Origin of the sequence: Mycobacterium colombiense (genome assembly GCF_001672755.1) — a bacterium.
GTDB classification, from domain to species: Bacteria; Actinomycetota; Actinomycetes; order Mycobacteriales; family Mycobacteriaceae; genus Mycobacterium; species Mycobacterium colombiense_C.
Map to the genome: position 1 here is coordinate 1 of NZ_LZKI01000080.1, position 113,797 is coordinate 113,797.

105 protein-coding genes, 1 tRNA gene and 2 pseudogenes are annotated in these 113,797 nt (G+C 65.5%); 42 read left to right on the forward strand and 66 right to left on the reverse strand.

Going from position 1 to position 113,797, the window contains the following annotated elements; translation table 11 throughout:
- A pseudogene (locus A5708_RS12405) lies at window positions 1-877 on the reverse strand (transcription-repair coupling factor); the annotation flags it as partial.
- A gap of 130 nt (window positions 878-1,007) precedes the next feature.
- Here A5708_RS12405 and lysA point away from each other — a divergent pair.
- Window positions 1,008-2,348 carry a diaminopimelate decarboxylase gene (gene lysA / locus A5708_RS12410; RefSeq protein ID WP_065028923.1) on the forward strand — a complete coding sequence of 447 codons (1,341 nt, stop codon included), beginning with the start codon at window positions 1,008-1,010 and terminating at the stop codon, window positions 2,346-2,348.
- 210 nt (window positions 2,349-2,558) lie between these two features.
- Here the strand turns inward: lysA and A5708_RS12415 are convergent, their stop codons facing one another.
- Window positions 2,559-3,152 carry a TetR/AcrR family transcriptional regulator gene (locus tag A5708_RS12415; RefSeq protein WP_007776775.1) on the reverse strand — a complete coding sequence of 198 codons (594 nt, stop codon included), beginning with the start codon at window positions 3,150-3,152 and terminating at the stop codon, window positions 2,559-2,561.
- 160 nt (window positions 3,153-3,312) lie between these two features.
- Between A5708_RS12415 and A5708_RS12420 the strand changes: the two genes are divergently transcribed.
- The 8 genes from A5708_RS12420 to pth all read left to right on the forward strand — a co-directional run bounded on the left by A5708_RS12420 (window position 3,313) and on the right by pth (window position 9,451).
- Window positions 3,313-3,384 (forward strand) — tRNA-Gln (locus tag A5708_RS12420).
- 123 nt (window positions 3,385-3,507) lie between these two features.
- Entirely contained in the window at window positions 3,508-4,992 is a 1,485-nt protein-coding gene (gene glmU / locus A5708_RS12425; protein ID WP_065028924.1) for a bifunctional UDP-N-acetylglucosamine diphosphorylase/glucosamine-1-phosphate N-acetyltransferase GlmU, read from the forward strand.
- Between the two features lie 103 nt (window positions 4,993-5,095).
- On the forward strand, window positions 5,096-6,076 hold the full coding sequence (locus tag A5708_RS12430; protein ID WP_064953125.1) for a ribose-phosphate diphosphokinase: 981 nt from the start codon (window positions 5,096-5,098) through the stop codon (window positions 6,074-6,076).
- A complete protein-coding gene (gene arsC / locus A5708_RS12435; RefSeq protein WP_065028925.1) occupies window positions 6,077-6,433 on the forward strand; it encodes an arsenate reductase (glutaredoxin) in 357 nt (118 codons plus the stop codon).
- Window positions 6,434-6,465: 32 nt separating this feature from the next.
- Entirely contained in the window at window positions 6,466-7,089 is a 624-nt protein-coding gene (locus A5708_RS12440) for an LpqN/LpqT family lipoprotein (protein WP_196772621.1), read from the forward strand.
- A gap of 23 nt (window positions 7,090-7,112) precedes the next feature.
- Window positions 7,113-7,982: an oxidoreductase gene (locus tag A5708_RS12445; protein WP_065028927.1), complete on the forward strand. Its 870-nt coding sequence runs from the start codon at window positions 7,113-7,115 to the stop codon at window positions 7,980-7,982.
- A gap of 212 nt (window positions 7,983-8,194) precedes the next feature.
- The gene (locus tag A5708_RS12450) at window positions 8,195-8,863 is read left to right on the forward strand and encodes a 50S ribosomal protein L25/general stress protein Ctc (RefSeq protein WP_065028928.1); all 669 of its coding nucleotides are present in this window, start codon (window positions 8,195-8,197) and stop codon (window positions 8,861-8,863) included.
- A gap of 12 nt (window positions 8,864-8,875) precedes the next feature.
- Window positions 8,876-9,451 carry an aminoacyl-tRNA hydrolase gene (pth, locus tag A5708_RS12455; RefSeq protein ID WP_065028929.1) on the forward strand — a complete coding sequence of 192 codons (576 nt, stop codon included), beginning with the start codon at window positions 8,876-8,878 and terminating at the stop codon, window positions 9,449-9,451.
- A 15-nt stretch (window positions 9,452-9,466) separates the two neighbouring features.
- Here the strand turns inward: pth and A5708_RS12460 are convergent, their stop codons facing one another.
- The 5 genes from A5708_RS12460 to A5708_RS12480 form a co-directional block, all read right to left on the reverse strand.
- Window positions 9,467-11,101 (reverse strand): fatty acyl-AMP ligase, encoded by a 1,635-nt coding sequence (locus A5708_RS12460; RefSeq protein ID WP_065028930.1) that lies wholly within the window; start codon window positions 11,099-11,101, stop codon window positions 9,467-9,469.
- 338 nt (window positions 11,102-11,439) lie between these two features.
- A complete protein-coding gene (locus tag A5708_RS12465; RefSeq protein WP_065028931.1) occupies window positions 11,440-12,396 on the reverse strand; it encodes a 4-(cytidine 5'-diphospho)-2-C-methyl-D-erythritol kinase in 957 nt (318 codons plus the stop codon).
- Window positions 12,397-12,456: 60 nt separating this feature from the next.
- On the reverse strand, window positions 12,457-13,410 hold the full coding sequence (rsmA, locus tag A5708_RS12470) for a 16S rRNA (adenine(1518)-N(6)/adenine(1519)-N(6))-dimethyltransferase RsmA (RefSeq protein WP_065028932.1): 954 nt from the start codon (window positions 13,408-13,410) through the stop codon (window positions 12,457-12,459).
- The gene (locus tag A5708_RS12475; RefSeq protein WP_196772616.1) at window positions 13,374-14,501 is read right to left on the reverse strand and encodes a resuscitation-promoting factor; all 1,128 of its coding nucleotides are present in this window, start codon (window positions 14,499-14,501) and stop codon (window positions 13,374-13,376) included. Before A5708_RS12475 ends, rsmA begins: the two co-directional genes overlap by 37 nt.
- Window positions 14,502-14,659: 158 nt before the next feature.
- Complete coding sequence (locus A5708_RS12480; RefSeq protein WP_065028934.1) at window positions 14,660-15,502, reverse strand: TatD family hydrolase; 843 nt, start codon at window positions 15,500-15,502, stop codon at window positions 14,660-14,662.
- 33 nt (window positions 15,503-15,535) lie between these two features.
- Here A5708_RS12480 and metG point away from each other — a divergent pair, with 33 nt between their 5' ends.
- A complete protein-coding gene (gene metG, locus A5708_RS12485; protein ID WP_065028935.1) occupies window positions 15,536-17,092 on the forward strand; it encodes a methionine--tRNA ligase in 1,557 nt (518 codons plus the stop codon).
- Between the two features lie 188 nt (window positions 17,093-17,280).
- The gene (locus A5708_RS12490; protein WP_065028936.1) at window positions 17,281-17,643 is read left to right on the forward strand and encodes a PAS domain-containing protein; all 363 of its coding nucleotides are present in this window, start codon (window positions 17,281-17,283) and stop codon (window positions 17,641-17,643) included.
- Window positions 17,644-17,658: 15 nt separating this feature from the next.
- Here A5708_RS12490 and A5708_RS12495 read toward each other — a convergent pair whose 3' ends face one another.
- The 4 genes from A5708_RS12495 to A5708_RS12510 form a co-directional block, all read right to left on the reverse strand.
- Window positions 17,659-18,687 (reverse strand): polysaccharide deacetylase family protein, encoded by a 1,029-nt coding sequence (locus tag A5708_RS12495; protein ID WP_155765985.1) that lies wholly within the window; start codon window positions 18,685-18,687, stop codon window positions 17,659-17,661.
- 37 nt (window positions 18,688-18,724) lie between these two features.
- Complete coding sequence (locus tag A5708_RS12500) at window positions 18,725-20,731, reverse strand: hypothetical protein (protein WP_065028938.1); 2,007 nt, start codon at window positions 20,729-20,731, stop codon at window positions 18,725-18,727.
- A gap of 103 nt (window positions 20,732-20,834) precedes the next feature.
- A complete protein-coding gene (locus tag A5708_RS12505; RefSeq protein WP_065028939.1) occupies window positions 20,835-21,545 on the reverse strand; it encodes a TetR/AcrR family transcriptional regulator in 711 nt (236 codons plus the stop codon).
- Window positions 21,546-21,676: 131 nt separating this feature from the next.
- Entirely contained in the window at window positions 21,677-22,348 is a 672-nt protein-coding gene (locus A5708_RS12510; protein ID WP_065028940.1) for a TetR/AcrR family transcriptional regulator, read from the reverse strand.
- Between the two features lie 362 nt (window positions 22,349-22,710).
- Here A5708_RS12510 and A5708_RS26775 point away from each other — a divergent pair, with 362 nt between their 5' ends.
- From A5708_RS26775 to A5708_RS12545, 7 genes are read left to right on the forward strand one after another with little or no spacing between them, the layout of a single operon-like run.
- The gene (locus A5708_RS26775) at window positions 22,711-22,857 is read left to right on the forward strand and encodes a hypothetical protein (RefSeq protein WP_155765986.1); all 147 of its coding nucleotides are present in this window, start codon (window positions 22,711-22,713) and stop codon (window positions 22,855-22,857) included.
- Window position 22,858: 1 nt separating this feature from the next.
- Complete coding sequence (locus A5708_RS12520) at window positions 22,859-24,085, forward strand: PPE family protein (RefSeq protein ID WP_065028942.1); 1,227 nt, start codon at window positions 22,859-22,861, stop codon at window positions 24,083-24,085.
- Window positions 24,086-24,140: 55 nt separating this feature from the next.
- Window positions 24,141-24,713, forward strand: coding sequence for a dTDP-4-dehydrorhamnose 3,5-epimerase family protein (locus tag A5708_RS12525; RefSeq protein WP_064953142.1), 573 nt, complete (start codon window positions 24,141-24,143; stop codon window positions 24,711-24,713).
- Window positions 24,698-26,281 (forward strand): sugar transferase, encoded by a 1,584-nt coding sequence (locus A5708_RS12530; protein WP_065028943.1) that lies wholly within the window; start codon window positions 24,698-24,700, stop codon window positions 26,279-26,281. Before A5708_RS12525 ends, A5708_RS12530 begins: the two co-directional genes overlap by 16 nt.
- Before the next feature lie 11 nt (window positions 26,282-26,292).
- Complete coding sequence (locus tag A5708_RS12535) at window positions 26,293-27,756, forward strand: oligosaccharide flippase family protein (protein ID WP_065028944.1); 1,464 nt, start codon at window positions 26,293-26,295, stop codon at window positions 27,754-27,756.
- The gene (locus A5708_RS12540; protein WP_065028945.1) at window positions 27,753-29,615 is read left to right on the forward strand and encodes a glycosyltransferase; all 1,863 of its coding nucleotides are present in this window, start codon (window positions 27,753-27,755) and stop codon (window positions 29,613-29,615) included. Before A5708_RS12535 ends, A5708_RS12540 begins: the two co-directional genes overlap by 4 nt.
- A complete protein-coding gene (locus tag A5708_RS12545) occupies window positions 29,612-30,670 on the forward strand; it encodes a glycosyltransferase (RefSeq protein WP_065028946.1) in 1,059 nt (352 codons plus the stop codon). The genes A5708_RS12540 and A5708_RS12545 overlap by 4 nt, the downstream gene beginning before the upstream one ends.
- Before the next feature lie 10 nt (window positions 30,671-30,680).
- Here the strand turns inward: A5708_RS12545 and A5708_RS12550 are convergent, their stop codons facing one another.
- Together A5708_RS12550 and A5708_RS12555 are read right to left on the reverse strand one after the other, a co-directional pair.
- The gene (locus A5708_RS12550; protein ID WP_064953147.1) at window positions 30,681-31,166 is read right to left on the reverse strand and encodes a glycosyltransferase; all 486 of its coding nucleotides are present in this window, start codon (window positions 31,164-31,166) and stop codon (window positions 30,681-30,683) included.
- Window positions 31,163-31,618 (reverse strand): polysaccharide biosynthesis protein, encoded by a 456-nt coding sequence (locus A5708_RS12555; protein WP_064953270.1) that lies wholly within the window; start codon window positions 31,616-31,618, stop codon window positions 31,163-31,165. The genes A5708_RS12550 and A5708_RS12555 overlap by 4 nt, the downstream gene beginning before the upstream one ends.
- A 451-nt stretch (window positions 31,619-32,069) precedes the next feature.
- On the opposite strand from A5708_RS12555, the gene A5708_RS12560 reads away from it, so the two are divergent.
- Both A5708_RS12560 and A5708_RS12565 read left to right on the forward strand, forming a co-directional pair.
- Window positions 32,070-33,191, forward strand: coding sequence for a Gfo/Idh/MocA family protein (locus A5708_RS12560; protein WP_065028947.1), 1,122 nt, complete (start codon window positions 32,070-32,072; stop codon window positions 33,189-33,191).
- Window positions 33,188-34,063 carry a hypothetical protein gene (locus tag A5708_RS12565; protein ID WP_065028948.1) on the forward strand — a complete coding sequence of 292 codons (876 nt, stop codon included), beginning with the start codon at window positions 33,188-33,190 and terminating at the stop codon, window positions 34,061-34,063. The genes A5708_RS12560 and A5708_RS12565 overlap by 4 nt, the downstream gene beginning before the upstream one ends.
- Before the next feature lie 29 nt (window positions 34,064-34,092).
- Here A5708_RS12565 and A5708_RS12570 read toward each other — a convergent pair whose 3' ends face one another.
- The 6 genes from A5708_RS12570 to A5708_RS12595 all read right to left on the reverse strand — a co-directional run bounded on the left by A5708_RS12570 (window position 34,093) and on the right by A5708_RS12595 (window position 42,674).
- The gene (locus A5708_RS12570) at window positions 34,093-35,808 is read right to left on the reverse strand and encodes a GMC oxidoreductase (RefSeq protein WP_065028949.1); all 1,716 of its coding nucleotides are present in this window, start codon (window positions 35,806-35,808) and stop codon (window positions 34,093-34,095) included.
- Window positions 35,805-36,731, reverse strand: a complete 927-nt coding sequence (locus A5708_RS12575) for an aldo/keto reductase (protein WP_065029008.1) — start codon at window positions 36,729-36,731, stop codon at window positions 35,805-35,807. The genes A5708_RS12570 and A5708_RS12575 overlap by 4 nt, the downstream gene beginning before the upstream one ends.
- Before the next feature lie 16 nt (window positions 36,732-36,747).
- Window positions 36,748-37,764 (reverse strand): glycosyltransferase family 4 protein, encoded by a 1,017-nt coding sequence (locus A5708_RS12580; RefSeq protein ID WP_064953151.1) that lies wholly within the window; start codon window positions 37,762-37,764, stop codon window positions 36,748-36,750.
- A gap of 76 nt (window positions 37,765-37,840) precedes the next feature.
- Entirely contained in the window at window positions 37,841-39,343 is a 1,503-nt protein-coding gene (locus A5708_RS12585) for an O-antigen ligase family protein (RefSeq protein ID WP_065028950.1), read from the reverse strand.
- Entirely contained in the window at window positions 39,340-40,803 is a 1,464-nt protein-coding gene (locus tag A5708_RS12590; protein ID WP_065028951.1) for a polysaccharide biosynthesis tyrosine autokinase, read from the reverse strand. The genes A5708_RS12585 and A5708_RS12590 overlap by 4 nt, the downstream gene beginning before the upstream one ends.
- 194 nt (window positions 40,804-40,997) lie before the next feature.
- Window positions 40,998-42,674, reverse strand: a complete 1,677-nt coding sequence (locus A5708_RS12595) for a hypothetical protein (protein ID WP_231117899.1) — start codon at window positions 42,672-42,674, stop codon at window positions 40,998-41,000.
- Window positions 42,675-43,016: 342 nt separating this feature from the next.
- On the opposite strand from A5708_RS12595, the gene A5708_RS12600 reads away from it, so the two are divergent.
- Window positions 43,017-43,811, forward strand: coding sequence for an FkbM family methyltransferase (locus A5708_RS12600; RefSeq protein WP_065028953.1), 795 nt, complete (start codon window positions 43,017-43,019; stop codon window positions 43,809-43,811).
- 7 nt (window positions 43,812-43,818) lie between these two features.
- Here A5708_RS12600 and A5708_RS12605 read toward each other — a convergent pair whose 3' ends face one another.
- Together A5708_RS12605 and A5708_RS12610 are read right to left on the reverse strand one after the other, a co-directional pair.
- A complete protein-coding gene (locus tag A5708_RS12605) occupies window positions 43,819-45,684 on the reverse strand; it encodes a putative bifunctional diguanylate cyclase/phosphodiesterase (RefSeq protein WP_065028954.1) in 1,866 nt (621 codons plus the stop codon).
- A 197-nt stretch (window positions 45,685-45,881) separates the two neighbouring features.
- Window positions 45,882-47,555 (reverse strand): hypothetical protein, encoded by a 1,674-nt coding sequence (locus A5708_RS12610; RefSeq protein WP_065028955.1) that lies wholly within the window; start codon window positions 47,553-47,555, stop codon window positions 45,882-45,884.
- 386 nt (window positions 47,556-47,941) lie between these two features.
- Here A5708_RS12610 and A5708_RS12615 point away from each other — a divergent pair, with 386 nt between their 5' ends.
- From A5708_RS12615 to A5708_RS12625, 3 genes are all read left to right on the forward strand, one after another.
- On the forward strand, window positions 47,942-49,123 hold the full coding sequence (locus tag A5708_RS12615) for an NAD(P)/FAD-dependent oxidoreductase (RefSeq protein ID WP_065028956.1): 1,182 nt from the start codon (window positions 47,942-47,944) through the stop codon (window positions 49,121-49,123).
- Entirely contained in the window at window positions 49,120-50,031 is a 912-nt protein-coding gene (locus tag A5708_RS12620; RefSeq protein WP_065028957.1) for an RNA polymerase sigma-70 factor, read from the forward strand. Before A5708_RS12615 ends, A5708_RS12620 begins: the two co-directional genes overlap by 4 nt.
- Before the next feature lie 108 nt (window positions 50,032-50,139).
- Entirely contained in the window at window positions 50,140-51,390 is a 1,251-nt protein-coding gene (locus tag A5708_RS12625) for an aminodeoxychorismate synthase component I (protein ID WP_065028958.1), read from the forward strand.
- A gap of 10 nt (window positions 51,391-51,400) precedes the next feature.
- On the opposite strand, the gene rsmI is transcribed toward A5708_RS12625, so the two are convergent.
- Window positions 51,401-52,237 (reverse strand): 16S rRNA (cytidine(1402)-2'-O)-methyltransferase, encoded by an 837-nt coding sequence (gene rsmI, locus A5708_RS12630; RefSeq protein ID WP_065028959.1) that lies wholly within the window; start codon window positions 52,235-52,237, stop codon window positions 51,401-51,403.
- 82 nt (window positions 52,238-52,319) lie between these two features.
- Between rsmI and A5708_RS12635 the strand changes: the two genes are divergently transcribed.
- Window positions 52,320-53,858 (forward strand): dolichyl-phosphate-mannose--protein mannosyltransferase, encoded by a 1,539-nt coding sequence (locus A5708_RS12635; RefSeq protein WP_196772622.1) that lies wholly within the window; start codon window positions 52,320-52,322, stop codon window positions 53,856-53,858.
- A gap of 4 nt (window positions 53,859-53,862) precedes the next feature.
- Here A5708_RS12635 and arcA read toward each other — a convergent pair whose 3' ends face one another.
- Complete coding sequence (arcA, locus tag A5708_RS12640) at window positions 53,863-55,077, reverse strand: arginine deiminase (protein WP_065028961.1); 1,215 nt, start codon at window positions 55,075-55,077, stop codon at window positions 53,863-53,865.
- Between the two features lie 94 nt (window positions 55,078-55,171).
- Between arcA and A5708_RS12645 the strand changes: the two genes are divergently transcribed.
- On the forward strand, window positions 55,172-55,768 hold the full coding sequence (locus A5708_RS12645) for an alpha-ketoglutarate-dependent dioxygenase AlkB (protein WP_196772617.1): 597 nt from the start codon (window positions 55,172-55,174) through the stop codon (window positions 55,766-55,768).
- 3 nt (window positions 55,769-55,771) lie between these two features.
- Here A5708_RS12645 and A5708_RS12650 read toward each other — a convergent pair whose 3' ends face one another.
- The 8 genes from A5708_RS12650 to A5708_RS12685 form a co-directional block, all read right to left on the reverse strand.
- Window positions 55,772-56,422 (reverse strand): DUF5642 family protein, encoded by a 651-nt coding sequence (locus tag A5708_RS12650; protein ID WP_065028963.1) that lies wholly within the window; start codon window positions 56,420-56,422, stop codon window positions 55,772-55,774.
- A 27-nt stretch (window positions 56,423-56,449) separates the two neighbouring features.
- Window positions 56,450-57,139 carry a DUF5642 family protein gene (locus A5708_RS12655; protein WP_065028964.1) on the reverse strand — a complete coding sequence of 230 codons (690 nt, stop codon included), beginning with the start codon at window positions 57,137-57,139 and terminating at the stop codon, window positions 56,450-56,452.
- A 161-nt stretch (window positions 57,140-57,300) separates the two neighbouring features.
- Window positions 57,301-58,245, reverse strand: a complete 945-nt coding sequence (locus tag A5708_RS12660; RefSeq protein ID WP_155765994.1) for a GNAT family N-acetyltransferase — start codon at window positions 58,243-58,245, stop codon at window positions 57,301-57,303.
- Window positions 58,246-58,450: 205 nt separating this feature from the next.
- Entirely contained in the window at window positions 58,451-59,005 is a 555-nt protein-coding gene (locus tag A5708_RS12665) for a D-glycero-alpha-D-manno-heptose-1,7-bisphosphate 7-phosphatase (protein WP_065028966.1), read from the reverse strand.
- An 8-nt stretch (window positions 59,006-59,013) separates the two neighbouring features.
- Window positions 59,014-59,631, reverse strand: a complete 618-nt coding sequence (locus A5708_RS12670) for a D-sedoheptulose-7-phosphate isomerase (protein WP_065028967.1) — start codon at window positions 59,629-59,631, stop codon at window positions 59,014-59,016.
- Window positions 59,619-60,635: a GHMP kinase gene (locus A5708_RS12675; protein WP_065028968.1), complete on the reverse strand. Its 1,017-nt coding sequence runs from the start codon at window positions 60,633-60,635 to the stop codon at window positions 59,619-59,621. Before A5708_RS12675 ends, A5708_RS12670 begins: the two co-directional genes overlap by 13 nt.
- 122 nt (window positions 60,636-60,757) lie before the next feature.
- Complete coding sequence (locus tag A5708_RS12680; protein ID WP_065028969.1) at window positions 60,758-61,882, reverse strand: M42 family metallopeptidase; 1,125 nt, start codon at window positions 61,880-61,882, stop codon at window positions 60,758-60,760.
- An 80-nt stretch (window positions 61,883-61,962) separates the two neighbouring features.
- Window positions 61,963-63,132, reverse strand: a complete 1,170-nt coding sequence (locus tag A5708_RS12685; RefSeq protein ID WP_065028970.1) for an aromatic ring-hydroxylating oxygenase subunit alpha — start codon at window positions 63,130-63,132, stop codon at window positions 61,963-61,965.
- 90 nt (window positions 63,133-63,222) lie between these two features.
- Here A5708_RS12685 and A5708_RS12690 point away from each other — a divergent pair, with 90 nt between their 5' ends.
- Window positions 63,223-63,831, forward strand: coding sequence for a TetR/AcrR family transcriptional regulator (locus A5708_RS12690; RefSeq protein ID WP_065029009.1), 609 nt, complete (start codon window positions 63,223-63,225; stop codon window positions 63,829-63,831).
- Window positions 63,832-64,108: 277 nt separating this feature from the next.
- Here the strand turns inward: A5708_RS12690 and A5708_RS12695 are convergent, their stop codons facing one another.
- A complete protein-coding gene (locus tag A5708_RS12695; protein ID WP_065029010.1) occupies window positions 64,109-64,573 on the reverse strand; it encodes a formate dehydrogenase in 465 nt (154 codons plus the stop codon).
- A 348-nt stretch (window positions 64,574-64,921) separates the two neighbouring features.
- Here A5708_RS12695 and A5708_RS12700 point away from each other — a divergent pair, with 348 nt between their 5' ends.
- The gene (locus tag A5708_RS12700; protein WP_065028971.1) at window positions 64,922-66,151 is read left to right on the forward strand and encodes a cytochrome P450; all 1,230 of its coding nucleotides are present in this window, start codon (window positions 64,922-64,924) and stop codon (window positions 66,149-66,151) included.
- Window positions 66,152-66,203: 52 nt separating this feature from the next.
- Window positions 66,204-66,476 carry a hypothetical protein gene (locus tag A5708_RS12705; RefSeq protein WP_065028972.1) on the forward strand — a complete coding sequence of 91 codons (273 nt, stop codon included), beginning with the start codon at window positions 66,204-66,206 and terminating at the stop codon, window positions 66,474-66,476.
- Here A5708_RS12705 and A5708_RS12710 read toward each other — a convergent pair.
- The 5 genes from A5708_RS12710 to A5708_RS12730 all read right to left on the reverse strand — a co-directional run bounded on the left by A5708_RS12710 (window position 66,463) and on the right by A5708_RS12730 (window position 72,563).
- Window positions 66,463-67,080 carry a TetR/AcrR family transcriptional regulator gene (locus tag A5708_RS12710; RefSeq protein ID WP_081292925.1) on the reverse strand — a complete coding sequence of 206 codons (618 nt, stop codon included), beginning with the start codon at window positions 67,078-67,080 and terminating at the stop codon, window positions 66,463-66,465. The two genes, A5708_RS12705 and A5708_RS12710, sit on opposite strands and share 14 nt — an antisense overlap.
- Before the next feature lie 293 nt (window positions 67,081-67,373).
- Window positions 67,374-68,852 (reverse strand): amidohydrolase family protein, encoded by a 1,479-nt coding sequence (locus A5708_RS12715; RefSeq protein WP_064953177.1) that lies wholly within the window; start codon window positions 68,850-68,852, stop codon window positions 67,374-67,376.
- A 410-nt stretch (window positions 68,853-69,262) separates the two neighbouring features.
- Complete coding sequence (locus A5708_RS12720) at window positions 69,263-70,174, reverse strand: LLM class flavin-dependent oxidoreductase (RefSeq protein ID WP_081292926.1); 912 nt, start codon at window positions 70,172-70,174, stop codon at window positions 69,263-69,265.
- Window positions 70,175-70,612: 438 nt separating this feature from the next.
- Window positions 70,613-71,803 carry an amidohydrolase family protein gene (locus A5708_RS12725; protein WP_081292927.1) on the reverse strand — a complete coding sequence of 397 codons (1,191 nt, stop codon included), beginning with the start codon at window positions 71,801-71,803 and terminating at the stop codon, window positions 70,613-70,615.
- A 244-nt stretch (window positions 71,804-72,047) separates the two neighbouring features.
- Window positions 72,048-72,563 carry a hypothetical protein gene (locus A5708_RS12730; RefSeq protein WP_081292928.1) on the reverse strand — a complete coding sequence of 172 codons (516 nt, stop codon included), beginning with the start codon at window positions 72,561-72,563 and terminating at the stop codon, window positions 72,048-72,050.
- 294 nt (window positions 72,564-72,857) lie between these two features.
- On the opposite strand from A5708_RS12730, the gene A5708_RS12735 reads away from it, so the two are divergent.
- Complete coding sequence (locus A5708_RS12735; RefSeq protein ID WP_081292929.1) at window positions 72,858-73,445, forward strand: TetR-like C-terminal domain-containing protein; 588 nt, start codon at window positions 72,858-72,860, stop codon at window positions 73,443-73,445.
- A gap of 186 nt (window positions 73,446-73,631) precedes the next feature.
- Here the strand turns inward: A5708_RS12735 and A5708_RS12740 are convergent, their stop codons facing one another.
- The 6 genes from A5708_RS12740 to A5708_RS12765 all read right to left on the reverse strand — a co-directional run bounded on the left by A5708_RS12740 (window position 73,632) and on the right by A5708_RS12765 (window position 81,542).
- A complete protein-coding gene (locus tag A5708_RS12740; RefSeq protein ID WP_065029012.1) occupies window positions 73,632-74,483 on the reverse strand; it encodes an enoyl-CoA hydratase in 852 nt (283 codons plus the stop codon).
- 2 nt (window positions 74,484-74,485) lie between these two features.
- A complete protein-coding gene (locus A5708_RS12745) occupies window positions 74,486-75,982 on the reverse strand; it encodes an aldehyde dehydrogenase family protein (protein ID WP_065028977.1) in 1,497 nt (498 codons plus the stop codon).
- Window positions 75,979-77,649, reverse strand: coding sequence for an AMP-binding protein (locus A5708_RS12750; protein ID WP_065028978.1), 1,671 nt, complete (start codon window positions 77,647-77,649; stop codon window positions 75,979-75,981). The genes A5708_RS12745 and A5708_RS12750 overlap by 4 nt, the downstream gene beginning before the upstream one ends.
- A gap of 87 nt (window positions 77,650-77,736) precedes the next feature.
- Window positions 77,737-79,443: a thiamine pyrophosphate-requiring protein gene (locus tag A5708_RS12755; protein WP_065028979.1), complete on the reverse strand. Its 1,707-nt coding sequence runs from the start codon at window positions 79,441-79,443 to the stop codon at window positions 77,737-77,739.
- 33 nt (window positions 79,444-79,476) lie between these two features.
- Window positions 79,477-80,427, reverse strand: a complete 951-nt coding sequence (locus tag A5708_RS12760) for an LLM class F420-dependent oxidoreductase (RefSeq protein WP_081292930.1) — start codon at window positions 80,425-80,427, stop codon at window positions 79,477-79,479.
- A complete protein-coding gene (locus tag A5708_RS12765; RefSeq protein WP_196772618.1) occupies window positions 80,412-81,542 on the reverse strand; it encodes an amidohydrolase family protein in 1,131 nt (376 codons plus the stop codon). Before A5708_RS12765 ends, A5708_RS12760 begins: the two co-directional genes overlap by 16 nt.
- A 394-nt stretch (window positions 81,543-81,936) precedes the next feature.
- On the opposite strand from A5708_RS12765, the gene A5708_RS12770 reads away from it, so the two are divergent.
- Window positions 81,937-82,326, forward strand: a complete 390-nt coding sequence (locus A5708_RS12770) for a PPOX class F420-dependent oxidoreductase (protein ID WP_065028981.1) — start codon at window positions 81,937-81,939, stop codon at window positions 82,324-82,326.
- 258 nt (window positions 82,327-82,584) lie between these two features.
- On the opposite strand, the gene A5708_RS12775 is transcribed toward A5708_RS12770, so the two are convergent.
- Together A5708_RS12775 and A5708_RS12780 are read right to left on the reverse strand one after the other, a co-directional pair.
- Window positions 82,585-83,100, reverse strand: a complete 516-nt coding sequence (locus A5708_RS12775) for a VOC family protein (protein ID WP_065028982.1) — start codon at window positions 83,098-83,100, stop codon at window positions 82,585-82,587.
- Window positions 83,101-83,368: 268 nt separating this feature from the next.
- Window positions 83,369-84,010, reverse strand: a complete 642-nt coding sequence (locus A5708_RS12780) for a TetR/AcrR family transcriptional regulator (protein ID WP_065028983.1) — start codon at window positions 84,008-84,010, stop codon at window positions 83,369-83,371.
- Between the two features lie 89 nt (window positions 84,011-84,099).
- Here A5708_RS12780 and A5708_RS12785 point away from each other — a divergent pair, with 89 nt between their 5' ends.
- Entirely contained in the window at window positions 84,100-84,438 is a 339-nt protein-coding gene (locus A5708_RS12785; RefSeq protein ID WP_065028984.1) for an NIPSNAP family protein, read from the forward strand.
- Between the two features lie 105 nt (window positions 84,439-84,543).
- Window positions 84,544-85,311 carry an SDR family NAD(P)-dependent oxidoreductase gene (locus A5708_RS12790; RefSeq protein ID WP_065028985.1) on the forward strand — a complete coding sequence of 256 codons (768 nt, stop codon included), beginning with the start codon at window positions 84,544-84,546 and terminating at the stop codon, window positions 85,309-85,311.
- 40 nt (window positions 85,312-85,351) lie between these two features.
- On the opposite strand, the gene A5708_RS12795 is transcribed toward A5708_RS12790, so the two are convergent.
- The 3 genes from A5708_RS12795 to A5708_RS12805 form a co-directional block, all read right to left on the reverse strand.
- Complete coding sequence (locus A5708_RS12795; RefSeq protein WP_065028986.1) at window positions 85,352-85,888, reverse strand: flavin reductase family protein; 537 nt, start codon at window positions 85,886-85,888, stop codon at window positions 85,352-85,354.
- A 200-nt stretch (window positions 85,889-86,088) separates the two neighbouring features.
- Window positions 86,089-86,970 (reverse strand): SDR family oxidoreductase, encoded by an 882-nt coding sequence (locus tag A5708_RS12800; protein ID WP_331250439.1) that lies wholly within the window; start codon window positions 86,968-86,970, stop codon window positions 86,089-86,091.
- An 83-nt stretch (window positions 86,971-87,053) separates the two neighbouring features.
- Window positions 87,054-87,593: a VOC family protein gene (locus A5708_RS12805; RefSeq protein WP_065028988.1), complete on the reverse strand. Its 540-nt coding sequence runs from the start codon at window positions 87,591-87,593 to the stop codon at window positions 87,054-87,056.
- A gap of 195 nt (window positions 87,594-87,788) precedes the next feature.
- On the opposite strand from A5708_RS12805, the gene A5708_RS12810 reads away from it, so the two are divergent.
- Together A5708_RS12810 and A5708_RS12815 are read left to right on the forward strand one after the other, a co-directional pair.
- On the forward strand, window positions 87,789-88,976 hold the full coding sequence (locus tag A5708_RS12810; RefSeq protein WP_065028989.1) for an acyl-CoA dehydrogenase family protein: 1,188 nt from the start codon (window positions 87,789-87,791) through the stop codon (window positions 88,974-88,976).
- The gene (locus A5708_RS12815; protein ID WP_231117894.1) at window positions 88,969-90,150 is read left to right on the forward strand and encodes an acyl-CoA dehydrogenase family protein; all 1,182 of its coding nucleotides are present in this window, start codon (window positions 88,969-88,971) and stop codon (window positions 90,148-90,150) included. Before A5708_RS12810 ends, A5708_RS12815 begins: the two co-directional genes overlap by 8 nt.
- Before the next feature lie 532 nt (window positions 90,151-90,682).
- On the opposite strand, the gene A5708_RS12820 is transcribed toward A5708_RS12815, so the two are convergent.
- A complete protein-coding gene (locus tag A5708_RS12820; RefSeq protein WP_065028990.1) occupies window positions 90,683-91,201 on the reverse strand; it encodes a hypothetical protein in 519 nt (172 codons plus the stop codon).
- Between the two features lie 472 nt (window positions 91,202-91,673).
- On the opposite strand from A5708_RS12820, the gene A5708_RS12825 reads away from it, so the two are divergent.
- Complete coding sequence (locus A5708_RS12825; protein WP_065028991.1) at window positions 91,674-92,666, forward strand: acryloyl-CoA reductase; 993 nt, start codon at window positions 91,674-91,676, stop codon at window positions 92,664-92,666.
- A gap of 345 nt (window positions 92,667-93,011) precedes the next feature.
- Window positions 93,012-94,169: a zinc-binding dehydrogenase gene (locus A5708_RS12830; RefSeq protein ID WP_065028992.1), complete on the forward strand. Its 1,158-nt coding sequence runs from the start codon at window positions 93,012-93,014 to the stop codon at window positions 94,167-94,169.
- A gap of 58 nt (window positions 94,170-94,227) precedes the next feature.
- Here A5708_RS12830 and A5708_RS12835 read toward each other — a convergent pair whose 3' ends face one another.
- Window positions 94,228-94,845: a TetR/AcrR family transcriptional regulator gene (locus tag A5708_RS12835; RefSeq protein ID WP_065028993.1), complete on the reverse strand. Its 618-nt coding sequence runs from the start codon at window positions 94,843-94,845 to the stop codon at window positions 94,228-94,230.
- A 1,077-nt stretch (window positions 94,846-95,922) separates the two neighbouring features.
- Between A5708_RS12835 and A5708_RS12840 the strand changes: the two genes are divergently transcribed.
- The 3 genes and pseudogenes from A5708_RS12840 to A5708_RS12850 all read left to right on the forward strand — a co-directional run.
- Window positions 95,923-96,177: a hypothetical protein gene (locus A5708_RS12840; protein WP_196772619.1), complete on the forward strand. Its 255-nt coding sequence runs from the start codon at window positions 95,923-95,925 to the stop codon at window positions 96,175-96,177.
- Between the two features lie 217 nt (window positions 96,178-96,394).
- Window positions 96,395-97,531: an alpha/beta hydrolase gene (locus tag A5708_RS12845; RefSeq protein WP_419538326.1), complete on the forward strand. Its 1,137-nt coding sequence runs from the start codon at window positions 96,395-96,397 to the stop codon at window positions 97,529-97,531.
- 72 nt (window positions 97,532-97,603) lie between these two features.
- Window positions 97,604-98,560 (forward strand): annotated as a pseudogene (locus tag A5708_RS12850) (lytic transglycosylase domain-containing protein); the annotation flags it as partial.
- Window positions 98,561-98,654: 94 nt separating this feature from the next.
- On the opposite strand, the gene A5708_RS12855 reads toward A5708_RS12850, so the two are convergent.
- The 14 genes from A5708_RS12855 to A5708_RS12920 form a co-directional block, all read right to left on the reverse strand.
- On the reverse strand, window positions 98,655-99,629 hold the full coding sequence (locus tag A5708_RS12855) for an alpha/beta hydrolase fold domain-containing protein (RefSeq protein WP_065028996.1): 975 nt from the start codon (window positions 99,627-99,629) through the stop codon (window positions 98,655-98,657).
- 292 nt (window positions 99,630-99,921) lie between these two features.
- Window positions 99,922-100,242, reverse strand: coding sequence for a DUF732 domain-containing protein (locus tag A5708_RS12860; RefSeq protein WP_231117900.1), 321 nt, complete (start codon window positions 100,240-100,242; stop codon window positions 99,922-99,924).
- A 50-nt stretch (window positions 100,243-100,292) separates the two neighbouring features.
- The gene (locus tag A5708_RS12865) at window positions 100,293-101,006 is read right to left on the reverse strand and encodes a hypothetical protein (protein WP_065028997.1); all 714 of its coding nucleotides are present in this window, start codon (window positions 101,004-101,006) and stop codon (window positions 100,293-100,295) included.
- Window positions 101,007-101,058: 52 nt separating this feature from the next.
- Window positions 101,059-102,045 carry an MlaD family protein gene (locus A5708_RS12870; RefSeq protein WP_231117901.1) on the reverse strand — a complete coding sequence of 329 codons (987 nt, stop codon included), beginning with the start codon at window positions 102,043-102,045 and terminating at the stop codon, window positions 101,059-101,061.
- Window positions 102,045-103,049 (reverse strand): MlaD family protein, encoded by a 1,005-nt coding sequence (locus A5708_RS12875; RefSeq protein ID WP_081292936.1) that lies wholly within the window; start codon window positions 103,047-103,049, stop codon window positions 102,045-102,047. The genes A5708_RS12870 and A5708_RS12875 overlap by 1 nt, the downstream gene beginning before the upstream one ends.
- Window positions 103,046-104,203, reverse strand: a complete 1,158-nt coding sequence (locus tag A5708_RS12880) for an MlaD family protein (protein WP_196772620.1) — start codon at window positions 104,201-104,203, stop codon at window positions 103,046-103,048. Before A5708_RS12880 ends, A5708_RS12875 begins: the two co-directional genes overlap by 4 nt.
- Window positions 104,173-105,102, reverse strand: coding sequence for an MlaD family protein (locus tag A5708_RS12885; RefSeq protein WP_231117896.1), 930 nt, complete (start codon window positions 105,100-105,102; stop codon window positions 104,173-104,175). The genes A5708_RS12880 and A5708_RS12885 overlap by 31 nt, the downstream gene beginning before the upstream one ends.
- A gap of 35 nt (window positions 105,103-105,137) precedes the next feature.
- The gene (locus A5708_RS12890) at window positions 105,138-106,205 is read right to left on the reverse strand and encodes an MlaD family protein (RefSeq protein ID WP_065029001.1); all 1,068 of its coding nucleotides are present in this window, start codon (window positions 106,203-106,205) and stop codon (window positions 105,138-105,140) included.
- On the reverse strand, window positions 106,202-107,341 hold the full coding sequence (locus A5708_RS12895; RefSeq protein ID WP_155765988.1) for an MlaD family protein: 1,140 nt from the start codon (window positions 107,339-107,341) through the stop codon (window positions 106,202-106,204). The genes A5708_RS12890 and A5708_RS12895 overlap by 4 nt, the downstream gene beginning before the upstream one ends.
- A gap of 11 nt (window positions 107,342-107,352) precedes the next feature.
- Window positions 107,353-108,129, reverse strand: a complete 777-nt coding sequence (locus A5708_RS12900; protein WP_081292942.1) for an ABC transporter permease — start codon at window positions 108,127-108,129, stop codon at window positions 107,353-107,355.
- Between the two features lie 92 nt (window positions 108,130-108,221).
- Window positions 108,222-109,124, reverse strand: coding sequence for an ABC transporter permease (locus A5708_RS12905; protein ID WP_081292937.1), 903 nt, complete (start codon window positions 109,122-109,124; stop codon window positions 108,222-108,224).
- Between the two features lie 551 nt (window positions 109,125-109,675).
- On the reverse strand, window positions 109,676-110,140 hold the full coding sequence (locus A5708_RS12910) for a hypothetical protein (protein ID WP_065029002.1): 465 nt from the start codon (window positions 110,138-110,140) through the stop codon (window positions 109,676-109,678).
- Between the two features lie 57 nt (window positions 110,141-110,197).
- Window positions 110,198-110,743 carry a hypothetical protein gene (locus A5708_RS12915; RefSeq protein WP_155765989.1) on the reverse strand — a complete coding sequence of 182 codons (546 nt, stop codon included), beginning with the start codon at window positions 110,741-110,743 and terminating at the stop codon, window positions 110,198-110,200.
- A 91-nt stretch (window positions 110,744-110,834) separates the two neighbouring features.
- Window positions 110,835-111,407, reverse strand: a complete 573-nt coding sequence (locus tag A5708_RS12920; protein ID WP_065029018.1) for a hypothetical protein — start codon at window positions 111,405-111,407, stop codon at window positions 110,835-110,837.
- Between the two features lie 65 nt (window positions 111,408-111,472).
- On the opposite strand from A5708_RS12920, the gene A5708_RS26780 reads away from it, so the two are divergent.
- On the forward strand, window positions 111,473-111,610 hold the full coding sequence (locus A5708_RS26780; protein WP_155765990.1) for a hypothetical protein: 138 nt from the start codon (window positions 111,473-111,475) through the stop codon (window positions 111,608-111,610).
- A gap of 26 nt (window positions 111,611-111,636) precedes the next feature.
- Here A5708_RS26780 and A5708_RS12925 read toward each other — a convergent pair whose 3' ends face one another.
- A complete protein-coding gene (locus tag A5708_RS12925; RefSeq protein ID WP_065029004.1) occupies window positions 111,637-111,978 on the reverse strand; it encodes a hypothetical protein in 342 nt (113 codons plus the stop codon).
- Between the two features lie 765 nt (window positions 111,979-112,743).
- On the opposite strand from A5708_RS12925, the gene A5708_RS12930 reads away from it, so the two are divergent.
- Window positions 112,744-113,361 carry a TetR/AcrR family transcriptional regulator gene (locus tag A5708_RS12930; RefSeq protein ID WP_231117898.1) on the forward strand — a complete coding sequence of 206 codons (618 nt, stop codon included), beginning with the start codon at window positions 112,744-112,746 and terminating at the stop codon, window positions 113,359-113,361.
- Window positions 113,362-113,402: 41 nt separating this feature from the next.
- Here the strand turns inward: A5708_RS12930 and A5708_RS12935 are convergent.
- Window positions 113,403-113,797: cytochrome P450 (locus A5708_RS12935; RefSeq protein ID WP_155765991.1), on the reverse strand; the 395-nt coding region annotated here is incomplete at its 5' end.

Sequence of the window (113,797 nt, forward strand, 5' to 3'; positions counted from 1 at the left end):
GCGTCACCGACATGCTGGCCAAGATCGGCGAAGGCATCGCGGTCGACGGCATGGAGGCCCTGCTGCCGGTGATGGCGGGGTCGGTGGTCCGGTGCCGGGCGGCCAGCTCGGCGGCGCGCTGCCGCACCTCATCGGTCAGCAGCAGTTCGCGGCAGGCCACCGCGATCAGGGTGTCGACCTCGATCTCCGGGATCGAGCGCTGATCAGCGACCGAGAACATCCGCATCTCGCTGACCTCGTCGCCCCAGAACTCGATGCGCACCGGGTGCTCGGCGGTCGGCGGGAAGACGTCGAGAATGCCTCCGCGCACGGCGAATTCGCCGCGCCGGCCGACCATGTCGACCCGCGTGTAGGCCAGCTCGGCGAGCCGGGTGATCACGCCCTCGAATTCGATCTCCGTCCCGACCTTCAGCGTGACCGGCTCCACGAGCCCCAGCTGCGGCGTCATCGGCTGCAACAGCGAGCGCACCGCGGTCACCACCACCTGCAGGGGCGGACCCAGCCGGGCGTCGTCGGGATGGGCCAGCCGGCGCAGCACCGTCAACCGGGCGCCGACGGTGTCGACGCCGGGCGAAAGTCGCTCGTGCGGCAGCGTTTCCCAGGACGGGAAGACCGCGACGGAATCGCCGAAGACGCCGCGCAGTTCAGCGGTGAGGTCGTCGGCTTCGCGCCCGGTCGCGGTGACTACCAGCAGAGGGCCCAACCGCGCCAGCGCACTGGCGACGAATAGCCGTGCGCTGGCTGGACCCACCAGGCTCAACTCGGCAGGCGAAGCGGACGCGCTGTCGATCAACTGCTGGAAGGTCGGCGCGGTGAGCGCCAATTCAACGAGCCCCGCGATCGGGGTTTCTGGGCGAGCAGCCCCCGGTGCGGTCATGATGAATTCCATTCTAGGGGCCCTCAGGGACAGGGCCGGACACACCGAACCACGTCAATATTGAGGTCGCCGCCGTCAAGGGATCGTAAGAAAGCCACCACCCGAATACCCGCGCGCGCAGGTTGGATTCATGACATTGCTCGACATCCTGCCGTCGCTCGGTCAGGCCGCTTCCCCTCGTTTCGATCCCGCCATCTGGCCGATCACGGCCCACCCCGACGAGGAGGGGAGGCTGTGCGTCGGCGGTGTACCACTGGCCGATATCGCCGACGAGTTCCACACCCCGGCCTACGTCATCGACGAAACCGACTTCCGGCACCGCGCCCGCAGCTACCGCCGCACGCTGCGCGGCGTCGAGATTGTCTACGCCGGAAAGTCGCTGTTGAGCACCGCGGTGGCCCGCTGGGCCCGCGAAGAGGGCCTCGGACTCGACGTCTGCTCCGGCGGCGAGCTGGCCGTCGCCCTTGCCGGTGGAGTCGACCCGGCGCGCATCGTCATGCACGGCAACGCGAAATCACCCGAGGAGCTGCGCGAAGCGGTGCGCGTCGGCGTGGGGCGCATCGTGCTGGATTCGGGCATGGAGATCGCCTACCTCGCCGGCCTGGCGAAACGCCGCCAACCCGTGCTCATCCGGGTCACCCCCGACATCGACATCCACGGCCACCGCGCCGTCACCACCGGCATCAGCGACCAGAAGTTCGGGTTCACACTCCACGGCGACCGCGCCGACGTCGCGGCCCAGCGCGTGCTGTCGCACCCGATCCTCGACCTCGTCGGCCTGCACTGCCACATCGGCTCGCAGGTCGCCGATCCGGCCCTGTACGGCGAGGCGATCCGCCGGATGATCGCGGCGATGGCCGATATCCGTGCCCGGCACGGCGTCATACTCACCGAGCTGAACATCGGCGGCGGGCACGCCATCCCCTACGTCCCCGGCGACCGCGAGCTGAATCTCGAGCAGCTGGCCGATGTCATCGAGAACGCCCTCGACGAGGCCTGCGCCGCCGAGCATTTCCCGCGGCCGCAGATCGTGGTGGAACCGGGTCGGGCCATCTGCGGCCGGGCCGGCGTGACGCTGTATCGGGTGTGCTCGATCAAGACCCAACCGGGCGGGCGCACCTTCGTCGCTGTCGACGGCGGCATGAGCGACAACCCGCGGGTGTCGCTGTACGGCGCGCAATACACGGCCGCGCTGGCCAACCGGCATTCGATGGGACTCAAGCAGCGGGTCACCGTCGTCGGCCGGCATTGCGAGGCGGGCGACGAAATCGCCCGCGACGTCGAGCTTCCGGCGGACCTGCACCCCGGCGACCTGCTGGCGGTGGCCTGCACCGGCGCCTACCACCACAGCATGGCGTCGAACTACAACATGGTCGGGCGCCCCGCGCTGGTGGCGGTCAAGGACGGCCGGGCCCGCGAACTGGTTCGCCGGGAGACCGTCACCGACCTGCTGGCCCGCGACTGCGGCTAGAGGCGATCGCAAGCGCGGCCGCGGCGATCGCAAGCGCGGCGTAGCCGGGCACAGCGGGTCGCCGCATAGTCCAAGCCGGGCACAGCGGGTCGCCGCATAGGCCAAGCCGGGCGCAGCGGGTCGCCGCATAGTCCAAGCCGGGCGCAGCGGGTCGCCGCATAGTCCAAGCCGGGCGCAGCGGGTCGCCGCATAGTCCAAGCCGGGCGCCGGCTACTCGTCCTGCAGCCGGGGGTCGGCCTCGAGGTGGGTCAGCCCGTTCCACATCAGGTTGACCAGGTGCGCGGCCACCACTTCTTTCTTGGGCTCGCGGGTGTCGAGCCACCACTGCGCCGTCATCGACACCGAGCCGACGAGCGCCTGCGCGTACAGCGGCGCCAGGCCGGGATCCAGGCCGCGCCGGGAGAAGTCGCCGGCCAGGATGGAACTGACCTGGTTGACGGCGTCGTTGAGCAGGCTGGAGTAGGTGCCCGAGCTGATCGCGGCCGGCGAATCGCGGATCATGATCCGGAAGCCGTCGGTGCGCTCTTCGACGTAGGTGAGCAGCGCCAGGGCGACCCGCTCGACGCGCACCCGGGACCGATTGTTGGTCAGGGACGAGGTGATGCCGTCCAGCAGCGCCGACATCTCGCGGTCGACGACGACGGCGTACAGGCCTTCCTTGCCGCCGAAATGCTCGTAGACGACCGGTTTGGACACGTTGGCGCGCAGGGCGATCTCCTCGATCGAGGTGCCTTCGTACCCGCGTTCGGCGAACAGCGTGCGCGCGATGCCGACCAGCTGTTGGCGGCGCTCGGTGCCGGTCATCCGCGCGCGCGGCGCCCGCACCTCCTTGTCCGGTTCCTTGTCCAGCACGGCCACGTTGTTCAGCGTATCGGTCAACAGCCGACAAGCGGCCCGCATCGTCGTCAGACTAAAGTCTTGGTGGCGCGGTCGGTCTCAACCGCCGCTCGCCGTGGGTTAGCGATCCGTCGTGGTGTAATCGGCAGCACCTCTGATTTTGGTTCAGATAGTTCAGGTTCGAGTCCTGGCGACGGAGCTTCGATTGCTGGTTGCGATATCCCATCGTTTTTTGCCTTCACCGCAGCTGAAGTGACACGCTTGACGGCGTGTCGGCGCTTCCGCGCACAGCCCGCGCGGACAAACCCGAAGAGGAGGGTTGATGTCGTCTCCTGGTGATACCGCGGTCCTGGTGCTAGCGGCCGGGCCCGGCACCCGGATGCGGTCGGACACCCCGAAAGTCCTGCACACCATCGGTGGACGCAGCATGCTGTCCCATCTCCTGCACGCGATCACCAAGGTGGCTCCCCAGCACCTGGCCGTCGTTCTCGGCCACGACCACGAACGGATCGCACCGCTGGTGGCCGACTGGGCCGACGCGCTGGGACGTCCCATCGACGTCGCGCTGCAGGACCGGCCCCGCGGCACCGGCGATGCCGTGCTGTGTGGCCTGTCCGCGCTGCCCGACGACTACGCCGGGCTCGTCGTCGTCACCTCGGGCGACACCCCGTTGCTGGACGCCGACACCCTGGCCGACCTGATCGCCTCGCACAGCGCGGCGCCGGCCGCGGTCACGGTGCTGACCACGACCGTGAGCGACCCCAGCGGCTACGGCCGCATCCTGCGCACCCAGGACAACGAGGTCATGGCGATCGTGGAACACGCCGACGCGACGCCCTCGCAACGCGAGATCCGTGAGGTCAACGCCGGCGTCTACGCCTTCGACACCGCGGCGCTGCGCTCGGCGCTGAACCGGTTGAGCTCCAACAACGCCCAGCAGGAGCTCTACCTGACCGACGTCATCGCCATCCTGCGCGGTGACGGCCTGGCCATCCACGCCCGCCACGTCGACGACAGCGCGCTGGTCGCCGGCGTCAACAACCGCGTCCAACTCGCGCAGCTGGGCGCCGAACTCAACCGCCGCATCATCGCCGCCCATCAGACGGCCGGCGTCACCATCGTCGACCCCGCCACCACCTGGATCGACGTCGACGTCAGCATCGGTCGCGACACCGTCATCCAGCCCGGGACGCAGTTGCTGGGCCGCACCCAGGTCGGTGGCCACTGCGTCGTCGGCCCGGACACCACCCTGACCGACGTCAGCGTCGGTGACGGCGCCTCGGTGGTCCGCACGCACGGCACCGCGTCGTCGATCGGTGCCGGAGCGACCGTCGGCCCGTTCACCTACCTGCGGCCCGGCACGGTGCTGGGCGACGACGGCAAGCTCGGCGCGTTCGTCGAGACCAAGAACGCCACCATCGGCACCGGCTCCAAGGTGCCGCACCTGACCTATGTCGGGGACGCCGACATCGGCGAACACAGCAACATCGGTGCGTCCAGCGTGTTCGTCAACTACGACGGCGAAACCAAACGGCGGACCACCATCGGCTCGCACGTGCGCACCGGCTCGGACACCATGTTCGTGGCGCCGGTGACCGTCGGTGACGGCGCCTACACCGGCGCGGGGACGGTGGTGCGCAACGACGTCCCGCCCGGAACGCTGGCCGTATCCGCGGGTCCACAGCGCAACATCGAAGGCTGGGTGCACCGCAAGCGCCCGGGCAGCGCGGCCGCGCAAGCGGCCGAGGCCGCCGAGAAAGCCGCTGGTCAGGGCCCCGCAGAGGGCGCCACACCAGAAGCCGACTAGACACCGTGAATTTGCTAGCTGGCAACCCGGCCACATTTCCGTACGATTCGCTTCGTACGATGGGGCCTTCCATCCCCCACCCCGATTTGGCGAGGGCAGTGCGTTGAGCCACGACTGGACCGATAACCGCAAAAATTTGATGCTCTTCTCCGGCCGTGCGCATCCGGAGCTGGCCGAGCAGGTGGCCAAGGAGCTCGACGTCCACGTCACCGCACAGACCGCGCGGGAGTTCGCCAACGGCGAGATCTTCGTGCGGTTCCACGAATCGGTGCGCGGATGCGACGCCTTCGTCCTGCAGTCGGCCCCGGACCCGGTGAACAACTGGCTGATGGAACAGCTGATCATGATCGACGCCCTCAAGCGGGGCAGCGCCAAGCGGATCACCGCGGTCATGCCGTTCTACCCGTACGCCCGGCAGGACAAGAAGCACCGGGGCCGCGAGCCGATCTCGGCTCGGCTGGTCGCCGACCTGCTCAAGACCGCGGGCGCCGACCGGATCGTCACGGTCGACCTGCACACCGACCAGATCCAAGGCTTCTTCGACGGGCCCGTCGACCACATGCGCGGGCAGAACCTGCTGACCGGCTACATCCGCGACAACTACCCCGACGGCAACATGGTGGTCGTCTCGCCCGACTCCGGCCGGGTGCGCATCGCCGAGAAATGGGCCGACTCGCTGGGCGGCGTCCCGCTGGCCTTCATCCACAAGACCCGCGACCCGCGGGTGCCCAACCAGGTGGTGTCCAACCGCGTCGTCGGCGAGGTGGCCGGACGCACCTGCGTGCTGATCGACGACATGATCGACACCGGTGGCACCATCGCCGGCGCGGTGAAGCTGCTGCGCGACGAGGGCGCCGGTGACGTGATCATCGCGGCCACCCACGGTGTGCTCTCCGATCCGGCCGCCGAGCGGCTGGCCGCCTGCGGTGCCCGGGAAGTGATCGTGACGAACACCCTCCCGATCGGCGAGGAGAAGCGTTTCCCGCAGCTGACGGTCTTGTCCATCGCGCCGCTGCTGGCCAGCACCATCCGTGCCGTCTTCGAAAACGGTTCGGTCACCGGGCTTTTCGACGGAGACGCCTAGATGGCGGCCAAGCCAGACGACGCCGTTATCTTCCACAACCCACGCTGCAGCACTTCCCGCAAGACGCTGGACCTGTTGCGCGACAACGGCTTTGAACCCACCGTGGTCGAGTACCTGAAGACCCCGCCGACCCGCGCCGAGCTGGTGAAGATGATCCGCGAGGCGGGCATCGACGTGCGCACCGCGACCCGTAGGCGCGAGCCGCTGTACGAGGAGCTCAATCTCGCGGATGCGACCGATGACCGGTTGCTCGACGCCATGGTCGAACACCCCATCCTCATCGAACGACCCTTCGTCGTCACGCCGAAGGGCACTCGGCTGGCCCGCCCGATCGACGCGGTCCGCGAGATTCTGTGAGCCGGCTCGGCCCCCGCGTGGCCGCTGCCGCGATGGTTGCGGTGGCCTTCTCCGCGAGCGGCTGTGCACCGAAACCGCCTGACTACCAATCGATCCTGTCGAAGACCCCGACGACCACGACCACCAAGCCGGCGGAGAAGCCGGTTCCCCTGTCGCAGTATCTGCAGAGCATCGGGGTGACCGGAGAGCCGGTGGCGCCGGGATCGGTGCCCGACCTGACGGTGTCGATCCCGACTCCCCCGGGCTGGTCGCCGTTCACCAGCCCGAACATCAGCCCGCAAACGCTGATCATCTCGCAGGGCGGCAAGTTCCCGACGGCGCGGCTGGTGGTGTTCAAGCTGAACGGTAGCTTCGACCCGGCGCAGGTCATCAAGCACGGCAACGACGATGCGCAACTGTTCGAGAACTTCAAGCAGCTGGACGCCTCGGGAGCGCCCTACAACGGCTTTCCCTCGTCGATGATCCAGGGCAGCTACGACCTGGACGGCGGCATGCGGCTGCACAGCTGGAACCGCATCGTCATCGCGACCGGATCACCGCCCGCACACCAGCGGTATCTGGTGCAGCTGACCATCACCGGCTTCGCCAATCAGGCGGCCGCGCAGGCGAGCGACATCGACAAGATCATTCACGGATTCGTCGTCGCGGCGAAGTGACGTCGCGATTAGTGTTGTCAGCCATGACTGGCTGGACCGCCGCAGATTTACCGTCGTTCGCCGAACGGACCGTCATCATCACCGGTGCCAACAGCGGGTTGGGCGCCGTGACCGCCCGCGAGCTGGCGCGGCGAGGGGCCACGATCGTCATGGCCGTCCGCAACATCCGTAAGGGCGAGGCGGCGGCCCGCCAGATGGCCGGCCAGGTCGAGGTGCGGGAGCTCGACCTGCAGGACCTGTCGTCGGTGCGCCGGTTCGCCGACGGGGTGAGCAAGGCCGACGTGCTGATCAACAACGCCGGGATCATGGCCGCCCCCTTCGCGCTGACCGTCGACGGCTTCGAGACCCAGATCGGCACCAACCATCTCGGTCACTTCGCGCTGACGAACCTGTTGCTGCCCAAGCTGACCGATCGGGTGGTGACCGTGTCGTCGATGGCGCACTGGCCCGGAAGCATCAACCTGGACGACCTGAATTGGCAGAACCGGCGCTATTCGCCCTGGCTGGCCTACAGCCAGTCCAAGCTCGCCAACCTGCTGTTCACCAGCGAGCTGCAGCGCCGCCTCGTCGCGGCCGGTTCGCCACTGCGGGCCCTCGCCGCCCACCCCGGCTACTCGCACACCAACCTGCAGGGCGCCTCCGGCCGCAAGCTGGGCGACGCGCTGATGTCGGCGGTCACCCGGGTGGTCGCCACCGACGCCGATTTCGGCGCCCGGCAAACGCTGTACGCGGCGTCCCAGAACTTGCCCGGGGACACCTTCGTGGGACCCCGATTCGGCCAGATGGGCCGCACCCAACCGGTCGGGCGCAGCCCGCGCGCCCGGGATTCGGCCACGGCGGCGGCGCTGTGGTCGCTGTCCGAGCAACTCACGAAGACCAAGTTCCCGCTCTGAGCCGCTGAGACTCATCGATCACGTCCGCCACATAAGTCTCTCGGCCCGGCGCCCGCCCGCCGAATTTCCCCTCTGAGGTGCGGATGCGTTAACCTGACCGGGCGTCACGGCGAGGGTGGCTGGCTGGCCAGCACCGTTATCGACGGAGACCGACGAATCGTCGCGATCCTGGCCGTGCCCCGAGACACGAGCGAGCACACAGGAGCGACACGATGGCCAAGCAAACACTCAACCAGTTGAAGGTCGCGGTCCGCGCCGAGACCGGCAAGGGCGCGTCCCGGCGAGCCCGCCGCGACGGCAAGATCCCGGCCGTTCTCTACGGCCACGGCACCGACCCGCAGCACCTGGAACTGCCCGGCCACGACTTCGCCGCGGTGCTCCGGCACGCGGGCACCAACGCGGTGCTGACCCTCGACATCGAGGGCAAGGAACAGCTGGCCCTGACCAAGTCGCTGGACATCCACCCCATTCGCCGCACCATCCAGCACGCCGACCTGTTGGTCGTGCGCCGCGGCGAAAAGGTCGTCGTCGAGGTCCGCGTCGTCATCGAGGGCGAGGCCGTGCCCGGCACCCTGGTGACCCAGGACGCCAGCGCCATCGAGATCGAGGCCGACGCCCTGTCGATTCCCGAGCAGTTGACGGTGTCGGTTGAGGGCGCCGAGCCCGGCACCCAGTTCTCCGCCGGACAGATCACGCTGCCCAAGGGCGTCACCCTGATCTCCGACCCGGACACCCTGGTGGTCAACGTGGTCACCGCGCCGACGGCCGAGGAACTCGCCGAAGAGGGCGCGGGCGAGGTCACCGAGGAGGCCGCGGAGGCCGAAGGCGAAAAGGAAGCCGAGGCCGGCGAAGAAGAGGCCGCCGAGGCCGAGTCCGAGTAGGCGGATCACAACGTGGCCGAGCCGTTGCTGGTCGTCGGCCTGGGCAATCCCGGAGACAACTACGCCCGGACCCGGCACAACGTCGGGTTCATGGTCGCCGACCTGCTGGCGGCGCGGATGGGTTCGAAGTTCAAGGCGCACAAGCGTTCCGGCGCCGAGATAGTCAGCGGTCGGCTCGCCGGCCGCTCGGTGGTGGTGGCCAAGCCGCGCTGCTACATGAACGAATCCGGCCGTCAGGTCGGCCCGTTGGCGAAGTTCTACTCGGTGACACCGGGCGACCTCATCGTCATCCACGACGATCTCGACTTGGACTTCGGGCGTATCCGGCTCAAGATCGGTGGCGGCGAAGGCGGCCACAACGGCCTGCGTTCGGTTGCTAATGCCCTGGGCAGCAAGGACTTTCAACGGGTTCGCATCGGGATCGGCCGTCCCCCGGGACGCAAGGATCCGGCGGCGTTCGTACTGGAAGCCTTCAACGCCGCCGAGCGCGCCGAGGTTCCCACCATCTGCGAGCAGGCCGCGGACGCGACCGAGTTGCTGATCGAACTGGGCCTGGAGCCCGCGCAGAACAGCGTCCACGCCTGGTAGCCGGGCCGGCCCGTACTAGGTGACCAGGCTGACGGAGGTCGACCGGCGCAGCTTGCCCGACGGCGTCTTCGGGATGGTCCCCGGACCGAGCACCACCACGTTGCGCGGCCGGACGTCGACCTCGGCCACGACCTCGCGGGCGACCTGGTGCTCGATGCGACGCACCTCGGCCTGGTCCTGGAAGGCGTTGGACTCCACGGCCACCGCGAACGTCTCGCGGGAGTGGCCGGCGTCCAGCCGGACCGCCACGGCGCAGCCGGGCCGCACCCCCTCGACGCGGCAGGCGGCGCGCTCGATGTCGGTGGGATAGATGTTGCGGCCCGCCATGATGATGACGTCCTTGACGCGGCCGCAGACCACCACGTGACCCTCTTCGGTCAGGTAGCCGAGGTCACCGGTGTCGTACCAGCCGTTCTCGTCCTGGGCCGAGATGAAGCCACCCATGGTGAGGTAGCCGGGCGTCAACGACTCACCGCGCAGCTCGATGACACCGACGCCGCGGGCGGGCATCACGTCGCCGTTCTCGTCGATGATGCGCGCCTCGAGGTCGCGCAGCAGCGGGCCGAGCGTGGCCAGCCGGCGGGTGTTGCCCTTGGTTGCGGGTACGGCGCGGCGCAGGGCGGCCAGCAGGTCCGCGTCCACCTCGTCGACCACCAGGCCGGCGTTGCACTCCGAGAACGACACGGCCAGCGTGGTTTCGGCCATGCCGTAGGCCGGCAGGATCGCCGACGGGTTCAGGCCGAACGGTGCGCCGGCGTCGAGCAGGTCCTCGACGTCGGCGGGCTCGACGGGCTCGGCGCCGGACAGGGCGAACCGCAGCGTCGACAGGTCGAAGTCGCCGGCCTTGGCGTTGCGGCGCAGCCGCTTGGCCAGCAGCGCGTAGGCGAAGTTGGGCGCCGCGGTCATGGTGCCCTTGTACTTGTCGATGAGCTTGGCCCACAGCAGCGTGTCGCGCAGGAAGTCCATCGGCGTGACCTTCACCAGCTCGGCACCGAAGTACATCGGGATGGTGAGGAAGCCGACCATGCCCATGTCGTGGAAGCAGGGCAGCCAGCTGACCATGACGTCCTTGGTGACGTCGTACTGGGCGCCGATGAACATCGCCTCGGCGTTGGAATAGATGTTGCGGTGGGTGATCTGCACCGCCTTGGGAGATCCGGTCGAGCCGCTGGTCAGCTGCATCAACGCGAGGGCATCCTCGCCGACCTCGACGGGTTCGATGGGCTCCGCCGCGAGCAGGTCGGTGACGGTGACGACCTTGATGCCCTTCTCCTCGAGCACCGGGATGGCCACCAGGAACGGCTCGGAGACGACGACGGCCTTCGCCTCGATCATGCCGATGACGTGCATGGTGTCCTCGGCCCACACGGCCAGGTCCGTGCGCGGCGTCGGCTGGTGCAGCATCGTCAGGCTGGCCCCGCGCATCCACAGGCCCTGCGCCGTCGGCGCGATCTCCACCGGATAGCCGGCGAGCACGCCGACCGCGTCGTCGGGCCCGATGCCCGCCGCGGCCAAGCCGCCCGCGATGCGGCGCGCGCGCTCGTGGACCTCGCCCCAGGTGTGGCGGACCGGTTCGTGGGGTTCACCGGTGACCATGCCCGTCGTCACGGACCGGGCATTGAGGTACATCTTCTCGGTAAACCTGCTCACAAAAGCCTCCTCGGTTCCAGCCCTGGTCCCACTGCCCGGAATCTCATGTTCCGCCCGCCGGGTAACTCTTCACCGCAAGCACGCAAACACAGTTGGGCGGCGGTTAGGTCTCGGATCGATGATGCGTCCACGCCCGCCTCCGTGCGGCGGCGCTCGATCACCCGATGAGCACGAATCGGGCCGGCGAAGTCTCGCCGGGTCCGATGCATTGATCGTCCGCCGGAACGCCCGGCGGACGATGGAATTAAGTGATCTTGCTCAACGCTTCCCGTCACCGCGGATTATCTTAAACTCCTCTTAGGGTGGCGCCCAAACTAACGCGCGAATTGGGAAAATTTTCACACTTCGGTCGGCGTGGGGACCACCCGCGCGCCCACCACCGGCCCGCTGGCGACGCGCACCGTGCGGCACACACCCGCCCCCGACACCTCGGTGCCGACGTCGACCGCGGCGGCTGCCGACGGGCACAGGAAGGCACAAGTCGGGCCCGACCCGGACACGATTCCCGCCAGCGCCCCGGCCTCCACGCCCGCGCGCAACGTCCGTCGCAGCGCGGGGTGCAGGCTCACCGCGGCCGCCTGCATCTCGTTGCCCAACAGCGGCGCCAGCTGCTCGGCATCGCCGGCGGCCAGGGCGGCCAGCACCGGCCCGGGAGCGGGCAGCCGGGGCGGGTCCCCCACCTCGCGCAGCCGGTCCAGTTCGGCGAAGACGGCCGGCGTCAGCAGCTCACTGTCGGCGAACGCCAGGACCCAATGGAAGGTGTTGCGGGACAACACCGTCGCCAACTCCTCGCCGCGGCCGGTGCCCAGCGCGGTTCCGCCGTGCAGCGCGAACGGGACGTCGCTGCCCAACCGGGCGGCCAGCGCGCGCAGGTCGCGCCGCGGCACGTTGAGTTCCCACAGCGAGTTCATCGCGACCAGCACGGCCGCCGCGTCGGCGCTGCCACCGGCCATCCCGCCGGCCACCGGAATCGATTTGTCGATCATGATCGACACGTCCGGCGCCCGGCCGACGTGTTCGGCCATCAGCTCGGCGGCCTGCCAGGCCAGATTGCGTTCGTCGGTGGGCAGCTTCTCGGCGCCCTCGCCGACGATCTCGAGCGAGAGCACGTCGGCATTGCGGACCGTCACCTCGTCGAGCAGCGAAACGGCCTGAAAGATCGTGTTCAGCTCGTGATAGCCGTCCTCGCGGCGGTCGCCGACCGCCAGGTAGAGGTTGACTTTTCCGGGGACCCGAACGGTGACCGACCCGGTGGGCACCCAAGCCGCGGCGGTGTTGCCGTCAGACGCTGACACCGCAGCAGACTATCGCTGCTGAGAGCCAACCACACGCAACGGCGCCCCGGTGGTCCGCCGTCAGCCGGCCGACGCCCCCTGTTCGGCGCTGCGCGGAGTCGGCTCGGTGGCGCTGTGGGGCCGGTCGGCGGATCGCTGCAACAACCGCACGAAGTCGTCGATCGAGAGCGTCTCACCGCGGCGGGCGGGGTCAATGCTGGCGGCCAGCAACCGATCCGCCGACTCGTTGCCCGAGCCCGCCCAGTCCACGAATGCGTTGCGGCAGGTCTTGCGCCGCTGCCCGAACGCGATGTCGACCAATGCGAACACCGCGCGACGGAACGCCTCGTCGGCGGGCCACGGCGAGGTCGCATAGCGGTCGATGCGCACCAGCCCGGAGTAGACCCGGGGAATCGGCCAGAACACCGTCGGCGACACCATGCCGCAACGGCGAACCCGGCCGAAGAAGCGCACCTTGACGCTGGGCACGCCGTACTCCTTGCCGCCCGGCTCGGCGGCCAGCCGCTCGGCGACCTCCGCCTGCACCATCACCGTCACGGTGTGAATGGACGGGAACTCGGCAAGCAGGTGCAGCAGCGCCGGGACGGCGACGTTGTACGGCAGGTTGGCGACCACCGCGGTCGGCTGCACGGCCAGCTCGTCGCGGCGCAGGGTCAAGACGTCGCGGTTGATCACCGTCAGGCGCTGGCTTTCGCTGCTGGAGTGCTCGGCGACGGTCTGGGGCAGGCGCTCGGCCAGCACCGGGTCGATTTCGACGGCGGTGACTTGCGAGCCGCGGTCGAGCAACGCCAGGGTGAGCGACCCGAGACCGGGCCCGACCTCCAGGACGTGGTCAGACCGGCTCACCCCGGAGGTCGAGACGATCCGGCGCACCGTATTGGCGTCGTGAACGAAATTTTGGCCGAGAGATTTCCGTGGCCGAAAATCAAGTTCTTTGGCCAGCCGCCTGATCTCGGTACGCCCGAGTAGCCGGATGGTCAGCGTGCACCAGCTCTTCCGCTGCACACTGGCCACGCGCCCCAACCCTGGCGCTCACGGGTCACCTCGGCAACGGTGATCTGCTCCTCGCGGGTGGCGAGGTCGGCGCGGGAGGCGAACCGCAAGCCTCCGTTGCGCTCCCACGTGCCCTGGTCGAACTGCACACCGCCGTAATACCCGTTGCCGGTGTTGATCGCCCAGTTTCCGCCGGCCTCACAGCCCGCGATCGCGTCCCAGATGGAACCGTCGCTGACCGGAGGCACCTCGGTGCCGGGCTTGGTGCCGATGCGGACCACGGAATCGCGGGCGGGGGTGATCACCGTGTTGGCGATCGGCAGCCGGCCGGTCTCGACTCCGTTGACGGTGGCCACCGAGAAGGTGACGTCCTGCGTGCCCGGGCTGCCCGGATCCTCGACGACCTGGCGGCTCATGTTCATGCCCGCATCTTCGATGCGACGGGCGTTGGGGGGCAGCGGGATCCGTTCCGTCACCTGCTGGATCCGGTTGCGGGTCACCTGGACTTCCATCCCGTCGACGATCGGCGCCGTCGCGGCGGGCACCACCTGGTCGCTGTCGAGCAGCGGCGCGCCGGCGGCGCTCAGCAGGCCGGCGACGTTCGGTGCCGCCAGGTGCACGTTGCGGATCGCACCGGCGTCGTTGATGCGGACGGTCTTGGCGCTGACGACGGGCAGCGCCATTCCGGCCAGCGGTACGCGGCTGCCGCGGTTGGCCGCGGCAGGGGCGGTGTCGGTCATCGCCAGCTGGGCCAGCGCCTCGTCGACGGTGGATGCGGTGGTCCAGACCTGCTTGGTGTCACGGCCGTCCAGCGAGATCTGCAGCGGACGGCTGCGCCGCAACACGATCTTGCCGGCGTCGTGCACCGCGACATCACCGGCGGGATACAGGTCGTCGCGCTCGTCGATGGCGAAGCCGTTCTCCTCGACGACGTCGATCACACGGGATTTCATGGTGGTCACCTGCATGGCGACCCCGTCAACGGTCAACGTCACCGTCTTGCACACCGAGACGGCGTATCCGCCCGCGAATGCCAGGACTACGAGCAGCCCTCCGACTACAAGACGCAACATCGGCGACGGGGACTGATGAAGTTTTGTCAATACATTCAACGCGCGCTACCCAACCCTCAACAACCCACTCATTCAGCAGCAAGTCACAAATTAAGGGCCCATTAGGCCCCACCGTTCGATCACAAGACGGTAACGAACCGGTCACTGTTGGGCAACTCCGACGCGGCGAAATTCAACGAATCGCCTGGTCGTTTACGTCACACTGTGACCAATCCGTACACCCGGTGAGCATTGCCCGTTGTTATCCGGGCCAACTCTTCCGGGCGACGATCCACCAGTTCGGCGATCGCCCGAACAGTATAAGGAAGGCAATAGGGCTCATTCGCCGTCCCCCTATACGGATGGGGCGTCAAGAACGGCGCGTCGGTCTCCACCAGCAGCTGTTCCGGCGGTATCAAGGGGATGGCTTCGCGCAGGGCGTGCGCGTTGCGGAAGCTCGCGGTGCCGGACAGGCTCAGCAGCCATCCAGCGTCCACGCAGCGGCGGGCCATGGCGGCATCCGAGGAAAAGCAGTGGAAGATCACGGCGTCCGGGGCGCCCTCGGCCGCCAGCACGTCGAGCACCTCGTCGTCGGCGTCGCGGTTGTGAATCATCAGCGGTTTGCCACACCGCTTCGCCAGGTCGATGTGCCAGGCGAACGCCTCGCGCTGCACGGCCGGCTCGGCGCAGCCGTCCAGGCGGCCGGGCCAATACAGGTCCAGGCCGGTCTCGCCGACGGCCACCACCCTGGGGTGGGCCACCAGTCGCTCGATTTCGGCGCGGGCGGCGTCGTCGAGCGCGCCGGCGCGGGTGGGGTGCAGGGCCACCGCGGCATAGACCCGCGGGTCCCACTCGGCGGCGCGGGTGGCCCAGCGCGCGGAGTCCAGGTCGTCGGCGATCGTGACGACCGCGCCCACACCCACCGCCGCGGCGCGGTCCACGATGGCCCGCACGCCCTCGGCGTCGGCGGCACCACACGCATCCAGGTGGGTGTGCGCATCGACGAGCGGGCTCAACGGCTCGGGTGCCGGCGGCGGCCGGCGTTTGGAACTCACGCGCACACAATAGGTCGCCCCCAAATAAGGTTGGGGGCGATGAGGCCCTATTACGTCACCACCGCGATCACCTACCCCAATGGCGATCCGCACATCGGTCACGCGTACGAGTACATCGCGACCGACGCGATCGCCCGGTTCAAGCGGCTCGACGGGTTCGATGTGCGGTTTCTGACCGGCACCGACGAGCACGGCCTCAAGATGGTCGAAACGGCGGCGGCCGAGGGTATCCCGACGCCGGAGCTGGCCCGGCGCAACTCCGATGTCTTCCAGCGGCTGCAGGAGCGGTTGAACATCTCCTTCGACCGATTCATCCGCACCACCGATCCCGACCACCACGAGGCGTCCAAGGAGATCTGGCGCCGGATGTCGGCGGCCGGTGACATCTACCTGGACACCTACTCGGGCTGGTACTCGGTGCGCGACGAGCGGTTCTTCGTCGAATCGGAGACCAAACTCCTCGACGACGGGACCCGGCTCGCCGTGGAGACGGGCGCGCCGGTGACCTGGACCGAGGAGCAGACCTACTTCTTCCGGCTCTCGGCCTACACCGACAAGCTACTGGCTCACTACGAGGCGAACCCGGACTTCATCGCGCCCGACGTGCGGCGCAACGAGGTGGTCAGCTTCGTCTCGGGCGGGCTGCGCGACCTGTCCATCTCGCGCACCTCGTTCGACTGGGGCGTCAAGGTGCCCGAGCATCCCGATCACGTCATGTACGTCTGGGTCGACGCGCTGACCAACTACCTGACCGGGGTCGGCTACCCGGACACCGAATCCGAGCGATTCCGGCGCTACTGGCCGGCCGACCTGCACATGATCGGCAAGGACATCATCCGATTCCACACCGTGTACTGGCCCGCGTTTTTGATGTCGGCCGGAATCGAGCTGCCACGTAGGGTTTTCGCGCACGGGTTCCTGCTCAACCGCGGCGAGAAGATGAGCAAGTCGGTCGGCAACGTGGTCGACCCGCTCAATCTGATCGAGGAGTTCGGGGTTGACCAGGTGCGCTATTTCCTGCTGCGCGAAGTGCCGTTCGGCCAGGACGGCAGCTTCAGCGAAGACGCCATCATCACCCGGATCAACGCCGATCTGGCCAACGAGCTGGGCAACCTGGCCCAACGGTCGTTGTCGATGATCGCCAAGAACCTCGATGGGATCGTCCCCGAACCCGGTGAGCTGATTGCCGCAGACACCGAGTTGCTCGCCACGGCCGACGGCCTGTTGGAACGTGTGCGGGCCAGCTTCGACTCGCAGGCGATGCATCTGGCGCTGGAAGCGATCTGGCTGATGCTCGGCGAGGCCAACAAGTACTTCTCGGCGCAGGAACCGTGGGTGTTGCGCAAGAGCGAGTCTCAGGCCGATCAGGAACGATTCCGCACCGTCTTGTACGTCACCTGCGAGGCGGTCCGCATCGCCGCTCTCCTGGTGCAGCCCGTCATGCCCGAATCGGCCGGCAAGCTGCTGGATCTCCTCGGCCAGCCGGCAGAGCGGCGAGCGTTTGCCGCCGTCGGCACGCGACTGGCTCCCGGCACGGCACTGCCCGCTCCCGCGGGCGTGTTCCCCCGCTACCAGCCAATTTCGGAAGTGGAATGAGCGGAACGCATAAAGCGCGGCGAGCAGTGGTCAACAACCCGGACAATTCGATTGACAATTAAGCGAGTTCGTCGACACGGCACATACTTCTGCGCCGCTTTAGACAAAAGAGTCCAACATAACTTCTGGCATAGACCATAATCTTCGGTGTGGAACGACGCCAGAACAGGCAGCAAAGCCAATCGCCGATGACGACCTTGAAGGAGCTGCCCGCACTGGTTGTGCTGGAGCGGATCCCGGTTCCGGTGCTGGCAATCAGCGATGACGGCAGTATCTTGTTCGCCAACACCGCATTTGCCGACATGATGGGCTACGAGCCGGACGAGACCCTGTCGCTGCGGTTCGAACAGATCTTCCACGAGGCTCCGGCATCGGATTCGCTGTTGGCCACCGTCCACGCTCTGGCGAACGAGGTCGTCGAGCTCGCGCACAAGGACGGCTCCGTGGTGCGCGCGATGATGAGCAAGTCCGCGGTGCGGCGGGCGGACGATCAGTTCGCCCTGGCCGCCTTCCAGGATCTGACCGAACAGCTCTGGGAAGAAGCGCGCTAGCGCCACCAACCTTGCTCAGTCGCGCGAGGCAACGGCCGTCGCGCGCCGGCGCGGCAGGCCGCCGGAGACCACCAGCCGGAAGTAGTCGAACGAGGAATTGCCGCCGACCGCCAACCGTGGCAATGCCAGCGGGTCGCAGCGGCGATCGGCGAAGCCCGGCGCGGTGGACAATGCCCAGCGCACGCCGCGGCGGCGCAACGCGTCCACGGCTCGGGCGTCGAAATCCTGAGGCCGGCCGTTCGGGTAGGCGAAAATTGTTGGCGCCAGACCGGTCTCACGTTCCAGCGCCGCACAGGAATCGGCGATCTCCCGCTCGACCTTGTCGTCGCCGCACCGCGCGAGGATGGGGTGGGTGACGGTGTGCGGATACAGCGTCACCAGAGGATCGGCCGCCATCTCCCGCGCTTCGTCCCAGCTGAGCATCCGAAACGGGCCGGGGTCGCCGTCGTCACGGTATCCCAGTGCGCCCACGACCTCGTCCAGCACCGCGATGCGCTCCGCGTCGGCAAGGTCCTTCAACCCCTCGACGGCCGCGACGTAGGCAGCGCCACGTTTGGCGCTGCCGTCTAGCGAGCGCGTCCCCAATCCCAATGCGGCCAAATCGACTTCGGCGGCATTGCTGCGGGCGATCGCCAGCCACAGCCGGTCGGGCCACAAGGTTGCGCCGGTACCCATCGGGCCCGTCGCGAGGAACATCGCCGCGGGCAGGTTCAGCTCGCGCAGCACCGGCAGCGCGTGTGTCGCGAGGTTGCGGGTGCCGTCGTCGAACGTGATCGCCAGCGCGCGCGGCGGCAAGGTCTCGGAGGCAAGCCGAGCGAGGGCCTCCGCGAGCGGCAGGACATTGAAATGCTGACGCAGGTAATGCAGTTGGCGGCGATACAGCTTTGCGCCGTTGACATGCCAGCACGGCGGCGACAGCGGGTGGTCTTCGACGCCGTGGAACATGACGATGGCGAGCGCGTCGCGGTGCCGTCGCCGCGCCAGCGCCGGAACCCCTGCGGCGCACAGCAGTCGGGCCGCGATGTTCTTGACGGCCGGGCGCATCAGCGCGCTCCTGACTCGTGCCATCAGGCGTCAAACCCTATTGGCGCCGCCATGATTCGCGTCTCACGCGCCACAGGATCACCCCGGCACCGACGATGGCCACGGCGAGCCATCCGGCGCCGAACCACCACAGCCAGTCGAGGTCGGAATGCCCTCCGGATCCCGCGGCGGACGCGCCGGCGGCCAACGGCGGATGGTCGACGGTCACCGGGTCTTGCCCCGGCACCGATACCACCGCAACGCCTTTGAGCCGCTGCCAATGCTTGTTGTTGTCGCCCTTGAGCCACCTGATCAGCTCATCGAGCTGGCCGGGCGCTCCGTTGGACGTCGCGACCAGCAGCGACCGGCCGCGGTTGAAAACCGTTTGGAGAGAGGCGAACCGCAGCACGGGGTCCAGCGTGAGCTTGGCCGGCTTGTCACCGGGCCCGACGGCGTTGACGGTGATCGGGCCGCTGGGCCCCGCGGCCACCGGGAGCACCACCTCGGATTGGTCCCACCCGTCGGCGGAGATCAGTAGCGCGGGATTCGAGGAATCGATCGCTTGTTTGACGCTGGTGACGGTGGTGTCGATCGGAATCGAGCTGATTCGCTGCAGGCCGATCATGATGTCGAGCGCGCGTACGGTGTCGATGAACGAGTGCTCGGCGATGCCCACCTGGACGCGGGGCATCAGGGTTTGCGGCACCGATTGGAAGCCGTCTGGCACCGGCGGCGCGGCGGGACTGCTCTGAATGACGCTGTCGCCGCTGATGTTCAGCGAGAGGAGCTGGTTGCCGGGTCCCGCGGTGTAGAAGTCTCCGCAATGTCCGATGTTGCTTGCGACATCCAGTACCAGATCAACGCTGGTGTAGCGCTGCAGCAGTCGGTCCGGGACGTCGACCCACCGGTCGATGGTGCCGTGGCCGTCGGTCGGCCAGTGGTCGATGGTCTCCGAGCCCACGGTGACGGCGATCTGGCCGCCGATGTTGTTCGGCGTCGGAGTGTATGAGCCCTGCAGATGCACCCGCACCGAATGCACCGACCTGCCGAGCCGGGTCTGGTCCACTCCGATCGAAACCCGCGGTTGCAGTGAAGTCGAGTTGGCGACGGACTGGCCGAGTTCGCGCAGCGTGGCGGTGTCCCCCGGCAATTGCACCTTGGGCTTCGGCGATTCCATCGAGGCCTTGGACGACAGCGCCAGATCGGACAGGTCACTGAACAATACGGCCGTATCCGACTCGTCGGTGCGGTTCAGCGGGCCCGAAATCAACAGCCACGGCACGCCGGAGGAACCTTGCAGCGAAAGCCCGTTGTCCGGGCCCTCTTTCACGACGACCTGGCGCTCCAGCGATTGCGGCGGCGCCGGCGGCGAGTTCTGCCCTTCCGGCAACGGGATCACCGTGATGTCGGGGGCCTGCTTGCCGTAGTGCGCGGCGGCGGAGGTGGCGAGCTGAATTGCCGTATCGGACTCGGCCGTCGAGGGCGACTGTGGCAGATAGATACTCAGCTTCCGCAGCACCGGCGGCAGGAAATGCGACACCGTGGTGGGCGGCAGTTCGGTGCCCGTGTAGTTGACCGTCCCGTTGGTCAGACGCAGCGGACTTTCCTGGTACAAGCAGAATCCGTCCAGCGGAACAAGGTATGCATGCACCGTCACCGTCAGCCAGTTGTCGTTCACTTCCGCGCCGGCCAACGGAATGGCGATCTGTGTCTGATCGGCGGTGGGTAGGTTCAGCCTGGCAAGCGTGCGATCGCCCTGCGTCACGGTGATCATCCCCGACCGCAGATTGATCGGCAGTTCGACCGTCGTATTCAGAGCGGCGGGTGTCAGGCCATGTAGCACCGGCACGGTCAGCTGCTGGCTGCTCGTCAGCCCCCAGAATTCCAGGGTCGGGGCGGAGCCGACGTCAAGCAGCGAGAAGGTCGTCGTCGAATCCGTCGATGGGGCCGGGTCGGCCGGCGCACCCCATGATGCCGGAGCACTCATCAGCAGGAATCCGACAACGCCGGCCAGTGCAATTACTCGGCCGAGAGATTTCCGGTAGATCACCGGAACAGTATGCATTGTTGAATGCGCTTCAACCCCAATAACGGAATCGTCGCCGTGGCGGCCGCGAAAAGGTATCTGGCGCCACCTCTTCGAAATCAGCCACGCCGACTTTCGGGCGCTATTCGGTTTCCGATTGCGCTGCGGCCTCTTCGCGGGCAGCCCTGGCCGCCGCGTGACGCATTCCTTCGCGGTGCAGGAATTGCTCGAAGTACGGCAGCGACGCTTCGGAGACGACGCCGGGCAACAGCAGCTTCCATATCTGATGCAGGCGCGCGGTGGGGTCGCCGACGATGTCGCCGATTCTGCCGTGGCTGGATATGGCGTTGGCCACCAACCGGGCCCCGAAAATGGTGCCGATGATCGAAGCGCTGAGCACGTCGGGATCGATTCCGCCGCGGAGGTCGCCCTCCTTGATTGCGCGGCGTGCCTCTTGCGCCGTCTCCAGCATCAGGTTGGCGAAGAAGCGCGACGCCGCCCCGTTGAATCCGCTTAACGCGGTGGCCAATTGCGCGGCCGCGCGGGCCATTTTGTCCGAGCTCAACACCTCGACAATCGTGAATGTGCCGTGCAGCAGGTTCTCCAGCCCCGGCGACGACGCCCCACACACATTGCGGAAAGCGCTGAGGAGCGTGTCCGAGCCCTCCTCGATGATGTTCGACGCCAACGATTCTTTCGAATCGAAGTGGTGATAGAGAGCGCCCTTGGTCATTCCCGTGCGCTCGATGATGGTGCTCCATCCAGCGGCGGCATAGCCGACATCACCGAAAACTTCGATCGCGGAATCGAGGATTTTTCGGCGGGTGGCTTCAGAGCGAACTTGGCGCGCCATTGTGCACGCACCTCCGGCGTCTCATCGGATGCGCAGATCGCTCATCTGGTTTCACCTTGCTCGCAAGACGGCCCAGAGTATCAGCCGCCACCACGCGATCCCCCTGTGCAACCCCCCCGGCGTCGCCGCCGTTAGTCGACATCCGCGGAACTGGTGTTGATGGCGAGCGCCGCACGCCGCCTGAGGAATTGGCGGAAGTATTCGGTGCGGTCCGGCTGCAGGACCCCGGTCAGCAGCAGAGACCAGCACTTCTCCAGGTCGCGCAGGAATCGCTCCGGTTCATCCAGATTGCTGGTCTTCCGCAGGCCCATGTGCAGCGACACCATCAAGCGGCCGATGTCCTGCGGGTCGCACTCGTCGTTGATGTCGCCCTCGGTCTTGGCCTGCTCGGCAACCCTGGCCAGCGCTTTGATCCACTGATCGAACAACTTCTCCTGCAGCCCGTCCGCCAGGCCGACCGACTCCATCAGGTTCAGCCCCGACCTGACGACATCGGTTTTGATGTCCTTGATGGCGATCAGGTAGGAGAAGTCGATCAGGGTCTCGAGACCCGAGAGACCGCGCGACAGCAGCTCTTGCACGGCTTCGGCGCCGGCCTCGGTCTGGCCGTCGATGATCGCGACCGCCAACGCGTGCTTCGACTTGAAATGGAAGTACATCGCCCCCTTGGTCAGTTCGGCCTCGGCGAGGATGTCGTCGAGGCCGACGTCGTGGTACGGGCGTCGGGCGAACTGATGAGACGCGGCCCGCAGTATCTGTTGCCGGGTCGCATCGGCTCGTCCGTCAGTCGAGTGGGTCGTCATCGCAATCGAGAACTCGAATTCCCCGCGGCGTGAGTTTTGACGCAAAAGTCCAGGCCGAGGCTGACGTCGCGGGCAGCGTCACCCGCCGTCACGTCGACAAACGCCTTGCTCAAGCAGGGCACAACTACCTCGGTTCTTCAGGGGTTGGAGCGAACCCGCACCCGCGTCGCTCAAAGATATCCAGTCCACTCCTGAGGTTAGCAGTCATACGGCTGTCCTGGTTGACGCGCGCGTAAATACCTGAGGTCCAGATCACACAGTCTTGTCAAACCATTGGTATGTTTTGTAGGCTATTGTCATATCGTCAGTTTGGAATCGGCCTAAACATCGTCTCGACCGTCTGCACCGCATAGGGGAAGCACATGTCGTTCGTCACGACGAACCGCTGGTCACAGGTCTCAAGCGACCGCCAGACCACGGCTGACCTGCGGTTTATCGATGCATCGACGGTCGCCCGCACCCCCTCCGCCACCCCCGCCGCCTCGGTCCGCCTGACGGCCACGGTCTGAAATGATCGATTTCGGAGCGCTTCCCCCGGAGATCAACTCCACAAGGATGTACGCCGGTCCCGGCCCGCTGTCACTGACCGCCGCCGCGGTGGCCTGGGACGGTTTGGCCGCCGAACTGCACGCCGCGTCGAGCTGCTACCGCACCGTGATCGCGGGTCTGACCAGCCAGCGCTGGATGGGCCCATCGTCGCTGGCGATGGCCTCCGCCTTCGCCCCCTACATGGCGTGGACGGCCGGCGCCGCCGCGCGGGCCGCGGAATCGGCCGGTCAGGCCAGGCTCGCCGTCGAGGTCTACGAAGCCGCCTTCGCGATGACCGTCCCCCCACCAGCGGTCGCCGCCAACCGTTCCCAGCTCGCGGTGCTGGTCGCCACCAACTTCTTCGGCCAGAACGCCGCGGCGATCGCGGCCACCGAAGCGGAGTACGGCGAGATGTGGGCGCAGGACGCCGCGGCGATGTATGAATACGCCGCAGGCTCGGCCGCCGCGTGCTCGGTGACCCACTTCAACCCGGCCCCGCACGTGACCAACGAGAGCGGGATGGCCCAGCAGGCCGCGGTGGTCGGACAGGTCACCTCGCAATCCGAGCAGGCGAACCTGGCGCACGTGGTGTCCAACGTCCCCACCGCACTGCACCAGCTTTCCTCGCCGATGAAATCCAGCGTCTCCCTCCTCACCGACACTGGCAGTGACGTCGGCACCACCCTCGGCACCGTCGGGAACACGGCCACCGACTCGGGCACGTCGTCGATCATGACGGGCCTCGCGTCGGGCATACCGGGTGCCATTCCCAGCGCTTTCTCGGCGGCGGCGACCCCGCTGTATGGGATGTCCTCCATCCTCGGCATGGCCCAGACCGCGCAGGGGCTGGCGAATGCCGCCAGCAGCGGGGCGATGGCGGCGGCGGGAACCGCGGCGTCCGGCGTCGCGAGCGCGGCCAGTTCGGGTGCGGGTGCACTCGGATCGCTCGGGTCGGGCGTGTTCGGCAGCCTCGGCAGCGCCGCCTCGCTGGGGCCGCTGGCCGTGCCGGCGAGCTGGACGAGCGTCATCCCCGCCGCCAACGGCGCCGTTTCCGCGTTGCCCGCCATCAACCTCGCCGGCGCGAATGTGCCCCCCAGCGTCATGGGTTCGCTGCCGCGCCTGGCCGCCGCGTCGGGCAAATCGCTCGGCCCCCGCTACGGCGTTATCCCGACCGTGATGACTCGCCCGCCGGCTGCCGGATACGCGTAAGCCAACGCATGATCGCAAAGGTTTTCCAGGCCCGGTACAGGAGAAGGAGCGGTAAGTGAAGTACACGCCCACCAAGGTCGCCGGGGTGACGATCATCGATCTCGAGCTCCACCGCGACCATCGCGGGTTCTCCTCACGGACGTTCTGCGCCAGGGACTTCACCAATCACGGGCTGAATTTCGATGTCACGCAGACGAATATCGTCTTCAACTACACCCGGGGCACGGTTCGTGGTCTGTACCGCCAGGTGCCGCCACACGCCGAGGCCAAGCTCGTCCGCTGCACCCGCGGAGCCATCGCCGCCGTCGCGGTCGACGTCCGTCCCGACTCGCTGACCTATGGCGACCACGTGATGGTCGAATTGAGCGCCGACGACCACCGGACGCTGTACTTGCCGCCCTACGTTGCGCACGGCTTCCAGACGCAGATCGACGACACCGAAGTCAGCTACCAGGTCAGCGGGGACTACGCGATGACCGACGAGCAGGGGATCCGCTGGGACGACCCCGAATTCGGCATCTCGTGGCCGATTCCGGTCACGGTCATCTCCGAGCAGGACGCGAGCTGGCCCTCACGCAAACCCAGATTGGTTCCAGTGGAGCAGGTGGCAACATGCATCAGTCGGTAATGATTCGCAACACCGTGGACCTCATGCCCAGCCGGCGACCGCTGAAGCCCTGGCCCCCCGGCATGACCGCGTTGCATCGTGGCGACACCAACGGCTCTCCGGTAACCGCTGGTCCGCCACCCTCGGCCGGTGGCAACGTGTTACGGCGCTGGCAGGACCAATATTCGCAGTATCTGCGAATCAGCGACTCGGTGATCGTCTGCGCGTCGGTGCTGCTTGCTCAGTACGTCCGGTTCGGGGAGATCGCGAACACCTCGGGTTACTCGGACCCGATGATGACGCTGTTCTCCTTCCTCTTCGCGGCGCTGTGGCTGTCGGCCCTCGCGGTATTTCAGACGCGCTCGAGCCGGATCATCGGGTCGGGGATCGAGGAGTACCGGCGGATCGGCACGGCATCCTTCTGGACGTTCGGAATCATCGCGATGGTCACGCTGCTCGCGAAGGTCGATTTGGCCCGCGGCTATCTGGCCATCGCGCTTCCCGTCGGGACGCTGGCGCTGCTGGGAAGCCGCAGCGGGTGGCGCAAGCACGTCAACCGCAAGCGCGCCGAGGGCCATTGCCAGACCAGGGTTTTGGCGATCGGAGACCGCCAGGCGGTGACCCACCTCGCGCACGAACTGGCCCGCAATCCGCTAGCCGGCTGCGTCGTGGTCGGTGTCTGCATCCCCGGGTACGGTCCGGGCCGTGGCAACACGCTGACGATCGCCGGGCGGGAGATCCCGATCCTGGGCGACCAGACGCACGCGGCTACCGCGATCGCCAGCTGCGGCGCGGACACGGTGGCGCTGACACAAACGGATCACTTTGGGATGCACGGGATCAGGGAGCTGATGTGGCAGCTCGAGACCATGGACGTCGACCTGGTGGTGTCTCCCGGCGTAATGGACGTGACCGCGGCGCGCTTGACACTGCGCCTCACCGCGGGGCTGCCCCTGCTGCATGTCGACAAGCCGCAATACGAAGGGGCGCACCGCTTTCAGAAGCAGGCCTTCGACTTCGTGTTCTCGCTCGCGGCGCTGGTCGCCACCGCACCGCTTCTCATCGCCGCTGCCATCGCCATCAAGCTGACCAGCAAGGGACCCGTCTTCTACCCGTCCGAGCGGATCGGCGTCGACGGAAAACCGTTCACGATGCTGAAGTTCCGCACCATGACCGACGGGGCGGACACCCAGCTCGAGCAACTACTGTCGCTGAACGAGAGCACCGGCGGCATGCTATTCAAGATGCGCGACGACCCCCGGATCACGCCGGTCGGCAAGGTTCTGCGCCGGTACAGCATTGACGAGCTGCCCCAATTCATCAATGTGCTCAAGGGAGACATGAGCGTCGTGGGACCGCGGCCTCCGTTGCAACGCGAGGTCGACAAGTACGAAAGCGACGTGAGGCGGCGGTTGCTGGTCAAGCCCGGAGTCAGCGGATTGTGGCAAGTGAGCGGCCGTTCGGACCTTTCCTGGGAAGAGTCGGTGCGGCTGGATCAGTCCTACGTCGACAACTGGTCGATGTCAGGTGATCTGGTGATTATCGCCAAGACGGTGAAAGCGGTTCTCACGAGCCACGGGGCCTACTAGGCTCGCGTGCCATGACCGAGCCGACGGCGCCCGATGCGATGGTGCCGTCGGTGCCGCTCACGCGGATGGCTCACGCGTTCTCGATCCAGTTGATCTGCCGGGCTCTCGGCATGCTCGCCTCGGTGGTCTCGGTAGCCATGACCGCTCGCTATCTGGGACCAGGACGCTACGGCCAGCTCTCCATCGCCGTTCTCTTCATCGCGATGTGGACCAGCCTGGCCGATCTCGGCATCGCCACGGTGATCGTGCGCCGAGTGACCTCCGGCCGCGGCGATCTGGAGCGCCTGGTGCGCATCAACAGCGGCCTGGCCCTGATCTATTGCGTCCCGCTGGCAGTGCTGGCCGCCGTCTCCGGGTTGGTCATCTATCAGGACCCCGAGGTGCGAGTGATGCTCGTCGTGCTCTCGGGAGCGCTGCTGATGCAGACCATGGTGACGCGCTTCGAACCGGTATTTCTGGCCACCGTCCGGTTCTCGGCGGTGGCCATCTCCGACGTCGCCGCCCGAACGGGGACCCTTGCCATGGTCGCCTGGTTGGTTGCGATGCGGTCGGACGTCATCTGGTTCGCCGTCGCGCAGCTGATCCCGCCTGCCGTGCAGCTGCTGATCCAGGGCGCCGCGGCGACGCGGCATATCTCGGTGCGGCCGATCTTCGCACCGCGGGAGGCGGCCGACTTGTTACGGGAAAGCCTGCCGCTGATCGGTTTTCTGGTGGTCGGCCTGCTGTACTGCCGCGCCGACGGCGTGATCCTGTCCTTGCTGAGCACGCATTCCGAAGTCGGGGTGTACGGGCTCGCGTTCACGATCGCGTTCAACACCATTGTGGTCTCGCTGATCTTTCACAAGTCGACGCTATCGACGGCCACCGAGCTGTTTTCGCGTGACGTCGCCGCCTTCGCGGCGTTTCTGCGTCGCAGCGTCGAGCTGATGTGCTTCGTGGCGGTGCCGGTCGCGGTGGTGGGCGCGCTGCTGTCAGGACCACTGATCGCGTTCTTCGGCGACAGCGCGTTCGTCGCTCGCGGCACGCCGACGCTGGCGTTGCTGTTCGTCGCGGCGGCCCTGCGGTTCGTCGGCGGCACCCTCGGCCAAGGATTGGTGGCCAGTCATCATCAGCGGATCTTGTTCTGGTTGACCATGGCCACCCTTGTGCTCAACGTCGCACTCAATCTCAGCCTCGCCGGGCGGTACGGCGCGGTCGGTCCGGGCGTCGCGCTGGTGTGCACGGAGTTCTTCAACATGGTGGTCAGCACCTGGTGGTTGCGCCGTCACTGCGGCTACCGTACGCCGGTGATGTTCGTGCTGCGATTGCTGATCCCCACGGCGGCGAGTGTGGCTGTGACGCTGCTGCTTTCGGGGCACCATGTCATTGTGGTTCTGATCGCCGCCGCCGCTGCCTATCTGGCCACCAGCGCGATCGTCGGCCCGATCGGCTGGTCGAGCTTGACCTCCCTGCGCACGAAACAGCTGGCTGCATGAAGCGCACATCGGATCGCGCGTATCTGAAGCGCCCGATCGGCGACCCGACCAGTTTGCCCACTACGCGCTCTGCGGCGGTGCTGATCGTGAACCGTCGCGGCAACGAGTCGCTGGAGCGCTGCGTGCGCAGTGTCGCCGAGCAGTTGCCCGCGCTGCCGGTCTACGTCTACGACAACACCGGCGGCGCTGATCCCGAGCACGCCGAACTGATCCCGAAGCACCCTGCGGTGCAATGGGTATCGGGGCCGGGCACCATCGGCTTCGCCGCGGCGTGCAACGCGCTGGTGGACCACGTGCCCGTCGACGCAGACCTGCTGGTGCTGGATCCCGATGCCCGCCTGCTCGGTCCGCTCACCCGCACCCTGGAGTTGCTTCGCCAGCCCCAGGTAGCGGCGGTCGCGCCGCTGGTGCGTGACGACACCGCACCCGGCCGGGCACCACGGGGCATCGCAACCCGGCGCCCGACAACGGTTTTGAGCACCGGCTGCCTGGCGATCAACCGCGCGGCCTGGAACGCCATCGGCGGCTTCGACGAAGAATTCTTCGGCTACGGCGAGGCCGCCGACTGGCAGGCCCGGGCCCGCGCGGCGGGCTGGAGCGTGCTGCTGGCCGACGAACTCGGCGCCGAATTCGCCCCGGCGCCGCCCGATGAGGGCGACCTGCGGCGCGATCAGGACTTGCAGCGGGCCGGCACCGCGCTGCTGCTCGAGCATCAAAAAGGTGTGCACCTTGCCGACACGTATCTGGCCGCCACCACCCTGCTCGACCGGTTGCGACGGCCACAGCGCGACGCACGCAGGGCAGCACGAAGCCGGCGCTCGCACCTGCCGACGATCGTGATCACCACAAACCGCCTGGTCTACGGTGGCGCTGAGCGGCAAAAGGCCTTGCTGGCAACGGAATTAGTCCGCCGCGGCTTCCCGGTCACCATCGTCTGCGTTCAGCGGCTCGGCCCGCTGATTTCGGAGATCCCAGATGCCGTGCGCGTCGTGCGCCAGCCCTGGTGGGCGCCGATCGTCGACATCCCCAAGGGACCGGCGGTGGTTGTCACCGGCGACACCAACACTGAGGTCGGATTCGGTAGTTTGTGGCGCGCGGCCGGTCGAAACCGGCGCTGGCTGGTTGCGCCGCACGTCCCGCCAGAGGAGGGCCGGCCCATCTACTCGCGGCCATTGACCGCGGCGATGCGGCGTGCCGACGGCTTTATCGTATTGGCACAACGACATTGGGATATGTTGATCGCACAGCATCGGCTCCGGGGGAGGCGATTCATCGCACCCAACGGCGTCGCCGACATCGGCGAGCCGAGCCCCCGGCATCGGAATGCCGGCGAGCCGCTACACCTGGTGATGCTCTCACGCATCGTCGAGCACAAGAACCCCCATCTGCTGATCGAGGCGCTGAGCGAGCTCGACGGGATACCTTGGCGGTTATCGATTTTCGGTGATGGACCCGATCGGGAGAGACTGCAGGCAGCGACGCCCGCCGGCCTGGGCGAGCGCGTCCAGTGGCGCGGATGGTCGGCGGGGCCCGGGCCGGCACTGGCCGACGCGGATCTGCTGTGCGTGCCGAGCCGCTCCGAGGCCTTCCCGGTGGTGATTCTCGAGGCGATGTCGCGAGCCATACCGGTTGCGGCGTCAGCGGTGTGCGCTGTCCCGGAGATGCTGGATTTCGGCAGGGCCGGATTCCTGGTCGAGCCCGTGTCGGTCTCGGGCTGGCGAGAACAGCTGTCCCGAATCCTGGCGGACCCGGGTGCGCTGCCATCGATGGGACGACGTGGCTACGAGCGCATGCGCAAGCACTACACGGTCGAAGCAATGGCCGATGCCTACCTCGATGCGATCGGGGCCGTGCAGTGAATTCGCCCCGGGTACTTTGGCTTTCACCGTGGACACGACCAGCGGTACGCGTGCAGGCCGAAGCGCTGCTGCGCCACGGCGCCGACGTGCTGCTGGTGACCTCCGACCAGCACCCGGAGTCCGATGCCGCACGCGATTACGAGTTGGTGCTCGACCCGCGATTCCGCACGGCCGCAACGTGGCTCCCGACGTGCAAGGCCTGGCGCCGCGTCCGCGAATACCGGCCCGACGTCGTGATAGCCGAACTGGTCCGAGATCCCCGCTGGATCGCGCTGGCCGGACGGGTCCCCCGCATCCAGGTGGTGCACGACGATCGGCCACACGATCCCGACGAACTGACGCCGGCCTACGAACGTGCGGTCTTCGACCGCTGGGGCGCCCGTTCGGCGGCCACCGTCACCTACAGCGACTACGTCGCGGCCGCCGTCGCCGCGCGCCGCGACATAGCCGGAACGCCAGTGCATGTCGTCCCACTAGCCAGCGACCTCGACCTGGAGCGGCTCCCACCGTTCGTGGGTTCTGAAGGACGCCGTGATTTCGTGATGTTCGGCCGCCTCAACCCGTACAAGAACGTCGAGGTGGTGCTGGAGGCCTGGCAGCGACATGTGCTCGGGGGCGGCTGGCGCGGAGACAACCTGGTGCTCATCGGCGGCGGGTCACTGGATGCGACCGCCCTGCCCAAACACACGCGCTGGCGCAACGGCAGCTTCCGCTACGCCGATGTCATCCTGGCGCTGGCCGCCGCGAAAGGTTCGATCGCCCACTATCGGCGTGCTTCACAAAGCGGCGTGCAAGTGCTCTCCATGCAATTGGGCGTCATGCCGATCGTGTCCACCGCCGGTGCACTACCCGAGTACCAGCCGCCGGGTTGTCCCCCCGTCGGTATCGACGACGTTGCCGGGCTCGCCGCCGCATTCGACGCCCTGGCCGACCCGAATGTCGCGGCGGCGCAAGGAGCCGAGGCCGTGCGCCACTACGCGCAGCGATGCTCCGTCGACCTGGTCGCGGACCGCTTGCTGGACGTCATCGCACAAGTGACGCCCGGTCGGCGCTGAGCGGAAACGCTCAGGCCAGTCCACGCCAAAACGCCTCCAGCCACCCCGTCAGCTCGCGGGCCCGTCCCAGCGCATCGGGCGGTGCCACCCGAGACCGCGTCGCCGCGATCGCCGCCGGAAGCTCCTCCGTCTCCCGGACCACGGTGGCCAGGCCGCCCGCCTCCAGCTTCTCGGCGAACGGCAGCTGGTGCTCGTCGACGTGCTCGCCGAGCCGCGAGCGACGGGGCACCATCACCGGATGCTTGCCCTGCTCGATGCACAGCAAGGCCGAGCCGGCGCCGGCGTGGGTGATGGCCACCGACGCGGACCGTATCTGTTCACAAACGTCCCCGAAGGACAGGAAGCGCTCGAACCGGGCGTGCCGCGGCTCGTAGCCGCAAGTGCCGAGCTGCACGAAAAAGTCCTCTCCCGCCGTGCCGGCCCGGGCCAGCTCGTCGACCGCGCGCGCCAGCCGGTCGAACGGATGCACCTCCATCCCCATGATCACGAAGATCACACGATCCTCCCGTGATATTCCGTGCGGGGAATGCGGTCGACCAATTCGGGCCATTGCACCAGAAACCGGGAGGCGAAAGGCTTTACCATCCGGGCGGTGAGGGACAGCTCGGTGATGCGGGTGATCGACTCCACGAAGACGGTGGGAATCCGCAGCAGCCAGGCCAGCCAGAGGAAGGGGGCGGCCACCCCCGATCCGGTGGTCAGGATCATCGCGGGCCGGTGGCGGATCAGCAGCCGCAGCGCCAGCACCAGATTGCGCAGGAGGTTGGGAACATTACGCACGGTGGGGTGCGCCGCCCAGTGAATCTCCTTCTCGTCGCGCAGCAGGTACCGGGCGTCGGCGGTTGGAAAGCTCACCCAAAACCGATCCTTGTCCTGCCAGAACTCCCGCAGGCAAAACATTTCGTAGATATGCCCGCCGGAGGACGCAATGAGGAGCAGGCGGCCCATGTCCTCCCTCATCTCAGGCGCTCGCGACCACGGCCGCACGACAACAGCTTTCGCTCCCGCCCTCGGAGCGCGGGACGCGGCGGCAGCTCAATGGTAATGAACCCGGCCTCGCCTCAATTGCGTTCTGGCAGATACCAACGAAACTCCCCGCCCCTCAAGGCGACGGCAACGAGATCGACGAGATCGCCGAAATGAACAACCCACCGATGCTAACGTCATCACCGTTGCGTTGAGCGCCCCTAATGCAGGCGATCTCACTGCGTACGAGGACAGGGATGCCCGTATGTCTTGATAGGCGTCGGCGCAGCAATCGACTGCGCGGCGGCCGTGGTGCATCCGTGCACCGGGCGCCAACATCTCAGCAACTCCGAACCCCTCCTGCCCCTGTGGCTAGACACCTTCACCGCACATGTCGCCGCGGGACTCGAACGAAGCGTGAAAGGCGCACACAATGATTCGAACGGCCCTGGTCGGCCTCGGAAAAATGGGGCTGTCGCATCTTGCGATCCTGCGGACGCACCCGGACATCGACGTGGTGGGTATCTGTGATTCGGCCGGCTATGTGCGCGATGTCCTGTCCAAATACACCGGCCTGAACTGCTACGACGACTTCGATCGGATGCTGGCGGCCACCAACGCCGAAGCGGTTGTGGTCGCCGTCCCGTCGAGGCTGCATGCACCGATTGTCGAGAAGGCGCTGACGGCTGGGGCACACGTCTTCTGCGAGAAGCCGTTCGTGCTCGATGTGAAGGACGGCGAGCGCCTGGTGACGCTGGCGGAGACGCGTCGGCTCGTTACCCAGGTCGGCTATCACTGCCGCTTCATCGGTTCTTTCCAGGAGGCGGCGCGGATCGTTGCTTCCGGCGCACTGGGGCGCATCCACCATGTACGCGCCGAAGCGTACGGCCCTGTCGTGCTCCGGGAAAAGGGAAGCACATGGCGCGGCGTGAAGGCCGAGGGTGGCGGCGCCCTCTACGACTACGCTTGCCACGCCATCGATCTGATGAACTTCGTGGCCGGCGTGCCGCTTTCGGTCGACGGGGTCGTCCGCCACAGCGTTTTCTCGCGCGACGTCGACGACGAGGTCTACTGCACCATGCGATATCCCGACGGCGCGACCGGCCAGCTGTGCGTGAACTGGAGTGACGAAAGCTTCCGCAAGATGTCGACGAAGGTGACGGTGTGGGGAACCAACGGCCGCATCACCGCCGACCGCCAGGAGTGCCAGATCTACCTTCGTGAGGCACACCCCCAGCTCCCCCAGCTCGCCAAGGGCTGGACCATCCGATACACGACCGACCTCACCGAGGAGGTTTGGTATTACCTTCGCGGCGAGGAGTATTCGGCGCAGATCGACTACTTCGCGGACAGCGTGAAGCAAAACCGGATGGACGGCGAGAACACGTTTCGCTCTGCGCTCGACGTCGATCGAGTGGTCGACATGATCACCGGCGGCACGGGCAGCGCGATCTCCATTCCGCCGCAGGGGGCGGTGAACGGATCCCCGCGCGGCGCATTCCGGCGTGAAATCCTGGCGCGCATCAAAAGACTCGCAACCTCGAAGGCATCGTGACCATGGACCCTGTTCTTTTCGGTGACAACCAGTTCTTCGGCGTCAATCACATGTCCGAGGACAAGGCACGGGCACAGGCGATACGCTTCCAGCATCTTCCCGCCGTGCTCGCGACGCTGGACGACGCCTATCGGGAAGGCATCCGCACGTTCGTCTGCACCACGCATGACCGCGTTGGTGAAATCTGTGATCACATCCGCGCCAACCGTACCGAATACCCCGACTACGTCTTCTACCCGTGCATGCCGTACGCGCACAAATATGCCAATGCCGTGACCGAATTCGGGATCGTCGAGGCGCTCCGAAAGTTCTTGCCCGACAACGGGGCCGTCAAATCGATGGTCAAGGGCGGCGTCGCGATCGCCAGCAAGGACGTCGAGCCCTTGATGCAGCTGTTGGTCGATGCCGAGATGAAGATGTTCGCCGGAATGTCGACGCCCATCATCTTCATCCAGAACGTGGTCACCGACCTGCTGCTCGGGCTCGGCATGGACGAGGCCTTCCGGCTGTTCTCCGACCACGTCAGGCTCAAATACAACGCCGAGCCGGGCTTCATCACGATGAACCTGCCCAGGCTCCTCGATGCGCTCGATAGGCAAGGCATCGAAAACCCTATCGTCTGCGCCAATTTCAACAAGATCGGCTTCCGGATGTGCGGGGGTGTCGAGCTTTACGAGAAAACCGTGCGCGAACGCCAGTGCCGGCTGATCGCGATGTCCGTCCTCGCCTCGGGCGCGATCCCGCCACGCGAGGCGATCGAGTACGTCTGCCGCCAACCGCAGATCCAGTCGATCGTGTTCGGCGCGTCCAGCCGCGCCAACATCCAGCAGACGAAGTCCCTCATCGACGACATGTGGCAAAGGGCGACGTGACGCCTGCGCCAGGCGGGCGCCATGCCCGGTCAGCGCCTGTTCGCGCGGTTCCCGAATTCAGGCGGGTCACTTGCCTTTCGAGCGTTCGCAAGGCGCCGGGCAAGCCGTACCCCTAACGCGATCCCGACGAGGGTCGGGTTGGCTTGACTAGACGTCGGTAGCACCGACGTGCTCGCGACGTGCAGCCCGCGGACCCCGTGCACCTGCAGCTGCGGATCCACGACGCCGTCCTGCGGCGAGGTCGACATCCTGGTGGTTCCCGCCTGATGGAAGCCGGTCCGCTTCGCCATGAACGCACGCACCGAGGCCTCGACGTCGTCGGTCAGCCACTCAACGTAGCCCACACCGTGGCGACGCAGGTGCTCGTCGATCGCGACGATGGCCTTGCGCACGCTCTGGTAATCGGCCTCGGAGAAGTGCATGTGGGTGCGAAGCCGCCTCATGCCCAGAGCATCCCGCTCGTCAGTCAGCTCGACGCGGCTTTCCCAGTGCGGAAGATGCTCACCGTGGTACTGGAGCAGGTAGCGGTTGTCGGCGCTCTTGACGAAAAACCCCGGCGCCTTCCTGCCCTTGCGAAGAAACCGGGCGTAGCAGAACGCGATCGCGAACCCGATCGAGGGGATCAGGTCTCGCACAATGTTGCGCAGGTGCGCGACGATGCGCGGCGATCCGTCCGTCTTGGTGTGAGCCTCACGAATGGCCCCGGCGAGTAGGAATCGGCCTACCGGCGAGACGAGGGTCAGAAAGACGCCAGACAGAATCCCGCTCCCGTGGCCCGGGTCGCTGATCGGCGGATTCACCAACCAGACTGCGGCGTTCGGCATTCCGGATTCGCGCAGCAGCTGCGGATCGAAGGTGAAACGCCGGCGAACGTACACACCGTCGTTGTCCCGTTCGTACGCGTAGCGGACTTCGTCGGTGGTGAATTGCACGCGCGCCACCCGACTCTCGACGTGGGCCATGTACCACCGACCCAGGTGCCCGCCCGCATTTCCCAGCCCTCCGGGATGATGGCGGTCCGACGCCAGCAGCAGCCTGGTGGCCTCCAAACCACCGGTTGCGATGATGTAGTCCGCCGCGACCACTCTCCCCCGCCGACCGTCAAGCGTCTTGACCACGAGGTAATCGACGCAGTCACCGGCCGGTGCCGTCACGATTTCGGTGCAGGTGAGACCGGTCCACAGCGTGAGACCGGAAGTGTCCCGCAATGCCGTGCGGTATTCGCGACCGAAACGCGTTGGCAGGGCCCAACGCTCCAGGTCGGTGGTGCACACCTTCTCGTCAGGCAGTCCACCGATCATGTCTCGGTGCGCGATTTCGGGGATATCGCGCGCGTTGAATGCCGCCCGGCCGCACGCCGCCCAGTCGCAGGCCCGTTGGAGATACGGCTCGACGTCGTCATGGCCGATGGGCCACGGCGCCTGCGCGGTGATGGGTCGAGCCTCGAAATCGATGCGATCGAACTTGACACAGCGCCCGCCCCAGAGTGCCGAGGTTCCTCCGACCTGCCGGCGGATGGTGAGCTCACTGCGGGAGTGGAAATAGTCGTCCTGACGAGAGTCGAACGTCGACAACTCCTGCGTCGCCCGGTCCACGCGCTCAAGACCACTTTCGATCAGCGCCACCTGCACGCCCGTCGCCGCCAGCTCGAGCGCTGTCGCGATGCCGATCGGGCCGGCCCCGACGATCGCCACGTCGGTCTCGATCGTCATGTCGGGCGCGAAGTCCGCCACGCCGCGGATCACGCGGCAGCTCCCTCTCGAAACTCCTTGACAAGAGCGAGGAACCGGGAGACGGTCTCCGCGTCCGGCGGCGACGAGACGGCCGACGCCGCCGCGGTGACCCGTTGAGGCCTGGTGCTGCTGTAAAGAATCGCTGGGCAACCCGTTGCGGCGGCGGATGATCCGAGGATCAGCGTGGAAAGCGCGCCGGGAGCAAGCGGATCGGTCTGCAGGGCCTCGCGCCAGCGTCCGGCCAAAGCCCGGTCGGTCTGCAACGCTCCCATAAGTTTTCGGTACGGCCCGCTCAGTACGCCGAAAGCCAGGTCGGCGGACCGCGGTGCCGGATTGAGAAGATCGCTGCGAAGCTGACTTACCCCTTCGGGGGTGAAAGTCCGAGCAAAATCCGCGTCGAGCCCCTCATCCTGCGAGACGCCCCAGGCGCGAATCTTGCCCTGCCGGCGGGCGCGTTCGAAGAATTCGCGGAGTTCGTCGCCGGCCACCGTGTCGCCCGGCCGCGGGGCGTGGACGAACAGGATGTCGACATAGTCGACGCCGAGCGCCGCGAGGCTCTGGTCGAGGCTGCGCGCCGCGACGGCCGCGTCGTACAAGCGGGCGGTCTGCGACGGTGCGTGGCGCCGCTTCACGGTGCGGCGGAGCGTGGGCGTTTTCCGGAGCAAAGCTCGTGCCGGGCCTTGGAATCGGGCCAGGCGGCGCGCCGCGCCGCCCACATCGATGCCGAACTTAGTAGCGATCGTCACGGTCTCACGCTCGACCGAGCGCAGGAAAACCCCCAACTCTGCCTCTGCCCAACCCAGGCCGTACATCCGCGCGGTGTCGAAATGGGTGATGCCACCGCCCAATGCGGCGGCCAGCACGGCCATCCGCTCTTTCCGGGAGGGCGACTGCATCAAGGAGCCGCATCCGAAACCGATTGCACTGACCGTCAATTGCGGTCCCTGGATTTCAACTCGCCGCAATGCCACAGCCCTCGTAGATCTGGCGCAGTTGCGCATCGATGACCCCGGGGCTCCGGGTGGCGGCGACGTGCTCCTGCCCGCGCCGCCCGTCACGCTCAGCCAGGTCGGGGTCGCGCAGGTACCGCCCGATCGCTGCCGCCAATGCGGGCACGTCGCCGACCGGAACGAGCATGCTCGGGTCTGGTGCAATCCGGGCGGTGCCGCCGACAGGAGTTGCCACAAACGGTCGCGCACCGGCGAGGGCCTCGGTCAGGATCATCGGCATGCCCTCGGCAAAGGACGGGAGCACAACCACGCGTACCGACCGGAGCAGCTCGCGCACGTTGTCGGGATGTACCGGGTCTTCGACGGTCAGCCGTTCTATGCGGGGCGGAACGTAGTCGTCGATGGGACCGACTATGCGACAACGCCCTTCGACGCCCTCGGCGAGAAGTAATTGCCAGGCCGCAACGAGCCTGTCGACACCTTTGCGCCGACCGATGGTGCCCGCGAAAAGCACCACCGGCGGCGTCGAGCCGGCGCCGGGAGCGTCTCGATCGATCGCGATCGGGTTGGCCACGACGGTCACCGCCACCGTGGGCGCCACTTCGGCAACGACCCCACGCGCTTCCTCTGACAGGACGATCACGTGGTCCGCATGCTTCAACGTGGAAACCACAAAGCGGGGATGCGCTCGGGCGAACTCGGGAAAGTCGGAGCCGTGCAGGGTGACGATCACTCGGAGGCCGCGCGCTCTGGCCAGCCGGATCAACGAACCTTCCCGCAACCACGCTCCGCCATTGGACATATGGAAGTGAGCGATGCTCGTGCGAGCGCGCCCCGCCAGAACACGGCCGGCGCGCGTCGTGAGAATCAGGCTCTTCAGGTGCTGGTGCGGGCCTGCCCACGTCGAAAGGACGCGGATATCGTCGGCGCCAATCCCGTTGTCGCGGATGATCCGGATCACGGACTGAGTCCCGCCGACGCTGTACATGTCGGGCCCCACGTGCGTTACCGCGATCATGTTCGATCCGCTGCGAAGCCACGCACCCGCAAGTTCCGGGTGGGCATGGGGAAGAAGACGGTCAGCACGAGCGCGATCAGCTGGACGTAGCGGTGCCGGCATCGGCATGAGCGGTCGGCCCGGGCGTAGGAGTCGACGCGGGGTCGACGACGGCCGGGCTCTGATCACCGCTCCTGCGCCGCAGGCCGGCGAAACCCATCGCGGCACCCAACGCCAGGCCCAATCCCAGTGCGTCCATCGGCATCTCCGGCAACGGCCACACGGCAGATATCGCCAGGAGACCGGCGGCGACCGCCGCGCTGATTTTCGCCGGTCCCGGCGCACATCGCAGCGCCAATATGACCGGCGTGAGCGCGAATAGCGCGAACACCGCCATGCCCAAGGCCCCGGCCTTGGCCAACCACCAAAGGTAGAAGTTGTGGGAATAGGCGGGATACAGGTAGAGATGGAACTCGTCGTCCCCGGTAGGCGGTTGATACACGTAGCCCAGCCCGTGGCCGAACACCGGGGCGGCAGCGATGGTCTCCTTGAGCAGGTTGATTTCGCGCAGTCGTTCCAGCGCCGAATCGTCCACCGCCAGTGCGCTTGACGTCACCCCGCCCAGCACGCGCTGATTGAAGGCGGCGTACTGATCGCTGAGCCATGCCCCGGTCTTCGAGCGTTGCAACAAAAACAGCGATCCCGGCACCGTCACGGCGATCACGGCCAAGCCGACCGCAGCGGCCGCGACCGTGCGCCGCACCGCTACCCAGCTCAAGCTCCCGAGTAGAGCTACGCCGGCCGCCACCCCCATCGAGATCAGCGTGTTGCGGGAGAAGGACAACAGCGAAATGCTCAGCGCCGGTGGGCCCAACGCGAGATACATTGCGGGCCTGACGCGCCCGACGATCGGGGCGGCGACCAGCGCGGACAAAATGGCGGTGGCCGGCGTCTGCGTGGACAGGATGATTCGAACGGCCTGGCCGGCGCCCGTGGTCCCTTCCAGACTTTCCGACCGGCCGGCCAGCCGGATGGCAAACAGCGAGCTGACAATCGCCATACCCGCCGAAAACCACAGGATCGCAATCATCACCCGGATCGAGAATTTGACGTGGCCGCCGTAGACGACAAGTAGTGCCAACACGAAACCGATGGCCATCTCGATCATGGTGGACGATTCACGCATCACCACGAGGGCAGCGTGTCCCGTTTCGAATCCGGTGATGGTGGACCACGCCACCGTGAGCACCAAAAGCCCCGGCAACACGAAATCGTACGATCGCGGTCGCACGGATGGGATCAGATAGCAGATGGCAAGCAACGCGGCCACGTGATACGCGTAGATCGTCACGGGGCCAAAGACTTTTCCGACGTGCAATCCCTCCGGCAGCGCCGCGAAGGCCCCGCACAGCGTGACCGCCACCATCCCTTCGGGCTTCACCCAGTACACGACCACGCAGAACAACGCGGCGGTAAGCAGCACTCCCTCGGTGGTTCGGCGCACCGAGAGCACGCCGAACACGAAGCACCCGAACACGAAGATCGCGAGCAGAGTTCCGTCCACTGCCAGGCGATGACGAGCCCGCAGGTACAGGTTCACGCCGACCCGCTGGCCTTTGACCGGTAGGCGCGGTCGGCCGCCCTGATGTGCAACGACTGTCGCGCGTCGATGAGTACGGTGCCGACAACGTGCGCCCCCGCCGAGCGCAGGGCGGTCAGTGCGTCCTTGAGTTCGTCGGCGGTGGTACGCCGCGCCCGCACCACTACCACCGTCGCATTGACGGCGCCGGCCAACAGGCCGGCGTCGGCCGTGGCGAGCACCGGCGGGCCGTCGACGACGATCCGATCAAAGCGTGACGACAGCTCTTGCAGGACTCGGTCGATCACTTCCGGCAAATAGGCGCTGGCAGGTAGACTTTCGCGGCGCGCGGACCTGGACGCCAGAATGAACAACCTTGAGATCGGCGTCGGCTTCACGGCTTCACTGGCGATGTCGGGATTGGCCAATGCGTTGCCCAGCCCCTCGCCTGATTCGACCCTCAGCAATCCGGCGAGCACATGTCGGCGGCTGTCGCCTTCGACAAGCAGTGTGTCTTCACCCATTTCGGCGAGGGCGAGCGCAAGGTTCATCGCTGTCGTTGTCGCGCCTTCGCCGCCGAAGGGCCCGGTCACCAGCACCCGGCGGCCGTCCGGCCCTATTGCCCTGAGCAACCGGGTGCGCAGGCCGCGTACGGCATCGTCGGATGCGGTGTCGGTGCCGAACCGCGGAACGCTGCCTCGCTTTCCGGGCAGCTCAGCTAAAGTCGGCAGCCCCGAGACTCCTTCAAGCTTCTCGCGGGTGCGGATGGTGCGATCACCGGCCTCGCGGGTCAGCGCGACCGCGATAGCAAGGAGCAACCCGGCGATGAACCCGATCGCCATGTTTCGCATCGGCACCGGCGAAACGGGAATTCTCGGTACGCGGGGCGGCTCGACCACTGTCGCCCGGGCCGCCGGTATCGGCTTGCCCGTGGACTGCGCGGCGACCGGCACGTCCGGGGGCGGTCCCGACGGGGGGGCTGTCTCAACACCCTCGGTCCGCGGTCCAGCGGTCACCGCTTGGCCGGCACCGGTCGCACCCGCAGCCGGACTGAGCGTGGGAAGGATCGCGCTGAACTGATTGGCCATCGCACCCGCCAGCGCGGCTGCGCGCGCCGGATCGGTGTCTTTGACGCTGATCGTGAAGAGCACGGATTTCGGAGTGTATTTCACTTGGGTTTGACTCAGCAGATCGTCAGCGCTGGTCGGAAGCTGGAGCTGGCGTATTGCGCGCTCGGCCACGATGTGTCCGCCCGCGATTTGGGCGTACGACGACAACCGTTCTTGTGCAGCCTCCGTGCCGCTGTATAGCTCATTCAAATCGGTCGCACCCGAGAACGAGATGAGGACCGTGGCCGAAGATTGGTAATGCTTCGTCTGCAACGCCGTAACGAACGCGGCGCCGATCGTGCAGGCCAGCAGCGCGGTGATTGCGAGCTTCCAGTGCGTGCCGAGTATCCGGACGAAGGTACGGAAATCCATCGGCTAATAACCTTTCTAGAAGCTTATGACGCGAATAGCGTCATACAGATTTCCCAGCACCGGCCACGCATATCCACTGCAGATTATGCAGCATCATCACACGGGCATTGCCGAAATCGCAGTGCTGCGGTGCGGGCAGGTTTTCAGCGGCAAACCAGGACGGGCAAGCGAAGTGGCATTCCCGCTGTGCAGTATCAGGGTGCAGTCGGCGCGTCGCGCGGCATGTCGAGCGTCGCTAATGGATAGCATCCAGCGCCGTCGCGTCCGGCGCGGGCCAGCCGCATGGGCGGATAGTTCACCACATGCGACGCGCCCGGCTTGTGCTGTTGCCATTCCACCGCGGCGCACAGCGTGTAGTGCCCCGGCGCCAAGCCCGCCAAGTCGACGTGAACGGACTCGGTGGATACGGTCGGGACGGGGTCCTTACGGGAGCCGTCTCCGAGTTGTCCTTGGATTAACGACTTCAGCGTCACCGTCGCCGGAAGCGAACGGACCACCGCCCCCGAGAAATCGACCAACCTGTAGCCCGGGACCCAGTTCTCCGTTGCCGCGGCGGCGCCGAAATTCGTCCAGGTAACCGTCAGCGTCGCCTTGCCGTCAGTCACCGATTGCGACCCCTGCCCCGCCTCGACCGAATACCGGTATCCGGCGACGACGTTGGCGTGTGCCCACAGCAGGTATAACGCGCGGTCCATCGGCGTGGTCGCATCCACGGCCGGGAAGTTGTAACTCGATGTCATCGACACGTGGTACTTGACCACGTCGTCCAGGCCCTTTTCGTAATAGGTCCGCGGATCGGTGCCGTCGGGCAGCTGGCACCATTCGGTGATCACCAGGGCCGAGGCCATTCGGCTTCTCAACGCGCTGACCAGTGGATCCTTCGACTGCACATAGTGCGAGCCGTCCTTTTCCGCCCATGCGGGAAGCGGTGCCTGGACCCCGAGGCAATCCGCGCGGATGCCCACTGGTGCAGACAGTTTCTTCGTGACATCGTCGGCGATCAGTTGACGGACGATCTCCGGGTTCAGCGCCGTCGTCACCAATTGTGTATGCGGGAAGGCGTTTACGGTCGCCGCGACCAGCTGCCGGATCGAGTCGGCGGTGATGCTCTGGTCGCGAAACTGGCTGTAATACCCGAGTTTGGCGACGCTCTCGTCGGGTGCAGGTCCCGGCGCACCCAGCGTGTCGCGCAGATACGAGATGTGATTCTCGCTGAAATCGCCGTAACCGGAGAACTCAAAAACGCTCAGCCGCTCGTCGCCGTCGTAGCGGCGGCCCAGCGCGCTCAAGAGCTGACCGAAAGCATTCAGGTAGTTCGGATCATTCCAGTTCGGAACGACCTGTGTCACTCCGGCGGTCCACCAATAGCGTTGTGGACCGGTGTAATTGGTGGCCGCCGAGCGCATCCAGTCAGGCATGGCGATGTTGGTGTTGTTCGCGTAGGTGTTGTCGCAACAGGAGTTGTAGGCGACCACACGCAGGGTCAGCCGCATGTTGCGACCGGCCAGCTTGGCCAGCGCATCATCGATCACGCTGAAGTCGAACTTGCGATCGTCAGGAGCGTCCGGTGGCAGGGTGCTCGGGTCGGTGGGCTGCAACTGTCGCCACGGCACACGCAGGCTGGCATCAAACGACCCCGGCCACGCCGGATAGCCATGCTGCGCGCGATTGCCTTGCGGGAACAGCGGTTGCAAGAGATCTTCATACTGACCGCGCAGCGGATTCGATACGTCCTGTACCGACAGCGGTATGGCCGGACTGCCAATCGTGGTCAGCGGCGAAGGGTCACCGCCACGACCGCATCCGCTCAGCACCAGCGCCAGGCACACGCCAACGATAAGGATGTCCCGTGTTCGATTTGTCCGGACCATGATGTCTTTCGCTACACCACGTTGGGCGACAACGGCTCGCGGTAGGCGAGGAACGACATCGGCATGCACCGGCCGGTATGCACCGTCTGGATCAAACGCATCGACTGCTACCTCTCTGGTGGTTCGCGTTTCCTGCCGTCGTCGCCCGGTTGACCGACGTCTCGTGGTGGTGCGGGATGTCAAGGGTTACAACAGGCTATAGCCCACACCCGGGCCGCACCGGCAAATCCGGGTGCCTTTCCCGAGACACGTCGTTCTACAGGGGCGCTTCTTACATCGCTCACGTCTCGCCGGCGCGTCGACTAAGCTGATGGCTCGCAATCGGGCAGGAGATCATCGAAGATGGCTGTCGCAGGCTCGGTCAAACGTCGGCTCGCACCTGCGGTCAAGCAACTCGCACCGCGCAGGTTCTGGCGGCGAAAATTCCGCATCCTGCAATGCCTGGGGCAATCCCGCCCGGACATACAGCTGGTGGCGTCGCTGTGCGATCCACACCGGATCTCCTTGGATATCGGAGCCGATCTCGGCGAGTTCACGATCGCGATGCTGGCGTCGTCACGATCGGTGATCGCATTCGAACCGCGGCCGGCCCAGGCCCGCGATCTGGCGTCGATGTTCGACGCGGTAGGCGCCGCCGTGCAAGTGGAGGCGGTGGCTTTGTCGAATGAGCCCGGCGTGATGAGCATGCGGGTGGTCGCATCCGAGCCGGGCCGCAGCACGATCGAGGCCGGCAACACTCTGGGCGACGTGAGTGACGGCAAAATTCAGAGCATCGGCGTGCCGGTCAGGCGCCTCGACGATCTGCAGTTAGGGGACATCGGCCTGATCAAGATCGACGTGGAGGGCCATGAACTCGCCGTGTTGCACGGCGCCACAGAGACACTCACACACCACCGCCCCGCGATTGTGGTGGAGGCCGAGGAACGCCATCACCCCAATTCCGTCGCCGAGATCACCGGGCTCCTGCACGGCCTCGGCTACGCGGGTTACTTCGACCTCGGTGGCGTCCGGCGGCCGATTGCAGACTTCGACCCTGTCCGGCATCAGGATCCGGCCAACGTCGGCAGTCAGGAAGACGGTTGGGCGGGCCGCGGCATCTACGTCAACAATTTCGTCTTCTTGCCAGAGAATGTCTGAGCGGCTGCTAGAGCGAACCCAGCGACGATGACTCGCGATCGGCCAGAAACGGCATCGGCATCCAGCGCGCGGACAGCAATGCCTCCATCGCATCACCGGGGAGCGGGCGCGACAACAGGAAGCCCTGCGCCCGATGGCAGCCGTGTTGCATCAAAGTCAGTGCGGCAGCGGGTGTCTCGACGCCTTCGGCGACCACTTCCAGGCCGAACGCCTCGGCCAGCCCGATGATCGCGCGGACGATGGCCAGGTCACCGGCGTTGGTGCCCACATCACGCACGAACCCGGCATCGATCTTGAGCATGTCCACCGGGAGGGACTTCAGATGGGACAGAACGGCATAACCGGTGCCGAAGTCGTCGATGGCGATCTGCACGCCCACTTCCTTGAGCCCCGCCAACGTCTTTCGCGTGGTGTCGATGTCATGCACCACCGCGCGCTCGGTGATCTCCAGGCACACCGACTCGGCCTCGATGCCGAACTCGTCGATGGTGTCGGCGACACTTTCCACAAAACCGCGGCTGATCAGCTGGATGGGCGACACGTTGATGCGCAGCATGGCGCCCTGCCCGACACCGTTGGCCCGCCAGCCGCTGAACTCGGCGCAGGCGCTGCGCATCACCCACCGTCCCAATTCCGCGGCCAGGTTGGTCGATTCGGCGACACCGATGAACGCGTCGGGCAACAGCAGTCCCCACACCGGATGACGCCAGCGCACCAGCGCCTCGGCGCCGACGATGGCGCCGGTCCACAGGTCGACCTCGGGCAGGTAGTGCAGGATCAGGCCTTCGCTTTCGATGTCGCCCTGCAGGTGCAGCTCGATATCGTTACGGAAGGCCCGTTTCAGCGACATGTCGTCGGTGGACACCGCGGTCTGGTTGCCGCCGGCGCGCTTGGCCGTCAGCACGGCCTCGTCGGCTCGCCGGAGCAGGTCGGCGCAATTGTCGGTCCCGGGCGTGCCCACCGCCAGCCCGATGCTGACGGTCCGACTGATCACGTGGCCGCCGATGGTGAGGCGGTCGCACAACATCGTCGACAGGCGACGCGCGAACGCCTCGGCGTCCTCCGAGGACATCGGCTGGTGCGGGATGACCACGAACTCGTCGCCGCCCAGCCGGGCGATCATGCTCTGGCTTCCCGCGCACTCCCCGATGCGTTGCGCGAACATCCTGATGAACCAGTCACCCGCGGAGTGGCCGAGGTAATCGTTGATCGGCTTGAGCCGGTCGAGGTCGAGGTAGAAGACCGCGACGGGCCCGGGGCTGCCGGCCGCGAGCCGTTCGGTCAGATGCGCGACCAGCGCCCGACGGTTGTAGACGCCGGTGAGGTCGTCGTGTTCGGCGAGATAGCGGAGCCGTTCCTCGGCGGCGATGCGCGCCTGCAGCTGAGCGAACAGCGCGGCGACCGCCTCGAGCGTGTTGATCTCCTCTTGTTTCCACTTGCGGGCGCCGAACTTGACGAAGCCGAGCACACCGGTGGTCGCGTCGCCGGACACCAGCGGCGCGACGGCCAGCGACGGCGACACCGGTGACTTGCCCTGGTTCAGCGAGCGGCGAATCCAGCCGGTGGGCTGATCCGGCCGGGTGACCACCGGCTTTCGGTCGCGCTCGCACTGGGCGAGCACCGACTCGGCGCCGTCCAGCTCGAGGTCGGGCACCGGTTCCGGATCGGCGGCGTCGGTGCGCCGTGGCCACTCGGCCACCAGCACCGAGGCCGGGGCGTCCTGGGCGTGGTGGCGCAGAAAGCTGGCGTCCACATCGAACTGCTCGACGAGCTGCGCGAGAACCTTTTCGCTGACCTGGGTCGCGGTGGACGCCGTGGCCTCCATCAACTGGGTGGCGACGGAGGTGACCACCAGGTCCAGGCTGCGTGGCACGGGTCCTCCGATACGGGCGCACTCGGCGACCCTTCCGAATACCCGTCGAAGGGGTCCGATAGTTCGCTCGGTTGTTTGCTGGTCGGACGTCGAATCGCGCGACGACGCGGCCGAAATCCGTTTGGAAACGGTATCACGCACCGCCCCGTCGATCAGGACTTACGACAAGGTGCCGGCGGGTGCCGCGCCGCGACGGATCACTGACCGTTTGCTGAGGCCGCGTCGCTCGGAATGTCAAGTGTGGCAATCGGGTACAGCCCGGAGCCGTCGCGGCCGTCCCGCGCCAGCGCCATCGGGGCGTAGTTCACCACGTGCGAGGCGCCCGGGATGTGCTGTTGCCATTCGACCGAGGCGCGCAGCGTGTAGTGACCGGGCGCCAGGCCGGCGACGTCCACGTGCACCGACTCGCTGGCCGACTCCGCCACCGGCTCCTCACGCGACTGGCTGGATTCGTCGTGCACCAACTTCTTGAGGTTGATGGTCGCCGGCAGGCTGCGGACCACCGCACCCGAGAAGTCCACCAGCTTGTAGCCGGGCGCCCAGCGCTCGGTGGCCGCCGCCGAGCCGTAATTGGTCCAGTCGACCGAGATCGTCGCCACCTTGCCCTGGATCGATTGCGATCCCGGCTTCGCCTCGACCGAATACCGGTAGCCCGCCGAGGTATTGGCCTGGCTCCACAACTGAAACAGCTTGGGGTCCATCGCCGACGTCGCATCGCGGTCCGGAAAGTCGGCGCTCGACGTCATCGACACGTGATACCGGATGACGTCGTGCAGGCCCTTCTCGTAATACGACCGGGCATCGGCCCCGCTCGGCAATCGGCACCACTGGCTGATCACCAGCGCGGTCATCAGACGCTGCTTGATCGCGTTGACCACCGCGTCGCTGGACCGTACGTAGTGCGAGTCGTTGGCCTCGGCCCATTCCGGCAGGGGAGCCTGCACCCCGAGGCAGTCGGCGCGGATGCCGACCGGTGCCGACAACTTCTTGGTGACGTCGTCGGCGAACAGCTGGCGGACGATCTCCGGGTTCTGCGGAGCCACCACCAGCTGGGTGTGCGGGAAGGCATTGGTGTTGGCCGCGACCAGCTGCGCGATGGAGGCCTTGGTGATGCTCTGGTCACGGAACTGGCTGTAATAGCCCAGCTTCGCCTCGCTGTCGTCGGGGGTGGGGCCCGGTGCGCTCAGCGAATCACGCAGGTACCCGAGCTGGTTCTGGCCGAAGTCCCCGTACCCGGAGAACTCGAACACGGACAGGCGCTCGTCGCCGTCGTAGCGGCGGCCGAGCGCGGCCAGCAGCTGGCTGACGCCGTTGAGGTAGTCGGGGTCGTTGAAGTTCGGCACCACCTGGGTCACGCCCGGGGCGGAACCGTTCGGCGGCGCGGGATAGCTGGCGGCCGACGGCCGCAGCCAGTCCGGAATCGCGATGTTGGTGTTGTCGGCGTAGGAGTCGTTGCAGCAGGACTTGTAGACGTACACGCCCAGGGTCAGCCTCATGTTGCGGCTGCCGAGCTTGGCCAGCGCGTCGTCGATGGCGCTGAAATCGAACTTGCGGTCATCGGGCGCGTCCGGGGGCAGCGTGCGCGAGTCGACGGGCTGCAACTGCCGCCACGAGACGCGCAGGCTGGCGTCGTACGACGCCGGCCAGGCAGAGTACCGCTGTTGGGCCGAATTTCCTTGCGGGAAAAGCGGATTCAGCATTTCCTCGTACTGGCCGCGCAAGGGGTTGGGTATCTCCTGCGCGGTGGGCGGGATGGCAGGGCTGACCATCGCCGAGAGCGGCCCGGGGTCGCCCTTACCGCCGCAGCCGCTGAGCACCACCGCCGCGCACACGACAACGGCCAGCGCACGTTTCCTCAATGAACACACCATGTACGTCAGATCGCACTCGACGACAACGGCCCGCGCAGGCTCCGCGACTGCGCCGACGCCGGCGCAGCGCCTGGCCCGGTCAGAGCTGTCATCGTCGTCAAGGTTGCTTCTCTCGATACACACCGATGCGCGTGTAAGTAGCCCCATATTTCGCGCGTTCCAGTGGTGCGTGCAGGCGGCCCGGGGCAGGCCACGAATTGGCGTAGCGCAGCGTATCATGCGCGTTTCGGCACGGCTTCGCCGCAGCTCAGCGGGGGTACGCGCGGCAAATTCGCCCGCAGCGCCCGTACGCATAGTGAGACGGGTCACAATTGCGGGCGAGCGTGTCACGCTCGGCGGGTCTGCGGTGTCTCAAGGGCACAGGTCCTCACGAAAAGGAGACAGCCATGACGGCCCCCCAAAGAATCCAAGTCGTCGTTGTCGGCGCCGGATACGCCGGAACACTGGCGGCCAACCGTCTGCGCCGGCGCCCGGACATCGACATCACCGTGGTGAACCCGCGACCGGTCTTCGTCGAGCGAATCCGCTTGCACCAGTTGGTTGCCGACACCGGCACGGCGACCGCCGACTACGCGACGCTGCTCGGCGAGGGGATCCAGCTGATCGTCGATTCCGTCGATCAGATCGACACCGCCGGCCGCCGGGTCGCGCTGGCCTCCGGCGCCGAGCTGACCTACGACTACCTGATCTACGCCGTGGGAAGCACCGGCGCCACCGCGTCGACGGTGCCCGGCTACGCCGAATTCGCGCATTCGGTCGCCGACCTGGAAAGCGCGCAGCGGCTGCACTACGCACTCACCGATCTGCCGCTGCCCGCACCCGTCACCGTGGTCGGTGGCGGGCTGACCGGCATCGAGACGGCGTCCGAGCTCGCCGAGGCCGGGCGCCCGGTGACCATGGTCTGCGGCCCGGTGCTCGGTCCGTCGCTGAGCAGGCGGGGCCGGCGCTCGGTGGCCAAGCGGCTGCGGCGCGAGGGTGTCAACGTGCTGGAGTCCGTGGCGGTGGCCGAGGTGCGTTGGAACCAGGTGGTGCTCACCGACGGCGTGGCGCTGCCCAGCGCGGCGACCATCTGGACGGCCGGATTCGCCGTGCCGGACCTGGCCACGCGCAGCGGGCTGCACACCGACCCGATCGGCCGGCTGCTCACCGACGAGACGCTCACCAGCATCGACGACGAGCGCGTCGTCGCCGCGGGTGACGCCGCCGCGCCGTCCGGCCAGCCGTTGCGAATGAGCTGCCAGGCCGCAGGCCCGATGGGCGCCCAGGCTGCCAACACCGTGCTCGCCCGCATCGCCGGCGACACCCCCGCGGCGCTGAGCCAGGCGTTCGTCGGGCAGTGCATCAGCCTGGGCCGCACGCACGCCACGTTCCAGATGGCGCGCACCGACGACACCCCGGTGAACATGTACCTCGGTGGCCGGGCGGCGGCTTCGCTCAAGGAAGCGGTCTGCAAGGGCACGGTGTGGTCGATCCGGCGGGAGGCGGCCAAGCCCGGTTCGTATCGCTGGATCAAGGGCGGCAAGCGGCCCGCGCAGTCACCTGTCGACGCGGAGGTCGCGGCGCGATGACGCCAGCACCGGCCGGCAGCGAGCACGCCGAACGATTCACCCTGCTGCGACCACTGCTGTTCACCATCGCCTACGAGATGCTGGGCTCGGCGACCGAGGCCGACGACGTCTTGCAGGACAGCTATCTGCGGTGGGCGGCGGTCGACTTGGCCACGGTGCGCGACACCAAGTCGTATCTGGCCCAGCTGGTCACCCGCCAGGCGCTGAACTCGCTGCGGGCCGGTGCTCGCCGGCGCGAGGATTACGTGGGGCCGTGGCTGCCCGAGCCGCTGCTGCTCGACGAGCAGGATCCCTCGGCCGACGTCGTTCTGGCGGAGTCGATTTCGATGGCGATGCTGGTGCTGCTGGAGACGTTGAGTCCCGACGAGCGGGCGGTGTTCGTGCTGCGCGAGGTGTTCGGGTTCGACTACGGCGAGATCGCCGAGGCGGTGGGCAGGCCGGCACCCACCGTGCGGCAGGTCGCGCACCGGGCGCGCGAGCACGTGCGGGCCCGGCGCAAGCGCTTCGACTCGGTGGACCCGGAACGCAACGCCGAGATCACCGCGCAGTTTCTGGCCACCGCGGCCGGCGGCGACGTGGAAGCGCTGATGACGATGCTCGCCCCGGACGCCACCTGGACGGCCGACAGCGGCGGGGTGGTGAGCGCCGCCCGACGGCCGGTGGTGGGCGCCGAGAAGGTGGCCCGCGCGATCGCCGGCCTGATGCGCCGGGCCGCGGCCCTCGGCACGATGCGGGTGGACATGGTGACCTGCAACAGCGCCCCGGCGGTGCTGCTCTACCTCGGCGAACAGCTCGAGGGTGTGATCACGCTGGAGATCGCCGAGGGCAAGATCACCAATTTCTACGTGATGCGCAACCCGCAGAAGCTGGCCGCGCTGGCCACCGCGCGCGACATCAGCCGCGGCTGAGCGTGGCGATCGCAAACGCGGCGTAGCCGGGTGCAGCGGGTCGCCACCATCCGACCAGCGCCCGGGCGCCGCGGGTGCGAAACGCCGCCGCTCTGTCAAGCTAGGGCTGTGCGAATCGACCGGCTCGGCGATCTTGGCGCCGCACCCCAGGTGCTGCGCGCCGTGGGTGACGCCACCCGTCGGCTCGGTCTGCCGCCCCCGGCCGCGCTGACCGGCGAGTGGTTCGGCGCCCTGGCGGTGATCGCGCCGAGCCTGTCGGTGCGCCCGGTGCGCGCCGACGACGTGTTCGCCGTCCAGGCGTCGCGGACGCCGGAGCCGCAAGCGGTGGGCGGCGGCTGGATCGGTTACCTGTCCTATCCCGACCCCGGCGCCGACGCCCGGTCCAACCGCGTTCCCGAGACCGCCGGCGGCTGGACCGACAGCGTGCTGCGCCGCGACCGGGACGGGCACTGGTGGTATGAGAGCCTCTCCGGCGCGCCGATGCCGAAATGGCTCGCCACCGCGCTGGCCGCACCGGCGGCCGCACCGCGCGAATGCCACATCGAGTGGGGCATCGCCGACCGGGCGGCGCATCGCGACGGCGTGCTGGCCTGCCTGGAGGCCATCCGCGCCGGCGAGGTCTACCAGGCCTGCGTGTGCACACAGTTCACCGGGACGGTCACCGGCGCCCCGCTCGACTTCTTCATCGACGGCGTGGCGCGCACCTCCCCGGCCCGGGCGGCCTACGTCGCCGGCACCTGGGGCGCGGTGGCGTCGCTGTCCCCCGAGCTCTTCCTGCAACGGCGCGGTGCCGTCGTCACGTCCAGCCCGATCAAGGGCACCTTGCCGCTGGATGCCTGGCCGGCGGCGTTGCGCGCGTCGGCCAAAGAGGTCGCCGAGAACATCATGATCGTCGACCTGGTCCGCAACGACCTCGGCCGAGTCGCGATCGTCGGCACGGTGACCGTGCCCGAATTGCTGGTGGTGCGGCGGGCCCCCGGCGTGTGGCACCTGGTGTCGACGGTGTCCGCGCAGGTCCCCACCGACCTGCCGACGTCGGCGCTGCTGGACGCCACCTTCCCGCCGGCCTCGGTCACCGGGACGCCCAAACACCGTGCCCGACAACTGCTCGCACAGTGGGAGCCCAATCGTCGTGGAATATATTGCGGCACAATAGGATTGGCTTCACCCGTGGCCGGCTGCGAGCTGAACGTCGCTATCCGCACCGTCGAATTCGACGCCGCGGGGGCCGCCGTGCTGGGCGTCGGCGGCGGGATCACCGCCGACTCCGACCCGGACGCCGAATGGGCCGAATGCCTGCACAAGGCATCCCCGATCGTCGGGCTGCCGTCCGTCGCCGCCGCGAGCCCGGCCGGCTGACCGGGCGGCCTCAGCCGCGCCGGGCCTGCAACACCGCCTCGTAGAGCTGCCGCGAACGCACCCCCGGATGGGCGGCGGCCACCTCCCCGCAGGCCTCCTTGATGCGGGTGCCGCCCGCGACCAGCTCCTCGACCTCGACGACCAGCGACGGCAGGTCGGCGCTCGGGGTGGCGCCGGCCAGCACCACGGTGATCTCACCGAGCACACCGTCGGCCGCCCACACCGCCAGCTCGTCGAGCGACCCGCGCACCACCTCCTCGTGCACCTTGGTCAGCTCCCGGCAGACCGCCGCCCGGCGCGCGCCGCCGAGCCGCTCGACGGCGTCCTGCAGGCAGGCGGACAACCGGCGCGGCGATTCGAAGAACACGCAGGTGCGCCGCTCGTCGGCCAGCGAGTCCAGCCAGGTCCTTCGCGCCCCCTTCTTGCGCGGCGCGAATCCCTCGAAACAGAACTTCTCCGCCGGCATGCCGGACAGGGCCAGCGCGGTCGTCACCGCCGACGGCCCCGGCAGGCATCCGACCGGCAGTCCGGCCTCCACGCAGGCCGTCACCAGCCGGTAGCCGGGGTCGCTGATCAACGGCATCCCGGCATCGCTGACCACCAGCACCGTCGCGCCCGCGCGGATCGCCTCGAGCACCGACTCCACCCGGGCGTTCTCGACCTGGTCGAACATGCTGATCACCCGACCGGTGATCCGCACCCCGAGGGCCTTGGCCAGGGTGCGCACCCGCCGGGTGTCCTCGGCGGCCACCACATCGGCTCGGGCCAGGGCATCCAGCAGGCGGGGGGAGGCGTCCGACGGCTGGCCCAGGGGGGTCGCGCCCAGCAACAGGCGGCCGGTGGTCATGACCGACAGCCTACGATCGACACCGATGACTGCCCCGCCCCGCGAATCCCCCTTGACCATGGAGGGCGCCGACCAGGAGCGCATGGTGCCCATCGTCAGCCCCGGACCGCTGGCGCCGGTGGCCGATTTCGGCCCGACCGATCACATCCGCGGCTGGGTGGTGACCGGCGTGATCACGCTGGTGGCGGCGGTGACCCGATTCATGAACCTGGGCTCACCCACCGACGGCGGCACCCCCGTCTTCGACGAGAAGCACTATGCGCCGCAGGCCTGGCAGGTGCTGCACAACCACGGCGTGGAGGACAATCCCGGGTTCGGCCTGGTCGTCCACCCACCGGTCGGCAAGCAGCTGATCGCCCTCGGCGAGGCGATCTTCGGCTACAGCGGCATCGGGTGGCGGTTCACCGGCGCGCTGCTCGGTGTGGTGATGGTGGCGCTGGTGATGCGAATCGTCCGGCGGATCAGTCGCTCGACCCTGGTCGGCGCCATCGCCGGAGTGTTGGTGATCTGCGACGGCGTCAGCTTCGTCGCCTCGCGGACCGCCCTGCTCGACGGCATCCTCACGTTCTTCGTGGTCGCTGCGTTCGGCGCGCTGATCGTCGACCGAGACCAGGTACGGCAACGGATGCACACCGCGCTGCTGGAGGGCCGCAACGCCGACACGGTGTGGGGTCCGCGGCTGGGCGTGCGGTGGTGGCGCTTCGGCGCCGGGATCCTGCTCGGATTGGCTTGCGGCACAAAGTGGTCCGGCCTGTACTTCGTGCTGTTCTTCGGTGCCATGTCGCTGGCGTTCGATGTCGCCGCGCGGCGCCAGTACCAGGTCACCCGACCCTGGCTGGGGACGCTGCGGCGCGACCTGGTCCCGACCGTGTATGCGCTGGCCGTTATGCCGGTGCTCGTGTATCTGGCCAGCTACGCACCGTGGTTCGCCTCCGAGACCGCCATCGACCGGCACGAGGTGGGCCAGACGATCGGCACGCATTCGATCGTTCCAATGCCCGACGCGATCCGGTCGCTGTGGCATTACACCGCCAAGGCATTCCAATTCCATGCGGGCTTGACGAATTCCGCCGGCAACTACCACCCGTGGGAATCGAAGCCGTGGAGCTGGCCGATGTCGCTGCGGCCGGTGCTTTACGCCATCGACGAGCAGAACGTCGCCGGGTGCGGCGCCCAGTCCTGCGTCAAGGCCGAGATGCTGGTGGGCACCCCCGCGATGTGGTGGCTGGCCGTACCGGTTTTGGTTTTCGCGTTGTGGCGCATGCTGGTCCGCCGCGACTGGCGTTACGCGGCGGTGCTGGTCGGCTACTGCGCCGGCTGGCTGCCCTGGTTCGCCGACATCGATCGGCAGATGTACTTCTTCTACGCGGCGACCATGGCGCCGTTTTTGGTGATGGCCATCGCGCTGATCTGCGGCGACATCCTCTACACCCCGGGCGCCCCGCCCCGGCGGCTGCGGCTGCACGTGAACTCGGAGCGACGCACGCTGGGGCTGATCGCCGTGTGCTGTTACGTGGCCGTGGTGGTGACCAACTTCGCGTGGCTGTTCCCGGTGCTGACCGGTCTGCCGATTTCGCAGCAGACGTGGAACATGGAGATCTGGCTGCCTAGCTGGCGCTAGCTTGCTACGCCAGCAGATCGCGGGCGACGGGGCAGGACATGCACCGGGGCCCGCCGCGCCCGGTGCCAAGTTCGGATCCGGCGATGGTCAGCACCTCGATGCCGGCGTCCTGCAGGCGAATGTTGGTCTGCACGTTGCGCTCGTAGGCGACCACCACCCCGGGGGCGAGCGCCAGCGTGTTGTTGCCGTCGTCCCACTGCTCGCGTTCGGCGACGACGGGATCGAGCCCCGTGTCGATGACCCGCAACTTGTCGATCTCCATCGCCTTGGCCGCAGCCTCCAGGAACGGGGCCTCGTCGCTGATCGCGACTCCGTCCGGCGTGCGCGCAATGGTGAACGCCGACAACGAGTCGACGATGTTGGCGTACATGACCACCGTGTCGGTGTCGACCATCGTGCACACCGTATCCAGGTGCATCTGGGCGCGCCGCTGCGCGATCGGCACCGCGAGCACCGTGTTCGCCAGGTCGTCGTCAAACAGGCTGCGGGCCAACGCTTCCGCGCCGGCCGGAGTGGTCCGCTCGCCGACCCCGACGGCGATCACGCCGGGCGCCAGCAGCAGCACGTCACCGCCCTCGACGGGGGCGGTGCGCGACTCGTAGGCACGCCGCACGCCGGTGAACCGCGGGTGATGGGCGTAGATGAGGTCGGTCAGTGACGCCTCGCGGATGCGGGCGCGCAATGCCAGCGTCGGTATCACCACCCGCTGGCCGATCCAGATGGACGAGTCGCGGGTGAAGACCAGGTTGGGCAGCGGGTCGATGACGAAATCGCCGCCGTGGTGCATGCGCAACACCAGCGACACGTCGGTCCGGGTGTCCGAGGGCAACTCGTTGAACGTCATCCCGGCCATCAGCACCTGGGCCAGCCGGGCCGGCTCGAGCCCCCGCAGGTAGCCCGAAAGTTCTTGGGCCAACGGCACTCCGAGTCGCCGTGCGTCGACGGCGGCCGCGACGCCCTGCATCCGGGCGGCTCCGCTGTGGGTCAGCGCCTCGGTGAGCAGGTCCGACAACAGCAGCACCTCGACGCCGCGGGACCGCAGCAGCGCGGAGAACTGGTCGTGCTCGTCCTTGGCGCGGGCGACCCACGGCAGGCCGTCGAACAGCAGCTGATCGACGTTGCGCGGATTGAGGCGGAGCAGCTCGGCGCCTGGGCGGTGCAGGATGACCACGCGCAGCGCGCCGACCTCAGAATTGGTGCCCAGCTCAACAACACCCACAGGTCAACCGTAGCGGCGCCGGGCCGCGCGGTCCCGCCACACGCCCGATCGCGCGCCCCACGCGATCGAACGGATGTGCGATAAACTCTCCTCCGTGGAGATCGCGGTCCAAGGCTCCCTGTTCCAGCACACCGAGCGCAGGCAACTCGGTGACGGCGCGTTCATCGAGATCCGTGCCGGCTGGCTCACCGATGCCGATGACCTGCTGGACGCCCTGCTGTCGTCGGTGCCGTGGCGCGAGGAGCGCCGGCAGATGTACGACCGGGTCGTCGACGTGCCGCGGCTGGTGAGCTATCACGACCTCACGGTCGACGAGCCGCCGCATCCGGAACTGGCCCGGCTGCGGCGCCGGCTCAACGACATCTACGCCGGCGAGCTCGGCGAGCCGTTCACCACGGTCGGGTTGTGTTGCTATCGCGACGGCTCGGACAGCGTGGCCTGGCACGGCGACACCATCGGCCGCAGCAGTTCCGAGGACACCATGGTGGCGATCGTCAGCCTGGGTGCCACCCGCTCGTTCGCGATGCGCCGCCGCGGCGGCGGCCCGTCGCTGCGACTGCCGCAGGCGCACGGCGACCTGCTGGTGATGGGCGGTTCGTGCCAACGCACCTGGGAGCACGCGGTGCCCAAGACGACGGCGTCCGTCGGCCCCCGGGTGAGCGTCCAGTTCCGGCCGCGCGGGGTGCGCTGAACGTCAGGTGCGCACCGCGGACACCGCTTTGACGAGCAGGTCGCGCGCCCGCTGGGTGTCGACCGGCGCGACGGGCTGATTGGGAAGCACCAACGGATTGGCGATGACGATCACCTGGTAGTCGTCGAATGCCGCCGAATAGTCGTACAGCTCACCGGTGCGTGGACCGCCGGGTGTGAGCGCCTGCATGACCCGATGCACGCCCAGCGTTCGGGTGCTCTCGATCTGCGGCACCTCGACCACCTGAACACCGCCCCGCAGCTGCGGCCCGGTGAAGGTCACCTTGTTACAGTCCTTCCCGGGATCGTTGAACGGCAACGCTTTTGAGGTCTCCAGCGCGATCACCACGAACCGGTTGCCGCGGCCCTCGGCGGTGACCGCGGACATGTTGCCCTGCAGGTCCGCCGGCATGTCCGGCCCGGCCGCCACTTTCGCGCAGTTCGCCGGGTCGAACGTCAACCCGTCGGGCAGCTTGCGGCCCGCCAGCAGCTTGGGATCGATTCCCCGTTCGCTGATGTCGGTGACTTTGAACTCGGGTCCGAAGCTGGTCTTCACGTCGACGATCTTGCTGATGTCGACCTTTGCCGAGTGAGTGGCCGAAGAGCAGCCGGCCAGGACCCAGACAGCCGCGACCGCGAGCAACATCTTGGACATCGTGGCCAATCTACCCAAGCGGGTGGCTCAGCTGCGCAACGTGGACACCGTTTTGGCGAGCAGATCCGCGGCGAATTGCGGGGGCAGCACCGGAAGCGCCGAACCCGGATCGGTGGTCAGCGTGGTGAACGCATAGTAGTTGCCCAGGTATGCGGTGAATGTGTAAGTGCGCGAGTCTATTTCGGTACCCGATTCGACGGAGGACTTCACGTCGGCCACCATGCCGACGGTGTCGACACCATCGACGTGCGGCGCGTCGGTGAGGTGGATGTGCACCACGGTGCGCCCGGCGGACTCCGACCACTGCGAACACGAGGCGAGCAGGTCGTCCGGGAAATCCACCTGCTCCGGCAAAGCCACCACCACCGCGTCGACGATGCCGCCGCTCCCCGATCCCGACACGCCCTGCGCCGACTGGTCGCGCCCGTTCCCGGGATCGGCCAGCGTCCCGCAGTTGGCCGGCTTGGCCTGCAGGTCGTCCCCCAGGCTCCAGATCACCCTCGGTGAGGCCGCGCTGGGGATCCCGGTGGTCACCTCGTAACCGGCTGGCAGGTCCCGAACGACCCGTTTGATGTTGACGGGGTTGACGGCAACGGCGCTCGACGGAACGGATTTCGTGGGTTTGGTCGACGGCACGCGTGCCGGCGAGTGACCGCATGCGGCGCTGGCCACCGTGAGCACGGCAGCCAGCGACGGGCCAATCCGGAACGGCCGCATGAGGAGTTGATAACACAAGATCGGGCCATACGTTCGGAACCGCATCCGTCACACGGGTACCGGTCGGAAAGGACCAGGCAATTCCCAAACGTGCTAGCGCATGCGCCAGCGGATTCCGAAGTCACCTCATGGTGCGGAGACTGGCCGCCGCCCGCGCCCACTCAGCCGACCGCCGCGATCACCTGCCGGGCGACGCGCTTGATCTGCTCGGCCTCCTCACGCCGCAGGTGGCGGGGGTGGGGCACGTCGATCACGGTGGTGATGACGCCGATGTCTTCGCGCTGCCAGACGGCGCCGTAGCGGTCCATGATCGCGCGCATCGGCCCGTTGTCGGAAAGCATTCGCGCGGAAAATCTTTCGATACCGTCGACCTCGGCGGCGATGGACAGCGCGCTGATCAGGAAGGTGCCGATGCCGCGGCCCTGATAGGCGTCGGCGACGGTGAAGGCGATCTCGGCGACCGTCGGGTCGTTCGCGTCGCGCACGAAGCGCGCGTCGGCCACCGGGTCGCTGCCGTCGGTGACCACCCACACGAAGTGATCGACATAGTCGACCTCCGACAAATAATGCATCAGCGCGGGGCTGGGAAGCCGCGGGGTCATGAAGCGCCGATACAAGGTGTCGCTGGAGAAGTAGACGTGTCCGTGCACGGTGCGCTCGCTGTCGCCGGGCAGCACCGGGCGCAGCAACAGCAGCGTGCCGTCGCGCACGCGGATCGGGATCGGCGTGATGAACGCGGCGAGACGCTGGCGCACGGTGCGCAGCAGCCACGGCGTGATGCCGGGGATGTGCACCAAGCTGGCGAAGGCCCTGGTGTCACCGATCCACCCGGTCAGCGGTTCGGCGGTGGTCACCGTCGCGGTCCGGGGAATGTCACGCAGCAGGGCGATCTCACCGACGATCATGCCCGGGGACGCATGCTCGACGATCACCACGCCGTCGTCACCCACGTGGGTGATCTCGGCGGTGCCCGAGGAGATCAGCAGAAACGAGACGGCCTGCTCCCCCTGTCGCATCAGCACCTGGCCGGCCGCGGCGCGCAGGGGCTGCAGGCGGCCCGCCAGCGGGACGAGGTGTTCAACGGGAGCGCCCTTGAAGATGTCCATCGTCGCCAGCTCGTCCACCCGGGCGCCGGTCAGTCCGGCCACCGCTATGGACCGCCGCCCGCAGCATCGCGACAGCGCTCTGCGCGTCGCGGTGATGCCATGACCTGCCCGCCTGCTTGCCGTCGTCTACCGCCCGGGCCGAACCCCCCGGATACGGTCGGATGTTGCCAGGTTATGAGCACCGTTGCGGCTGCGGCAAGTGGCCTCAGCGCGCCACCTGGGCCTTCACGATGAGTTCGACGGCCGCGGCAAGGTCGCCGACCACGAAGTCGGCGTCGACGGCTTCTCCGCCGCCCGCACGGAGCAAGATGGTCGCCGTTCCGGCCGCCCTGCCCGCCATCATGTCGATGTCGCTGTCGCCGACCATGACCGCCTCGGCCAGGTCGAAGCCGTGCTCTCGCGCCGCGCGCACCAACATGCCGGCCAGCGGCTTGCGACAGTCACAGCTGTTCGCCGCGTGCGGACAGTGATAGGCGGCATCGAGCCGGGCACCTTCGCGCGCCAGCATTTCGCCGAGGCGCCGCTGGGTGGCGGTGAAATCCGCTGGTTCGGCGGCCTTTTCCGATAGCCAGCGCTGGTTGGTCACCAGCACGGTCCGCAGGCCCGCGGCGTTCAGGGCGGCCAGCGCCCTTGCCGCGCCGGGCAACAGCACCAGTTCGGCGGGTGTTCGGATGTATTCACCCTCGGCGGCCTTGACATTGATCGTGCCGTCCCGGTCCAGGAGCACGGTGCGCACGGTGCGCAGATCGGGTGCGGCCATCGTCGCTGTCAGGAAGGCCTGGGAAACAGTGCCGCTTCGACCATTTCGCAGATGGAGTGGCCCAGGTGCAGGCACGCCTCCTGGATCCGCCCGGTGTCGTGGCTGGGCACCCGGATGCAGATGTCGGCGACGTCGGCCACCTTGCCGCCGCGTGCGCCGGTGAGCGTCACGGTCGTCATCCCCGCCTGGCCCGCCGCCTCGAGCGCGCGAACGACGTTGGGAGAGCTGCCCGATGTGGTCAGCCCGACCACCACGTCGCCGGGGCGCCCCGCGGCGAGGACCTGACGGGCGAACACCTCGTCGTAGGAGTAGTCGTTGCCGATCGCCGTGATCGCCGCGGTGGCGTCGGGGAGGCTGATCGCCGCCAGCCCGGGGCGGTCGAAGGCGAAGCGGCCCATCAGTTCGGCGGCCAGGTGCCCGGCGTCTTGCGCGGAGCCGCCGTTGCCGAAGAAGATCACCTTGCCGCCGGCGCGCAGCGCCCCGATGATCACGCGGGCCACCCCGACGGTCTGCGTGGCGAAATCGCCCTGCTGCATCTGTTGCTTGACAGCGATGGTCTCGGCAAGTCGCTGCTGCACCAGCTCCACGCTCGGTGGGACGACGTCGGACTCGGTCAGGCCTGCCATGTAGTCAATCCCTTGCTCTCGAACGCGAATTCGGTGATGGTGGCGCCGGCGCCCTCGAGAGCTTCGATGAGTCGGTGCTTTTTGGCGAAGTCGCAGAACAGCAGGATGTATCCCCCACCACCCGCGCCGGTGAGCTTGCCGCCCAATGCGCCGTTTTTCCGAGCGAGGTCATAGAGGTCGTCGATGCGCTCGTTGGTGATGTAGGGCGACATGCGTTTCTTCTGATTCCAGGCCTCGCCGAGCAGCGCGCCGAAGTCGTTCAGTTTGCCCGTCAGCAGCGCCGCCTTCATCGCGACCGCCAGATCCTTCTGGGCCCGCAGGCCCGCCAGGGTGTCATCGGAACCCGTTGTGGCGCGCCGAGTCTGGTCCTCGATCACGCGCGCGGAGTCGCGGGTGATGCCCGTGTAGCACAGCAGCAGGCTGAGCTCGAGCTCGAAGGCCGTCTCGTCGCGGATTCGCAGGGGGTTGACGATCACCCGGTCGGTGAACTCGATGAAGTTAAAACCGCCGAACGTCGCGGCGTACATGTCCTGCAGGCCGCCCGCGATGCCCAGGTCGTCGCGTTCGATGGCGCACGCCAGCTGGGCGGTCTCGTACTCGCCCATCGGCACCCGGTAGTGCTCGGCGAGCAGGCCGGTGAGGGCGACCATCATCGTCGACGACGAGCCCAGTCCCGAGCCGGGTGGAGCGCTGGAACGCAGCACCAGGTCGTAGCCGTCCGTGCCGTCGCGGCCGAACCTGCGCACCGCGGCCTTGATCAGGTCGAGGCTGCCGTCGTAGAGGATCTCGTTGTCCAGCGTCATCTCGTGCGTGGTCTTGAAGTCCACCGACTCGATGCTGACCCGGCGATCGGTACGCGGCGCGAGCGATCCCTGGGCGTAGCGATCGATGGTGGCCGACAGGACGCAGCCGCCTTCGGTCGTCGGGAACGGCGGGACGTCCGTGCCGCCGCCGGCGAACGAGATCCGCAGCGGCGCTCGCGCGCGAATTCGTGGGCGTGTCATGGGGATTCGCTTTGTTCCGGCAGCGAATTTCGAGAGACCACGCCCGCCACGTGCCAATCCCATCGTTCGGCGTCCTGAAGCGTCGCCAGCCTAACAGGGTGATCAGCGCGGTCGTCGGGTTTTCAGGTGATCCTTTGACTTGGCTGCAACACGAAATCGACGACGATCGCGGCCATGTCGTCGAGCGCATGGCGGGCGATGACCTCATAGCCGTGGGTGCTGAGCGTGGGCAGGCACAGCAGGCCGGCGCGGGCGGTCAGCCCGTAGGCCTTGGCGTGCGAGGCGTCGGATTCGAAGGCGCCCAGTGCGGCCGGCTGCGGCGACAGCTCCAGATCTGTGGCGATCTTCAGGAGCCGGTCGGCGACCTCCTTGTCGTAGATGCACAACGCGTCCATGTAGCCGATGATCGGCCCGCCGGTGACGCTGGTGTTGTATTCGCGTTCGGTGGGGCCGACTTCCAGGGCCAGGGTGAGGTCGCCGGGCAGGTGCGAGCTGGCATATGTGCCGCCCACCCCGCCGATCTCTTCGTTGGTGGTGAACACGATGTAGACGTCGTCGGCGGGTCGTTGCCCGCGCTCGTGCAGCACACGCGCGGCTCGCAGCAGAGCGGTCACCGCGGCGCGGTCGTCGAGGAAGTAAGAGCCGACGTAGCCGCCGATCTCGACCAGATCCCTCTTGCTGCGTTCCACGCACACCCGGGTGCCGGCGTGCACTCCCGCGGCGCTCAGCTCCTCGGTGCTGCGTCCGGTGAAGACGTAGACGTGCTGCCAGTCCAGCGCGCGGTCGCCCTGGTCGGGCTTGGTCTCCCAGATTCGGTGGCTCTCGATGGTGGTGTGCTCGGAGCCGAGAGTCAGTACCGCGGTGAGGGTTTCGTTGTCACCGAGCACGGCGACCGGGCCCAGTCCGAAGTTGCCCGGATACATTGTCCCGAGCTGCGTCAGATGCAGTGTGCCATCGAATTCCACGCGCTTGACGATCATGGATATTTCGTCCATGTGCGCCATCACCCGCGTTGCGGTACCGGGATCGGACGTCGTCCGGTGGCGGTGGTCGTGCGCGCCGGCATCGGCGGCCGAGGGGTCGGCGGCGATATAGCCGATCAAGTTCCCGGCGTCATCGGTCCACATGTCGTCGACGACGGATTCCAGCTCGCGGGCGCAAACGGCGCGGACCGCGTCCTCCTGGCCGGGCGGCCCGTAGGTCCCAACGAGTTCTTGCAGCAGGTCGTCGGTCGAGTCGTGCGCCATCGGATCCTCTCCATCTTGGGTTCAGAGGATCAGTACCCGCGCTCGGCTGCGGCTACCCAACAGCGAGCAACAAACGCTGTTCAGGCCAGCGCGACGCCCAGTTCTTGGGCGAACACCTTGATCATGTGCTGGACGGCGATTTCGTTGCGTCCGATGATCATGTGGTCGTGCTGGCCGTGCCGGACGCCCTCGCCGCACTGGGGCAGCATGGCGAAGTCCTCGTCGCGTACGGCCGCGTGCACCCCTTCGAAGACGGTGTCGTAGGCCGCTCTCATCTCGTCGTTGGTGGCCGGGATGCGTCCCATCCAGCTGTGCCGGACCGTGCAGCGGGTCGGTTCACCGGCGGGCAACATGTCGATGATCTCCACGCCTACCGGGCTGTTGGCCAGGATGAGGTTCGGATACAGCCAATAGATCACGCCCATGTTCGTCGAGGGGTCCAGCGACGCCGTGGGGTCGGTGTCCGCGTTGGTGATCCAGGTGAACGGAAACCCGATGCGGTGATGCTTACCGAATTCGTCGTAGACCATCGTGTTCGCCAGGGTGTTCTGCCCGATGAGGCTCTCTCCGTGCACATATGGGAAGTGATAGCCCTCGGCAAAGGCTTCCAACGCGCCCTTCCAGGACACTTCGGACATGAATTCGCGTTGCGTGTGGTAGCCGTACGACTCGTAGTTCCACAGCGCCAGTTCGGCGCCGAAGTCACCGAGATGGGCGTCGAGGTCGATGGTCGCGTCCGCGGTCAGCACCGCCCAGATGAACCCGTGCCGCTCCTCGGAGGGCAACTCCACCAGGCCGTAGTCCTTGGTGTCCATCGAATCGAAGCCGGCCTTGCCCGGGACGGTGAACAATTCGCCGGTGTTGCGGTAGGTCCAGGCGTGATATGGGCAGACGAACCGCGAGGCGTTGCCCGAGCCGCAGGCCGGCATCGCGCCGCGGTGCCGACAGTAGTTGAGCAGGACGTGGCTGGCGCCGGTGCGGTCGCGGGTGACCAGCAGCGAGTCGCCCAGCACCGAGCGCACCACGTAGTCGTTCTTGTTGGGCACCTGGGCCGACGGGACGATGGCCAGCGGCACCCGGCGCAGGATCTGGGATTCCTCGATCTCGGTGATCTTGGGGTCGCGGTAGTAGTGCAGCGGCACCCGCAGCTCACGTTCGGCCAGGTCGGTCGTCTTGTCCAGGGCGTGACGCAGGCCCCGCCGCGTCAGCGTCTCGTCGGTTCCGCTCACCGGCTTGTCGATCGTCGTCACCCTGTCTCCTTCGCCTCGATACTTCGGACCATACAATCATTATCGTTTGTATTGTCAAGGTCGGCACCTGGTATGTGCGACGATCACGCCATGCGCCGGCACGGCTGGTCGGGTGACATCCCGGCCGACGACGATGAGGCGGTCGCACGCATCCTGGGCGCGACCCGCAGCGCCATCGACGCGCGCGGGACCGTGAGCGTCTCCGAGGTCGCGTCCACGCTGGGCGTGACGCGGCAGACGATCTACCGGTACTTCCCCACCCACGAGGCACTACTGGGCGCGACGGCACTGTCCGCCGTCGACGGGTTCCTGGATCGCCTTGCGGCGCACCTGGGTTCGATCACCGATCCCACCCAGGCGGTCGTCGAGGGCATCGCCTACACGTTCGAGCAACTCGCGCACGACAAGTACCTCGGCCTGGTGTTCCAGCCCGGCAAGGCCAGCGCGTTCACCGCGGGCGTCACGTCCGACATGGCCATTTCGTTCGGCCGGACGATCCTGCAGCGATTCGACGTCGATTGGGCCGCAGCGGGATTCGCCGAGGGCAGACTCGACGAGCTGGTCGAGATCATGCTGCGCACCCTGCAGTCACTGATCGTCGACCCGGGCCGTCCGCCGCGCGCCGGACGGGAGCTGCGACGGTTCCTCGACGACTGGATCGCGCCGTCGGTGCGCGCCCACGCCGCCGTCGAGCGCTGAGCGCCCCAGGGCTACCTTCCCGTGAATAGCGGTTCGCGCTTGGGGGCGAAGGCGGCCAACCCCGTGAAGCCCGCGGCAACATCGCCGCGAATCACTCGGAGAATTCAGAGCACCACCCTCAGTGGGGCTACGGGTTGTGGTGGGCCCCAGCGATTGTCGCCGACCGATCGTCGATTTCACATATCAGACCAGCCTCGCGTGGGCGAAGCACTCCTCCAGCCTCTGGCTTCGTCCGACGCGGCATCCGCTGAGATCAGCATGGCCCTAGCTGATTTCGTCAGACTGCCTCGTCCTCGACGTCCGCCACGAAATGGGTGATGCTCGGATGCAGATGTCGCTGTAGCTCCTCAGCGGAGAACTGCATGCGATCGGCCTCCGAAAGGAGATCAGACTGCGCGGCTGAGGGTTCGTAGACCAATCGGGTGTTTTTCGGTGCCCTCGGCTCGCGCACCGCCTTACGCTTTTTCAGACGCATCAGTTCGGGATGCATCTTCTTCCGCTGCGAGGGAGGGACGAGCGCACCACGGTTAGAGGCCCTCATACCGAGCTTGTCCGCGACCTCCCAAACCTGACCAGTCTTCAACCGGTAGCGCCAAGCGATTTGCGAAATCGTGTACCACCCCCGTGGCATCCGCCAGACCCAGCCCGCGACGGTAATCACCGTCAACACGATCGCCAGGGTCGTTTCAGGCCGGAACAGTTTTCCGGAGAACATGATTGCCGCGAGCCCGACTACCAGCATGACGACGAGAGCTGACACGAAGAGAACGTGTGTCGGGCTCACGCCGCCTCCTTGCGTTGCATCGCGAGTATGTCCAACGGTCTCAGAACCCACCCGCGGTGTAACCGCGACACGCCGTAGCGTCACCGGCTCGAGACCCGCCCCCTGGCTCATCCGGGATGGTCGCTGCAGCGATTGGTCGGCCCCGCACCGGGCCCCAGAGATCCTCCGCGGCGGTGACGACCAGCTGGTCCGCCAGTTCCCATGTCACGGCGGTGTTGCGCCAGGCGGATTGCGATGGCCTAAGATCGGACGAAGTGACAGCCAACTGCCGGTTATGCCGGCCTAAAGCTGATACGGAGGGGGCAAATGCCCGTCAGCATCTCCAGCCCGAGCGTGTTCGATGCGGGCCTGCCGACGATCGAGTACGACGTCGCCACCGCCACACCCGAGCAGGTCTATCCGCAGCTGTTGGCGGCGCAGCGACAAGCGCCGATCGCGCTGGGACCTTATGGGCCCGAGGTGCTCTCCTACGAGCTCGTCCGAACGATACTGCGGGACAATCGTTTCCAGATCCCACCCGGCTACATCCTCGCCGTCCAGGGCATCACCTCCGGCCCGCTGTGGGACAAGGTCGTCAACTCGTTGTTGGGCATGGAGGGCGCCAAACACCAGCGCGTACGCAGTGTCGTGTCGAAGGCGTTCACGCCCCGCGCGGTCGAACGCCTGCACACCACCATCACCGAGGTCATCGACGAACTCGTCGAACCGATCAGCCGCCGGGGTCAGTGCGACGTCGTCACCGACGTCGCGCGGCCCTACCCCGTGCCCATCATCTGCGCGCTGCTCGGTGCGCCCCGCGAAGACTGGCAACGGTTTTCGCTGTGGGCCGACGACATCTTCAAGGCCTTCAACTTCACTTTCACCGCCGATGACGGGCCCGGCGTGATGCGCGCGTGGGGCGAACTCGACGACTACGTCGACGACGTGATCGCGCGGCGTCGCCATACCCTGACCGACGACCTACTCTCCGACCTGATCCGCGCCGAACACGACGGGGACCGGCTCGACGCCGGGGAGTTGCGCATGCTCGCCGCCGCGCTACTGCTCGCGGGCACCGACACCACACGCAATCAGGTGGCTGCGTCCATCGGGGTGCTCTGCGAGCACCCGGACCAGTGGGAGCTCTTGCGACACGCTCCCGAGTTGGCGATGACCGCCGTCGAAGAGACCATGCGGCACTCCCCGATCGCCACCACCTTGTTGCGCGTCGTGGCCGAGGACGTCGAACTCGCTGGGGTCCACTTTCCTCAGGGGACGCTGGTGTTCGCGAATACCGCTGCGGCCAATCGTGATCCAGCGATCTACCACGACCCCAACCGGTTCGACATCACCCGTGAGGGATTGCCACCGGTGCTCAATTTCGGTGCGGGCGTGCACTACTGCCTCGGTGCGAACCTGGCGCGGCGCGAAATCGCCGAAGCGCTGAATACCGTTACTCGCCGACTCGCGAACCCGCGTAAGAACGGGCCATCGCCGTGGAAGCCGGTTGTGGGCCTCAGCGGGCCGGCGAACCTGCCCATCGCCTTCGACACCTGACGGGTCGAACGTTCGGTTCTGCCCATCCTCGTCCTAGGAGCCCACGAAGATCATGGCGGTGCTGTTGCTGGTCCTCAAGATTGCGTTGATCGCTCTCATCGTCGGGGGCACGGTCGCTCTGATCGCCCGGGGTGTCAGACGCTCACGAGCGAATCGACTGAACCCACAGTGGAAGGGGTATACCGGTCAGCCCGGGTACGAGGCGTCCGCGCGTGGCGCCATGCCGAATACACCGCTTCCCGAATGGGCCTACTGGGATGACGAAGGCGACGACCATCACGGCGCCGCGGAGGGTGCGGAAAACCCCGCCGTCAGGGAAGATTGATCCGCCAGTACAGTCCCACAAGGAAGTCCGCGAGCTGGGTTGCGGTCATGTCAAGAAGTCCTTCAGCCCACGCGATCAACAGTTCCGAAGCCGCCCCTGTCAAGGCAAAAGTCTTCGTCCGCGTCTCCAGGGGGCTGCTTTCAAAGTCACCCACATCGGTTCCCGACCACCGGAAGAAGTTCTCGGCAGCACGCACGAGGATTTCGTTGCGGCGAGAGCTAGCGCGTCCGCCCTTACCGAGCGCCTCGACAAAGATGATGCGGATCGTACGGGGATCGCCGGCCAACACATCGACAGATGTTCGGAGTACGACAGACAGCCTCGACACGGCGTCATCGCGCACCTCGACGACTGCGGCGTTCACGGCACTCTCAACAGTCTCCATAGTGAGCTCCAGCACCGCATCGAACAACGCGTTCAAGTCGCTGAAGCTTTCGTAGAAGTACCGCTCCGTCAGTCCGGATTCAACGACCACATCTTTGACCCGGGCGGAACCGGATGCCGCAGAACCGAACACGTTCATGCCGGCCCCGATCAACTTCCGGCGTCGCTCAGCGATCCGCTGTTCACCCGTTATTCCGCCGTATACGCGGCCAGCCGACACGTTCGCTCCTACCGGTTAAGTTGTGCAGCCCAAGCATAGTGGTGACGGTCGATGTCGCCCGACCAACGGCATTCGGTCCAGATTTCTGGAGCTGGAATTCTTGCATGACGGCGCTCGCCACGAGAGTCGTGCGTGATAAACCACGGCGCCCTCAGCGGCCCGCGCCGCACGCGAACCACCCTGCCCGCCATCGGCACCCGTGATGAATGCGACCCTGTCTTCAAGCTGTCCCGTCATGCATAACCGCCCTCGACCAACGGTCCGCGCGAATCACGCTGTCGACATCACGCGCTCTAGGAAACCAGCGCGTTGGTCGCCCCGGTACGGTCTTCCTCAAACGCCTGGTTCATTTGATCGACATTGAAATTGACGGGCTTGTTGATGCCGGCCCGGAACTCGAAATGTCTGATCAGTTTGTGGTCGACCTCTTGGCCATTGAACAGCTCCCCGGACAGCGGGCTGATCCGCTTTGCGGTCCGCTCCAGCAACGCCCGGTCCAGGCCGTAGAAATCGATGGCGTTCTCGCCCAGGATGCCTCGCGCCTCGACTTCGGGAATCGATCCCAGCGTGGCACGAATCCAGTCATGGGTGTTGGGCCATGTCCCTTCGAAGTGCGGATAATCGCTGCCGAACATCAACTTGTCCAGGCCGACATCATGACGGGCCGCCACGTCGCCGTACCGCATCAGCGATGTGCCGCAGGCGCAATGGCGGGCCCAGTACTCGCTCGGCGTCATCTTTAGCGGACCCGGATTGGCCGCGTGCGCACGGTCCAGGTACTGCAATGTCACGGGCACCCAATCGGCATGGATCTCTTGGAAGGCGACCTTGAGGTTCGGGAACCGGTCGAAAACCCCACCCCACATCAACTGCCACAACGGCCGACGCTCCCCGAACGTCTCGAACAGCTCGCTCAAGAACGAGTTCGTGCCGGCGGCCTCAGGGTCGCCATCCGGATCGAACTTGGGCAGCAGGCTCGGGTCGATCGCGGCCAGGCCTTCCTTGCTCGCGTCCGGCCCATGTGCATCGTTACGGCCGAACACATTTCGCACCATCTCGACGACGCCGCCCTGCGGGTTACCGAAACCGGCATGGATGTGCACCACCATGCCCAGGTCTTGGCACGCCGCCCACATGGGATCCCACCACGGGTCATACATCGCGGGCAGGTCCCCCGGAGTTCCGGGCATCATCGGCGGAAAGATGGCGTGGAACCCGTTTTCGCGGGCCTGCACGATCTCGGCGACCCCGCCCTGCCAGTCCGGCCAGGGGTAGATCAGCGGTACGCCCAGCAAGCGCCCCGGCGCCTCCGAGCAGAAGTCTTTCAGGAACCGGTTGTGCGCCTGAGAGCCCGCGTACCGCAACTCATGTGAACGCATCTGGTTCTGGACGTCGGCGAACGGCACGAAACCGATCGGACCGAACGGATGCAAAAACTCGGCCACGATGCCCTCGGACTCAACGTGACGCAGGCGCCATACGGGATCGAAATAGCCGACCTCACCCGCAGCCTCGACCACGCCACGCTTGTCGTAGATCTCGAGGGCGTCCGGCGGGGCGGGGTACCCGGTCAATTCGACGACCTTGTTGATGACCGACACATCATCGAGGTAACCCGCCCACGAGTCGTGGTATTTCGAGTCCAGGTACTGCTTGTACATCTTCGGCGGCAAAGACACATGCGAGTCCGCCGACACAATCGTCACGGGCCTCAACTCCGGACGCGACAGCGTGTCTCCGTCGGCTTGCCGCACATCAAAACTGACTCGCATCCAGCGTCACCTCTCAGCCTGTGACCTATCTGACATTTATTAATGTCAGTTAACCCTCGGCAAGGGCCACCGTCAAGTACTTGCGCTTACTCGAAAGTCGGTTCCTGGGACGTCACTACCGGGCCGGGACGAGACGATCGGAACCCCTGATAGGAAGGTCTGGCGAACCGCGATAGTCGGCGAGCCGTCACCACGGATGCACCCCGGTACCCGTCACCGGACGCACAGCGCGTTGAATCCGTCGTACCGCTGTCCACATCCGAGGGTGGCGATGAATTATCTTGCATGGCAACGCTTCTGAGCCCTGGTTGTCATCTGCGATGGGCCGTGGACGAGTGCCACCAGAGTTGGCAGATGCGACTGGGCCAGCTGCGCGGCGATCGAGGCCGCACCGAAGAGCCACCGCAGCATCAGGCGAGCATCCGCGTAGCCTCGGCGAGCAACTCCGCTTGCCGAGACCAGTTGCCCACCAGAGTGACTGCAACCCGATCGGTTCCAGCTTCGCGTAAGGCGGCCAGCTCTCCGGCGATCTCGGCAGGAGTTCCGGTCATGACCATCGCATCGGCGGCCTCACGCGGGAACCCGTACATGCCGGCGGGGTCTGCCACGGCTTGCACCGCGGCGCGGCGATCGGGCATCGCAGGATCACCCGCGATCGACGCCATTACGAACCCGGTAATGGCCGGTATCGGCCGGCCCATACCCACCGCCAGTTCCGCCAGCATGTCGCGGACTCGAGCAATCTCCGCCGGCGGCAAAGGCAAACCGAACCAGCCTCCGGCCGCGACGGCCCGGTTCAGCGCCGCCTGCGATATCCCGCCCACCAGGATGGGTGGGACGGTGGCCCCGGGCAACAAGCGGAACTCGGCACCATCCGGCCCCTGCGAAACACGGCCCGAGATCAGATCCGGGAGTACACGTAAAGCCGCATCGGTCAATCGGCCACGCTCGCGCCGGTGAACGTCCACCGCCCCCCACGACCCCGGATGGCGGTCCTCGCCGATGCCGACACCGAGGATCACCCGGTCACCGGACAGATGCTGCAGCGAAGCGATCTGCTTGGCCACCCAGGCCACCGGCCGCAGGGGAAGCACCATGACGCCGAAACCCAGCTTGACACGTTCGGTGACAGCTGCCACCGCAGCCAGAACCGTGTTGCTCTCGAGGAAGGCCATCTCGGTGCCGGCCACCAGTTGGTCTGTCACCCACACCGACTCGAAGCCGAGGTCCTCGGCCCGTCGGGCGGCTGCGACGACATCCTGGGGCACACTCGCGGCCGGACTCATGCTGGGCAGGAAAACCCCGATGTGCGGTCCAGACATGTTGTGCTCCTGGCTTTGTCGAAGTCGTGAACGCTAAATCCTTGAAACCCCTAGGACATCTCCGAAGTCGTCGCCGAGTGCCTCTCGCATCACTTTCGTGAAGCTGGGGTCTGTATAAGAACACCTCGCTGGCGACCAATCGCCTTCGAAGGTGAGCACGGTCAGATCTCTACTGACAACGCCGGGCTAGAACTCCACGCAGACCTGATAGCAGAGCGAGTTTGGTGACGCCCCTGACACAGTCGCTGCCTTCCACGTCCGAATAGATCTGACAACTTGTCATGTCAGTTTTTCTCAACGATCACGCCGCGTCAAGAACTTTCAGTGAAATAGCTTCTTTTCATCAGACATCGCCTTGCGCCAGATCGACGGAGCTACCGTGAGTGATGCCGAGCTCACGAATCAAGCTCGTGATCGGCTTGTCAGCATCAGCGGCCATCACGGCAAGAGCCAGTCGGCATTCGTTCGGAAAAACTTCGTGGTGATTTCCTCACCGAGAGGCTCGACCTTCGCGAGCATGTTCTTCATCGAATCCTTCGTGCCCTCGACGTGGGGATAGTCGGTCGAGAAACAGAACACGTCGGCCAAGTCGGGGTCATCCTGGATGTAGCTGTCGACGGGCTCGAAATTGAACGGCGACACCCGGATGTTCCGGGCGATGTACTCCGAGGGCTTCAACGGAAATTTCGCGGCCGCCGCACCGGGAAACACTTTGACGTACATATTCATCCGTCGAGCCGCACATCCGACCCAGTGCGCCCCTACCTCCATGAGGCCGAGCCGAAGCCCGGGGAACCTCTCGAAAACCCCACCGAGCACCATCGCCGACACGTAGTTGTCGAGCGACATATGCACCGTCGAAAACAGTTGGATATTGGCGTTCGGGATCTCCGGTGACTGAAATAGATCCTGGAACGTCTCGGCGACCATCCACCCCGGATCTAGGAAGAAGAACTCGGTCCCGATGTGCAGCGTCACCGCAACGTCGTTCTCCTCGAACAGCCGCCACAACGGGTCCAGCAGCGAGTGCGCCGGCGAAACCCCGCCCGGCGGGACGTCGGCCTGCAGGTACACCGCACGAACGCCTGCGCTGATCAAATCCTCTGCGGTTTTGATCATTTCGCTCACATCGGGGCGGGTGGTGACAATCCCGACCAGGCGGATCCGGCCATTGGCCAGGTTCACGTTATCGATGACCCACTCGTTGTACGCCCGCAGGAAGAGCTTCGTGAAGTCCGGCCGCGACATGCCTTCGAAGACGGACTGGTCCGCGCCCCAGCGCTGTTCGAAGCTGAGATCGTTCATTCCGCCGACCATAATCGCTGCGATCGCCGTGGTCGGAAAGACCAGTTGTCGATCGATCCCCATCACGTCCAGGACCTCGACGCGCCGGCCTAGATCGATGGCGCTCGGGGCTGACGGCCCCTTGATCTTCCAGATGTCCTCGGGGTCGATGTCCTTCGTATCACCCACGATATCCGGCTGATGCATGGCGTCCGCATTCCCAGGATTCTGATCGGCGGATTCGAGGATTTTACCCATTATTCGTCCGGGCTGGCCCAAGACATCCTCGAGCAGGTGAGCGGGAATCATCTCGTGACTGTCAACATCATGTGCAAGGAGCTTCATTGCTGATCCTCTAATCTTCTGTGGCCGTGGGTAGTTGGGTCCGGGTGGCTTGACGCGGCCGCGAACTTCGCCGAACTGCAAGGCCGCAAGGTCTAGCCAACCCCGGCCTGCGGGTTTCCCAGCCTCACTGGCATTCACAGTCGATTGCGTGCGAAATCAGGACTCGAAGTGCCATCGGAAGTTGTCCGAACGATGCGGCTATGCGCCGATCCTGGCAGTGCGTGCAGCTGTCGTGACCGCCGGTTCAGTGGTGCGGGTTGGCGGCGTGTGCGGCCGCGCGATCCAGTCTCTCGACAGGCGGGGGGCTGACATCTTCCAGCTTCGAAACACCTGGGACGCTGGCGAAATCGGCACCGAGGATGTCATACATTATTTTCGCGAACGGAGCCTCCATGAACATCCGCTCACCACTGATCAGATTGCCCTCGAACGAGATCGCGGTGGAGTACCGGCCCGTAACCCGTTGCCCGTCGTCGCCGTCGTAGTAGACGTAAGCGTCACGGATCAAGGCGTTTTCATCGGTGGAAAACGCCTGCACCCGCTTTTCGGCCCAGACATTGCGCGTCTCGGTGCCGTTGAGCCAGCGCCTGTACAGTTCACGAACTCCTTCGGTGCCCTCAATGTGCCATCCAATGCTGGGAAGTTCGTACACCGGATTCGCGACCAGCGTCGCCATCACCGCATCAAGGTCGTTATCGAACTCAGCCGTTTCATGAACGATGAGCACCTCTTCCATCTGTTCCGGAGTGAGTCTCGCCATATCCCTGTTCCTCTCTGTATTCGTACCTGGACATGACACCTTGTCAGTCCATGAGATTCTGAACAGCCGAACGCATTTGACGTCAGCAGCGTGTGGGCGGTGAACAAACCGACTCATATCTGCGGCTCGGCTTCCCCGTGCCACGGTGGTGCGGATTCGCATTCACGACGACATCGCTGAAGGACTCTGGCATCACACCTTCTCAGATCGTGAATTGCCCTGGAGTTAAGGCTATTTCATGCGCAGCGATTATGCAACGGCACCCGTGACATATTTAGTGCATATACTGCCGGCATGACCTCCCGACCGCGCGGACGGCCACGTGACGACAGCGTCGACCAGCGGGTATTGGCCGCCGCGGTGGAGGAACTGGCGGACAAGGGCATCGCCGAGTTCACCATTACGTCGGTGGCCGCCCGGGCGCGCGCAGCAAAACGCAGCATCTATGCGCGATGGCCTCACCGCGAAGACCTCATCCTGGCCGGAATATCGTCCCTGGCAGCCAGATTGGACCCTCCCCGCACAGGATCGATCAGCAAAGATCTAGCCATCCTGCTCGACGAGATTGCCGCCGTGTTCGTCGAACCACGGCTCACCATCCTGCAACGCTGCGCGGCGGAGATCGCGGATTACCCGGACCTTTATGTGGTCTTCAAACGCGACTCGGTCGATCGCTGCCTCGCAGCCATCGAGGACGCCCTTCACGACGCCATCACCCGCGGTGAGATACGCGCAGACATCAAACCCGGCACTGTGGCCGAAGCCGTCATCGGCGCTATCTCATTGCGTGCCTCTGCCAATACGGCTGAATTCTTCCCAGCCTCCGATCACGAAGAACTGATACCGCTGCTGCTCGACGGCCTGCGTCCACGCGGCCACTGACGCTGACCCCTCTCAGCGCCCGCCACCGCTCCATCGGGCCGCCGCTGTACCTCCCCGGAGATGACCACTTCGATACCCAGCACCGCCCAGCCCGGCGGAATCGCAGGTGGGATATCGAACTCGTGTATCAGGAAACGCCGAATGCCGGGCCGAACGCCATCACGAACTCCCATGACCACTCGTTCATCACCCCGCCTCAGCCTTCGCCTTGAAAGTCCGCTGCATGAACGCCGGGTCGATCAGCATTCCGTGGACCTGCTGGTTGTGACTGTGGCACAGCTGGTGATACGCGAACGACGTTTGCATGGCATTGACTCGTCCCTGGTTGTCTTGGGCCACGTTCACCGCCTCCTTCGCCAGCTTGAGTGCGAACAGCGGCTTCTCGGCGATACGCGACGCTATTTGCAACGTGAACGACTCCAGCTCATCGAGAGGCACAACGTGATTCACCATGCCGAGCCGATGGACCTCCGCGGCCGTGAGGAAGTCCGAGGTGAACAGCATCTCCTTCGCCTTCCGCGCGCCGACCTCAAACGGGTGGTTGAAGAACTCGGCGCCCGACACACCCATCGACACGGTGTTGTCCTGGAACAGTGCATCGTCGGCGGCGACGATCAAATCGCACGGCCACACGAGCATGAGGCCACCGGCGATCACCTTGCCCTGCACGGCAGCGATCGTCGGTTTCGGGAGGTTGCGCCACCGCTCACTCAGCCCGATATACATCTCCTTCTCCACGGCCATCTGCGATTCCGCACCGGCACAACCGAATCCGCACCATGTGCCGACGCGCTGATGGTCGCTCACCACCTGCAGCGCGTCGCGCTCGCGCAGATCATGTCCGGCGGAGAAGTGCGGGCCGTTCGCGGCAAGGATGATGACGCTGACCGAATCATCCTGCGCGGCAGCGTCGAACGCGTCATTGAGCTCGTACAACATGCGCATGCTCTGCGCATTTCTCGCCTCGGGCCGGTTGAGCACAATACGAGCGACCTTGTCGGCCGGCCGCTCATAGAGCACGGTTTCGAACTCGCTCAAGTTCACGCCTGCCTCTCGGCGTCAGGCAGCCGGGACCTGGTGTCAGCCAGAATCGCGGCGGCCGTGGCGACAGTGCCCTCGACGCGTTCAGGCGTCAGGGGCGGGGTGAAGGCCGCGGCGAAGGGAGTTGGCAGGTCGCTCTGGGCAACGGGACGCTGGTGGGAGAACGTGTCGAACCCGGCCTTGCCGTGATAGGCGCCCGAGCCGCTCATCCCGACGCCGCCGAACGGCACGGCGTCGTTGATGTAGGCCAGCCCGAAGTCGTTGCGCGAGACCGCACCCGACGTGGTGTTCAGTAAGAACTGCTGGAAATCATCGGTGTCCGCGCCATACCAGTAGGACGACAGCGGGTATTCGCGGGCCGCGGCGTAGGCGATCGCCTCGTCGACGTCGGAATAGGTGTGCACCACCAGCACCGGACCGAAGATCTCCTCGCTGTTGATCGCGGCATCCGCCGGGGTATCGAGCAGCAGCGTCGGGGGGAATCGACGAGAGCCGGCGTCGGGCACCCGGTCCATTTCCTCCTCTGGCACGATCACGATCTCCACGGCGCCTTTGGACTTGGCATCCTCGACGAGCCCGGCAACGCGCGCGTAGTTGGCGTCGTTGACGATCGACACGACATCGGGGTTGTCGATGAAGGTCGGAAAGTGGGTGAGCACCGCCTTCTGGTACGCCTCGACAAAGGCCTGCTTGCCCGGCTCAGGGACAAAGGCATAGTCCGGGCACAGGCACACCTGGCCGTTGTTGACCAGCCGGGCCGCGGCGAGTCGCGTCGCGGCATCGGCGATGTCGGCGTCGGGGGCGACGATCGCGGGGTTCTTGCCGCCGAGTTCTAGCGTCACCGGGACCAGGTTCTTTCCGGCGGCCGTGGCGACGAGGCGCCCGACCTTGGGTGAGCCGGTGAAGAAGATGTGGTCGAGGCGCAGATCGGTGAACGCAGTCGCTGTTTGCAACCCACCGTTGACGACCACCACCTCCTCGGGGCTCATCCTGGAGGCCACCGCACGGGCGAACACCGCCCCGGTGCGTGGCGTCATGTCGGAGAACTTGATCATCACCCGGTTGCCGGCGGCGAGGGCTTCGACGGTCGGCGTGAAGACCAGGACGACCGGAAAGTTCCACGGACCGATGATTCCGACAACGCCCTTGGGGCGATTCTGGATGAAGGTCGGAAAGGCACCGCCCAGTCCGCCGGGCACTTCGGTCGGGGCCATCCACTCCTCGAGGTTCTCCCGGGCGTAGGCGATCGTCCCCATTCCGCCGAGGATGTCGAGTTCCATCGATGTGGTGGAGGGCCGGCTGCCGAAGTCGGCGTCGAGCGCATCGGCGAGTTCCGCGCTGTGCTCCAGGACCGCCGCCACGAAGCGGTCGATGCGATCGCGCCGTGTCGCGGCATCGGGAATCGGATCAGCGGCCTGGGCGGCCCGCTGGGCATCGAGGAGGCGCCGCAGTTCCTCGGGCGGGACTTCGACGATCGATTCGGCGGTCATTGTCATATGCTCGGCTCCTTTTGTGCAGGCGAATATTGTGCGGCGATCTCGCTGGCCCAGCGATAGTCGGCCTTCCCCGCCGGGCCGCGCACCACTTCGTCCACGCGGACAATGGCTTTCGGCAACTTGTACCGGGCCAGCCGTTGCTCGGCGTCAACCAGGAGATCCTGGTCGGTTGGGTCGTGCCCGGAAACTAGCTGCACGACCGCGACGACCTCACTACCCCATCGCTCGCTCGGCCGTCCCACCACGATGACGTCGCGGACGGCAGGATGACCGATCAGCGCGTCCTCGACCTCCTCGGCGAAGATCTTCTCCCCGCCGGAGTTGATCGTCACCGAGTCGCGACCGAGGAGCTCCACGCGGCCATCCGCGAGGTGCCGCGCCCGGTCGCCGGGCAACGACATGCGGTGGCCTTCGATGGTGGGGAACGTGCGCTCGGTCTTGGCGCGGTCCCCGAGGTATCCGAACGGAATCGGACCATAGCGGGCCAGCCATCCCGTCGCAGGATCCCCCGGCTCGAGGATGCGACGACGATCCTCATCCACCACGCAGGTGCCGACCGCCGGGGTGAAGACACCCGAAACCGCCGGCGCCGCACTCGTACTCACGTTCGTCAGCTGGGAACCGGTCTCCGACGATCCGGCGACGTCGGCGACGGCTGCGTGGGGCAGGAGCCGCAAGATGCGGTCTTTCACCGGCGCACTGGTGACGGCGCCGCCAACGCCGATCAGCTGCAGCGAACGCCCGTGGCGGCCACCGCGCTCGAACTCATCGCATAGCGGGGTGGCGAACGAGTTTCCGACGAGGTTCATGACCTGCACCGATTCGCGGTCGATCAAGTCCCACACCGATGCCGGGTCGAGGCGATCCACGACATCGGGGAACACGACTGTGCCGCCGCCCAGAATGCCGGACAGGGCGAGCCACTGAGCTGCGCCGTGCATGAGCGGCGGCAGCGGCAGCACGACGCGCCGGTCAGCGGCCGCGACCAAGCCGACACCGTCGGCGAGCGACGCGGCATCGAACATGCCGTCGGGAAGAAACCCGGCCAGGCCGCCCTCGAGGATGTCCGCCTGGGTCCACATCGTCCCCTTCGGCATCCCGGTCGTTCCGCCGGTGTAGAGCAGGTAGAGGTCGTCGGCCGCCGGAGCGGCCGGGGGCGCGTCGGGGCTGGATACCGACAGCGCATCCTCGTAATCGCGGGCACCGCAGAGCAATCCGTTGCCGGATTCGTCGGCGACCTGGAGCAGAAGAACCGGCGGCTCGGGCAGCAAGTCGAGGACTGCGGCGAGTGTCGGCGCGAAGCGCGCGTGGTAGATGATCGCGCGAGGCGAGGCGTCATTGAGAAGGTAGCCGAGTTCGGCCTCCACATACCGATAGTTGACATTCAACGACGCCGCGCGAGCGCGCGCAGCGCCGAGCATCCCTTCCAAATACTCGTTGCCGTTGTGTAAGTACAGCGCAACGTGGTCCTGGCCGGACTCCCACGGCGCCAGGTCGGCACGCTCCTGTCTGACGGTAATGCCGTGTGCCAGAAGGATATTCGCTAGGCGATTGACGCGCGCCGCCACCTCGCGGTACGTGAACCGCCGGTCCCGGAACACGATGCAGTCGCGCTCGGGCATGGTCGCGGCAATCTCCGCGAACAACTCGGCGTGGTTGTATCGCATCAGATCTCCATCGGGTCAATTTGGTAAAGCCGCAGGCCCCGACGACAGGGGATCAGCCAGGGCCTGCGACTTTGCATGAGGGGCGGTTCAGCTGCAGCGGACGTCGACCAGGGCCTGGCGTCGTTCGTCGCGCACGACGCGCAGCGCCTCCTTGAGCGCGCCGACGAGCTCACTGCGGTGGTGAACAGTCGCGCCGTGCCCGCCCGACGCGATGCAGTAGGCCGCCAGGTCCGGTGACGGCGAGAGATTGGAGAAACGGTCTTCGCCGGAGGAGACTGCGGTGCCGTCTGGATAGACGAGCTCCGTCGCCATGTCGACCGCCGTCCAGTTGCTGTTGTTGGCCACGATCGTCAGCACCGGCAGGTCGTGTTTGGCGGCCGCGTGGTGGCACGCCGCCGGATTGGCGAACATGTAGGCGCCGTCACCGAGTGTGGCGACCACCGTGCGGTCCCGCGCGGCGTACTGCGCGCCCAGCGCCGCGGGTAGGCCCCAGCCCAGGCCTCCCGATGCGGGCAGGAAGTAGTACGTGCCCGGCTTCGTGCGGCGCAGTAGGCAGTAGGTCGACACGTATTCGTTGAAGACGATGTCGTCTTCGTCGAGCAAGTCGCCTAGGGCGGCCGAGATAGCCACCGCGGTGATCGGCGCGTCGGCGTCGCGACTGTTCTCTTGTCGCCGTTGCTCTTCGATACCGTCGCGTCTCGCCGAGGCGACGGTACGGATTTGCTCGGCCCGGGTCTGATCGATGCCCTCAGCGCGGTCCTCGAGGGCCTCGATCAACCGCGTCAGGAACGCGGCCGGTGTGGCACTGATGTTGAGGTCGGAACGGTGCGACCGCATCGGGTACGCGGTGTACAGCGGATCGACGCCCACCTGGGCAATGAACGTTTCGGCCGGCGGTGTCTCCCGGGCCTGGATCCACGGTACGTCGCACTCCAGGAACACGACGACGTCCGCCTTGTCGAAGACGCCGGCGACGGTGACTCCGACTCGATAGGGATGGTCGGACGGGATGTTCAGGTAGCGGCCCCACGGGTCGGCGACGCCGATCCCGAACCGGGTGCAGAGTTCGCCCAGCAGGCCGACGGACTCGGTCTCGGCGCCGGCCGCCGTCGCCACGATTACGGGGAAGGCAGCGGCGGCGAGCCGGTCGGCGAGCGCGTGGACGTCATCGGGGTCAGGCTGCACCGCGACGGGGACCGGCGTGCGCGGCTGCTGCGGTACCGGCTGGTCCACCGCCTCGGCGAGAACCTCGCGAGGCAGGGAGAGGTACACCGGCCCGCGGGGGTGCGCGGTGGCGACACTCAGGGCGCGATCGACGACGGCTTCGACGTGGCGCGGATCGCGCAATTCGTAGTCCCACTTGACGAATTCGCGCACCATGCCGGCCTGGTCGAACATCTCCTGGGACCAGTGGATCGGCAGGTCACGGGCGCCGGTTGCGCCGGACTCGAGGATCGGCGAGCGCCCAGCTGTGACGAGCAGCGGCACCCGATCGCGCGCGGCGTTGGCCACGGAGCACACGGCGTTTCCCGTGCCGACGTTGACGTGGAGCATCAACGCCTGTGGCCGACCCGTCACGAGGGCGGCGCCGTGGGCCATGCCGCCGGCGAGGTTTTCGTGCGCACAGATGACGGGCGTCGGCAACCGGGGACCGCCGTCCTTTTTGTTGTCGGCTTTGTTGTCTGCATAGGCCTCGACGATCGGCGCGAAGTCGGTCCCCGCATTGACGAAGAACGACTCGATGCCTTGCTCGGCGAGCGCGGCGAGATAGCGGGTAGCAGCGGTCTGCGGCATTGGAAGCTCTCTGTTCGATACTTGAAATGGTTGTTATGAGGCTGATCTGGCACGCAACGAGGGAATGATCGACGCGAGTTCACGCCACTCGGCCGCCGGCAACCGCTGCACATTTGAGTTCTGCACCTGAACGCACACGTGATCGGCACCGGCGTCCAGATGCGCCTGCACCCGAGCCGCGATCTGCTCCAGGGATCCCCAGGCGACGATCGCGTCGACAAGCCGATCGCTTCCCTCGCCGGCCAAATCGTCGTCGCCCCAGCCCAAGCGCCGGAGATTGTTCGTGTAGTTCGGCAACGCGAGGTACCGCTTCATGAACTGGCGGGCAATATCTCGTGCCACCCTCGGGTCGGTCTCGAACACGACAGTCTGCGCGGGGGCGAGGAGCGCGTCGCCGCCTAACGTCTCGCGGGCGCCGGCGGTGTGTTCAACCGGCACAAAGTAGGTATGGGCGCCTACGCCGCGCTCCGCGGCCAGCCGCAACATCCGCGGCCCGAGTGCTGCCAGCGTGCGCCTGGGGGCGACGGTCGGGGCCGCCCCCATGAATGTGCTGGCATCCATCGTGTCGAGATAGTCGACCATCGTGCTGTATGGCTTGGTGCCGTAGCGGCCTTGATGGGCGACGTCGACGACCGCCTGATGACTCACTCCCAGCCCCAGCAGAAACCGTCCCGGGAAGGCTTCGCTGAGTGTCCGCCAGCCTGCGTTCATCGTCAGGGCGGTGCGCGCATGCAGACTGGCGACGCCCGTGGCCACCGTTATGCGGGCGGTATCCCGTAGCAGGAGGGCAGCATTGGCGAACGGCTCACGTGCCACGGCCTCAGGCACCCACAGTGCGCCGAAGCCGAGTTCGTCGAGTTCGGCGACCGCCGCCTGAGCCAGGGCCATGGGCTGCACATCGAGGTGGTAGGACCAGATCCCAAGCGGACCGAGGTCTGGGATGCAAGCCTTGTCAGTCTCAGCGGCCGTCACGGCAAGAGCCACTCCGCATTCGTTCGGAAGAACTTTGTGGTGATTTCCTCGCCCAGAGGTTCGACCTTTTTCAGCATGTTCTGCAGCGAGTCTTTCGTTCCCTCGACGTGCGGGTAGTCGGTCGAATAACAGAACACGTCAGCCAGTGCCGGGTCGTCCTGGAAGTAGCTGTCGACGGGCTCGAAGTTGAACGGTGACACCCGGATGTTGCGCGCGATGTACTCGGAGGGCTTGAGCGGGAATTTCGCCGCAGCCGCGCCGGGAAACACCTTGATATACATGTCCATCCGCCGCGCGGCACACCCCACCCAGTGCGCCCCGACCTCCATCAGACCAAGTCGCAGCCGGGGGAATCTCTCGAACACCCCACCAAGCACCATCGCCGACACGTAATTGTCGACCGCCATGTGAACCGTCGAAAAGAGCTGGATATTGGTATTCGGAATCTCCGGTGACTGGAACAGATCCTGGAAGGTCTCGGCGATCATCCACCCGGGATCCAAGAAGGCGAATTCAGTTCCGATGTGCAGCGTCACCGTCACGTCGTTTTCCTCGAAGAGGCGCCACAACGGGTCGAGCAGCGAGTGCGCCGGCGAAACTCCGCCGGGTGGCACGTCAGCCTGCAGGTACACCGCGCGGACACCCGCATTGATCAACCTCTTTGCCGTGTCGACCATTTCGTTCACATCGGGCCGCGTCGGCACGATCCCGACCATTCGGATTCGCCCATCAGCGAGAACTGCGTTGTCCATGACCCACTCGTTGTAAGCCCGCAGGAAGCTCTTTGCGAAGTCCGGCCGTGATGCACCCTCGAACACCGACATGTCACCGCCGAAGCGCATTTCGTAGGCAATGTCGTTCATTCCGCCGACGATCATCGCGGCGATCGCCGTGGTCGGAAAGACCAGCTGGCGATCGATCCCCATCACGTCCAGGACCTCGACGCGCCGGCCGAGATCAATCGCGCTCGGGGCTGACGGTCCTTTGATCTTCCAGATATCTTCGGGATCAATATCTTTCATGTCGCCCACGATGTCCGTCTGGTGCATGTTGGTCGCAGTAGGATCTGGACGGAGCCGGTCCGCGGATTCGAAAACTTTGCCCATGATTCGGCCGGGCTGGCCCAAGACATCCTCGAGCAAGTGGCTGGGGATCATCTCGTGACTGTCAACGTCATGTGCAAGGAGCTTCATTGCAACCTCTCTGGCTAATGATTTCGCGGTACGAGACCGACTTGATTTGAGCAGGCACCATGGGAACTGGGTCCCCTGCTGGAGGCCTCGTCAGCCCACGTTCCCTATCCGTTTGATGCCCATTACGCCTCCTATGCCTTGAATCACCGGCCCCACACGCCGCGCACCGCCTGCTGCCGATCGCGTGATCGCCGGCGGCGTCGCGCTGGTCCGGCAGACTAGATAGATTGCTCTAGTGCAATCAGACAATCACAATTGTCCGACTGCGTCAACCCTTGGAATACAGCCCGAAGCGGGCACCCACGATCGCTGACCTGGAAGGTTGAACATGCCCACGATCCCCCACTCCCACCGTGACCTGGTCGAGGCGCCGCTGGTCGCCTCGCTGTCCACCGTCGGCACCGGCGGGACTCCCCAGGTGACAGCGGTCTGGTTCGCAGCCGACGGCGATACCGTGCGGATATCCCTCGTCAGCACGCGGCAGAAGTACCAGAACGTGCTTGCGCACCCGCAGGCAACGCTGTTCATCATCGATCCGATGAATCCGTTCCGGACGCTCGAGGTCCGAGGGACGGTCGACGTCGGCGAGGACCCGGATCTGGAGCTGTTCGAGAACATACTTCGGCGTTACGGTCACGACCCGGCCGCTTTTCCCGGGCCGCGCGCAGGGCGCGTCTCCATCACCTTGCAGCCAAGCCGCATTGTCGCCCAGGGCTGACCGACGTGCCTGACCGCGGCGCGGCGCGTGGGCGCCTTCTCATCCGCCGCGGTCAGGCCGTCACGCGAGCGCGGTGGTTGCGGCGCCGGCCGAATCACACCGGCCCAAACCAAACCTGCTGGCGCGTTGGAAAATTCGTTCGCAGCGCCCGGAGCCACCGCATCGGCACTCACGCACTCAGGCACTCAGGCACTCACAACAGGACCCAAACAGGCAGCGTCGCGGTGCGACGCACCTACGCCGTACTGCCGCAGCCTCTTAAGCTTCGGGAGTCGCCGCAGCCATCGATTGCTGAGCCTCGATGAGTGAATCCATCAACGATGGCTTGTCGGTAGCGAAGGAGAGCTTTTCCATTCCGCCATAAGGATTCTCGAAGCTTGCCACTTCCTCCGGGGAATTGTCCGCATAGACTTCGAGCTCATTGCCATCGGGGTCGTAAAAATAGACGCTCTTGGTCACGCCGTGGTTGACGGTGTAGGCGATCTTCACGTTTTCGCGCAGGAGCGTGTCGTATGCCTCGCGCAGATCTTCCTCGTTGCGGACCTTGAAAGCGAAATGTTCCATTCCGATCTGGTAGAACGTTCCGTCTGGCGCCTCGGAACCGAGCTCAGCTATTCCCAATTCGTGGTGGTCGCGCCCGGTCGAAAGGAAGACGACCGCCGGCGGGATCTCCCCCATCACCTTCAAACCAAGGATCCGAGTGTAGAAATCAAGCGACTTCTCCAGGCTGCGGACCTTTATGACGACGTGCGCCACCCTCTCGATCTTGATCATTTGCTGTAAACCTCTCCGATTCCACTTGATGGGGCGACGATGAGCAGCTCTCACCCGGCTCTCGGCGCGGCGCGCTCCGTGCGCTGCTTCGTTGGCAGAGCAGCACATTGGATGCTACTAGATCAATCTATCAAGTTACAAGAGGCGATTGCGGGGGTTGAGCGGGGCGGGTTTCGGGTCGAGGCGGTGGACCGGGGTAACGCGTTGCGTCTATCCGGGCGGTCCGGTCGGCGTAAGTGTCACCGCGCCGGCGTCGGTATCGACGTGATCATTTCTTGCGCTTCCCCCGCCTCGGGGCGTCCTTGCGATCCTCGGCAAGCCCAGCGGCGACCGCTTTCGCCGCCGCTCGCCCGGCGGTGTGCATCGGCACTGACGATCGCGTGGTGCGCGACAGCAGAACCGCTCCCTCGATCAGGCAGAAGATTTCCACCGCGACTTCGCGGGCGCGCTCCGCAGTCATCCCGGCCGTTGTGAAACGCTGCTCGAGGACTTCCAACCAGGATTCGAACGCGTCTGAGGCGGCGGTCCGCATGAGCTCGTCGTTGTTGGCCACCTCCAAGGCGATCGTCGCGATCGGGCAGGCGTAGCCGTAGTCGGTCCCCTCGAGCAGACCGGCCGCCTGCACAAAGGAATTGGCCGTTGCCTCCACGACGTCGGCGTCCGGCGGATACACCGACTCGAGAAGCTCCCGGTAGCGGGCACCGCCGTGGGCGAGGGCGGCGGCACCCAATTCCTGTTTGCCGCCGGGAAAGAAGTGGTACAGCGACCCGTAAGGTGCGGCGGCGGCCGCGAGGACGGCCTTGATACCGGTCGCCCCGAAGCCCTGTCGGCTGAACAGCTCGGCCGCGGACTCCACCAAGCGGACTCGCGTGTCAGGCTGCTTTTCAGTTGCTGACGAGGTGGTAGACACGTGTCTAGAGTACCTTGCTAGATCAATCTGTCACAGTGTGACGCTCGACCCACCTGGTACGCCGCTCCTCCACATGATAGATTGATCTAATGGCTTCAGATACCCGCATCTTCGAACTCCGCACGTACGAGGCAGTGCCCGGCAAGATCGACAAGCTCGTGAGTCGCATCGGGGATCACGCCGCGGCGTTGTTCGAGAAGCACGGTATGACCAATATCGGCTTCTGGGTGCAAACCGACGACGACGGCAAGCCCACTGACACCCTTATCTACGTCGTAGCCCATGCGAGCAGGGAAGCCGCCAAGAAATCGTGGGAGGCCTTTTGGGCGGATCCGGAATGGACCGCCGCGAGGTCCAGCGGCGAGCAGGTCACGGCCGGCGCGACGTCGGTGTTCATCGAACCCACGGAATTCTCGAAACTGCGCTGATGCGCGTGAAAGTTCCACCGCCGGTGGGGCTTTCACACGGCATCACCTCTTCATCGCCATGCGGGCCGATCGCCCCCCGGCCAGGACGACTTGAGGAAATAATTCGTGCCTTCGCTCTTTGACCTCACTGGACATGTTGCGCTGATCACCGGGGCCAACTCCGGGATCGGGTTGGGCATGGCACACGGACTCGCCCGAAGTGGCGCCGACGTTTGCATCTGGGGCACCAACGTCGAGCGCAACGAGACTGCTGCGCAGGAACTCGCAAAGCACGGGACACGGGTGCGGGCGATCCGGTGCGACGTCGGCGACGAGCGTGCGGTGACGATGAGCTTCGCTGAGACACTGGAGCACTTCGGAAGGGTCGACTCCTGCTTCGCGAACGCGGGAGTGCGCGCTCCCGATATCGCGTTCGTCGACACGAGTCTCACCGATTTTCAAAAGGTCACCCGAGTCAACCTCGACGGGGCCTTCCTCACCTTCCGCACCGTGGCGAGACACATGGTGGAGCGCGGCGGCGGAGGTGTACTGGTGGGCACGTCGAGCGTCTCGGCACACCACGGCACCCCTCGAGGTCAGGCCTACGCGGCAAGCAAGGCCGGATTGACAGCGATGATCAAGGGGTGCGCGGTGGAACTGGCGCGGCACGGGATCAATGCGCATTCGATGGTTGTCGGCTGGACCGAGACGCCATTGGTGTCAAGGGAGTTCGGAAACCCGACGTTCGAGGAGAACGTTATGAAGCGGATGCCACAGCGCCGTTGGGGTGCGCCGGACGATTTCGCGCGGATCGCCGTGTATCTGGCCGGCGGCGTCGGCGGGTTCCACACCGGCGACGAGATCGTCATCGACGGCGGATACTCGATCTTTTAGAAACTCGCTCGGCTCGGACATGTCGCCGGTGCGTCATCCACTACTCGTCGTCGGCGAAGTCGGCCACATCTCCTTCGAACCCGAGGACCGCGAGTCGGCGGAACTTGCTCCCGTGGAAGACAAGTGGCGCAGCCTCGGGATTGGCTTGAAGGCCGTGGATTTCGAGTACCGCGACGGCGTGGTCACCTGCCGGAACTTCGGCGTGTATGGAGCACTCCAGCCACGCGGTGGCACCGTGTACGAATACGCCGCCTCCGGACGATCGGTCCCAGGCAACGTCGGCGAAGCGGTCAGTGGTGTTTCGGGCGAGGCTCATGCAGATGTCGTCTTGACCCTGCGCCAGCACGCTGATTCCCAGTCTGGGCCGCTGACGCAGCCTCTGCCACGTGAACGAGGAGGATTGGAAGCAGACCGACACGAGTGGGGGCGCGATCGACACCGACGTGAACGAGCTGGCGGCCATGCCGACCGGTTCGTCATCGACCATCGCGCATACTGCGGTGACTCCAGACGGGAAGCACCCGAACGCCCGGCGCAACAGGGCGGGATCGGCGTTAGGCGACTCGAAAGCAATCATTGTCAGCCCTTCGAAATTGATACGGCGAGAACATCACTCGCCAGGAAATCGCGAGTTCACAGTCCGACCGGATCGAAGACGTCGTAGCGACCTTCCTTGCATCGTGAGTTCCATGATGGCCTGGACGGTCATTTCCACCTCTATCGTTGTGGTTTGACCCGCGCATCGCCCGTGTGCGCTGGCGCGTTCGCACGGGGTGCCTATGTCGTGACTGGACTGGTGCCCTGCGCCAGCATCTTGGCGGTGATGTCGGGTCCGTGGCGATTGTCGAATTCGTGGAATGTGGTTTGGATTTCGGTGTGCACGGCTTCGACGAGCGGCAACCAGTCGCCGTGCGTAATGATCAGGAACTGCCCCTGCTGCATGGCTTCGACAACCTGCTCACCGACGCGATTGGGGTCGGCACCCTGTGCCAGTAGTGCGTTGTTGCCTTCGACCGCAGCGGTGTTCACCTCTACGCCAAGCAGTTTCGCTTCACCTTCGCCAGAACTTTCGCTGATGCGGGTGTTCACCGTTCCGGGGCACAGCACCGAGACGCCGATATCGGTGCCCTCGAGTTCACCGCGCAGCACCATCGACAGACCGAAGCTGGCGAATTTCGCCGAGGAGTAGGCGCCGACTCGGACCATCGGCACGATGCCGGCCATCGACGCGGTGTTGACGATGTGGGCGCGGCCACCACGGCTCTTGAAGCGCGGCAGGAAGGTGGCCAGGCCGATGAACTGCCCTTCGACATTGATCTTGTAGACCCAGCGCCAGACTTCCAGCGGCGTCTTGTCGAGTTCTCCACCGCCGTTGGCACCGGCGTTGTTGCACAGGATCGAGATCGGGCCGAGGACCTGCTCCGCCCGATCGGCCGCCGCCGCCCATTGGTCGGCGTCGGTGACGTCGAGCGGCACAGCCACCACGGTGCCGCCGGCATCGGCCAACTCATTTTCGACCTGCGCCAACCTGGTGGCGTCGATATCGGCGAGTGCCACTTTGGTGCCCGCGGCGACGAGCGCGCGGGCCATCCCAAGCCCCATCCCCGAGGCCGCTCCGGTGACGAAAGCTGCTTGCCCTGCTGGCCAATTCATTGTCATGCAGACACCATATTCCAATCTGACATATCTGCGTGTCACATTTTTGGTGGTTGGCGGTAAACCAATGCGTGACGTACTCGCCCTTAAGACATCAGTGTCGTCAGGTCGCGGATGGGATCGGTGCCGTCCCAGTCGGCTGCGGATGCCGCAGCGGCGGCGAATATATCCACCACCAGACCACTCCGCCCCATCAGTTCTGTCATACAACCGGTCATTGCCCGCGTGTCGACGTAGGCGACCGGGGTTTGGCCCGCGACCACTCCCCTCATCACCACCTCGAAGCCATGCCCTTCGTAGTTGCGGCATTCGGCCTCGACGTCATCGACAAAGCTGCAGAGGTGGTGAAGTCCACTTTCGCCTTCTGCGTAGACGTCGCGGTACGGCGACGATGCTCCACCGTGTTGCTTGATGAGCTCAATCTGGATCGGACCGGATTGGGCGATCGCGCAACTCATGTCCACCTCGACCGGACTGCCGCGATGCGTCGCTTCAGTGAAGATCCCGCCGACATGTTCACCCACGTAGAACGGCCCGATCCCCGCTGTCTGCTGCCAGTGCCGGATAGCGGCGTCGAGATCATCTACGACCCAAGCTACTTGGCAAATCTGCTTTGCTGCGAGCATTTCTCGCCTTCCGTAGGTGTCGATGCGCCGAGGCTCCGCCGACGGTCTGCCGTACCGGGTCGAAATTGACACGGCGAGTGCCATCGCTTAGCTTCACGTTATTAGATCGTTCTATCTATCGCAAGGCTGGTTCTCATCCTCACCCCCGGCCCGATGTGACTTTTGGCGAGCCTGTCTTGATTACTGGAGCTGAAGTTGAGCACTGAAGGCGAATCCGCGCGAGTAGCGCAAGCGGCGCGCGACGTCGTGCGAGAGCACGACCCCCGATCCGTTTCGCCCGTCGAGTTCTTCGGGGCATGGTTCGACGCCGGACTGTCCTGGGTGCACTTCCCCGAAGGCCTTGGCGGACTCGGCGTCTCACGCGGTCACCAGTCGGTCGCGGATGCGATCCTGCAGGAGGCCGGCTTCCCCGCACCGGCCACCATGAACCTCATCGGCTACGGCATGGCCGCACCGACGCTGCGTGAGCACGCGCAGACCGAGCAGCTCAAGCGTGAGTGGTTGCGTCCGCTCGCAAGCACCGAGGAGATCTGGTGCCAGCTGTTTTCCGAGCCCGGCGCCGGGTCTGACCTAGCAGGGTTGTCCACCTCGGCGGTCCTCGACGGTGACGACTGGGTGGCTAACGGGCAGAAGGTGTGGACTACCCTCGCGCACCGCGCCAGCTGGGCGCTGCTTATCGCCCGAACCGACCCGGACGTGCCAAAGCACAAGGGCCTCACCTACTTCGTCGTCGATATGCGTGCCCCGGGTGTGGAAACGCGCCCGCTGCGCCAGATGACCGGCCACGCCGAGTTCAACGAGGTGTACCTCAACGATGTCCGCATCCCGGACGCGCACCGGCTGGGCGCGGTCGGCGCCGGCTGGCATGTCGCGATGACCACTCTCATGAACGAACGCAACTCGATCGGCGCCAGCGGGTCCCGTCGCGGCGACGGCACCATTGCCGACGCCGTCGCGCTGTGGAGCCAGCGACCAGATCGGCACACCCCGGTGCTACGCGACCGCCTCGCCCGGCTCTGGCTGCGATCGGAGGCACAGCGGCTGACCTCGGAGCGCGCCCGTGCCACCGCCACCGTCCGCGGCCCGGGCCCGGAGGGGTCGATCGACAAGCTCGTCGGCGCCGAACTGAACCAGCAGGTCTACGAATTCTGCATGGACCTGCTCGGACCGGAGGGGCTGTTCTACGGCGACTACACCATGCGCGCCGCCAGTCCCGATGACGACCAAGGGCCGGTGCAGCAGCGCTTCCTGCGCTCACGCGCCAACACCATCGAAGGCGGTACCTCCGAGGTACTGCGCAATGTCCTCGGCGAACGGATTCTGGGTCTGCCCGGCGATCTGCGCGCCGACTCCGGACCCTGGCGTGAGGTACCTCGTGGCTGACCAGAATTCGATCCCAAGCGCACAATTCGCGTTCACGCCGGAGCAGCAGGAGTTGCGCACGGCTGTGCGCCGCTTCTGCGCCGAGCATTCCGACGAGTCCACCGTCCGGCGGCTGATGGAGTCCACCCCCACGTTCGACCAGAAGGCATGGTGGCGGCTCGGGTCCGAACTGGGTGTGCTCGGACTCGGTGTCCCGGAGGAGCTCGACGGCTCCGGCGGCGGTCTCGTCGACGCCGCCATCGTCGTCGAGGAGCTGGGCGCTGTCCTGTTCTGCGGGCCTGTCTTCGGCACCGTCGCGTTGGCGATCCCGGCGCTCGTCGCCGCACCGGACAGCTCGGTGCGCACCGATACGCTTGGCCCGCTCGTCGCGGGCACCCGGACCGCCGCATTCGCGGTCCCGGAAAAGGCAGGGTGCTACCCCGTCGATGCTGTGATCCTGCGGGCCAACGGCTCTCGCGACACGTGGGCCGTTTCCGGAACCGTGGAGGGCGTCGTGGACGCGGCCGCGGCGGACGACCTGCTCATCGCCGCGACCGGCTCGGACGGGGCGGCGCTGTTTGTCGTGGACGCCCTCGGGCCCGGGGTGGAGCGCACCACGCTGTCCACGATGGACCTGACTCGACCGCAAGCCACGGTACGGCTGACCGACGCCCCCGCCCGGCTACTCGCCGGCCCGGACGAAGCGGCGCGCGTCTGCCAGCACGCACTGCACGTCGGTGCGGTGCTGTTGGCGGCCGAGCAGGTCGGCGGTGCCCAACATCTGCTCGACCTGAGCGTCTCGTATGCCAAGGAACGTTTGCAGTTCGGCCGACCTATCGGTTCGTTCCAGGCTGTCAAGCACCGGCTCGCCGACATGCTCGTCGATCAGGAGCACGCCCGCTCCGCGGCCTACTACGGGGCCTGGGCTCTCCAGGACGGCACCGACGACCCGGCGCTCGTTGCGTCGATCGCGCAAGCAACCTGCTCGACCGCCTTCACCCGGATCGCAAGGGACACAGTCCAAGTACACGGCGGGATCGGCTTCACCTGGGAGCACCAAGCGCACCTGTATTTCAAGCGCGCCTTTACCGACACCGCTCTCCTGGGCTCCCCCGAGGAGCACCGTTCGCGGATCGCCGATTTCGTGCTCGACAATCCGATGGCCGGTCACGCAGTCACGGTCGCCACCGGCTGAACTGCCTTGCCTTCGCGTTCGCCGGCGTTCGAGGGCATTGAATCATCAACGCGCCGAACAGGTCTCGACGGCATGGGGCGAAGAGTAGAACACCGTCAGCAGTGAGTAGACTTGCCTCGCCGCGTCGCGTGGTAGCCAGTGGCCGACCCCGTACTCAGGGCGTCTATGAGCGCTACTCCGCAGGAATGCGGGTTAAATCCCCGACTCCGCTCGATGCGCTCGCAGCCAGGCCCCGCGAGCTGGCCGTGGCTGCCCCGGCCGCTCTCGGCTGACGCCGAATGCCCTCGGGTAACAGGGATTACGACGGCCTGGCGGGCACGGGGTGAGTTTCACGCGCCAGGCTTTTCTACAGGACCGCGTCGTTTGATGGTCGCTCAGAAGCCACTCGTACTGCAGAGGGCCAAGCTCAGCCGGACAGAGAAGCCCGCCGACGGTGGCTCTCGCGGTGGCCCCGCTACGAGGCCACCGCGAAAGGACACCATTTCATTGCCAATACCGAACCGCTACCGCGTCTTTCGACGAGTGCCGGAGGCTAGTTGATGGTAATTCCGTGACGCTCGGCCACCTCGTACGCATCATGCCTGTCGATCATTGGAGCCACATCGCTCAGCTTCGTGACGCCGGGCACGCTGGCAAAATCCGGACCAAGGTTTTCGGCCATCATCGCCGCGAAGTTGGTGTCCATGTACATCCGCTCGCCAGAAATCAGCCTCTGCTCGGGATCGAAGGACATAACGACGATGTAGTTGCCGGTAACCCGCTCGCCGGCGGAGGTGGTGAACGACACGTGCGCTTCGCGGACCAGAGTGTTAGCCGCGATGGCATGCACTCGCATCTTGGCTGCCACATTTCGGCTCCGAGTGCCGGGCATGATGCGGCTGTACGCCTCACGAACGGCGTCGTAGCCGTCGAAGGCAAACCCGAGGGTCGGAAGCTCGTAGTGCGGATTGTCAACCAGGGTCGCCATTGTGGCGTCGAGGTCTTCCTCCAACTCGCCTTTCTCGTGCGCGAGCAGGATTGCTTCCATTTCCTTCTTGGTCATTTCTTCCATGGCCTGCGGGGTCTCCTTTGATCCATCACTGAGCTGAGATCGCATCCATCGCCGACCTGGGTCGCGTCCCCCGATGCCGAGGTTTGGCTCGACGCCGGCAAAGCATTCGGCCCACATCACATTAGATAGATTGATCTAGGTCTATGAGGCTACTCACAATCTGCTCTTGTCGTCAACGGTCCCACACGGAACCTGCGTATGGGGTTGGCCCACACGCCACAGGAATGGCCGACGGTTGACGAAGTCGCGCCACAGTGATTACGCTCGCTCCACTAGATCAATCTATCGCCTGCCTGTCGGGGCCTCGCGCACGGCGCCGCTCGTTACGGGTTTCAGCATGCAGGTGGCCGGTCCGATCGGCGATCGATCTGGTCTCCGTTGCAGTCAACAGTGAAGAAAGCGCTTGCCCGAGACCACACTCGCTGCGGCCTCCGCAGCCGTTGTCGCTGGGTGCCCGATCCAGGAGAGTGACATGACCAATTCTTTTAACGCGTTCGTCTTGAATAAGGATGACGCCGGGTTCCGTGCCGGCGTACAGCAGCTCACGCTCGATGACCTGCCGGCAGGCGACGTCACCGTGCGCGTGCAGTACTCGAGCGTCAACTACAAGGATGGCCTGGCGTGCCTCCCGGAGAGCCCTGTGGTGGCGTCCTACCCGATGGTGCCGGGCATCGACCTCGCGGGCACGGTTGTCGAGTCGAGCGACCCGCGCTTCACCGCCGGCCAAGAAGTGCTCGCAATCGGCCGCGACCTGGGCATAGCGCAATTCGGCGGCTACGCCGAGTACGCACGTCTGTCCAGCGACTGGCTCGAGCCGCTGCCTAAGGGGCTCACGCTAAAAGAGGCAATGGCGCTGGGTACGGCCGGCTTCACCGCTGCACTGTCGATTCAACGACTCGAGCAGAACGGGCTGAAGCCGGGCGACGGACCCGTGCTCGTAACGGGCGCCACCGGCGGCGTGGGCAGCACGGCGGTGAACATGCTCGCGGGCCTCGGCTACGAAGTCGCCGCCAGCACCGGCAAGGAGTCGGAGCACGAGTACCTCCAACAGCTGGGCGCCAGCAAGATCCTTGGTCGCGAAGACGTCTCAGCGGAGAGCAACAGCCCACTGGAGGCCGAGCTCTGGGCCGGAGCTGTGGACCCGGTGGGTGCAGACACAACCGCCTACCTGCTGCGCACTACGCGTTACGGCGGCTCGGTCGCGACCTGTGGGCTCACCGGCGGTTTCGCGGTGAACACCACCGTGTTGCCGTTCATCCTGCGCGGCGTCAACCTGCTGGGTATCGACTCCGTTCAGTGCCCGGCCCACGTGCGCGCCGTAGTCTGGCAGCGTCTCGGAGCGGACCTCAAACCAAAGAATCTGGCGGACAGCATCTCTCACGAGGTCGGCCTTGACGAAGTCCCGTCGGTGACTGCGAGCATTCTCGGCGGTGGTGTCAAGGGCCGAACGATCGTGCGGCTGTAGGCGACATAGAAGAGGTCCGTGGAACCAGAATGGGAACAGATGACTAACTCATATTCCTGGCGCCCCACGTCGGTCCCCACTATCCCGGAGATGACTCCACTTCGGTGCGTACCCTGACTCATCCCTCGTTGATGATTCCTGGTCGGCCCGACAACACTTCCAAGGGGAAGCACGCCCGGGGGTCGCGCCCGTCGGCCTGCCGCGATCATCGAGCTTCGAAGGTGGGCACGACGGTAGCTCTCGTACAGAACAAGCGACTGACCGAGAGAGCCAAACGCCCAACAACATCGAAATACCGCCGTATGGCGGGTTATTCAATCAACCGATCGATACCACGGTGGGAATATGAAGGCAGTCGTATGTAGCGCTGGGAAGCTGGAAGTCACTGAGATCCCCAATCGCCGGCCCGGACCGGGCCAGGTACTGATCAATGTGATCCGGTCCGGGATATGTGGGTCGGATCTGCACGCGCGCGTGCACACTGACCAGCTTGCCGATATGGCCGCGACGGTCGGTTATGACCAAATGCCACGGCACGAGGACAAGGTCGTCTTCGGTCACGAATTCTGCGGCGAGGTAGTCGAATACGGGCCCGACACGCGCCGGCGGTGGAAAGCGGGTACCCCGGTGGTGGCGATGCCCATGTGCCGCGACGGGCGAGATGTGCAGTTCATCGGCGCCTCGACACAGGTGCCCGGCGGGTACGCCGAACAGATTGTCGTCCAGGAGTCGATGACATTCGAGGTGCCGAACGGGTTGCCGGCCGCGCACGCCACTCTGACCGAACCGATGGCGGTCGCCTGGCACGCGGTGCGCCGCAGCCGAATCGGCAAGAAACAGAACGCCTATGTCATCGGCTGCGGTCCGATCGGGCTGGCCGTGATCGCGATGTTGAAGGCGGCTGGCGTGCGCGCGGTCGTCGCGTCCGACTTCTCTCCGCGGCGCCGGGAGCTGGCCGCCCGCTTGGGTGCTGACGTGGTGGTCGATCCGCGCGACACGGACCCGTTCTCGTCGTCGCCGCGGCCGAATCGGCTCAACAACGTCCCGGACCTGCTCAACCTCGGGTTCGACACGATGGAGAAGTTGCGCCGGATCCCGAATCTGCCGTGGTGGCATGCCTTTCGTGCTGCGTACAAGCTCGAGATGGGCCCTTCTGGTCCGGTCGTGTTCGAATGCGTTGGTGTGCCGGGCATGATCGACAACCTGCTGGCGACCGTACCCATGATGAGCCGAATCATCGTGGCGGGTGCGTGTCTCGAACCTGACACGTTCCGCCCCGGAATGGCCATCAACAAAGAGATCGACCTTCGCTTCTCCACGGGCTATGACCCCGGTGAATTCCGCGACACGCTACACATGCTCGCCGATGGAACAGTCGACCCGGCGCCCCTGATCACCGGAACCGTCGGATTCCCTGGAGTCGATGCAGCCTTCGCCGCCCTCAGTAACACCGAACACGCCAAGATCCTCATCGATCCCGCCAGTTCAGCCGCCACTCCCTGACCGGAATTCAAACCATATGGGCCGCTTCCGGTTTGATGCCGGCTACTCGTCTGACGGTCTACTTTGGTGAGCCGACGAAAGCCGGAGCAACAAATCTGCGCAGTATGGACCGGTAGCGCGCCAGGTCGACCTCACCATCCTTGAGCCCTCGCATCACCATCAGCCCGACGCTTGTCAACCAGAGGTAGACGTCCGACCGCGGCAGGTCGCGTTGCAGTTCATTGTTGACGTAAGCGACGTCAAGGAAAGGGTCGAAGAATTCCGCGGATAGCAGCTCCGAATTCCGCGATTCGATGACTCGTTGACCGAGACCGGAGCTCTCCGGGTCGACGATGTATCGCAGCACGGGATCGCGGACGGACTCGCTCGCGGCGAAGAGAAGCCCCTCGACGATCTGGTCCTGAAGACCGCCCTGACGGGACATGACTTTGTGCGCGCGGTCGCGCAGCATCCTTGCGTGCCGAATGATCAGCTCGATGAGCAGGTCGTCGCGATCGCTGAAATAGCGGTAGACGCCCGGCCTCGACATACCCACCTCGGAGGCAATGTCCTCCATGGTGGTCTTTCGAACTCCGTGGCGCTCGATACAGCGCTCGGCGCCAGCCAGAATCCGGTCGCGCGGATCGTCCTTCGCCGCCGAAGGTGCGGTCGACTGGTTTCGGACTCCTCGAGGCATGGGCTCATCGTACTAAATGCTTATGACCTCGCATGACAATGTACGTATACATGTCATGCCCTATCTGTCGACCTACATGTTTCAGACCTTGACTTTTAAGTCAACCCGCGAATAATGTGACAAATAACGTAAAACGTCAGTCGTTTCAGCGTCGGCGCATCCGATCATCAGCGAAGGGAGCCGCCACCATGACGTTCAGCCGTTTGCGAGGGGCTTCGATCGGCGGCACCCGTCCGACCGGTCCGGCTGAGATTGCCCAGCAGCACCAGCACTTGCGAATCCCGTCCGTACGAATGCCATATCCGGCCGCACGCGATGGACGTGCCGACAACAACGGCCTGCGGCGGTAGCCATGTGGACCCTTATCACCAGTGACGGGCGGCGGCTCGCGAACATCCGTTCCGAGGAGGATGCGCGCCGTACCGTCCACGCACTGGGCACCACACAATTGCGCGGTCCTTTTTCATGGGAAGTGTTTGACGACGATGGGCGTCGCTTCGTCGCCGAGATTCGCTATCACAGCCGGCGGCCTCGGCCATGATTCTCGGACGAGATCCGCGTATCCCGGTCGTCGGCGATACCGTACTGTCTCGGTCCGATCACCGATGCGGCGCTGGCGTCATCGTTGACGCGGATGCGATCAGGTACAAGGTCTATTGGCGCGACGGAAGAGACACCCTGCGCTGGCACCGGCGCCATGAATTAACCGTCCCGCGACTCGATTACGGACGGTGATGGCCGTGGCGGGTCCGGTAGGACGGTTAGTGCCAGCGATAGCACGCGTGGGAAGCCTTGGAGGGCAACGAAAATGTACTTCTGCATAGGCGACAAAGTCCGCCACGGTCTACATGTTGGAACGGTCACCGACGTAGGAACCATGCTCATTCAAGTCAAGACGACTATGGGCACTTCTCGGATGGCCTGTCCGTGGGAACTCGTGAGGTTGATCGCCCCGTACGAGGGGCCCGGCTCCGACTCACCAGCCGAGTGAAACGCCAAGGGAGAAGCGTGATCGCAGTGTCGAACATACAAGAAGTTAAACCGGCTGCAGCCACTACGAACTCAGGGCTGCCGACCGTGGTCACCACCATTGACCACAACGGCGGTCGGCGGATGAGCGTTTTCGGGGCTGACCGAGTGGAGATCTGCGGCGCGTTCAAACCCGTCGACTGCTCCTACTGGCTGATGTACGTCACGAAGAGGATCGTCGACACCGTCGAACGGTCGCAGGCCAACCTGTTCCCGCGCCGCATTCAACTGCCCACCCAACAAGATGTCCGTCAGTGGCTCGAACTCATCGCCGGCCTATACATGAGGATGGCGAACCAATGATGCAACGCGGCGAAAGGGAAAGTGTCGTATTCGATCCTGAATTACCCTGCAGTGCACCGCTGTTTGCGGCGAACGCGGTGCGCGGACACGAGGGTTTGCAATGATCTTCGCCCCGACGCCCGTGGACGATGTCCGCGCTCAGCTGCCCAGTTACACGAGGGGTGAGCAAGCGGCCGCGAATCGACATCACGTATCCGGGACACACCGCGGTACCGCGATTTCGGATGACCAACCCGCGATTATCGGAGATTTCCACCGAGCTCGGCGCAGCACCGCTGAGCGTCACTCGGGCCAGGACGACGTTGGCGTGACGACGCAAGACGATGTCGGCCCCAGCATCGCTAGCCGGATGGTGGCACTGATGTCGCGCCTGACAATCAAGCCGGCTTTGGCCCTCGGCAGCTCGATGCCCCATCTCCCCTGGCCATTCGGTATTGTCGAATTCGCCTGCTCTGCAATGGTTCCCGCACCGTCGGCCGTCCGCGCAAAGGTAAAGTTGCCCACGGCTACCGCACAGCTGGTCCGTGCACCCGGCGTGCCGCCGGCGGACGGCAGCCGGCGGGTGGTGCTCTACTTGCACGGCGGTGCTTTCTTGACCTGCGGAACGAACTCGCACAGCCGGGTGGTCACCGCGATCTCGCACTACGCCGACTCACCGGTTCTGGTGGTCAACTACCGGCTGATCCCCAAACACTCGGTCGGCATGGCCCTCGACGACTGTCACGACGCCTACCGTTGGCTGCGACAGTGCGGCTACGAGCCGGACCAGATCGTGCTGGCCGGTGATTCCGCGGGTGGCTACCTCGCACTGACACTGGCGCAGCGGCTGCAGGCCGACGGCGAACGCCCGGCAGCTCTCGTCGCGATCTCACCATTGCTGCAGCTGGCCAAGGGACCCAAACAGGCGCATCCCAACATCAAGACCGATGCGATGTTCCCTCCCAAGGCTTTCGATGCGCTGGTCGCGGTGGTCGCCGGCGCTGCCGTCAAACACTCCATTGATGGCGAACCCGAAGAGCTCTACGAACCGCTCGACCACATCAAACCCGGCCTGCCGCCGACATTGATCCACGTCTCCGGTTCGGAGGCGCTCCTGCATGACGCGCAATTGGCCGCCACCAAGCTCACGGCCGTAGGTGTGCCGACCGAGGTGCGCATCTGGCCGGGTCAGATTCACGACTTCCCGCTCGCCGCTCCGGTGGTGCCCGAGGCCACCCGGTCCCTACGGCAGATCGGTGAGTACATCCGCGCGGTGACGCCACGAATCATGGCGTCTCAGGATGATGTTCAGGGCCAGACAGGAAATCGCTTCGTGCGACCGCTGCATCGCGCAAGTGCCGAGGCCCTTCCTTAACGAAGCTCATCACTACTGATACCCGCGCTAGTCGCGGGATGCCCGAAAAGGATGGAAAAGGGGCCCATCAAGATGGCGCGTCACCGACGGATTCCCCAGCGAGCAACCCGGGCGGGGTGGAGCTCGGCGTTGTGCGTTGTGGTGATCGCCCCCCTGGTATTCGCCACTGCGGTCGGCGCCGCCACCGCCTCCCGGTTCCCCACGCCCGCAACGACGGTGCGCAGTACCGCTATCACATCGGCGGCCGCCCTTACGGACTTCGACAGTGACCCGCACGGTCCGGCCGTAATCGCGGTCACACGTTCACCGACCAGCTTGCACATCGAGGTGCCCACTGCGCCAACCCCTCCGCCAAGCATGGTGGTGAAGTCTCCTGACGCATTAGGTATCCCGCCGATTGCACTGTCCGCCTACCGGCATGCGGAGCAGATGATGGCGGCATCCGATCCCGGGTGCGGGATCGGATGGAATCTGTTGGCCGCCATTGGGCGCATCGAGTCGATGCATGCCAACGGCGGTGCGACGGATGCGCGGGGCACCGCGGTACCGCCGATCTACGGCCCGGCCCTGGACGGCACGCTGGCCGGAAACGAGGTCATCGTCGAGAGCACTGTCGGCGGACGAGTCACCTATGCGCGCGCGATGGGACCGATGCAATTCCTGCCCGGCACCTGGGCGCGTTACTCTTCCGACGGCGACAGGGTGGCCGATCCGCAGAACCTCTACGACTCGACTCTGGCCGCCGCTCGTTATCTGTGCAGCAACGGGCTGAACTTGAGGGACCAACAGCAGACACTGTCGGCAATCCTGCGCTACAACAACTCCATGCCGTATGCCCAATACGTGCTGGGCTGGTCGACGGCGTACGCCACTGGCGTGGTGCCGGTCGACCTGCCGGCGCCGACCGGGTCCGTATCGCCGCTTGGTGACACGCATTTGGAGAAGCCCGGGGGCATCGGGCCCGGCCTCCCGCTCAATATCTACGGCTTGCCATCGACCGACCCAATGGCCAAGGCGCCCCTGATCGACTTTGGCTCACACTGAGTGACGTCTCAGCATCCTCATAGCCCGGATCGTGACGTCACGCCGCACCAGGCCGGCAGCTGCGCGGACGCGTTGACCATCACTGCGGTGATGCTCCGAGAAGCTTTGCGACCCAGGCATTCCGCGTCGTGGTCGCGGCATGGGCCAGCGCCGTGTGTGGTGCGACCATGTCGAAGCCATGGAATCCGCCGGGCCACACATGCAGCTCGGCCTGAACACCGGCGCACCACAGGTTGGTCGCGTAGGCGACATCCTCGTCGCGGAACAGTTCCGCAGAACCGCAGTCGATGAAGGCGGGCGGCAACCCGGACAGATCCGTTGCGCGCGCGGGAGCTGCGTAAATCGACACGCCGTCGCTGCCGCGGCGATCGCCCAGCAGAGCGTTCCAACCCACCAGATTGCTGGACCGGACCCAGATCCCAGCCTTCTCGAACTGCACGGTCGAGGGCGTCTGGTCACGGTCGTCGAGCATCGGGCACATCAGTGCCTGTCCGGCGAGCCGGGGCCCGTTGCGATCACGTGCCAGCAGCGCAACGCCCGCCGCGAGGCCTCCGCCGGCGCTCGCTCCGGCGACGATCAGCCGGTCGAGATCGATTCCCAGCTCGGCGGAGTGCTCGGCCGTCCAGAGCAGCCCCGCGTAACAATCCTCGACCGGGTAGGGGTCCGGAAACTCCGGTGCGATCCGGTACTCGACCGTGACGGCGACCGCGTCGTGCTCAACGATCCACGGCACAATTTGACTGACGCCTATCAAGCGGTTGCCGACGATCATGCCGCCGCCATGAGTGTGGTAGATGCCTGGGCCGACTCCCGACCTGTCGGTCCGAGTGATGATAGAAGCGACGAGCTCGGCACCCTCATAGCCCCGGATCGTGACGTCGCGCCGCACCAGCCCGACGCCTGCCAGGTCATCGTCCGTCACAACACCCGGGAACGGTGCCGCGCGCAGCTCCCCGATCGTCTCGCGTGTCACCGTCGGAATCTGGTCGACGAGTACGGCTAGGACGGCACCCAGCTCGGGATCGAACGGCGGCGCGGAAGCGAGGCTGTGCATTCGGGCTCCTAAAAGTGTTGACGCGGTGCGTCATTGCACCGACTCCATCATGTTCACGCAAGTTCAGCCGCGTTGAATCCGCCATATGCGTCAGATTTCGGGCAAGGCGTCCGCCACCCGTCCTACGACCCTCGACTCGAGATGACCGGTACATCGTGTTTGGGAATCGACGTTGCGAGTCCGCGGGTACCGCGCGGTCCGTTGGGCCTCGGCATCGATGTGCCCGAGAACCTCGATATGGAGAACTAGACTATGCAAGAGCCGAAACCCCTTTGAGATAGCTCAATTTGGTCTAGCCGGGGGCAGGAAGGTATGGGGGTGGGCCTTCGCGGTCGTCGCACAGGTCGCTCACCGCGGTGTCGACGATGAAGTTCGCTTGTTCTTTGGTCAACCCGTAGGGCGGGTGCGATTGGGACCCGTATACCCCCTGCTCCAGCCACTGCCGCGGGGATTTGCCTCGGTCCCTGAGTGCGCAAACCTCAGCGCCCCACTCTTTCACCTCGTTGTCGCCACGGGGCGTGTAAATGCCGGCATCGTGCAGTTTGTGGACGAAGGATTGATAGTCGGCGCGGGCCGAAGCAATTCCGGTAGTACCAGACAATGCCGTCAGCACCGCCGCCAACACGACGACGCTCGCAGCCCAGCTACGGCTCCCGCCTAGCATCACCTGTCCCCGACCACTTGCCCGATCCCACCGACGTCGCTGATCTTCCAGCCGTTGGCGGGATCAATTGTCACGCTGTAAGTGGCCGTGGATTGCAGGCTATCTTTGGCTTGGACCGTCTTGGTCATGACGCTGACGAAGGAATCGACAACATAGACACCATTGTCGTGTGATTTTACTTTGGCAGCAACGGGTTTCGCTGCAGAAGACCACTGCAGCGGAAGCAGGATCTGCTCCATCGCGTTCGCGGCGTCCGAAAGCTTCTTGCTCAACTCAGGCGTCGTTCCGTCGACCAACGCGCGCTTCCACGGCCCCAGATCCTTGTAATCCATGATCGCGGCTCGCACCGCATAGTCGAGCGCGACTTGCTCGGCATGCTTATTGTCGCGTGCCTGCTGCGCCTGCGCATCGACCTTGCGATGCTCACCCAAATACAACCAGGTCATCACCGCCACCGCCGCGACCAGGCCGATGATGAGTGTTCCCAGCAGCAAACTGCGAACCGACAACGAGATCCGCCGCCCCGCACCGGTAATCGGGCTTTTCTGGTCGACGTCGGTGTCGCGATCGTCGCCCTTCTTCTCGTCGCTCTTCTTATCGTCGGTCTTGTTATCGTCAGTCTTATCGTCGACAGCGCGATCGTCCGGCTCGGCGGTGGCTGAGTCGTCGGCATCCGCAGGCGTGGTCTCCGGGTTTAACTCGGTGACGTTCATATTCTCACCAGCTTCCTTATTGGTGTTCTCAGACCTTCAGCATCCGGACGCATCATTGATCCGCTGCCGGCGAAGGCGTTTGGGCAGGTTGCGGCGGGAGCGCCACGTGCAATTCGATCGATCCGTCGGGAGGCACTGCTGCCAAAAGGTTGGTCAGAATCTGACTACTGTCGATGTTGCGCAGAGCGCTCGCGATCGCCTCGACGTTGGGCATCAGCGGTTCGGTGAGCACTCGCAAATCCGATCCCCGATCGTCCAGGAACTGTTGGATGCGTTGCATGAATCTACCGAAAACGTAAACGGTCCCGGGCATGTCCGCGCGCAGATTTTGGTTCAACCCGGCCTGCCACATTTTTTTGATATAGGGGCCGAGGGCCTTCACATCCGGTGCGGCCTGAGCGAGTAGCGAACCGACGAAGCCGGCGTGCTCCAGCAGACTCTGCAGGTTTTCCAGCGCCTGTCGGCCTCGACCGTTGAGCCCAGCGGTGGTGTTATGCAGAACTTTGCTCGCGCGCTCCAGGTTGGGGAGCACGGCATACGGATCCGGTAGGCCTGCATCGGCCTCGTTGACCACCTTTTGGAGTTCACCCGGGTCGAGCTGGTTCAGTGTTCGGCCGACAGCGGCTCCCAGGTCCGAAATCGATTGCGGTGCAACGACTGATTCGGTGGGGATGCGCTGCCCATCCTTGAATGGCGGCCCCCCGGATTTCGGCGGCTCGAGTTCGAGGTAGGACTCGCCGAGTGCGGAAAGGTTCTCCAGGTGGACGACGGTGTCGCGAGGAACCTTGAACTGGTTGTCGATGAAAAAATGAATGGTGGCATGCGAGCTCGATGCCTCGACCCGCTCAACCTTACCCACCGGAACACCGCGCAGCAGCACGTTGGAGCCGACGACCAGGTTGTTTACGTCCGCAACGTCCATGGCAAGGTTCGTCCGGTCCGCCGGTGGAGCGATTCGGATGCCCAGGTGCGCGACGTAGACCAGGAATGCGGTGATCATGACGGCGAACGCGCTGAACGCCGCGGTAACTCGGAGCATCACGGCACAGCTCCTAGCATCCGCAATACCTGTTCGACATTGCCGGATAGCTCTCGCCCGTCAGGACCGACGATCGAGGTGATGTTGATGGCCGGGTGCTTTTCTTGCGGAAGGAAATAGTCCAGGATGAATCTCCGCCAGCGCGGGTACTCCGCCTCGAACGCTTGCTTGGATCCTTGAATCGCTTTCAGGGCGTTAGCTATCGAAGCGAAAGCCGGAACAAACCAGTATCCGCTGCTGTAAATCGTCCCGATCGAAGGCAGCAGGTTACCGAACTCCCGGGCAGTAACGGTGGCCCGTTCGAATCCCCGGACACCCTGGGGCGTGAGCCAGAAGCTCAGATCTGGGGACCAGTCGGCCAGTGCAATCGATGTCTGTTCCGTACCACTGATCATCGTGTCGACGGTATCGACGTTGTCGGCGAGTTGGTTGAGGTCCGTGGTCACCTGCGACACCACTCGGTGCACTTCATCCTTCGGCGGAGTAATCCGGTTGAGCCGCACCAGCGTGTTCTGCCCACGCTGTATCGACCCGCTGCCGATGAAGTTCGCCAAATTGGCGATGGTGTCCTCAAGTTGGGGTGGAGATATCGTCTGCTGCAGGGGGATTCGCGCTCCGGCCGCAAGCCGCGGTGCCGGTGTCGCACCACCGGGCGGCGGCTCCAGGGCCAGATAGATGTCACCGAGCACCGTGGCCTGTTGAAGCACCGCGGTCGTATTGGACGGAATTTCCACCCCCTCCTCGATGCGTGCGGTCACATCGACATGATTGCCGGCGTCGGCGACCTTGCTCACCACGCCCACGGTCGTGCCGTCCATGACGACTTTTGCCCGATCCGGCAAATTGAGGACGTTGGCGAACTCGGCGACAATGTCGTAGCCATTCGTATAACTGTGGCCCGGCACCGGGAGCGCGTCGACCGAAAGGGCATCCAGCGCTGAGCACCCGGTAGCGCTAAGGCCGCAGACCACCGCGCAGATCAGGGCGCGTATAGGGATTTTCATCGCCGCTGGGCCTCCGTGAGTACGTATTGCAGCAGAGCGACATCGACCGCGTAGGGCCGCCCGCCGACGTCGGCGCAGCTGCCCGGGGCGGACGCGTTCATCGCCCCACAGGCCAGCAGTCCGTTGGGCGTCGGGATCCGAAACAGCGGCGGACGCCAGGTGAGCACCGGGAACAAGTGGTTGTTGAGATGCTTGGCGATGCCCCCGGCAATCGCTCCCGGTGGCTCGCCATTGACGCCGCTGATCATCCGCGGCAAGAAATTGAGCATGTTGGCGATGCCCTTGTAGTGCGGACTCCAAATCCGCATCTCTTCACCCGTCTCGTCCAGGACGTTCTGCAGCTCTGGCCCCATTTCAATTTCGATGTCCTTGACCATCGTCAAGATCTCGGGGAAGGGCGCGTCGAACTCCAGGGCCCCGTGCACGGTCTTCACCAGATCAGGGCCTACCGCCGCTTCGTCGGTGAAGATCTGCTTGAGCGGCACACGATTATCGCGCAGCATCGACGTCAATTGAGCGATGTTGCGGGTGATTTCGCCCATTTGGGAAATCGCCTCATCAGGGTTGTCCAGCAGACGCGAGGCCCGGTTAAGCAATTGGTTGGCGTTGCCTCCCTGGCCGGCCATCGCTTGGTCGACGCCGCGCAGCGCATCGGCGATGTTGGTCGAGCCTTCGGGATTAATCGCGTTCACGAATTTGGTGGCCGAACCGATGATCCTCGAGATACTCAGCGGGGTGGCGGTCTGATGCAAGGGGATGCATTGCCTCGGTTTGAGTTTCGGTCCGCCGGTGTAGTTTCCGACCAGTTCGAGCGCGCGGTCGGCCAGAATGGAGGGCGATCGGGTAACCGCCCGCACTCCTTCCGGCAGCGGCCGTCCTTCGCGAAGAGTGAACCAGACCTTGACGTCGGCGTCGCGTGGTTCGACCTTGCGGATTTCTCCGACCGGGTAGCCCATCTGGGTTACGTGGTTGCCCACGTAGAGCCCCACGCCGTCGGACAGGATTGCACAATACTCGTTGGCGGTTGACCCCGAGGCCGTCGCACACGAGGTGGCACCGAGGATCGACGAGATCGCCACCGCCGTGGCCACCAATGAACGGCGTACCGCGCCAAGACCGCGCATCAGCAGCGACTCCCCTCGATCGGGAAACACAGATCTGTCGCGAGGAGTTCCGGTGGTGTCCCCTGGTTTTGAGCATCGAGAGTCGTCTGCAACCGGCCCCGGATGCGCCGCAGCACGCGCACGACAACGCCGTTGCGGTCGGCGATCGCCTGAATCTCACCGAGTACCCCGCGTACCCTGGCCAAAAAGTCCTGTCGGTGCGACATGTAGAACGGAAGAAATGGGTAAATCTTGTCGATGATCCTGCCCAGACCGTAGATCGACCCGGCAAATCCCTTGCTGTAGAGGGTAAGTGTCTCCTCGAGTATGGCGACGCGGGTAGTCAGGTACTCGAGCAGTTTGCGGTTGCCATTCATCATTTGGAGGTATTCGTTGGACATTTCCAAGATGCTGGTCAGCTGGCCGCGCTGGTGTTCAAGGATCTCGCTGATGGAGTTGCCGGCGTCGAGAACCTTGGCCAGGATTTCGGTGTTGCTCCCGGTGAGACCCTGTTGAATCTGGTTCAGGGACTTGTTGATCGGCTGGGGCGCGACCTGGTCGGTGATCTTTGTGGCGTCCGATAGCGTCCGAATCAAGCTGTAGGGCATCGTGACCCGGTCAATAGGGATGGGATGCCGCCCCAGAGGCCGGTCACCGTGGGGCAACAGGGTGACGAAATACCCACCGACGACGGTGAGCATGCGAACATCGACCTGGGTCTGGTCCCCGATGAACACGTCGTCCTTCACCGAAAGCTGCACCCGAACCTGCTGCGGTTCAAGTGAAACCTTCTTGACCGTCCCGACGTCCATACCAGCAACGCGCACCGAATCGCCCGCCTTCACCGAGGCCACGTCATTGGTATAGAACGACACGAGCTGGCGGTGAGGTGGCGAGATGTACACCCAGGCAACAACCAACGCGATGATCGTCGTCACGGCGATCGTCACGACACCCCAAAACAGGGGGTTGCCCAACGACCTCGTCACTGATTGCATATGAGCACCTTGCGTCCGTTCAGCAGTACATCCACCGGAATAGGTAGTACGGCTTGGCCTTTGGAACAGGGAGCGGGGGTTCCCGCGGCGGGCGGCTCCGGGATGTTCTCCCACACCACCGGTATGCGCTTGATGCCGTCGATCTCGTTGTAGACGTTGGTGATCGCCTTGTCGAAGGCTTTCGCCGGATCCCAGCCGGGCTTATAGTCCGGCGCGACAATTTGTTCGGTAGGCGTAGAGTCGATCGGCGGCGTGTACTCCCCAGAGTCGAGTCCAGCACCATCAAGCATGCGACTCACCTCGCCCGTGAAGGCCGGGCCGTAGATCTGCGACTTGCGGAACTCATCCAGAACTGTCATGGCAGAATCGGCGACAATCCTGACCTGATCCAGAACCTTAGGCACTGCATCAGATTTCCCGCGTATGTCTGCGGCGACCCGCTGCAGATTGCGCATGATCGTGGCGACGACCGACTCCCGGTCCGAGACCAACGCGGTCAGTCTCTTGATGCTGTCGAGCATCGGGCCCAAGCCATTGCCGTCACCGGCCAGGAAGGTGGATACATTCTCGGTGAAGGTGTTGATTTCGCTGGGATCCAAGGTCGCCAAGACCGGCTGCAGTCCGTTGAACAGAACGGTGACGTCGAAGGACGGCACCGTCATCGCCGTTGGGATGGTGGTCATCGGATTGGGCACCCGACCCTCGCTGGCGTCGGCCACGTCGATGTAGCGTAGACCGGTGAGCGCCTGAAATTTCACCGCCAAGCGACTCGTCGGCACGATGCTGTAGCGGCGCTCCAAGGTGAACTGAACCCTCGCTACGGTCCGCCCCTGCGACCTGTTGAGCGCCAGCGATTGCACTTTGCCCACGCGCACACCGCGCACCCGTACGTCCGCTCCTTCGTGCAACCCGGAGATGTCGGTAAATTCTGCGCTGTAGCTACGGGTCTCGCCCGCGACAGGTTGCCTGATCACATTCGAAATGACGACCAGCAGCAGCCCGCTGACCACCACCGCGACAGCGAATTTCCACAGTGCCCCAAGGTTTTTTCTCATCCAGTCCCCCCCAGGATGAGTCCCAAAGGTGCCGCGACCCCGGGCAGCTGATCCAGCACAACGCGCACCTGCAACGCGCGCTGATCCCCCGAACCGGCATACATGCGTTCCAGCCGCGTACGAAGTTCGCGCGACGTGTCGGCGAAGTCTTGCGGAAGGGCGATCTGCGGCACGACGTCGGCCATTACCCGAGCTTCTTGCAGCAGGGGGAACAAGTCATAGGTGTGCAACTTCTCCAGATCTCCAACCTTGCTGAAGAGGTCGTAATGGGCAGCCTCGAAATACGGTCTCGTCCGGCCGAACACGAACTTGTCCGGGTCAGTCGCCATCATGTGAACTGCATCGTTGTAGTACTTCAGCTCTTGGGGGCTGTAATCGCCGAAATACGGATTTTCTTGCCGGGTTTTATCCGGATTGAAACCCACGCCGGGGGGAGTGTGGAGATAGTCGTTACCCGTGCTGATCGCCGCATCCAGGAACGAAGGCAGACCCACGCTGATCGCGGCCGTGTTGCGCAAAAGCTGCTCGGTGGGGACCGTTTGGATGTCGGTCACAGTCGTTGAAACCAGAATCATTGTTTCAAACAGTGGATTGAGCGCATCGATGTAACGGGTGGCACGGTCGGTCACACTGATCAGCTGCGGCGTGATCACTTGGTGCGACAGCTCGCCCAGGCGATACAGCAGCGTCTGCAGAGTAAAGTTTCCGGCCGGCGTGACATTGATCGACGCGTGGTCACGCAACATCTTCCCGTGATCAGAAGGAATCAGATTGATGCCGGTCACACCGAAATAGTTCGCCGGACGAAAGTCGATCCCGACAGCATCGGTCAATCCTTTGGTGGGCCCGTTCTGCAACTCGACGTTCACGCGGACATGGTGGCCGGCAAGTTTGGATATGTCGCTGACCTGACCCACTTTGACACCGTGCAAGATGACCGCGGTGCCATCGACGACACCCTGCCCAACGTAGGGCGTGTCGATGGAGACCAAGATGGTGTTCTTTGGTTGTGCCGACGAGTTGATCACGGTGATGTACAGCAGTAGGGCAACGACAAGAACCACAACGAAACCCGCACCGATCAAGGTGAGAATGTGCTTCTGACGTTGGTCGTTCACGTTGAGCAGCGTCGTCATGATCGAAACCCCTACCCCGTGAACACAAATGTCGGCTTGAGACCCCACAACCCCACGGTGAGAACAAAGTCCAGCACCATGATGGCCACCAGGCTCGCGCGCACCGCGCGCCCGGACGCCACACCGACACCGACAGGGCCACCGGATGCGAAATAGCCGTAGTAGCAGTGGATTATGGTCACTGCAGCACAGAAGACCGTTGCCTTCACTGTGGAATACAACAGGTCTGTCGGCGACAGGAATTGAACGAAATAGTGCTTATAAGTTCCCGCGGGCGACTCGTAGATCGCGGTGATCATGGCATTGGACACAAAGAAACTCACCAGCAGCGTGAGCGCGTACCCGGGTATCACGATGAGCAGAGCACCGATGAAACGCGTCCCCACCACGTACGGAACAGGCCGCAAACCTAGCGCCTCAATGGCGTCGATCTCCTCGGCGATACGCATCGCACCGATCTCGGCGGTCATCCGCGCACCGGCCTGCGCGGCGAAGGCAATACCGGCGACCAGGGGCGACATTTCCCGGACGTTGGCCAGGCCGCCCACAATTCCGGAAAGCGCACCAAAACCCAACAGGTTCAACGTCGCCCACGCCTCGATGGCGATCGATGCGCCGATTGCCAGGCCGAGGATGGTCAGGACACTTATCACGCCCCCGTCGACAACCAGAGACCCGCGACCGAAGGACAGACTGATCATCCGGGCCAGAGCCTCTTTGCGATAGTTCTTGATGGTCACCGGCGCGAGGTAGATGACCTGAGCGACGAACAAGAGAGCGCCACCCATGGTGTGCAGCGGCGCCTGAAGAACCTCAAGGACTCGCGCGAGGAATCGATACTGGTCGATGTATCGCGAGGGCGTCGTTGCCTGATTGGCCACTACGCCACCGCCATCGGGAAAAACATCGCCTGCACCTGCGTGATCACCAGATTCGCGAGGACGATCCCGACCACGTTCACCACCACAGCCGCATTCACGGCATCGGCCACACCGCGCGGTCCGCCCTTGGCCTCAACACCTTTCAGCGAGGACACGATCCCCACGATCGCCGCGAACACGACCGCTTTACCGATTGCGAACCAGACATCGACCATCTTGGCGAACGCACCGAACGACGCCCAGAAGCTCCCACTCGTCACATCGCTGACCGTGATCGCAAGCATGAACGACGCGATCACCGACGAAGCGAGGATGACGGCCATCAGAACCGGAGCGAGGACTATCAAAGCCACGAACCGGGGCACCACCAAATTCCGGATCGGGTCAACCCCCATCACACGTAACGCGTCGAGTTCTTCGCGAATCGCCCGCGCTCCGAGGTCGGAGGCGATCGCCGATGCCGCGGCACCACCCATCAGCAAGCCGGCCGTGAGTGGCGCACCTTGACGGACGACACCGACGCCGCTCGCCGCGCCCACAATCGACGCCGCCCCCACCTGATTGATCAACCCCGACGTCTGGACAGCCACCATGCCCCCGAAGGGAATGGCCATCAACAGCGCCGGTAGAGCGGTGACCTTATACAGGGACCAACACTGGTGAATGGTTTCGCCTACCGGGAACCGCAGGGAAATCACGTCCTGGACGATGTAGCGAATCACCGCCGCGGCCATCAACACCGCGCGGCCGGCGGTGTTAGCGCTTTCCACCGGTGCCGTCGCCAAGCGCTGAACCGCCGCGCGGGGCCGACGGCGGACCGGCCCGGCCGTCAACACCCGGCCGCGTCGCCCCCGGTCCAAGTCCGTCGGGACGTGAAGTTCACCAGTGCTTGTGGCTGTCATCCGTTTGCTGGCTCGTTCCCTGTCATTGGCTGACCGAGACACATCTGCCGGTGCGTACACCTGCAGTAAACGCAGGAGACTGTGACGGCGATCTCAGTCGTTCGGTGGATCTTATCTCATTGCATTGTCAGATTGTCAAATAGATCGATCGATCTGGCACGATGGTGGTCGAGGGCGTCGGACGGCGGTCTCACCTGCGGTCGATGCCATCTGATGACCCTGTGCCGGCGCACTTGTAGGCAATCCCTGCCGCTGGCCTACCCATCTGTAGCGCTCTGCGGAGTCATGCCGTGCGGCGTTAACCGCCACTGTCCGGTGGTGGCGGGATGGCGAGTTTGTCTTCCAGCTCGAAGCGGCGGACAAAGCCGGCGAAAATTTGCTGCTGCGTAAACGGGCAATGCTTGTCCACGCCCCCGGGATGCGCCCCGGGGCGCGTCGATCGATAGCTGCGGACAACCGGCCACATAGCCGAACCGTCGGCACCACATCACAACCCTGGTCCAAGCGGGAGCAGAGCGCCGCCCTTGCGCCACCGATTCCACGCACCCCCATCAGCCGCCGGCCAATACGATGGCCGCCGTGGTGTTGCCGGTGTTGGTGTCCGTCACCACGTCCGCGCCGTAGCGCGTGTATGAGCAATCGGGAATGGTGTCCCAACCGAATAGCGTGGCTCCATAGATGGCCTTTTGCGGGGCGTCTGCGAATTGGTCAGCGTTTGCGAATCCCGCCAGTAACTTCGCCTTGGCCGCGGGGTAGGACAACTGGCGCAGTGTCGGCATCGGATCCTCCATTGGCTGGAACCGCGCGGTGTGATTGGCGTAGCTTTGCGTCTCGAGGTTCGCGCGCTGGGCAACCCTCTCGAGCACTGGATCGGATTGCAGCGCAGGACAGCCGCCGCGTTTTGCGGCCACCGCCGACCTCAAGTCCGCGGTCGAGTCCGCCGACGCCGAGGGCGCGACCAGCATCGCCGCCATACCGGCCATCGTCGCCATGACAACCACACGCCGAGGCGTCATCTCAGTTCGCCTCCCCCGCTATCGACACCGAAAACCTCACTTTCTCAAGCAGAGTCATCAGGCGACCTGCCAATTGCCGCCGTCGTCGCGGTAAAAAAAGTACGTCGGGCAATATTGCGCATTGGTCTCCCCGGGACAGGGCTTGCCGTCATAGGTGGTGGTAGTTGTGTGGACGAAACTGGAAGGTGGCAGCGCGCTGGACACCAGCCCCTGCGTGGTAGTGACCGACACGAGCGCGAGCACCGGGTACATCGGGCTCGCACCCGGATCCGGGTGGGCGCAGCGCACGCACCACGGTTGAGGCGGAGGGTTCGGGTGCACCGTCGGCTGACCCACAATCGTCGGGCCGAGAAGTTGAACGTCGACAGTGAAGTCCGGCGGCTGACCCCGTTGGTATAGGTCGATGAGGGCTTGCTTGATCTCCGAATCGTCAGGCGGCGGCCCCAGTTCACCTACTTTGGCATCCGACCTGACGGCACCGATGGCCGTAACAGTCGCGAAGCAGGCGGCAAGGAATACGGCCACAACCGCGAGCCGACCAGACAGACGAGACGCCCGCAGCGCAACGCCGCTACTGATGATCAGCCGGAGCGGCGTCACCACAATGCCTCCTCTGATACGGCGACGAGTCACGAGCATCTGGCGACGGCTGCGACTGTCGACGATATTGACAGCGCGGCAGGTTATTTGGTCCCTACCCACAAACATGCGACCGCTCGATCCTGCTGCCCCAATGTTCTTCTCGCTGCTGCGAGGGCCCGTATATCCAGGCGGTATTCCGTGCCCTGATCCCGACGCCGGTATTCGACAGGTGTTGCCACAGGCGGTAGAAACTCTCGCCCTGGTAGAGCGGGAAATAGTTGTCGCCTGCGAAATCTCGGGTCTGTGTCAGAGCCTGCGCTCGTGGGGCAAGGAAGGCGACGGCCTGTTCGACGTTCGTCGCCACGTTATCCGCCTGCGCCTGGATCGTTCCGACCGTCCAGTCGTTGTTGGCCGCCAGCAGATTGAACCCGAATTGGTCCAGCTGGCGTCGCAGGTCATGATATTGCGCGTTGAACCACTGGCACATCTCCCGCTCTGCGTTGATGTCGGCGGGGGTGACACTGTTGCGCGTTTCGTCATAGGGATACGGGAACTGCGGAGTAAAGCTGCTGGCGGTCGGAACGAACTCCGGCAAGAGCGGAGGTGGTGGGTCGGACGGATCGGCACTCGCTCGACCTTGCGCCACGATGCAAGTCGCTACAAGCACTGCCAGACAGCGAAACATCAGTGGTGCGTGGCGCTTCGCGCCCCGCACCGTCATAACCGATCCCATTCGCAACCTCCGAATGAATGTGCGCCGGCCTGACGCCGCCCCGGATCGCCCTGGTCAATCGACGAGACCTCAACGTCTGTGTTCTGCGTCCGCTGCTGACGTCGACGGTGTTCTTCCACGCGTGGTTGATCACGCGGTCCGCGCCGGAGTACTGAATAGCCAAGGCCCGTAGCCGAATTGGCTACCATCGCTCGACCAGCTTGCGCGCCACGTAGGTTCGAGAACCACCGAGGATCATCGGCAGCGCCTCCGAGGTCGGCAATGCAAGCCCTAGACCGCCGTCGTCGACGCTACGGGCCTGGGCGCCGTACGGCCCGACCGTCAACACGAGCGTGCCGTCGGAGCTGCCGTCACCTCTCTCGGCCGGGTCCCGAAAACACCACGTCCATACGCCCTCCTCCGTCGCGAAGCACAGCTCGATGAAGTCGGACCGGGCCGGACAGCGGCGGACGGACTCGAGGGTGGCCGGAAGAAATGACCCGTCTTCGAAGCGCGAACCCGTGAAGCACCGAAGTCTCGTCATGCCTCACTCTCTTCCTACCGGTCGCGGGGATCCGGTTCGTTCACCCGGGGAACGGGGTCGCTGTCCGTGCGAGCGCAGCAAACCCGCAGGCTACGCAGCGTCCACAAATTGACATGATGACATGTCAGATTATGTGTGCGACGGGTCACAGTGTCAAGCTCGTAGTTCGCGTCACCGGGCCGATAACCATCCTCGCGGCATCCAGGCTGACGGCAGCACGTACTAACGAGAGGCACGCGCTGGACGGTCGGCGACCTCAGTGGAGGATCGCGATTTTCTACCGCTGTACGAACTTGTTGCTGTAGTTCAGGATTCGTCATTTACCCCGACCGAGCGGCAGAGTGCTGGATTCATCCTGCTCGTGTTGCCACCGGCACGTATGCGTATGCGGCGGCAGCTTTCACACCCTGCTGCCCCATCCGGCCAGGCGCCAGGCACGCGTCTCTGACATCATTTCATGTCAGATTTTCTTCTCGTGTCGGCTCTGACGACGGATCGGCCGGCAGGATTGCCTCGGCATTCGCCGGCTGGCGCCGTCGGGGGCGCGGCGATCAACCGGACGCCCCTGAAGTCTGGCGCTGGGTCTTCCAAAATCACCACCGAAGCACAGTTCGTCGGCGTCTGCGCCGGACACGGCCAGAAACCGGTCCTCCCGAGCCCGCCCCAATAGCTCCCAACCGGCGGTGAGCTCATCCGCCGTTGGTCGGTCGAGCCGTCGGTCGGCACTTATGCTGGTGGCCGAGGAAATTAACCGTAGGAGCGAACGTGTCGGCTGGCCGCGTGTACGGCGGAGCAACAGGTGAACAGCGGATCGCCGAGCGGCGCCGGAAGTTGATCGAAGCCGGCATGAACCTGTTCGGTTCTGCGGGTTCCGCATCGGTTCGGGTCAAAGACGTGGTCGTCGAAGCTGGACTGACCGAGCGATACTTCTACGAGAGCTTCAGCGACTTGGACGCGTTGTTCGACGCGGTACTCGAACTGGCTAACGACGCGGTCGAAAGTGCCGTGAACGCCGCTGTCGTAAACGCGCCCGATGACGCTGTGTCGAGGATATCCGTCGTACTGCGAACAACCGCCGACACTCTGGCCGGCGATCCGCGCATGATCCGGATCATCTTCATCGAGGCACTCGGCAAGGGTGGGCGTGCCGGCGCCCGCCGCAACGAAATCCTTTTACGCGCAGCACAGAACTTCTACCGGTGGTCGGGAACCGACGCAGGCGATTTTGAAAGCAGCTCCCTAGAGACACGGACGAAGACTTTCGCTTTCGCCGGGGCTGCTTCAGAATTGTTGATCGCGTGGGCCGAAGGATTTCTTGACATGACCGCGGCCCAGCTCGCGGACTTCCTCGTCGGGCTGTACTGGCGGATCAATCTGCCCTGAGGATCGCGGCGTACACGACGCCGCGCTACCCTGAGGCGTTTTCACTCCAGCACTACCGTGGTCCCGCGACCCGGCACGTGGGTGATCGACCGGCGGTGTATCGACTCGGATTTGAGGTCGACGGGGCGCACCCGTGCGGTGCTGAACAGCGCGCCAAGCACAATCCGCATCTCGCATTCGGCGAAAGTCGCACCAAGGCAACGACGCACGCCACCTCCGAATGGAATCCACGTGTAGGTTCCGGCTCGGTTGTCGAGAAACCGCTCGGGACGGAACTGCTCGGGGTCGGGATAGATGTCGGGACGCCTGTGCATGAGATAGATCGATGGCGCGACCTTGGCCCCGGCGGGCAACGAAAACCCGTCGACCTCCATCGGTTCTGTGAGTCGCCTGCTGACCAGGGCGAGTACAGGCCGCATCCGCAGTGTCTCCTTCA

What these genes read in the sequence shown, in the direction of transcription:
- A5708_RS12755 (WP_065028979.1), bottom strand. Translation starts at nt 79,443, where the DNA reads ATGCCGCAGACCGCTGCTACCCGCTATCTCGCCGCGCTCGCCGAGCAA.
- A5708_RS26780 (WP_155765990.1), top strand. Translation starts at nt 111,473, where the DNA reads ATGTGCGCCGGCCTGACGCCGCCCCGGATCGCCCTGGTCAATCGACGA.
- A5708_RS12820 (WP_065028990.1), bottom strand. Translation starts at nt 91,201, where the DNA reads ATGGAAGAAATGACCAAGAAGGAAATGGAAGCAATCCTGCTCGCGCAC.
- rsmI (WP_065028959.1), bottom strand. Translation starts at nt 52,237, where the DNA reads ATGACCACCGGCCGCCTGTTGCTGGGCGCGACCCCCCTGGGCCAGCCG.
- A5708_RS12745 (WP_065028977.1), bottom strand. Translation starts at nt 75,982, where the DNA reads ATGACAATGACCGCCGAATCGATCGTCGAAGTCCCGCCCGAGGAACTG.
- A5708_RS12650 (WP_065028963.1), bottom strand. Translation starts at nt 56,422, where the DNA reads ATGTCCAAGATGTTGCTCGCGGTCGCGGCTGTCTGGGTCCTGGCCGGC.
- A5708_RS12415 (WP_007776775.1), bottom strand. Translation starts at nt 3,152, where the DNA reads ATGACCGGCACCGAGCGCCGCCAACAGCTGGTCGGCATCGCGCGCACG.
- A5708_RS12490 (WP_065028936.1), top strand. Translation starts at nt 17,281, where the DNA reads ATGACGACCTTGAAGGAGCTGCCCGCACTGGTTGTGCTGGAGCGGATC.
- A5708_RS12695 (WP_065029010.1), bottom strand. Translation starts at nt 64,573, where the DNA reads ATGCTGGTAGTCGGGCTCGCGGCAATCATGTTCTCCGGAAAACTGTTC.
- A5708_RS12775 (WP_065028982.1), bottom strand. Translation starts at nt 83,100, where the DNA reads ATGATCAAGATCGAGAGGGTGGCGCACGTCGTCATAAAGGTCCGCAGC.
- A5708_RS12555 (WP_064953270.1), bottom strand. Translation starts at nt 31,618, where the DNA reads ATGGGCCGCCTGCTCCTCATTGCGTCCTCCGGCGGGCATATCTACGAA.
- A5708_RS12925 (WP_065029004.1), bottom strand. Translation starts at nt 111,978, where the DNA reads ATGACGAGACTTCGGTGCTTCACGGGTTCGCGCTTCGAAGACGGGTCA.
- glmU (WP_065028924.1), top strand. Translation starts at nt 3,508, where the DNA reads ATGTCGTCTCCTGGTGATACCGCGGTCCTGGTGCTAGCGGCCGGGCCC.
- A5708_RS12700 (WP_065028971.1), top strand. Translation starts at nt 64,922, where the DNA reads ATGCCCGTCAGCATCTCCAGCCCGAGCGTGTTCGATGCGGGCCTGCCG.
- A5708_RS12600 (WP_065028953.1), top strand. Translation starts at nt 43,017, where the DNA reads ATGGCTGTCGCAGGCTCGGTCAAACGTCGGCTCGCACCTGCGGTCAAG.
- A5708_RS12800 (WP_331250439.1), bottom strand. Translation starts at nt 86,970, where the DNA reads ATGACAATGAATTGGCCAGCAGGGCAAGCAGCTTTCGTCACCGGAGCG.
- A5708_RS12865 (WP_065028997.1), bottom strand. Translation starts at nt 101,006, where the DNA reads ATGAACGTCACCGAGTTAAACCCGGAGACCACGCCTGCGGATGCCGAC.
- A5708_RS12895 (WP_155765988.1), bottom strand. Translation starts at nt 107,341, where the DNA reads ATGACGACGCTGCTCAACGTGAACGACCAACGTCAGAAGCACATTCTC.
- A5708_RS12770 (WP_065028981.1), top strand. Translation starts at nt 81,937, where the DNA reads ATGCCCACGATCCCCCACTCCCACCGTGACCTGGTCGAGGCGCCGCTG.
- A5708_RS12450 (WP_065028928.1), top strand. Translation starts at nt 8,195, where the DNA reads ATGGCCAAGCAAACACTCAACCAGTTGAAGGTCGCGGTCCGCGCCGAG.
- A5708_RS12725 (WP_081292927.1), bottom strand. Translation starts at nt 71,803, where the DNA reads ATGAAGCTCCTTGCACATGATGTTGACAGTCACGAGATGATTCCCGCT.
- A5708_RS12535 (WP_065028944.1), top strand. Translation starts at nt 26,293, where the DNA reads ATGACCGAGCCGACGGCGCCCGATGCGATGGTGCCGTCGGTGCCGCTC.
- A5708_RS12505 (WP_065028939.1), bottom strand. Translation starts at nt 21,545, where the DNA reads ATGGCGCGCCAAGTTCGCTCTGAAGCCACCCGCCGAAAAATCCTCGAT.
- A5708_RS12680 (WP_065028969.1), bottom strand. Translation starts at nt 61,882, where the DNA reads ATGGCGCACGACTCGACCGACGACCTGCTGCAAGAACTCGTTGGGACC.
- A5708_RS12715 (WP_064953177.1), bottom strand. Translation starts at nt 68,852, where the DNA reads ATGCGAGTCAGTTTTGATGTGCGGCAAGCCGACGGAGACACGCTGTCG.
- A5708_RS12875 (WP_081292936.1), bottom strand. Translation starts at nt 103,049, where the DNA reads ATGAAAATCCCTATACGCGCCCTGATCTGCGCGGTGGTCTGCGGCCTT.
- A5708_RS12500 (WP_065028938.1), bottom strand. Translation starts at nt 20,731, where the DNA reads ATGCATACTGTTCCGGTGATCTACCGGAAATCTCTCGGCCGAGTAATT.
- A5708_RS12750 (WP_065028978.1), bottom strand. Translation starts at nt 77,649, where the DNA reads ATGCGATACAACCACGCCGAGTTGTTCGCGGAGATTGCCGCGACCATG.
- lysA (WP_065028923.1), top strand. Translation starts at nt 1,008, where the DNA reads ATGACATTGCTCGACATCCTGCCGTCGCTCGGTCAGGCCGCTTCCCCT.
- A5708_RS12890 (WP_065029001.1), bottom strand. Translation starts at nt 106,205, where the DNA reads ATGAGAAAAAACCTTGGGGCACTGTGGAAATTCGCTGTCGCGGTGGTG.
- A5708_RS12835 (WP_065028993.1), bottom strand. Translation starts at nt 94,845, where the DNA reads ATGCCTCGAGGAGTCCGAAACCAGTCGACCGCACCTTCGGCGGCGAAG.
- A5708_RS12795 (WP_065028986.1), bottom strand. Translation starts at nt 85,888, where the DNA reads ATGATTGCTTTCGAGTCGCCTAACGCCGATCCCGCCCTGTTGCGCCGG.
- A5708_RS12855 (WP_065028996.1), bottom strand. Translation starts at nt 99,629, where the DNA reads ATGCACAGCCTCGCTTCCGCGCCGCCGTTCGATCCCGAGCTGGGTGCC.
- metG (WP_065028935.1), top strand. Translation starts at nt 15,536, where the DNA reads ATGAGGCCCTATTACGTCACCACCGCGATCACCTACCCCAATGGCGAT.
- A5708_RS12655 (WP_065028964.1), bottom strand. Translation starts at nt 57,139, where the DNA reads ATGCGGCCGTTCCGGATTGGCCCGTCGCTGGCTGCCGTGCTCACGGTG.
- arsC (WP_065028925.1), top strand. Translation starts at nt 6,077, where the DNA reads ATGGCGGCCAAGCCAGACGACGCCGTTATCTTCCACAACCCACGCTGC.
- A5708_RS12670 (WP_065028967.1), bottom strand. Translation starts at nt 59,631, where the DNA reads ATGGCAGGCCTGACCGAGTCCGACGTCGTCCCACCGAGCGTGGAGCTG.
- A5708_RS12720 (WP_081292926.1), bottom strand. Translation starts at nt 70,174, where the DNA reads ATGTCTGGACCGCACATCGGGGTTTTCCTGCCCAGCATGAGTCCGGCC.
- A5708_RS12675 (WP_065028968.1), bottom strand. Translation starts at nt 60,635, where the DNA reads ATGACACGCCCACGAATTCGCGCGCGAGCGCCGCTGCGGATCTCGTTC.
- A5708_RS12785 (WP_065028984.1), top strand. Translation starts at nt 84,100, where the DNA reads ATGGCTTCAGATACCCGCATCTTCGAACTCCGCACGTACGAGGCAGTG.
- A5708_RS12665 (WP_065028966.1), bottom strand. Translation starts at nt 59,005, where the DNA reads ATGGCCGCACCCGATCTGCGCACCGTGCGCACCGTGCTCCTGGACCGG.
- A5708_RS12440 (WP_196772621.1), top strand. Translation starts at nt 6,466, where the DNA reads ATGGTTGCGGTGGCCTTCTCCGCGAGCGGCTGTGCACCGAAACCGCCT.
- A5708_RS12530 (WP_065028943.1), top strand. Translation starts at nt 24,698, where the DNA reads ATGCATCAGTCGGTAATGATTCGCAACACCGTGGACCTCATGCCCAGC.
- A5708_RS12905 (WP_081292937.1), bottom strand. Translation starts at nt 109,124, where the DNA reads ATGACAGCCACAAGCACTGGTGAACTTCACGTCCCGACGGACTTGGAC.
- A5708_RS12445 (WP_065028927.1), top strand. Translation starts at nt 7,113, where the DNA reads ATGACTGGCTGGACCGCCGCAGATTTACCGTCGTTCGCCGAACGGACC.
- A5708_RS12495 (WP_155765985.1), bottom strand. Translation starts at nt 18,687, where the DNA reads ATGCGCCCGGCCGTCAAGAACATCGCGGCCCGACTGCTGTGCGCCGCA.
- A5708_RS12510 (WP_065028940.1), bottom strand. Translation starts at nt 22,348, where the DNA reads ATGACGACCCACTCGACTGACGGACGAGCCGATGCGACCCGGCAACAG.
- A5708_RS12615 (WP_065028956.1), top strand. Translation starts at nt 47,942, where the DNA reads ATGACGGCCCCCCAAAGAATCCAAGTCGTCGTTGTCGGCGCCGGATAC.
- A5708_RS12870 (WP_231117901.1), bottom strand. Translation starts at nt 102,045, where the DNA reads ATGCTCCGAGTTACCGCGGCGTTCAGCGCGTTCGCCGTCATGATCACC.
- A5708_RS12635 (WP_196772622.1), top strand. Translation starts at nt 52,320, where the DNA reads ATGGTGCCCATCGTCAGCCCCGGACCGCTGGCGCCGGTGGCCGATTTC.
- A5708_RS12595 (WP_231117899.1), bottom strand. Translation starts at nt 42,674, where the DNA reads ATGGTCCGGACAAATCGAACACGGGACATCCTTATCGTTGGCGTGTGC.
- A5708_RS12825 (WP_065028991.1), top strand. Translation starts at nt 91,674, where the DNA reads ATGACCAATTCTTTTAACGCGTTCGTCTTGAATAAGGATGACGCCGGG.
- A5708_RS26775 (WP_155765986.1), top strand. Translation starts at nt 22,711, where the DNA reads ATGTCGTTCGTCACGACGAACCGCTGGTCACAGGTCTCAAGCGACCGC.
- A5708_RS12805 (WP_065028988.1), bottom strand. Translation starts at nt 87,593, where the DNA reads ATGCTCGCAGCAAAGCAGATTTGCCAAGTAGCTTGGGTCGTAGATGAT.
- A5708_RS12620 (WP_065028957.1), top strand. Translation starts at nt 49,120, where the DNA reads ATGACGCCAGCACCGGCCGGCAGCGAGCACGCCGAACGATTCACCCTG.
- A5708_RS12705 (WP_065028972.1), top strand. Translation starts at nt 66,204, where the DNA reads ATGGCGGTGCTGTTGCTGGTCCTCAAGATTGCGTTGATCGCTCTCATC.
- A5708_RS12660 (WP_155765994.1), bottom strand. Translation starts at nt 58,245, where the DNA reads ATGGACATCTTCAAGGGCGCTCCCGTTGAACACCTCGTCCCGCTGGCG.
- A5708_RS12590 (WP_065028951.1), bottom strand. Translation starts at nt 40,803, where the DNA reads ATGGATTTCCGTACCTTCGTCCGGATACTCGGCACGCACTGGAAGCTC.
- A5708_RS12560 (WP_065028947.1), top strand. Translation starts at nt 32,070, where the DNA reads ATGATTCGAACGGCCCTGGTCGGCCTCGGAAAAATGGGGCTGTCGCAT.
- A5708_RS12730 (WP_081292928.1), bottom strand. Translation starts at nt 72,563, where the DNA reads ATGGCGAGACTCACTCCGGAACAGATGGAAGAGGTGCTCATCGTTCAT.
- A5708_RS12735 (WP_081292929.1), top strand. Translation starts at nt 72,858, where the DNA reads ATGACCTCCCGACCGCGCGGACGGCCACGTGACGACAGCGTCGACCAG.
- A5708_RS12920 (WP_065029018.1), bottom strand. Translation starts at nt 111,407, where the DNA reads ATGTTTCGCTGTCTGGCAGTGCTTGTAGCGACTTGCATCGTGGCGCAA.
- A5708_RS12610 (WP_065028955.1), bottom strand. Translation starts at nt 47,555, where the DNA reads ATGGTGTGTTCATTGAGGAAACGTGCGCTGGCCGTTGTCGTGTGCGCG.
- A5708_RS12910 (WP_065029002.1), bottom strand. Translation starts at nt 110,140, where the DNA reads ATGACGCCTCGGCGTGTGGTTGTCATGGCGACGATGGCCGGTATGGCG.
- A5708_RS12830 (WP_065028992.1), top strand. Translation starts at nt 93,012, where the DNA reads ATGAAGGCAGTCGTATGTAGCGCTGGGAAGCTGGAAGTCACTGAGATC.
- A5708_RS12580 (WP_064953151.1), bottom strand. Translation starts at nt 37,764, where the DNA reads ATGATCGCGGTAACGCACGTGGGGCCCGACATGTACAGCGTCGGCGGG.
- A5708_RS12540 (WP_065028945.1), top strand. Translation starts at nt 27,753, where the DNA reads ATGAAGCGCACATCGGATCGCGCGTATCTGAAGCGCCCGATCGGCGAC.
- A5708_RS12690 (WP_065029009.1), top strand. Translation starts at nt 63,223, where the DNA reads ATGCGCCGGCACGGCTGGTCGGGTGACATCCCGGCCGACGACGATGAG.
- A5708_RS12520 (WP_065028942.1), top strand. Translation starts at nt 22,859, where the DNA reads ATGATCGATTTCGGAGCGCTTCCCCCGGAGATCAACTCCACAAGGATG.
- A5708_RS12900 (WP_081292942.1), bottom strand. Translation starts at nt 108,129, where the DNA reads ATGGGTGGCGCTCTCTTGTTCGTCGCTCAGGTCATCTACCTCGCGCCG.